Source organism: Shewanella sp. BJSY2023SW005 (assembly GCF_047314585.1).
Taxonomy (GTDB): Bacteria; Pseudomonadota; Gammaproteobacteria; order Enterobacterales; family Shewanellaceae; genus Shewanella; species Shewanella algae.
In genome coordinates this window covers 1-85,632 of sequence record NZ_JBKORJ010000006.1, presented here as the reverse complement: position 1 = coordinate 85,632, position 85,632 = coordinate 1, and the positions used below count along the sequence as shown (strand labels likewise).

Annotated in this window: 86 protein-coding genes; 27 read left to right on the top strand and 59 right to left on the bottom strand. The window is 55.8% G+C overall.

What is annotated here, in order from left to right; all coding sequences use genetic code 11:
* Positions 1-109, top strand: a 109-nt coding sequence (locus ACMHXI_RS00965; protein WP_222431497.1) for a transposase, incomplete at its 5' end; no start/stop codon positions are given.
* A 20-nt stretch (positions 110-129) separates the two neighbouring features.
* Here the strand turns inward: ACMHXI_RS00965 and ACMHXI_RS00960 are convergent.
* Positions 130-1,650: an aldehyde dehydrogenase family protein gene (locus tag ACMHXI_RS00960; protein WP_071238011.1), complete on the bottom strand. Its 1,521-nt coding sequence runs from the start codon at positions 1,648-1,650 to the stop codon at positions 130-132.
* A gap of 247 nt (positions 1,651-1,897) precedes the next feature.
* Between ACMHXI_RS00960 and ACMHXI_RS00955 the strand changes: the two genes are divergently transcribed.
* From ACMHXI_RS00955 to ACMHXI_RS00935, 5 genes are all read left to right on the top strand, one after another.
* On the top strand, positions 1,898-3,700 hold the full coding sequence (locus ACMHXI_RS00955) for a sigma-54-dependent Fis family transcriptional regulator (RefSeq protein WP_208185231.1): 1,803 nt from the start codon (positions 1,898-1,900) through the stop codon (positions 3,698-3,700).
* Between the two features lie 208 nt (positions 3,701-3,908).
* A complete protein-coding gene (locus tag ACMHXI_RS00950) occupies positions 3,909-4,892 on the top strand; it encodes an MDR family oxidoreductase (RefSeq protein WP_044735441.1) in 984 nt (327 codons plus the stop codon).
* Positions 4,893-5,315: 423 nt separating this feature from the next.
* Positions 5,316-6,836, top strand: coding sequence for a flavocytochrome c (locus ACMHXI_RS00945; RefSeq protein ID WP_146508916.1), 1,521 nt, complete (start codon positions 5,316-5,318; stop codon positions 6,834-6,836).
* Between the two features lie 26 nt (positions 6,837-6,862).
* On the top strand, positions 6,863-7,216 hold the full coding sequence (locus ACMHXI_RS00940) for a cytochrome c3 family protein (protein WP_044735439.1): 354 nt from the start codon (positions 6,863-6,865) through the stop codon (positions 7,214-7,216).
* 266 nt (positions 7,217-7,482) lie between these two features.
* Positions 7,483-8,727 (top strand): hypothetical protein, encoded by a 1,245-nt coding sequence (locus tag ACMHXI_RS00935; protein WP_071238135.1) that lies wholly within the window; start codon positions 7,483-7,485, stop codon positions 8,725-8,727.
* 38 nt (positions 8,728-8,765) lie between these two features.
* On the opposite strand, the gene ACMHXI_RS00930 is transcribed toward ACMHXI_RS00935, so the two are convergent.
* A complete protein-coding gene (locus ACMHXI_RS00930; RefSeq protein WP_025010766.1) occupies positions 8,766-9,632 on the bottom strand; it encodes a LysR family transcriptional regulator in 867 nt (288 codons plus the stop codon).
* A 281-nt stretch (positions 9,633-9,913) separates the two neighbouring features.
* Here ACMHXI_RS00930 and ACMHXI_RS00925 point away from each other — a divergent pair, with 281 nt between their 5' ends.
* Positions 9,914-10,429 (top strand): TetR/AcrR family transcriptional regulator, encoded by a 516-nt coding sequence (locus tag ACMHXI_RS00925; RefSeq protein ID WP_371873748.1) that lies wholly within the window; start codon positions 9,914-9,916, stop codon positions 10,427-10,429.
* Here ACMHXI_RS00925 and ACMHXI_RS00920 read toward each other — a convergent pair.
* A complete protein-coding gene (locus ACMHXI_RS00920; protein WP_096142111.1) occupies positions 10,407-11,774 on the bottom strand; it encodes an ATP-binding protein in 1,368 nt (455 codons plus the stop codon). The two genes, ACMHXI_RS00925 and ACMHXI_RS00920, sit on opposite strands and share 23 nt — an antisense overlap.
* Positions 11,774-12,460 carry a response regulator gene (locus tag ACMHXI_RS00915; RefSeq protein ID WP_025010769.1) on the bottom strand — a complete coding sequence of 229 codons (687 nt, stop codon included), beginning with the start codon at positions 12,458-12,460 and terminating at the stop codon, positions 11,774-11,776. Before ACMHXI_RS00915 ends, ACMHXI_RS00920 begins: the two co-directional genes overlap by 1 nt.
* 208 nt (positions 12,461-12,668) lie before the next feature.
* Here ACMHXI_RS00915 and ACMHXI_RS00910 point away from each other — a divergent pair, with 208 nt between their 5' ends.
* From ACMHXI_RS00910 to ACMHXI_RS00900, 3 genes are all read left to right on the top strand, one after another.
* Complete coding sequence (locus ACMHXI_RS00910; RefSeq protein WP_101059633.1) at positions 12,669-13,184, top strand: Spy/CpxP family protein refolding chaperone; 516 nt, start codon at positions 12,669-12,671, stop codon at positions 13,182-13,184.
* A 45-nt stretch (positions 13,185-13,229) separates the two neighbouring features.
* Positions 13,230-14,099: a cation diffusion facilitator family transporter gene (locus ACMHXI_RS00905; protein WP_025010771.1), complete on the top strand. Its 870-nt coding sequence runs from the start codon at positions 13,230-13,232 to the stop codon at positions 14,097-14,099.
* Positions 14,100-14,234: 135 nt separating this feature from the next.
* Positions 14,235-14,786 carry a porin family protein gene (locus ACMHXI_RS00900; protein ID WP_144220891.1) on the top strand — a complete coding sequence of 184 codons (552 nt, stop codon included), beginning with the start codon at positions 14,235-14,237 and terminating at the stop codon, positions 14,784-14,786.
* A gap of 72 nt (positions 14,787-14,858) precedes the next feature.
* Here the strand turns inward: ACMHXI_RS00900 and glnG are convergent, their stop codons facing one another.
* From glnG to ACMHXI_RS00855, 9 genes are all read right to left on the bottom strand, one after another.
* Positions 14,859-16,262, bottom strand: a complete 1,404-nt coding sequence (gene glnG / locus ACMHXI_RS00895) for a nitrogen regulation protein NR(I) (RefSeq protein WP_115389428.1) — start codon at positions 16,260-16,262, stop codon at positions 14,859-14,861.
* A gap of 16 nt (positions 16,263-16,278) precedes the next feature.
* Positions 16,279-17,337: a nitrogen regulation protein NR(II) gene (gene glnL / locus ACMHXI_RS00890; protein WP_208141018.1), complete on the bottom strand. Its 1,059-nt coding sequence runs from the start codon at positions 17,335-17,337 to the stop codon at positions 16,279-16,281.
* Positions 17,338-17,452: 115 nt separating this feature from the next.
* Entirely contained in the window at positions 17,453-17,998 is a 546-nt protein-coding gene (locus tag ACMHXI_RS00885) for a DUF4124 domain-containing protein (protein ID WP_044735432.1), read from the bottom strand.
* Positions 17,999-18,069: 71 nt separating this feature from the next.
* Positions 18,070-19,227 (bottom strand): iron-containing alcohol dehydrogenase, encoded by a 1,158-nt coding sequence (locus ACMHXI_RS00880; protein ID WP_025010774.1) that lies wholly within the window; start codon positions 19,225-19,227, stop codon positions 18,070-18,072.
* Positions 19,228-19,239: 12 nt separating this feature from the next.
* Positions 19,240-21,219, bottom strand: coding sequence for an FUSC family protein (locus tag ACMHXI_RS00875; protein ID WP_413733753.1), 1,980 nt, complete (start codon positions 21,217-21,219; stop codon positions 19,240-19,242).
* 106 nt (positions 21,220-21,325) lie between these two features.
* A complete protein-coding gene (locus ACMHXI_RS00870; protein ID WP_413733751.1) occupies positions 21,326-22,558 on the bottom strand; it encodes a cyanate transporter in 1,233 nt (410 codons plus the stop codon).
* Complete coding sequence (locus ACMHXI_RS00865; protein ID WP_259663320.1) at positions 22,555-22,689, bottom strand: hypothetical protein; 135 nt, start codon at positions 22,687-22,689, stop codon at positions 22,555-22,557. Before ACMHXI_RS00865 ends, ACMHXI_RS00870 begins: the two co-directional genes overlap by 4 nt.
* Positions 22,690-22,779: 90 nt before the next feature.
* Positions 22,780-23,637, bottom strand: a complete 858-nt coding sequence (locus tag ACMHXI_RS00860; protein ID WP_025889910.1) for a DMT family transporter — start codon at positions 23,635-23,637, stop codon at positions 22,780-22,782.
* Between the two features lie 123 nt (positions 23,638-23,760).
* Positions 23,761-24,807 carry a toxin-antitoxin system YwqK family antitoxin gene (locus tag ACMHXI_RS00855; RefSeq protein WP_071238127.1) on the bottom strand — a complete coding sequence of 349 codons (1,047 nt, stop codon included), beginning with the start codon at positions 24,805-24,807 and terminating at the stop codon, positions 23,761-23,763.
* Between the two features lie 236 nt (positions 24,808-25,043).
* On the opposite strand from ACMHXI_RS00855, the gene ACMHXI_RS00850 reads away from it, so the two are divergent.
* Positions 25,044-25,967, top strand: a complete 924-nt coding sequence (locus ACMHXI_RS00850) for a C-GCAxxG-C-C family (seleno)protein (RefSeq protein WP_413733748.1) — start codon at positions 25,044-25,046, stop codon at positions 25,965-25,967.
* A gap of 9 nt (positions 25,968-25,976) precedes the next feature.
* The gene (locus ACMHXI_RS00845; protein WP_025010780.1) at positions 25,977-26,474 is read left to right on the top strand and encodes a hypothetical protein; all 498 of its coding nucleotides are present in this window, start codon (positions 25,977-25,979) and stop codon (positions 26,472-26,474) included.
* 104 nt (positions 26,475-26,578) lie between these two features.
* Here the strand turns inward: ACMHXI_RS00845 and glnA are convergent, their stop codons facing one another.
* Positions 26,579-27,988: a glutamate--ammonia ligase gene (glnA, locus tag ACMHXI_RS00840; RefSeq protein ID WP_025010781.1), complete on the bottom strand. Its 1,410-nt coding sequence runs from the start codon at positions 27,986-27,988 to the stop codon at positions 26,579-26,581.
* Between the two features lie 457 nt (positions 27,989-28,445).
* Here glnA and typA point away from each other — a divergent pair, with 457 nt between their 5' ends.
* A complete protein-coding gene (gene typA, locus ACMHXI_RS00835) occupies positions 28,446-30,257 on the top strand; it encodes a translational GTPase TypA (RefSeq protein WP_025889914.1) in 1,812 nt (603 codons plus the stop codon).
* 70 nt (positions 30,258-30,327) lie between these two features.
* Here the strand turns inward: typA and ACMHXI_RS00830 are convergent, their stop codons facing one another.
* Positions 30,328-31,728, bottom strand: a complete 1,401-nt coding sequence (locus tag ACMHXI_RS00830) for an MATE family efflux transporter (protein ID WP_096142513.1) — start codon at positions 31,726-31,728, stop codon at positions 30,328-30,330.
* A 111-nt stretch (positions 31,729-31,839) separates the two neighbouring features.
* Between ACMHXI_RS00830 and ACMHXI_RS00825 the strand changes: the two genes are divergently transcribed.
* Positions 31,840-32,712, top strand: a complete 873-nt coding sequence (locus ACMHXI_RS00825) for a LysR family transcriptional regulator (protein ID WP_025010784.1) — start codon at positions 31,840-31,842, stop codon at positions 32,710-32,712.
* 34 nt (positions 32,713-32,746) lie between these two features.
* On the opposite strand, the gene ACMHXI_RS00820 is transcribed toward ACMHXI_RS00825, so the two are convergent.
* The 7 genes from ACMHXI_RS00820 to ACMHXI_RS00790 all read right to left on the bottom strand — a co-directional run bounded on the left by ACMHXI_RS00820 (position 32,747) and on the right by ACMHXI_RS00790 (position 39,576).
* A complete protein-coding gene (locus tag ACMHXI_RS00820; RefSeq protein WP_413733744.1) occupies positions 32,747-34,987 on the bottom strand; it encodes a molybdopterin cofactor-binding domain-containing protein in 2,241 nt (746 codons plus the stop codon).
* Complete coding sequence (locus ACMHXI_RS00815) at positions 34,984-35,439, bottom strand: (2Fe-2S)-binding protein (RefSeq protein WP_025010785.1); 456 nt, start codon at positions 35,437-35,439, stop codon at positions 34,984-34,986. Before ACMHXI_RS00815 ends, ACMHXI_RS00820 begins: the two co-directional genes overlap by 4 nt.
* Before the next feature lie 3 nt (positions 35,440-35,442).
* Positions 35,443-36,087, bottom strand: a complete 645-nt coding sequence (locus ACMHXI_RS00810; RefSeq protein WP_208185225.1) for an NTP transferase domain-containing protein — start codon at positions 36,085-36,087, stop codon at positions 35,443-35,445.
* Positions 36,084-37,136 carry an XdhC family protein gene (locus ACMHXI_RS00805; RefSeq protein WP_044735424.1) on the bottom strand — a complete coding sequence of 351 codons (1,053 nt, stop codon included), beginning with the start codon at positions 37,134-37,136 and terminating at the stop codon, positions 36,084-36,086. The genes ACMHXI_RS00810 and ACMHXI_RS00805 overlap by 4 nt, the downstream gene beginning before the upstream one ends.
* Positions 37,137-37,289: 153 nt before the next feature.
* On the bottom strand, positions 37,290-38,504 hold the full coding sequence (locus ACMHXI_RS00800; RefSeq protein WP_028780045.1) for a 4Fe-4S binding protein: 1,215 nt from the start codon (positions 38,502-38,504) through the stop codon (positions 37,290-37,292).
* Between the two features lie 182 nt (positions 38,505-38,686).
* Entirely contained in the window at positions 38,687-39,337 is a 651-nt protein-coding gene (locus ACMHXI_RS00795) for a DUF2959 domain-containing protein (protein WP_039034687.1), read from the bottom strand.
* A gap of 20 nt (positions 39,338-39,357) precedes the next feature.
* Positions 39,358-39,576, bottom strand: a complete 219-nt coding sequence (locus ACMHXI_RS00790; RefSeq protein WP_028780047.1) for a hypothetical protein — start codon at positions 39,574-39,576, stop codon at positions 39,358-39,360.
* Positions 39,577-39,758: 182 nt separating this feature from the next.
* On the opposite strand from ACMHXI_RS00790, the gene ACMHXI_RS00785 reads away from it, so the two are divergent.
* The 5 genes from ACMHXI_RS00785 (at position 39,759) to ACMHXI_RS00765 (ending at position 43,285) form a co-directional block, all read left to right on the top strand.
* Positions 39,759-40,646 carry a virulence factor BrkB family protein gene (locus tag ACMHXI_RS00785; RefSeq protein WP_025888483.1) on the top strand — a complete coding sequence of 296 codons (888 nt, stop codon included), beginning with the start codon at positions 39,759-39,761 and terminating at the stop codon, positions 40,644-40,646.
* Positions 40,624-41,589, top strand: coding sequence for an alpha/beta fold hydrolase (locus tag ACMHXI_RS00780; protein WP_243891029.1), 966 nt, complete (start codon positions 40,624-40,626; stop codon positions 41,587-41,589). The genes ACMHXI_RS00785 and ACMHXI_RS00780 overlap by 23 nt, the downstream gene beginning before the upstream one ends.
* Positions 41,586-42,023 carry a D-aminoacyl-tRNA deacylase gene (gene dtd / locus ACMHXI_RS00775; RefSeq protein ID WP_028780049.1) on the top strand — a complete coding sequence of 146 codons (438 nt, stop codon included), beginning with the start codon at positions 41,586-41,588 and terminating at the stop codon, positions 42,021-42,023. Before ACMHXI_RS00780 ends, dtd begins: the two co-directional genes overlap by 4 nt.
* 1 nt (position 42,024) lies before the next feature.
* Positions 42,025-42,495, top strand: a complete 471-nt coding sequence (locus tag ACMHXI_RS00770; protein ID WP_045283356.1) for a thioesterase domain-containing protein — start codon at positions 42,025-42,027, stop codon at positions 42,493-42,495.
* Between the two features lie 196 nt (positions 42,496-42,691).
* Positions 42,692-43,285, top strand: coding sequence for an FMN-dependent NADH-azoreductase (locus ACMHXI_RS00765; protein WP_345845416.1), 594 nt, complete (start codon positions 42,692-42,694; stop codon positions 43,283-43,285).
* Between the two features lie 73 nt (positions 43,286-43,358).
* On the opposite strand, the gene ACMHXI_RS00760 is transcribed toward ACMHXI_RS00765, so the two are convergent.
* On the bottom strand, positions 43,359-43,523 hold the full coding sequence (locus ACMHXI_RS00760) for a hypothetical protein (RefSeq protein WP_413733740.1): 165 nt from the start codon (positions 43,521-43,523) through the stop codon (positions 43,359-43,361).
* A 5-nt stretch (positions 43,524-43,528) separates the two neighbouring features.
* Positions 43,529-43,849: a rhodanese-like domain-containing protein gene (locus ACMHXI_RS00755; protein ID WP_054744157.1), complete on the bottom strand. Its 321-nt coding sequence runs from the start codon at positions 43,847-43,849 to the stop codon at positions 43,529-43,531.
* Positions 43,850-44,007: 158 nt separating this feature from the next.
* Between ACMHXI_RS00755 and ACMHXI_RS00750 the strand changes: the two genes are divergently transcribed.
* Together ACMHXI_RS00750 and ACMHXI_RS00745 are read left to right on the top strand one after the other, a co-directional pair.
* Positions 44,008-44,718: a GAF domain-containing protein gene (locus ACMHXI_RS00750; RefSeq protein WP_413733738.1), complete on the top strand. Its 711-nt coding sequence runs from the start codon at positions 44,008-44,010 to the stop codon at positions 44,716-44,718.
* 32 nt (positions 44,719-44,750) lie between these two features.
* Positions 44,751-45,122, top strand: a complete 372-nt coding sequence (locus ACMHXI_RS00745; RefSeq protein ID WP_413733736.1) for an HD-GYP domain-containing protein — start codon at positions 44,751-44,753, stop codon at positions 45,120-45,122.
* An 83-nt stretch (positions 45,123-45,205) separates the two neighbouring features.
* Here ACMHXI_RS00745 and ACMHXI_RS00740 read toward each other — a convergent pair whose 3' ends face one another.
* From ACMHXI_RS00740 to ACMHXI_RS00625, 24 genes are all read right to left on the bottom strand, one after another.
* Entirely contained in the window at positions 45,206-46,438 is a 1,233-nt protein-coding gene (locus tag ACMHXI_RS00740; protein ID WP_156018570.1) for a beta-ketoacyl-ACP synthase, read from the bottom strand.
* Positions 46,435-47,160, bottom strand: coding sequence for a 3-ketoacyl-ACP reductase FabG2 (locus ACMHXI_RS00735; RefSeq protein WP_044735417.1), 726 nt, complete (start codon positions 47,158-47,160; stop codon positions 46,435-46,437). Before ACMHXI_RS00735 ends, ACMHXI_RS00740 begins: the two co-directional genes overlap by 4 nt.
* Positions 47,157-47,648: a hotdog family protein gene (locus ACMHXI_RS00730; RefSeq protein ID WP_025888493.1), complete on the bottom strand. Its 492-nt coding sequence runs from the start codon at positions 47,646-47,648 to the stop codon at positions 47,157-47,159. Before ACMHXI_RS00730 ends, ACMHXI_RS00735 begins: the two co-directional genes overlap by 4 nt.
* On the bottom strand, positions 47,645-48,835 hold the full coding sequence (locus ACMHXI_RS00725; RefSeq protein ID WP_144226343.1) for a beta-ketoacyl-[acyl-carrier-protein] synthase family protein: 1,191 nt from the start codon (positions 48,833-48,835) through the stop codon (positions 47,645-47,647). Before ACMHXI_RS00725 ends, ACMHXI_RS00730 begins: the two co-directional genes overlap by 4 nt.
* A gap of 31 nt (positions 48,836-48,866) precedes the next feature.
* Entirely contained in the window at positions 48,867-49,550 is a 684-nt protein-coding gene (locus ACMHXI_RS00720; protein WP_096142504.1) for a DUF3261 domain-containing protein, read from the bottom strand.
* Entirely contained in the window at positions 49,547-50,803 is a 1,257-nt protein-coding gene (locus ACMHXI_RS00715) for an NAD(P)/FAD-dependent oxidoreductase (protein ID WP_345852046.1), read from the bottom strand. The genes ACMHXI_RS00720 and ACMHXI_RS00715 overlap by 4 nt, the downstream gene beginning before the upstream one ends.
* Positions 50,800-53,157, bottom strand: a complete 2,358-nt coding sequence (locus tag ACMHXI_RS00710) for an MMPL family transporter (RefSeq protein WP_345852044.1) — start codon at positions 53,155-53,157, stop codon at positions 50,800-50,802. Before ACMHXI_RS00710 ends, ACMHXI_RS00715 begins: the two co-directional genes overlap by 4 nt.
* Positions 53,157-54,008 (bottom strand): outer membrane lipoprotein carrier protein LolA, encoded by an 852-nt coding sequence (locus ACMHXI_RS00705; RefSeq protein WP_413733732.1) that lies wholly within the window; start codon positions 54,006-54,008, stop codon positions 53,157-53,159. The genes ACMHXI_RS00710 and ACMHXI_RS00705 overlap by 1 nt, the downstream gene beginning before the upstream one ends.
* Positions 54,005-54,442, bottom strand: coding sequence for an acyl-CoA thioesterase (locus ACMHXI_RS00700; protein WP_221055564.1), 438 nt, complete (start codon positions 54,440-54,442; stop codon positions 54,005-54,007). The genes ACMHXI_RS00705 and ACMHXI_RS00700 overlap by 4 nt, the downstream gene beginning before the upstream one ends.
* Positions 54,439-55,992: an HAL/PAL/TAL family ammonia-lyase gene (locus tag ACMHXI_RS00695; RefSeq protein WP_208142234.1), complete on the bottom strand. Its 1,554-nt coding sequence runs from the start codon at positions 55,990-55,992 to the stop codon at positions 54,439-54,441. The genes ACMHXI_RS00700 and ACMHXI_RS00695 overlap by 4 nt, the downstream gene beginning before the upstream one ends.
* Entirely contained in the window at positions 55,989-57,701 is a 1,713-nt protein-coding gene (locus tag ACMHXI_RS00690) for a glycosyltransferase family 2 protein (RefSeq protein ID WP_413733729.1), read from the bottom strand. Before ACMHXI_RS00690 ends, ACMHXI_RS00695 begins: the two co-directional genes overlap by 4 nt.
* Positions 57,698-58,060: a thioester dehydrase gene (locus tag ACMHXI_RS00685; RefSeq protein WP_413733727.1), complete on the bottom strand. Its 363-nt coding sequence runs from the start codon at positions 58,058-58,060 to the stop codon at positions 57,698-57,700. Before ACMHXI_RS00685 ends, ACMHXI_RS00690 begins: the two co-directional genes overlap by 4 nt.
* Positions 58,053-59,423 carry an AMP-binding protein gene (locus ACMHXI_RS00680; RefSeq protein WP_413733725.1) on the bottom strand — a complete coding sequence of 457 codons (1,371 nt, stop codon included), beginning with the start codon at positions 59,421-59,423 and terminating at the stop codon, positions 58,053-58,055. Before ACMHXI_RS00680 ends, ACMHXI_RS00685 begins: the two co-directional genes overlap by 8 nt.
* A gap of 10 nt (positions 59,424-59,433) precedes the next feature.
* Positions 59,434-59,982, bottom strand: coding sequence for a hypothetical protein (locus tag ACMHXI_RS00675; protein WP_224867061.1), 549 nt, complete (start codon positions 59,980-59,982; stop codon positions 59,434-59,436).
* On the bottom strand, positions 59,982-60,230 hold the full coding sequence (locus ACMHXI_RS00670; protein ID WP_025010131.1) for an acyl carrier protein: 249 nt from the start codon (positions 60,228-60,230) through the stop codon (positions 59,982-59,984). Before ACMHXI_RS00670 ends, ACMHXI_RS00675 begins: the two co-directional genes overlap by 1 nt.
* 9 nt (positions 60,231-60,239) lie before the next feature.
* The gene (locus tag ACMHXI_RS00665) at positions 60,240-60,494 is read right to left on the bottom strand and encodes a phosphopantetheine-binding protein (RefSeq protein WP_025010130.1); all 255 of its coding nucleotides are present in this window, start codon (positions 60,492-60,494) and stop codon (positions 60,240-60,242) included.
* The gene (locus tag ACMHXI_RS00660; protein WP_264920486.1) at positions 60,481-61,278 is read right to left on the bottom strand and encodes a lysophospholipid acyltransferase family protein; all 798 of its coding nucleotides are present in this window, start codon (positions 61,276-61,278) and stop codon (positions 60,481-60,483) included. Before ACMHXI_RS00660 ends, ACMHXI_RS00665 begins: the two co-directional genes overlap by 14 nt.
* Complete coding sequence (locus ACMHXI_RS00655; protein ID WP_025010128.1) at positions 61,275-62,003, bottom strand: beta-ketoacyl synthase chain length factor; 729 nt, start codon at positions 62,001-62,003, stop codon at positions 61,275-61,277. Before ACMHXI_RS00655 ends, ACMHXI_RS00660 begins: the two co-directional genes overlap by 4 nt.
* A 244-nt stretch (positions 62,004-62,247) precedes the next feature.
* Positions 62,248-63,114, bottom strand: coding sequence for a DUF3014 domain-containing protein (locus ACMHXI_RS00650; RefSeq protein ID WP_413733722.1), 867 nt, complete (start codon positions 63,112-63,114; stop codon positions 62,248-62,250).
* Positions 63,115-63,302: 188 nt separating this feature from the next.
* On the bottom strand, positions 63,303-65,378 hold the full coding sequence (recG, locus tag ACMHXI_RS00645) for an ATP-dependent DNA helicase RecG (protein WP_413733720.1): 2,076 nt from the start codon (positions 65,376-65,378) through the stop codon (positions 63,303-63,305).
* 170 nt (positions 65,379-65,548) lie between these two features.
* On the bottom strand, positions 65,549-65,788 hold the full coding sequence (locus ACMHXI_RS00640) for a YrhK family protein (RefSeq protein ID WP_037474551.1): 240 nt from the start codon (positions 65,786-65,788) through the stop codon (positions 65,549-65,551).
* A 170-nt stretch (positions 65,789-65,958) separates the two neighbouring features.
* On the bottom strand, positions 65,959-66,564 hold the full coding sequence (locus ACMHXI_RS00635; protein WP_071238942.1) for a hypothetical protein: 606 nt from the start codon (positions 66,562-66,564) through the stop codon (positions 65,959-65,961).
* 45 nt (positions 66,565-66,609) lie between these two features.
* The gene (locus ACMHXI_RS00630; RefSeq protein WP_071238943.1) at positions 66,610-66,978 is read right to left on the bottom strand and encodes a nuclear transport factor 2 family protein; all 369 of its coding nucleotides are present in this window, start codon (positions 66,976-66,978) and stop codon (positions 66,610-66,612) included.
* A gap of 46 nt (positions 66,979-67,024) precedes the next feature.
* Positions 67,025-67,492 carry a hypothetical protein gene (locus ACMHXI_RS00625; protein ID WP_071238944.1) on the bottom strand — a complete coding sequence of 156 codons (468 nt, stop codon included), beginning with the start codon at positions 67,490-67,492 and terminating at the stop codon, positions 67,025-67,027.
* 529 nt (positions 67,493-68,021) lie between these two features.
* Here ACMHXI_RS00625 and ACMHXI_RS00620 point away from each other — a divergent pair.
* Both ACMHXI_RS00620 and ACMHXI_RS00615 read left to right on the top strand, forming a co-directional pair.
* Complete coding sequence (locus ACMHXI_RS00620) at positions 68,022-69,314, top strand: amino acid permease (RefSeq protein ID WP_144131447.1); 1,293 nt, start codon at positions 68,022-68,024, stop codon at positions 69,312-69,314.
* 123 nt (positions 69,315-69,437) lie between these two features.
* Complete coding sequence (locus ACMHXI_RS00615; RefSeq protein WP_107005765.1) at positions 69,438-70,991, top strand: L-lactate permease; 1,554 nt, start codon at positions 69,438-69,440, stop codon at positions 70,989-70,991.
* A gap of 126 nt (positions 70,992-71,117) precedes the next feature.
* Here ACMHXI_RS00615 and ACMHXI_RS00610 read toward each other — a convergent pair whose 3' ends face one another.
* The 3 genes from ACMHXI_RS00610 to ACMHXI_RS00600 form a co-directional block, all read right to left on the bottom strand.
* Complete coding sequence (locus ACMHXI_RS00610) at positions 71,118-71,714, bottom strand: DNA-binding response regulator (RefSeq protein WP_025010119.1); 597 nt, start codon at positions 71,712-71,714, stop codon at positions 71,118-71,120.
* On the bottom strand, positions 71,711-72,901 hold the full coding sequence (locus ACMHXI_RS00605; RefSeq protein WP_107005764.1) for a sensor histidine kinase: 1,191 nt from the start codon (positions 72,899-72,901) through the stop codon (positions 71,711-71,713). Before ACMHXI_RS00605 ends, ACMHXI_RS00610 begins: the two co-directional genes overlap by 4 nt.
* A gap of 136 nt (positions 72,902-73,037) precedes the next feature.
* Entirely contained in the window at positions 73,038-73,712 is a 675-nt protein-coding gene (locus tag ACMHXI_RS00600; protein WP_107005763.1) for a tetratricopeptide repeat protein, read from the bottom strand.
* 95 nt (positions 73,713-73,807) lie between these two features.
* On the opposite strand from ACMHXI_RS00600, the gene ACMHXI_RS00595 reads away from it, so the two are divergent.
* A complete protein-coding gene (locus ACMHXI_RS00595) occupies positions 73,808-74,110 on the top strand; it encodes a DUF3332 family protein (RefSeq protein WP_244908475.1) in 303 nt (100 codons plus the stop codon).
* 150 nt (positions 74,111-74,260) lie between these two features.
* Here the strand turns inward: ACMHXI_RS00595 and ACMHXI_RS00590 are convergent, their stop codons facing one another.
* The 7 genes from ACMHXI_RS00590 to gmk all read right to left on the bottom strand — a co-directional run bounded on the left by ACMHXI_RS00590 (position 74,261) and on the right by gmk (position 81,431).
* Positions 74,261-75,190, bottom strand: coding sequence for a calcium/sodium antiporter (locus ACMHXI_RS00590; protein WP_044735398.1), 930 nt, complete (start codon positions 75,188-75,190; stop codon positions 74,261-74,263).
* Positions 75,191-75,360: 170 nt separating this feature from the next.
* Entirely contained in the window at positions 75,361-77,016 is a 1,656-nt protein-coding gene (locus ACMHXI_RS00585) for an AMP-binding protein (RefSeq protein WP_044735397.1), read from the bottom strand.
* Positions 77,017-77,175: 159 nt separating this feature from the next.
* Entirely contained in the window at positions 77,176-77,868 is a 693-nt protein-coding gene (gene trmH / locus ACMHXI_RS00580) for a tRNA (guanosine(18)-2'-O)-methyltransferase TrmH (RefSeq protein ID WP_413733714.1), read from the bottom strand.
* A gap of 57 nt (positions 77,869-77,925) precedes the next feature.
* Positions 77,926-78,309, bottom strand: coding sequence for a RidA family protein (locus ACMHXI_RS00575; protein WP_025888534.1), 384 nt, complete (start codon positions 78,307-78,309; stop codon positions 77,926-77,928).
* Between the two features lie 23 nt (positions 78,310-78,332).
* Positions 78,333-80,441 (bottom strand): bifunctional GTP diphosphokinase/guanosine-3',5'-bis pyrophosphate 3'-pyrophosphohydrolase, encoded by a 2,109-nt coding sequence (spoT, locus tag ACMHXI_RS00570; protein ID WP_071238954.1) that lies wholly within the window; start codon positions 80,439-80,441, stop codon positions 78,333-78,335.
* 25 nt (positions 80,442-80,466) lie between these two features.
* Positions 80,467-80,748, bottom strand: coding sequence for a DNA-directed RNA polymerase subunit omega (rpoZ, locus tag ACMHXI_RS00565; protein ID WP_025010112.1), 282 nt, complete (start codon positions 80,746-80,748; stop codon positions 80,467-80,469).
* A 59-nt stretch (positions 80,749-80,807) separates the two neighbouring features.
* Positions 80,808-81,431 carry a guanylate kinase gene (gene gmk, locus ACMHXI_RS00560; protein WP_025888535.1) on the bottom strand — a complete coding sequence of 208 codons (624 nt, stop codon included), beginning with the start codon at positions 81,429-81,431 and terminating at the stop codon, positions 80,808-80,810.
* 230 nt (positions 81,432-81,661) lie between these two features.
* On the opposite strand from gmk, the gene ACMHXI_RS00555 reads away from it, so the two are divergent.
* The 3 genes from ACMHXI_RS00555 (at position 81,662) to ACMHXI_RS00545 (ending at position 85,061) form a co-directional block, all read left to right on the top strand.
* Positions 81,662-82,957 carry a hypothetical protein gene (locus tag ACMHXI_RS00555; protein ID WP_413733712.1) on the top strand — a complete coding sequence of 432 codons (1,296 nt, stop codon included), beginning with the start codon at positions 81,662-81,664 and terminating at the stop codon, positions 82,955-82,957.
* 111 nt (positions 82,958-83,068) lie between these two features.
* The gene (locus ACMHXI_RS00550) at positions 83,069-84,004 is read left to right on the top strand and encodes an NTP transferase domain-containing protein (protein ID WP_071238956.1); all 936 of its coding nucleotides are present in this window, start codon (positions 83,069-83,071) and stop codon (positions 84,002-84,004) included.
* On the top strand, positions 83,997-85,061 hold the full coding sequence (locus ACMHXI_RS00545) for a phosphotransferase enzyme family protein (RefSeq protein WP_208185217.1): 1,065 nt from the start codon (positions 83,997-83,999) through the stop codon (positions 85,059-85,061). The genes ACMHXI_RS00550 and ACMHXI_RS00545 overlap by 8 nt, the downstream gene beginning before the upstream one ends.
* Before the next feature lie 43 nt (positions 85,062-85,104).
* On the opposite strand, the gene ACMHXI_RS00540 is transcribed toward ACMHXI_RS00545, so the two are convergent.
* On the bottom strand, positions 85,105-85,539 hold the full coding sequence (locus tag ACMHXI_RS00540) for an HNH endonuclease (RefSeq protein WP_071238958.1): 435 nt from the start codon (positions 85,537-85,539) through the stop codon (positions 85,105-85,107).
* Positions 85,540-85,632: the final 93 nt, after the last annotated feature.

Genomic DNA, 85,632 nt, shown 5'->3' with positions numbered 1-85,632 from the left:
AGGGATGAACAACAAAATCAAACTGCTGAAGCGAATGGGCTATGGCTACCGGGATACCGAATACTTCTTTCTGAAAGTCAGAGAGGCGTTCCCCGAAGATCCGAGATGAACTTTTTTACTGTGTTTGGTTTAGAAGAAACCCAAGGGACTGGTGGAGTAACTCACCAGCAGATTCTTGGTATTTTGGTAGTGAGACAGCATCATTTTGTGGGTCTCCCGGCCGATACCTGACTTTTTGTATCCTCCAAAAGCGGCATGTGCCGGGTAGGCATGATAGCAGTTGATCCAGACCCGTCCTGCCTGGATCCCCCGCCCCATCCGCTGTGCCCGATTCATATCCCGGGTCCAGACGCCGGCACCCAAACCGTACTGAGTGTCGTTGGCAATGCTGAGAGCTTCTGCTTCATCTTTGAAGGTGGTTACAGCAACGACTGGGCCAAAGATCTCCTCCTGAAATACCCGCATCCGGTTATGGCCACTGAGTATTGTCGGGGTAACATAATAGCCCTGACTCTGGGAGCCCGGCAGATTGTTGGCCTGACCGCCAAGCAGTACTTTGGCGCCTTCATTGCGGCCAATTTCCAGATAGCTGAGTATTTTATCAAACTGCTCCTGTGACGCTTGAGCGCCGACCTGAGTGTCGGTATCCAGCGGATCTCCCTGTTTGATACTCTGGGCTCTGGCGATGACCCGCTCGATAAACTTGTCGTAGATGGACTCCTGGATCAGTACCCGGCTGGGACAGGTGCAGACTTCACCCTGGTTGAAAAAGGCCAGCAACATGCCTTCGACCGCCTTATCCAGATAATCGTCTTCCTGTTCCAGGACATCGGCGAAATAGATGTTGGGGGATTTCCCGCCCAGCTCCACGGTCGAGGGGATCAGTGACTCGGCGGCGCACTTGAGTATGTGGTAACCCACTTCGGTTGAACCCGTGAAAGCCAACTTGGCGATGCGTTTGCTGGTGGCCAGCGCTTGACCCGCCTCGGCGCCAAAGCCGTTGACGACATTAAGCACCCCGGCAGGCAGCAAATCTTGAATCTGCTCCAGCAGTACCATGATGGAAACCGGTGTCTGCTCCGCCGGCTTGAGTACGATACAGTTGCCGGCCGCCAGTGCCGGGGCTATCTTCCAGGCCGCCATCAAGAGTGGAAAGTTCCAGGGAATGATCTGCCCAACCACGCCCAAAGGTTCGGGAAAGTGATAGCTGACCGTGGTGGCATCAATATCGGCAGCGCTGCCTTCCTGCGCGCGAATACAGCCGGCAAAGTAACGGAAGTGGTCCACCAACAGGGGTAAGTCGGCATTGAGGGTTTCCCTGACCGCCTTACCGTTTTCCCAGGTTTCGGCCACTGCCAGCATCTCCAACCTCTGCTCTACTCGATCGGCAATGCGCAGTAACAGATTGGCCCGTTCGGTGACTGAAGTCTTGCCCCAACTCTCTTTGGCGGCATGGGCCGCATCCAGCGCCAACTCGATATCCCGGGCGTCAGAGCGGGCGGCCTGACAGAAGACTTCGCCGGTGACCGGGGTACGGTTATCAAAGTATTGTCCGCCAACCGGCGCGAGCCACTTTCCACCAATAAAATTGTCGTACTTATCCTTGAACTGCAGCAGGGCACCCTGAGTGCCGGGTTGGGCATAAATCATGGTGAGTTTCCTCGTCTTGTTGAAAGATTTTTCTTGTATTTATCTGTTCGGCCACAGCGGCCTTGGCTCAGGTAAACGCAAAGGCCGGGCCAGTGTGAGCCTGCTTGTTCATTTATTGTGCTAACAGTATGATGAAAAACTAAATTTGCGATTGCTGTATCTTGGCGTGGTGCCGGGTACTCGAGTTGTCTATCGCGCAAACTGTGGCAAAAAGGTACACACAGGTGTACCAGAATGGAGCAGGGCTATGACACTCAAGACCCATTCCCAATCCTGGTTATCAGCTTCCTGGCAACGTTGCCAGGGGGCCGGGCTCAATCCCGCCGCCATACCCGATGAACTCAGGCTCAATACTGCAGCCCTTGATGAGCGGCGCCAGCGCCATGGCCGGCTGCTGCAAGCCGTGGAGCACAGTGCACTGCCACTGTTCAATCAACTTATGGGGCGAACCCAGAGCCGGCTCATCCTCTCGGATCCTCAAGGTTTTGTGCTGCATCACTGGGGCGTGAGCCGCTACTCACAAAAGCTTGCCAATATTGCCCTGGATACCGGGGTCAACTGGATGGAGCAATACAAGGGAACCAATGCCATAGCCGCGGCACTCAGCGAACGCCAGTGTGTTTCGGTTATCGGTGAGCAGCACTTTATCAAGAGCCACAGATTTATGAGTTGCACTGCCAGCCCGCTGTTTTCCCCGGACGGTGAGTTGCTGGGAGCCTTGGATATCACCAGTGAGCAGCAAATCCATACCCCAAAGACAGCCATCTTGGTGTCCAGTTTGGCGCAGCAGTTGGAGTTGGCCTTATTGTGCCGACTCCCCGGCGCTGCTGTTCGATTGGATCTGGCGCCGCAGCAGGCCCTGTTGCATTCAGGCTGGCAAGGCGTATTGGTGCTCGACCTTGATGGACGGGTGCTGGGTGCCAACCCTATGGCAAGGCAGTTGCTCAAAGGCATCAATCTGGGCCAAATTCATCAGGCCTTGTCCCCTCAGGTATTGAGTCGGGGCAGCGGCCGCTTGCAGCAGGGATTGGTGTTCAGAACCCAGGCGTTGGAGCAGCCTCAACATACCAAGCCTGTGGTTCGAACGAGCCAGAGCCGAGAAAGCCAGAGCAGAGAAAGCAGCGCAGCTTTTAAAGAACCCAGGTTGGAGCAAGCCTGGCAGCAGGCGCGTAAGGTGTTGGCACGAAATATCCCTTTGCTGATCCTGGGGGAAACCGGCGTGGGCAAGGAGCAGTTTGTCAAACAGCTGCATGTGCAAAGTGCCAGGCATCAGCAGCCTTTTGTGGCGGTCAACTGCGCCGCGATCCCGGCGGAGCTGGTGGAATCAGAGCTGTTTGGTTATCAGGCGGGTGCTTTTACCGGAGCTTCCAGGCAGGGATATGTCGGCAAAATACGTCAGGCGCACCAGGGATCCCTGTTTCTGGATGAAATAGGCGAGATGCCCCTGGCGGCCCAGAGCCGTTTGCTTAGGGTGTTGCAGGAGCGCGAGGTGGTGCCCATTGGCAGTAATCAGGCACACAGCGTCGACATTCAGGTGATTGCCGCCACTCATATGGACTTACCAGCATTGGTGCAGCAGGGGGCTTTTCGCGCCGATCTCTATTACCGGCTTAATGGCTTGCAGGTCACACTGCCTGCATTGCGCCAGCGAAGCGACCTGCGGCGTCTGATCCACAAATTGCACCAGCGCTATCGAGTTCGGCCCCAGAGCCTGTGTCCTGTGTTGGAGCAGCAATTACTGCAATATCATTGGCCGGGAAACCTACGGGAGCTGGATAACCTGATGCAGGTAGCCTGTTTGATGGCCGAAGAGTTCCCTGAACTTAACTGGCAAACGCTGCCTGAGAGCCTGCAGCAGACCTTGGGTACTGCAGAAGAAGCGATGGCCGACTTGGCACCCGCGCCGGGCAACAATCTGCACAGCCAAATGCAGACGCAAATTCGCGACACCTGGCTAGCCTGCAATGGTAACGTCAGTGAAGCGGCACGCCGTTTGGGGATTAGCCGCAACACCCTATACCGTAAGCTTAAGGCGTTGGCGCTGAAGTAGTTTTAGATGTTGATATTTTGTTAATAAACTCGCAGTAGTACAGTCAATGATTGAGGCCAGTGCAACAGATTGGGATTATTGAATGTGAACCAAGCCGCGAAATAGCCCATGAGTTGCACGCCTCGACACTCTGCGAATTATCCGATGTCTCGGCGGTGGTTTTTCCACTAGTCTTGAATCCATATTTTCAACAGCAGGAGCGGTAATCATGTTTAAGGCACTCGTATTGACCCAAAACGATAAACGGACCCAGGCCCAGATAACCCAATTGGAGGACAGCGATCTACCTGAGGGAGATGTCCTGGTCGATGTTGCCTACAGCTCGCTGAACTACAAAGACGGCCTGGCGGTGACCGGGCTTGGCAAGATTATCCGTCAATTCCCCATGGTGCCGGGTATCGACTTTGCCGGTGTGGTGCGAGAGTCAGCCCATCCGGATTATGAGCCAGGCGATGAGGTTATCCTCACCGGCTGGGGCGTTGGCGAAAATCATTGGGGCGGTATGGCCGAGAGTGCCAGAGTCAAGGGTGACTGGCTGGTGCCTATGCCACTGGGTTGCACAGCCGCCAAGTCGATGATGATAGGCACCGCCGGCCTCACGGCCATGCTGTGTGTACAAGCGCTGCAGCAAGCTGGGATCAAACCGGAAGATGGTGAGGTGTTGGTAACAGGTGCCAGTGGTGGGGTCGGCTCGGTGGCCGTGACGCTGCTGGCTAAACTCGGCTTTAAGGTTGTCGCCAGCACAGGTCGCCTGGAGCAGAATGCGGCTTGGCTCAAGCAGCTTGGCGCCAGCGATTTAATTGAGCGCAGCGAGCTTGAGCAGGATGCCAGACCATTGGATAAGCAGCGCTGGGCCGCCGTAGTGGATACCGTAGGGAACAAGGTGCTGGCCAGCGCATTGTCACAGCTGAATTATGGTGGGGTTGCCGCGATTTGCGGCCTGGCGGGTGGCTTTGCCCTGCCAACCACGGTAATGCCCTTTATTCTTCGTGGCGTCAGCCTGCTGGGAATAGACTCGGTGCAGTGCCCGGCCGCCAAACGCCGTGCTGCCTGGGAGCAGATAGTGGCTTTGCTGCCTGAGAGTTACTATCAAGAGGCTTGCCATGAAATCACTCTGGAGCAGGTACCCGAGGCCGCAGCGCAAATCGTTAAAGGTGAAATCAGCGGCCGCACTCTGATTAAAGTCGGCTGATCCTCGTCTAAAAAAGGGGCCTCTGGGCCCCAAACTGTTTGTTGTGACCTGTCCTGAATACAGTTAGGCCCCAACAATACGGCTCCAACCCAGCTTTTTTGTTGATATTCCCTCTTATTGAGTCGGTGCTTGGCTAACTTTGACTTAGATTAGCTTTTGAGTTTGAGAAAGAGCCAAAGTCATAGCGGTTTATCAGTCGCTCTCATTTCCCCTGATTTCTTGCCTTTCTTGTGGGCTGTGGCGAAGTTTGGAAACCGTTCCAAAAAATGTCACTTGTCCAGCTTTGCAGTTAAAACCCAAGCCAGATGTCATTTTTAAATGTTGCCCTTTTGTTTAAAAAGCAACTGACGCTTAACTCCCGTTTTGGAATTGATTCCATCCCTAAGATGCCAGTGTCGATTAAAACGAAAAAGGTGATGACAGATGAGCAAAGTAGATCTGCTGGGACGCCGTAACTTTATTAAGGGCGTTGGCGCCGCTGCCGGAGTTGCCGTGGCTGCTCCCGTGTTGGCTGTATCGGAAAAAGCCACGGATGTGAGTTGGGATAAAGAAGTTGAAGTGCTGATTATCGGTTCAGGGTTTGCCGGTTTGGCAGCGGCCATTGAGGCGACCCGCAAAGGCGCCAAAGATGTGCATATCTTTGAAAAAATGCCTTATTTCGGTGGTAACTCTGCCATTAACGGTGGCTTGTTCGCCGCACCGGGTACACCTATGCAGCAACAGGAAGGTGTCAAGGATTCAGTAGAACAGATGGTTGCCGATCAGTTGAAATCGGGCCGGGGTATCGCCGATGAGGAACTGCTGCGTCATGTGGCTTCACACGCGGTGGAAGCCTTGCAGATGACCCTGGATGCCGGCGCCGAATACCATCCTTACCTGCAACAATTGGGTGGTCACTCGGTTGCCCGTACTTATCAAACCGCGGTCAGTTGCGGCGCAGGTATTACCCAGCCTTTGTATAAAGAGTGCCAGCGTATCGGAGTCAAGACCCATAACCGCTCCAAGTTTGAGGGCTTTGTCCTTGGCAAGGATGGTCGCGTCGAAGGGGTGAAGATGCGTCAGGGTTATTACTTCGGCGAAGAGGACTCTGGCAAGTTGATGTATATCAAGTCCAAGCGCGGTGTCTTGATGGCAACCGGTGGCTTTGCCCAGAATATCGGCCTGCGAATGGCGCAGGATCCGACTCTGACCCATGAAGTGGGTTGTACCAATACTCCCGGCGCCACAGGTGAAGGTATGTTGGAGATGTTCCGTCTCGGCGCTGTGCCTGTGCATCTGGCACATATTCAGTCCGGGCCCTGGGCCTCTCCCGATGAGGGCGGTTTTGGTTATGTTTCCAACTATTCCATCTTCAACTTCCCTCATTCAATTGCGATTAACCGCATGACGGGTAAGCGCTTTATGAATGAAATTGCCGACCGCAAGACCCGCGCCGATGCCGAGTTGGCCTGTCGCGACGCCAAGGGAGAACCGCTGCCACCTATCTTGATCACCAGCTACAAGGACTCCAAACAGCACCCCAATACCGCCAAGGTGCTCAAATACAATGTGGGGTGGAAGTTTGACTCACTGGAGGCACTGGCCAAGCACTTTGAGGTGCCTTTGAAACCGCTTAAGGCACAAATCGAAGAGTACAACCGCTATGTCAAGAGCGGTGAAGACAAGCAGTTTGGCAAGAACATGACCAAGGCAAAAGATAAGTATATTGAAGCGCCTTTCACTGTGGTGCGTCTATGGCCCAAGGTGCACTACTGCCAGGGCGGAGTCCAGGTGAACACCAAGGCTGAAGTCAAAGACAGCCTCACAGGTAAGCCGGTTGCCGGACTCTATGCCGCAGGGGAAGTCTGTGGCGGCATCCACGGCGTTAGCCGCCTGGGAAGCTGCTCTATCCCCGAATGTATGGTGATGGGTATGACTGCGGCCCGCAGCATGATGCAAGCCTGAATTGAACGGTGAGAGAGGACTCAATAATGAAGAAAGCAAACTTAGTATGGGCACTGCTGTTGGCAGGGCTAACTTCGGTATCGGTTCATGCCGTTCAGCAGCGCGATTATCATAAGGCAGTGATAGGCAAGGATTGTAAGGTATGCCACGACCAAGGGCTTAAGCAGTACCCTTCAGATGGTGCCTGCCTTAAGTGCCACGATGTCGATGAACTGGCAAAAAAGACAGCCCGCAGTGGTGAGGACAGATGGCAAAATCCCCATGACAACTTGCATTATGGTAAAGACCTGCCTTGTGTTGAGTGTCATGGTGAACACCAGCCTAAAAAACCTCTGTGCAGTAATTGCCATACCTTTAAATACGATAAACATAAGGAATAATGAAAGGGTTTATATGCTGCCTCAAGTTTCCTCCACCGGCAGCATGACCCGTAAATATCTTTGATTAAAATAGTCCCTGCAACTGCTGTTTTAATTCAATGATAGGCTCACTTGATCACAAGTGGGCCTTTTTTGTTTGCTGGCTCACAACTCTTTTTCATTCTGTTATCTTTTTTGTTGCCTGTGTTCAGACAACATTTTTGGAATGGATTCCAAGTATATGCTTCGCCTGATATTTACTCTAAATATAATTGAGGTTCCAGGTGATGAATAAGAAGCTAATACTAATTTCACTGCTGATTTCCAATACAGCGATGGCAGAAAAGTTACCGGATTTTTTAGACCCGGCTGATATTGAAAATGCAAGCTTTGTTTGTTTGGGTGAAACGCCAGAGTATTCCAAACAAGATCAAAAATATATCGATATTCTCTGGGATGAAACCTTGCGTTATTTAAATGGCTTTGCCCAGGCGCTCACCAATGGCGAGCAAGCTCATTGCCTGAACTCGGATGAGGCTATTTACGACACCAGCGCCGGTGGACAAAAGTTCTGTGTAATGGATCGCCGCGATATGCAGCTGATGGTGAAAAATATCTATCAGGTATTGCACAATCCTCAAAGTGCCAAAACTTGTTTCGGGGCTCGCCGTGATGTCAATTGGATCTACAGCCCAGGTGGGGAACTGGAGCAAAAATCCCCCGTGGCTCAGTGGGCGAAACGCATGAGCTTTAATGAATTCTTCAAGCAGAAAGTCACCAATAAACAGGTGCAAAAGCAGGGAAAAATCTTTACTGATAACTTCTACAAAATGGTCACAGGTGATGAGGTGAAGATGCCATCGGCTTTCCCCTATGACATCAGCGCCAACGCCTTGCCCAACCTGTGGGCCGCTGCCGGTTGGTTCCCCATGTATGCCGAAGAAAGCAAGCGCAATGACAGGAACTTCAATAATGTTCGTGGCGGTTATGCTTATGCAGAGATCTTCGGTCACTGGGGACTACTGAGAATTGACAGCATCAATGGTGAGAAAGTCGGCGCCGAAGTAGGTATGACAGTACAGTCGGTCGATACTCTTTACCCGTTTCACAACCATGCCATTTCTGAAATGTACTACAACATGAGGCTGCCGGCTTGCACCAATCAGTTCAAGAGCCTGGCAATTAAAGCCGATTCACCTTTGTTGGAAACTGTAAAAGAGAATGACAAGATGCGCCGGGTCCGCTTCGATGCCGGGCAACCCAATGTCGATGCCATGTGGCTTTCCGGCAGCAGCGAACGCGATCCCCTGTTGTATTTTCACCAGAACACCATCCATGCCTTCGATGTTGATGGCAGCTGTGAAGCCAAGCCGGAAGAGAGAGCGATAGTCTCGGTTTGGGCCAGAAGCAATGCCCACGACAAACGCAATGACTATGGTACAACACTCTTGTGTGAATCAGCGCAGCAGCCGGGCACACCGGCCAAAAAGGGCGAAACCATTCAGTGCGATCTGAGTAAGCTCAAGTGGTAGTTAATCAAGATGAAAGCCGGCATTAGCCGGCTTTCATCTTATTCTACGGTCGTGTTTCTATTTTTGAGATTGGCCTTCAACAGGGCGATGAGTTGATTGCAGGCTTCAGTCTGGCTCTCCGGATTGAGATAGAGAGATTCATTAAACACGGGCAAGGGAGGGAGATCATGCTCTATGGGATCGAGGATCTGCATCTTGTCGTTGATCCTGAATTCGGCAATCGGAGCTATGCTCAAATCATTTTCAACCGCCATGCACAAGGCTTGGGGAGAGGGGGTAGAAAGCAGCACATTGATGGGCCGCATCGACAGTTGGTGGTTGGCAAACACCTGAGCTCTGATGGGGCAGTTTTCCGGGTAAAGTGCCATGGGAATCGTTTCCCGTTTATGAGCACTGCCGTTCTTGGCGGCCACCCAATGAAAACGTCGTTCGAACAGGAGCTCTCCCTGCACCGGAGGCTGCCAATGGGTCGCCACTATCAGGTCGAATTCCCCTTGATGCAACCGCTTATACAGATTGCCGCTGACATCTGTGTCTATGACCAACTCAATACAGGTGAACTCACGGACAAATTCCAGCAGGCAGTTGTCCAGATAATAGGTAATATAATCTGTGGGAACGCCAAGGCGAATCACTTCGCGATTCTGGCAGTCTTTCAGCTCATCCAGGGCCTGGGTGTTGAGTTGCATCATCTTATAGGCGTAGTTGAGCAGGGTATTGCCGGATTCGGTCAGCACCACGCCTCGATTGTCTCGGAGCAACAGCGGTTGACCGACACTTTCTTCCAGCTTTTTGATCTGTAAGCTCAATGCCGACGGGGTGCGACAGACTTTTTCTGCAGCCTTGGATAAATTGCCGCATTCGGCCACAGCAATAAAACTCTCGAGCAATTCTATTTTTAACATTGGCTATTGGCGTGACTCATAATGGTATCAGTATTACTCAATATCGCAGTCGCAGAAAGCTTGTTACTATTTTATTGTGAAGTTGGGAGAGTTTATATTTAAGCTTTGCTCAGGAGTGGCCAATGGGAAAATGGGAACGACGGGGAAACTATTTGGTTGAAGTGGCGCAACGTTGTTTAAGAGGACAGAAGACTTTTGGTTTATGTCGTTCTCATCTTGTTGAAGCCAGCCAAATATCCAAAGGCACTGTATATAATCATTTCACTACAGAAGCCGATCTCATGGTGGCAGTAGCTTGCAGTGAATATGAGTATTGGCTCAAGCAGGCCAAACAGGATGAAATACAATATAAAGACCCTCTGGAAAGGTTTATATTTCATCATTGTCAGCGGCTCTATGAAGTCTTGTCGACAAATAAATTTGTCATTGAGCGGATAATGCCGAATCAAGCTCTGTTGTTGTTGGCGACCGAGTTTTATCGGCATGGCTGTGAAAGACGTTTCGATGAATATATGCAGTGGAATGCCAAGACCATTTCCGCTGTGGGGGAGGTGCCAGGATTCGATCGGGTCGAGCTGGTGATGAGTTATCTGCGTGGCGCCATGATCAATACCGACGATGCCTGCAAGGCCCACGACGACCCGCAGCTCTATTACCAGTTCAGTTATGCGCTGATCCATCTGATGGGGCACTCAGATAAGCGCAGCCCATCCAAGCAACAGTTTGCCGCCTGGCTAAGCCGCCAACCCAGTCTGGAGTATGAGCCTGAAGGTCTCAGTCGCGTGGTAAATGGATGACGACCTCAAGCCCACCTTGGGCGCGATTGCTTGCCTGGATATTGCCGCCGTGGGCTTGCACTGCGGCATCGGCAATGGCCAATCCCAGCCCCCAACCGCCACTCTCTCTTTCCCTGGCTGAATGCGGTCGATAGAAGGGCTTGAAAATAGCCTCCAACTCAGACTCCTCAATACCCGGGCCGTCGTCAGTAATGCTTATCTCTACCCATGGCCCCTTGGCCTCGGCGCAGATATTTACCTGGGTACGGCAGTAGCGGATGGCGTTGCGCAGCAGGTTTTCAATCGCCCGTGACAGCGGTCTTGGGTAGATGGGCAGCTCCAGTTCTTCCGGTATCAGGATGCTGAGTTCCTTTTGCTGCTGTTCGGCTTCAAATTCGGCATCGTCCAGTACCTGGCTCAGTGATTCGGCCAACCCCACCTTCAGCTTGTTGTCCTGTGCCTTGAGCTTCACCCGGGAAAGCTCCAGCAGCTCGGCAATCATTTTTTCCAGTTGGTCGGCCTCATAGGCGATACGTTCGGCTTCATCTCCGGCCATCCCCTTCTTGCGCGCCAGGGCCAGTGCCAATTGCAGCCTGGTCAACGGAGTTCGCAGCTCATGGGAGATGTCGCTTATCAGTCGCTGCTGATTATTGACCATGGTTTCGATGGCGGCCGCCATGCTGTTGAAGGCCTGGGCCAGTTCGCCGATTTCGTCGTGACGTCCGGCCGTGGCATCGTCGACCCGGCTGTTCAATTGCCCCAGCGCCAGAGCGTTGGCACTCTGTTTCAACGAACGCAGCGGCTTGCCCAGGTGCCAGGCCAACAAACCACAGAGCAACCCTGAAAGCAGAATCGCCAGCGACAATGTCAGTAACTTGTGTTCAATAAAGAAAAAGAACCAGGGCATGGGGTGGTGATCCGGCAACCGGCCATAAAGGGCATAGGGGGTGCCGTTAACCTTAAAATCGAACGGGCCGAATATCAGTTCATCGCGAAACTGGTGTGAAATGGGTGCGTTGGCTTCCTCCGCCATCAACATAAAGCGGCGCATGCCTTTGGACACTCTGTGAGTGTTGATTATCTGTCCCTGCTCATTGACCAGATAGATGCGAATTGGCTTGCCTTCCATGCTGCGTCTGCGCTCCCAATGGTGCAGAAAGCGGCCATTCAACTTGGCCGGTTCCTGTTGCAGCTCATCGGCGACCTGAGACAAGACCTCCCGCAGTTTAGGCGGCATTGGGGCCCTGTCATGGTTTTGCTGCAGCAGCGGCAGCATGCCAACAGCAAGAATGATCAGGCTGCTGCAGAGCCAAAAGCCCAGCAGCAGTTTGATAAAGAGGCGATTGGGCAGGGAAAATGACTTCATCAAGGGATCCAGATATAGCCTTTGCCACGTATGGTCTTGACCCTGGGACGACCGTCGCTGCGTTCCGGCAGTTTCTTGCGCAGGTTGGAAAGGTGCATGTCCAGGCTGCGATCAAAGGGCATCAGTTTTTTGCCCAGCACGGTTTCACTCAGTTCGTCTTTACCTATCAGTTCTCCGGCCTGATTGGCCAGGGTGTAGAGCAGGCTGAACTCAGTGCCGGTCAGCAGCAATAACTGTTCATTGCAATAGGCTTCCTGACGGGCGGAGTCCAGGCTGAGATCGCCTATGGTTTGAATACCGCTCTGGGGAATGTCCTGCGGGGTGATATTGGCGCGGCGTATGATGGCGCGGATCCTGGCTACCAGTTCCCTGTCATTGAAAGGCTTGGGCAGATAGTCGTCTGCGCCTATCTCCAGGCCAACCACTCTGTCTATCTCATCACCGCGGGCGGTAAGCATAAGCACAGGGGTTTGTTTCTTGCCACGCAGTTCCCTGAGCACTTCGAAGCCATTGAGCTTGGGCAGCATCACATCCAGCAGGATCAGGTCGTAATCATTGGCAATCGCCAGTTCCAGGCCGCTCTGACCATCATGGGCCAGTGTCAGCTCAAAGCCTTCCAGCTCCAGTAATTGCCCCAAGAGTTCGGCCAGGCCCAGGTCATCGTCTATCAATAAAATCCGGCTCATTTATACGCCTCACACAATTTCTCTCTGCCGAGTATACCCGCTTTTGAGTCAACTGCGGTTTAGCTGTGTAAGTCTGGGTAAAGATACGGATCTTCAACCCGGATAACCAAGCTTTACAGTGCTTTACTCAGTTTGAACCCACACTTACACATAGAAGACTAGACTGGAAGACGTCAAATACTTCCCGACCGAGAACGAGGATACTCTTATGAAGACTTCAATCAAAGCAAGCTTGCTGGCCCTGATTGCCGGCACCACTCTGATGGCTGGCGCGGCACAAGCCGGTAACGGCTACGGCGATTGCCCACACCGTGACGGCGACCGTGGTTATCATCACATGAAGGGCGAGCGCGGCTATCACCATATGAAAGGCGGCAAGGGCCATTTCGGCATGTTTGGCCTACGAGGTCTGGATCTGACCGACGCCCAGAAAACAGAGATTAAGGCGTTGATGGACCAGCACAGAAGCAGCATGTCACGTCCTGACAAGGAAACCCGTGCAGCGCACAGAGCCGAAATGCAGGCACTGATGACCTCAGGCAACTTCGATGAAGCCAAGGCCAAAGAGATTATCGAGCAGCGTCAGCAGGTGCGAGAACAACACATGCTGGAGCGGATGAAGCTGCACAACCAGATCTATAACCTGCTGACTCCGGAACAACAAGCCAAGTTCAAGGAGCGTATGGATAGACGTGGTGAGCGCCCTGAGCCTATCCAGGATTAAATCTGCTACTATGGGCTCAGTGACTCCCGACCGCTGAGCCCTTGAATGACAACGACTTCCCGCTACGAGTTTTGGGTTAAATTGGCGAGCCGCGCCGCAGTGGCGACCGCGATTACCCTGATCCTGATAAAACTGGCCGCCTGGCTCTGGTCCGGGTCGGCCAGTATGCTGGCCTCTCTGACCGACTCCTTTGCCGATGCCCTGGCTTCCATAGTCAACTTTATTGCCATTCGCTATGCCTTGGTGCCTGCCGATCAGGAGCACAGGTATGGTCACGGTAAGGCTGAGCCGCTGGCGTCTTTAGCCCAATCGGCCTTTATTATGGGGACGGCATTCCTGCTGCTGTTTCACGGCGGCGAGCGCCTGGTTAATCCCATGCCTTTGACCCATGCCACTTTGGGCGTTGTGGTGTCCATTATTGCCATAGTGCTGACCTTGGCCTTGGTCATGCTGCAGAAACGGGCGCTGGCGGCCACCAAGAGTACAGTGGTCGAGGCCGATGCCCTGCACTATAAGTCAGATCTGTTTCTCAACGGTGCCGTGCTGTTGGCGCTGGTTTTGGCGCAATACGGCTGGTGGTGGGCCGATGGTCTGTTTGCGGTATTGATCGCCCTTTACATAGGTCAACAAGCCTGGTCGCTGGGGTATCGCTCGATTCAGGCCTTGCTCGACCGGGAGCTTGATGATGAAACCCGGCTGCGTATTCGGCAATTGGCCGAGCAGGATACTCAAGTGCGTGGCATTCATGACTTGCGTACCCGTCAGGCGGGCAAGACCACCTTTATTCAACTGCATCTGGAGCTGGACAAAGACCTGAGCCTGCAACAGGCCCATGCCATAGCTGTGGCCACAGGCGAGCGGATCCGCGCCGACTTTGACCATGCCGAGGTGATCATTCACCAGGATCCTGTGTAGCGGGCGGCCATGGCACATTAGGGTTTCTGGCTGAACGCCTGCTGACAAAAAGGGTTTAATTTTGCAGCAATATTGTTGCAACTGTTTGTTTCTATTAATATCACTGCGACTTTCAATCGCTAAAAGGATTTATCAATGAAACAAGCAGCACTGGCTTTAGTGGTCTCTATGGCGGCCGCACCTTTGGCTCAGGCTCAGGACGACTCAGGTTTTTATGTAGGCGGCCAGATTGGCCAGGGAAAGCTTGAGCTCAAGGATAGTAACTTCAGCGAGTCCGGAGTAGGCTTCGGCGCTTACGGTGGTTACCGGTTCAACTCCTGGTTTGCCCTCGAGGCCAACCTCTTGGTGGCAGACAACCTGGATAGCGACAATCTGGATATCCTCAGCGGTTACACCAGCATAGCGCCCAAGTTTACTTGGCAGCTTAATGACACCTTTTCCCTCTATGCCAAGGCGGGTATTGCCCGCGGATTGGTGCGTGTCGATAACGGTTACTGGGAAGAGGATTTTGACGGCTATGGTTGGCTTTATGGTTTGGGGCTGGACGCCGCTCTGACAGAGAGCCTACATCTGCGTCTGGGTTATGAAATGCTCAAGGTAGAGCTGGATTCTGAATTCAATTATGGCGCCCGCGATCTGGACACAGACATGTCCAACCTGGCGTTGGGGCTACACTGGCAGTTTTGATATCGTTGCTCAGTTAAAAAAGGATGCCAAACGGCATCCTTTTTTATTGCGGGAAGGTTCCCGACGCAGGGGTCAGTCCATTGCCAGTTCTTTAAGCTTGCGGGTCAGGGTATTGCGGCCCCATCCTAGGCGTTTGGCGGCTTCCTGTTTGTGCCCTTGGGTATGCTCCAGCGCGGTTTCCAGCAAGATGCGCTCAAACGCGGGTTGGATTTCGGTCAGCAGATCGCTCTCGCCCTGTGACAGGCGCATATCCAGCCACAATTTCAGGGCGTTTTGCCAATCCTGGGACGGGCCGGCACTGCCTTGAGGTGCCTTGGGCTCCTTGAACAGCTCAGGCGGCAGATCCTGAGGGATAATTTCCTGGCCCGAGGCCATCACGGTCAACCAGCGGCAGGTGTTTTCCAACTGGCGCACGTTGCCGGGCCAGGGCAGTTGCTGCAGCTTGGCGGCGGTTTCCGGGGTGAGTATTTTGGCCTCTACCCCAATCTCTTTGGCGGCACTGGCCAGGAAATGGCGTGCCAACTGCGGAATATCTTCCCGCCGCTGTGATAGCGGTGGCAGATGGATTCGAATCACGTTCAGGCGGTGGAACAAGTCTTCCCGAAAGCCCCCCTTGAGTACCAGTTGTTCCAGGTCCTGGTGGGTTGCGGCAATGATCCTGACATCGACCTGCACCGGAGAGTGGCCGCCGACCCGATAGAATTGGCCATCGGCCAGCACCCGTAACAGCCGGGTCTGTACGTCCAGCGGCATATCGCCTATCTCATCGAGAAACAGGGTGCCGCCATTGGCCTGTTCAAACCGGCCCTGACGCACATTGGCGGCGCCGGTGAAGGCGCCTTTCTCGTGGCCGAACAGCTCGGATTCGATCAGTTCCTTGGGGATGGCCGCCATATTGAGGGCGATAAAGGGTTTGTCTTTGCGTGGACTGTGTTTGTGCAGCGCCCCGGCAACCAACTCTTTACCCGTACCGGACTGACCGTTGATCAGCACACTGATAGATGAGCGCGACAAACGGCCTATGGCGCGAAACACCTCCTGCATCGCGGGGGCTTCGCCTATGATCTCCGGTGCCTTGACCTGAGGCTCGGCGGCCACAGGTGCCTGCTCTGTGGCATGGTTGAGCGCCCGCTCTACCAGGGCAATCGCCTCATCTATGTCGAAGGGTTTGGGCAGATACTCGAATGCCCCGGCCTGATAGGCGCTGACGGCACTGTCGAGATCTGAATGGGCCGTCATTATGATCACCGGGATATGGGGATAATGTAGGCCGATACGCTCCAGCAGGGTGAGGCCATCGGTCCCCGGCATGCGGATATCCGAGACTATGACTCTGGGCTGGGAGATTTCCAGCGCCTGCCACAGTGACTCGGCGGCGGCAAAGCTGGCGCAGCTGAGTTTGGCGCCTTGCAGTGCCCGTTCCAGCACCCAACGAATTGAACTGTCATCATCGAGGATCCAAACCTGTTCACTCATATTGTTTCCTCTCTTGTTAGCCGCTGTGGTTGTTGATCGGCAATGTCAGGCTGAACTCTGTGTGTCCCGGGGCCGAATCGCAGTCGATACGGCCGCCGTGGAGCCTGGCAATATTGTGGGCGATGGATAGCCCCAGGCCGTTGCCGTCCTTGCGGCCTGTGACCATGGGGTAAAACAGGGTATCCACCAGTTCCGGGGCAATACCCGGGCCGTTGTCTATGATTGACAGCACCAGCACCAACTTGTGTCTCTGGTTGCCTATGGTGACCTGATGGGCGGTGCGGGTGCGGATCATGATATCGCCGCCCTGATGCTCCAAGGCTTGTACTGCATTTTGCACTATGTTGAGGATTGCCTGTTGCAGTTGATCTTCATCCATAGGCAAGTCCGGAATCGAGGGGTCGTAATCCTGGCGCAGATGTATCTGTTGCGGCAGGGTCACACTCACCAGACTGATCACCTTTTGCAGCACCAGATGGATATTCTGCAGCTTGTGCTGCGATGGTTTCTGCGGCCCCAGCAATCGGTCGACCAGGGCGCGCAACCTGTCGGCCTGCTCTATGATGAGTGTGGTGAACTCCTTGAGCTGCGGCTCGCTAAGCTCGCGGGACAAGAGCTGCGCCGCGCCGCGCAGTCCACCCAGCGGGTTTTTAATCTCATGGGCCAGATTGCGCACCAGATATTGAGCCGCCTGCTGCTGGGCATCCAGGGTCAACTGCTGGTGAATGCGCCGCTGCTGATCCACCTGTCTGAGTTCCAACAGGCTCAAGGGTTTGAGCTGTTCTCCCTGCTCCAGAGGGATCAGTGTCATATCCACAGTGTGATGCTGGCCGTCCAGGCTGATGAGCTGGGCGGTATTGACCGTCAACCCCTGACGTTCCAGCACCGCGCTTTGCAGCACTCTGGGTTCAACTCCTATGGCATGCAGATGCTCTGTTAGTACCTGCTCCTGCAACTTGTGGCTGGAGACGCCCAGCAACTGCTCGGCAGCGGCGTTGGCATAGCTAGGGAGCAGGTCACTGTCGATGACCAGAACGGCAGTGGCCAGATGATTGAGCAGGATATTTGTGTCCATTGAGTTTCCCATAGCAGGATTGCACCATAATGGTGCACCAATTCGGTGCAGGCCGCAAGCCAACAACTCTGTGGACTAACTCGAAAAACCAAGTAGCTAACTTATTGAAATAAATTTAGTTACTTGGCTTTGGGCCTTTCCCGGGAGCCGGGAAGGCGGGTTGCATCAGTCCGGCTTGGTGCAGAAAAATGGTTATGGGACTACTGGATGCAAGGACTTTGCCGTTTTGTTGCACTGCCTTGAGTTGCAGCGTGTGTTCGCCGCGGTCGATATCCTTGAGCTGGAAGAGATTGCTGCGCTGAGCGTCGCTGGAGGAGATGCCGTCTATGTAGAGTTGCAGAAAATGACCCGAAGCCAGCTCCGGCTCTACCTCTACCTGAACCTGAAAATCACCGGCGTTATCGCGAATGGTTTCCTCATGCTGTGGTGAAAGTATCTTTAACGCATAGCCGACCTGTTCTACTTCTATGGGATCGGGCAGAGGTTTAGGCGTTTCCAGGCTTATTTGATTCTGGGTCTTGTCGGTGAATTCCACTGCCTGGGCTTGGGGGTTGGGCTCATCGCTGTAATGCACCTTGCCATCTTTATCGACCCACTTATAGACAGTCGCCTGGGCAACCAGCGACAGCAATGCCAGGCTGATTATCATCAGAGTACGCATAAAGACTTCCCTTGTTATGCAGTTGTGAACTTGCTTCAGATTAGCCTGTTTATTGGCAAAAATCACTGCCTTTAAAGGCTGGCCTGAAAAACCTGTCGGCTCAGCTCAAGGTCGACCCGGCCGTCCTCTCCCAGTTGGGTCAGCCCCTGGCGTTCAAGGTTCTCCAGCAGCGGCGCTATGGCCTCATGGCCTATGCCATAGTCACTGAGGTGAGTCTGGAGCCCCATGGATTCGAAGAACTGCCGGGTCAGCTCTATGGCTGCATCTATGCGTTGCTCCTCGCTGCCGTCGCTGAGTTGCCAAACCCGCTCGGCATACTGCAGCAGCTTGGCGTGTTTGGCGGCCTTTCTCAGGCGCAGCATAGTCGGCAGCAGTATGGCGAGGGTCACGGCATGATCCAGGCCGTGGCGCACCGTCAGTTCGTGACCCAGTTTATGGGTCGACCAGTCTTGCGGAACACCTGTGCCGATCAGGCCGTTGAGCGCCATGGTAGCGCTAAACATGATATTGGCGCGCACCCGATAGTTTTCGGGCTCTGCCAGCGCCTTGGGGCCTTCCTCTATCAGAGTGAGCAGCAGGCCTTCGGCAAACCTGTCCTGCACCTTGGCGTCGACCGGGTAAGTCAGGTACTGCTCGGTCACGTGCACAAAGGCATCCACCACACCGTTGGCAATCTGTGGTTGCGGTAGGCTGAAACTCAGTTGTGGCGCCAGTACAGAGAAGCGGGGAAACACCGAGGGATGACGAAAGGAGCGCTTGAGGCCAAGAGCGCTATTGCTGATCACCGCGCAGTTATTCATCTCTGAACCTGTGGCCGGCAGGGTCAGCACAGTACCGAGCGGTAGAGCTTGGTCAATGTGGCGACCGTCGGTTTCCAGTATCTCCCAGGGCTCTCCCTGATAGGGCGCTGCGGCGGCAATAAACTTGCCCGCATCTATGATGGAACCGCCGCCGATGGCGAGAATAAAGTCCAGCTTTTGTTGCCTTATCTGCTCTACTGCCTGCAATAGCTGGTGGTAGTCGGGGTTGGGGCTAATGCCGCCGAACTCGGCGCAGATGCGTTTACCCAATACCTGGCTGACCTGGGCCAGGGTGCCATTGCGCTTGGCGCTTTGGCCGCCGTAGAGCAAGAGCACTCTGGCGTCATTGGGCACCAGAGTGTCCAGCTGCTCCAGGCTGCTGCGGCCAAAGAGTAGGCGGGTTGGATTGTAGAATTCAAAATCGTACATCTTGGACTCCTGTCAGCCGTGAGTGTTGCCGCTCAGGGCGTAGGGACGTTGCCAGTCGAGCCAGGCATAGAGATGGGCGATATCCTGCATAACCCAAGCGGGAATCGCTTCAGCTTGTCTTGCTGACTGTTGCGTAGTCTCATCTGTTGAATTGGGCGCTGGCCCGGACTCGGATTGGTGCATCTCTGTTGCCAAGAAGCGCTGGCGAAACAGCAGGGGCCAGGCCGCCAGCTGTTGCTCCGCCAGATGCAGCGGCTGCTTTTGCTGCTGGCGTGCCACCAACACCAGGGTGCAGTGCAGCGTCAGCCCAAGCCAGAGAAAACTCTGCCAGTCCTGCAGCTCCCGCTGGCCCGTGTTGGGCTCGAGCTTCAAAAAGCCGACTTCTTGGCCTAGTTGTCTCAGCGCCGCATGGGCTTGCCAACGCAGGGCATTATCGGCTTTACCTGTATTGATACTGGCAAGCCAAGCCCGCTCCAGCTCGATAAAGTGGCATACATAGCTGTCGAGCCAGCGTCGGGTCCAGCTGGGAATAAACAGATGCATCGCCAGAAATGCCATCAAGGCACCGGTAAAGGTGTCCAGCGCCCGGTAGAAGGCGATATAGGGATCGCTCGGCAGTAGCAGGGTGATGGCAAACACCATCAGCATGGTGAGCCAGAACACATGAATCTCATATCTGGCCTTGTAGAAGGTGGCAAAGGCCAGAAAGGCACTCAGGCAGGTGGCCGGTAATAACCAGCTACCGGCCCCCAGAAACCAGATTAGCCCCAGTGCCAACACAGAACCGAGCACAGTGCCATAGAAGCGGCTCCAGATCCTGGCCTGCAACTGCCCGAGCGGCGCCACCATCAGCACTATGTAGGCAGTGAGCGTCACCCAATAACCCTGCGGCAGTTGCAGCAGTTCTACCACGGCCTGACAACACAGCAGAGTGAACAGAATTCTCAGGCCGTGATGCCATTCCCGCGAGTGTTTCACCAAGGCCTTGCGCCATTGACTGCGAACGCTTTGGGCATCGGAAGGCCAGATAAGCCCCAGGCGTTCGCGCCAGTCGGCTGCCAGCGGTCTTTGGGGATCCAGCGCCAAGGCCAAGCGGTCGGCGGCATCCAACAGCAGAGGTTGCGGCTTGTCTCCCAAGGGCAGTGGCGTCGGCTCTGTGCCTTGCTCTCTATGGGTCTTGAGTTCGCTGGCAAAATTGGCCAAATACTGCTGCAGTGCCGGGCTGGCGGCATCATTTTGTTGCAGCCTGCCTATGCTCTCCAGAGTTTCTATCAGGATAAGACTCGACTCCAGTTGCCGGGCGATGCGTTGCACTTCGGCTTTATCCGGCATTTCCAGCAGCCAATGGGCCAGCACGGCAATAGCATCATCGAGTTGCTCCCGCAAGGCCAGACGCTGGCCGACATTGGCGGCGTCCGAGTGGCTGAGTATATTGCACCAGAAGCCGAATTTGCGCTGCACACTGGCCAGCAGCTGTTCGCCCTGACGTATCGCCATCCAGGGCCCGGCGATGACGGCGCTGATGACAGCCAACCAACTGCCGAACAGGCTGGAGAGCAGTAACATCTTCCAGTCGGTACCCGACTCCAGCAGATGCAGGCCGCAGATCAGGCAAAAGCCGGCGTTGTAGGTCAGCAGCTGAATGTACTTTCTTTGGTTGGAACTGAGGCCATATAACAGGCCTATGGCGCCGAGTACGCTGATCCCCAGCCAAGGGTGGATCAGGCTCAGCAAGGCCAGGGCACTGCTGATACAGCACAGAAGTGCCGACTTGCTCAGCAGCCCGGCACGTTTGGGATAAGCCAGGTTGCGGCCCTGGACGCCGACCAGCCAGGCACAGATCAGGGCGTTGACGCCGCTGGCACTGTCACCGAGAAACGAAAATAGCAGCAGGCCCGCCATCATGGGCAGCCCTATTCGTAAGCCTTCGGGAAGATCGGCACGATCAGGCAGCCATTGCAGCAGGCGCTGGAATAGATTGGATAGATTCACTTTATGTTGCTTAGACAGCAGAATGGCACAAGAGGGACGCCATTCTACCTCATTTGAGTCTGCTTGAGTGCCGGGTGGATAACAATTTTCCACCCGGTAAATCGGCTCAGTGGGCCAACAGGGCGAAGTGTTGACTGTGGCGCTTGGGATCAAAGCGCCAGACAATGGCCAGCATGCCCAGAGACACAGCCGCGAGCAGCAACCAGGAAAGCGTGAAGCTGCTGGAACTGTCCTTGAGATAACCCGCCAGCAGAGGTGACAGGGATGCCAGCAGGTAACCTATCCCCTGAACAAAGGCCGTCAGTTGTCCCGCCTGGCTATAGTCGTCCAGATGGTCCAAAGTGACAATCAGACTCAAGGGGAAGAGGCCACCAATGCCTATACCCAGCAGCGCAGCCCATAACCAGGGCAGGGCCAGTGGCATCAACGCCAGCCCGATAAAACCGCCAATGGTAGACAGGAGCAGCAGCAATAGCAGTGGCCTTCTGTCATGACTGCGAGCCGCCAGCGTCGGCAGCAACAGGCCTGCGACCACTTCCATCAGTGTCAGAAACGCCAGCAATAGCCCTGCCTGAGTGGCTTGCCAGCCCAAGTCGATAAAGAAGGGCGCCAACCAAGCGAGCACACAGGTATAGGATGCTGTGCTCAGGCCAAAGAAAAGCCCCAACAGCCAGGCCCTGGGAATATGGCTAAAGCTGCCTATGCCCACACTTGGGCTAACTCCCGGTTTTCCTGAAGGCTTCTTTGCTGCTGCCTTATTGAAGCCCTGGGGTTGCAGGCCGTGTTTGCCCCAGAACCAAAATAGCATCGCCGGCAGACTCAACAGAGCCCAGAAGGCCAGCGCCGACTGCCAATGACCAAACCTGTGCTCAAGCCAAGGGCTAATGGCCGCAGCCAGGGCCGCTCCACCCATGATGGCGGTTACGTAAATCCCCATGTAACGCTCAATATGCTGGCTATAGCTGCGCTTGATCATTCCAGGCAGCAGTGCCTGAATAAGGGCGATACCTAAGCCGGCAATGATTGCGGTCAGTAGCAGTTGCAGGCCGCTGCCGGCCCATAGCCGAGCCAGGTTGACCAAACCAATAAGTAGCAGCGACAGTAGCAGGGTTTGGCGCTCTCCCAGTTTGGCGGCCAGTTGGGCACCGATAAACATAGCGACTCCCATGGTCATCACGGGCAGCATGGTCAGGAGTGCCAAGGAACTGTAACTGAGGGGCAAGGAAGCCCGGATAGCCTCCAGCAGTGGGCCTATGGCCGCCATGCTGGGGCGCAGGTTGAGGCCGAGAATAATCAAGGTCAGGATCAGCCACACAGGCTGCCATTTTGATGAGCTCATAGTCCATCTCCTTCAAACATGCTGTTGGCGGCATTGGTGTTATCTTTGTCGGCAGGCATCTTTAGTCGCGGACTGGCATCGTCCGCGGCTAGGACTGCATTGAGTTGTGGTTCTGTCAGAAACTGCATCATGGCCAATCTCCTTATTTTGCCAAATTTAGTTAAGCCGAACCCTTGGCCCCTTTTTCAGGGGCCAAACAGGGGTCTTATGTCAGGTGAGTGTCAGCGCCGGCTGGGGCGCAGGCGATACCAGATGGCCGGGACAGGAAGTTTCATCAGCAACAGTGACGACATGATCAGGCCGATCCCCAGCCATTGATAGCTGTCCAGCTGTTCGCCGACCAAAAACACCCCGAGCGAGACAGCCACCACAGGGTTGATCAAGGCCATCATGCCCATGATTTGCGGTCCCAGATGTTTGATGGACCAGATCCAGGCCCAGTAGCTCAGCGCCGTGCTGAAGATGGCCAGCCAAGCGATGGCGGGCCAGGTTTTGGGCTCGGGTAGTGTGGGTGCCCCGGCTACTGTCCAGGCCAGCGGGATCAGCATCAAGCCGCCGAGCAACAACTGCCAGGCGGTCAATACCAGAAGATCGCCGGTTTGCCAGCGTTGCATCCAGCGGGATGATTGGGCTACCAACAGAGTGGCACTCAGGGCGCAGAGCACACCAATCAGATCCAGATTGGCCGAAGGATTGAGCAATAACATCACTCCACTCAGTCCCAGCAGTGCCAGCAAGGTCCACTTCAATGCCGGTCTTTGGCCATCGAGCAGCCAGGCCAGCAGCAGAAACATCAGTGGCAGTGTGGCCCCCAGGGTGCCGGCCACGGCGCCGGGCAGACGGTAGGCACCCATAAACAGCAAGGCGAAGAAGGCGCCGATATTACAAAATGCCAGCAAGAGTATTTTGCTCCAGGCGAGCGAAGGCAGCTTGGGCCGTAGCAGCAATAACAGGATCCCGGCCGGTAGCGCACGCCAGACGGCGACCCAGAAAGGGGACATATCCTGCAGGTACAGGCTGACCAGGGCATAGGTGGTTCCCCAGAAGACGGGAGCGAGGAGTGCAATTAGGTAGGGCATTTTCTTTTCTTAAAGTATCTTGATGTGAAGATATTTTAAAGTTCAGTGCCGGGATAAGCAAGCCGCATTTGAAAAAGAGCTTTATTATCTTTGGATGATAAGTCCAACTGATTGAATATTATGTCAATCTTGGTAGGTTAGTTTACCCTGTTCATCATAGACCCGGGTATGCAGTACCTTGCCGTTTGCGCCTATCTCTTCCTGCAGATAGTTGCGCCCCTGCTCATCAAAGTAGTTCAGGGTCTGTGGTATGAGCTTGTCCTGGTCGAAACGTTTGCTCACCTGCAACTGGCCATTGCAGTGAAAGAGTTGCTCCTCACCCTGCTTGGCGCCTCGATGGAACGGAGTACGTTTGCTCAAGGCGCCATTGGTCTCACAATAACTGAGCCAGATGCCGTCGGCGGCTATTGAGGGAAAGAAACCATAATGTTGCTCGGACTGGCGCTGGCCATTGCGCCAGAAGGTGTGCTGCACTGCGGTGCGCTGCCGGCGGTCGAACAGGTAGTCCAACTTGAGTCGGCCGTTGGCGTAGTAGCCTTGTTCCTTGAGTTTTCTGAGATTTTCTTCATCCAGATGTTCACTGAAGCTCTTTAATGAACCATCGGGAAAATAGCTTTTCCAGACGGTGAGTTTCTCGCCGTCCCGCTTGAACTGTTTCATCCGCTCCCGTCCCTGTTCGTAGGAGATGGATTCAACCACTTTACCCTGGTCGAAACGCTTGAAACTGTCGAGTTGGCCTTGGTTGTCGTAGAGCCAGAGTTCCTGGCGCTCACCGTCTTGAAACAATTCCCGGCTGCGTAATTGGGTTTGCTGGTATTGAAAGTTCAGCTGCCAGCCGTGCAACTTGCCATTTTTATACCAGGCGCTTTGGCTTAGCAGACGCTCGGGCGGCGCGGATGTGCTGAAGCTGTAGCCGTCCCGCAGGCCATCCTTGAACTGGGCCGCACTATAGCTGGGGCGATCCGGCGCTCCCCAAATGGCAATGCCGTTGAAGGGTTCACCTCGGTATCCGTCAACGCAGCCTTCGAGGTAATAACCCAGGGCGCTATTGTCATCGCTTACTTCCCGGCAGTGGATTTGCTCCAGCTCGTCAGCCTGAATTGGCAGTTGCCCCTCAGAGTGACAGCCGGCCAGCAACAGGGGAGTGAGTAAAAAGACCTTGAGATTCATAGCAGATCCTTGCTTGACGAAGAGGCTCATTGTCGCTGCCGTTGCTGCTTGGCTCAAGCCTCTTGCCGGTGAACTGTTGAATTTTTGACTCTTTAACACTGAAACCCGCCTTGGATCACATCTGCACAACAGGAGAGGGGATAAGCTGGGGTTGCTTGCAAGCTATTGATTATAAAGAATTAATTTTACTTAATTTGCAATTCTGCAATATGTAAGTGCAAAAAGAGGTGATGAGTATGAACGTGAATCGACGTCAGGCGATGGGCCAGATTGTAGGTTTGGTTGGTGTGGCAGCAGGGAGTTCGCTGATCGCGACCACAGCTCTGGCCGCAGAGTCTTGTCCCGGAGATACCAGCATAGGGATCGGCAGTGAAGGGGGCAGCGATCTGGGCACCAAGCTGCTGACCTATGTGAAATTAGACCCTATGGATGTCGCCAAACTGGCCTATGAAGGTTATGGCCGTGGCGGTTGCATGTATGGGGTTTTCGATGCCCTGGTGAAGGCCTTGGCGGCCAAAGGGCATGAGGATGCCTGTAAATTCGCCGCTATCCCTACCAACCTGGCGGCCTATGGTGGCGGCGGTATCGCAGGTTGGGGAACCCTGTGTGGTTGCTTGAATGCGGCGGCCATGGCGGTCAACGTCCTGGGCGGGGTCGACCGCACTGCGGTGATCCGCTCCGTGTACCGCTACTATGAACACACAGCCATGCCGAGAAATGATGAAGCCTTCCTCAAGGCGATTGGCGCACCGACCCGTAAAGACAATGCCGGTGAGCTACTGACCGCAGATAAGATAGGCCAGTCGGTTGCCAATTCCATTCTCTGTCACACCTCGGTGACCCACTGGTCGAAAGCGAGCAAGTACGGCTCCAGTCATCAGGCGAAATTGGAGCGCTGCGCTCAGCTGACGGCCGAGATTGCCTATGTCACCACTGACTTCCTCAATAAGTCGCTGGACAATGCCCTGGACGCTGAAATTGTGGCAGCAGGCAATGCCGAGTGTAGTGGTTGTCACAGCAGCACCAAACGTGAACCGGACACTTACATAGGTGCCGATGTCAATTCACAGATGGAATGTCAGAGCTGCCACAGCGCCCATGATGTCGGCGCCGGTTTGACCGGGGTTCACGAAGGTGCGGTCTGCAGCGATTGTCACTAGGAGGCTGTTATGAAACATAAGAGTTTGATAGTAGCGTCTTTGCTGTTGTGCCTGGGGGGTTGTGACTGGTGGGATGACGATGATGACCCTGTGCTTCCGCCGGATCCTGAACCGGAGCAGTCTGTGTCCATTAATGAAGCCGAAAGCCTCAAGGTGGCACTGAGCGCCGTGGATCCTCAAAGCCAGGCACTGACCTTTAGCCTGACTACGGCGGAGGGCAAACCCGTCAAGGATGCCGGCAGCAACTATCTGGTGATGTACCTCAAGATGCCGGCAGAGCAGGTATCGGCCTTCTCCATGCCTTGGCATAAGGGGGTGCGTTTCGAATGCAGCGAAACCGTCGACACCTGCGGTGGCACCATGGAAGCGCTGGAGACAGAAGGCCAATATCGCTTTACTCCAGAAGGGCTTGAGGAGTTGAACCAGACAGAGGGTGAACTCAAGTTGGCGGTGATACTCACAGGGGCCAAGGCCCAGAGTGCTCCTGAGCTTGTCAGCGCTCCCTGAGTGATTTGAGTTTTATATCCTTAAAATAGTAGCGCCCCGGGATTGCTCCCGGGGCGCTTTTCTTGTTATCCGATGGCTTGACTCATCGGTTGATTGCAGGGCAATTAGAGGCTGTAGTACAGCTCAAATTCGACTGGGTGAGTGGTGCGGCTGACACGCTCGGCCTCGGCTTGTTTCAGCTTGAGGTAAGAGTCGATAAAGTCATCGCTGAACACACCGCCGCGTGTCAGGAACTCACGGTCTGCATCCAGAGCCGCCAGGGCGACTTCCAGAGATTCGGCCACAGTCGGGATTTCCGCTGCCTCTTCGGCCGGCAGATCGTACAGATCCTTGTCCATGGCATCACCAGGGTGGATCTTGTTCTGGATACCGTCCAGACCGGCCATCAGCAGTGCTGCGAAGGCCAGATAAGGGTTGGCCATAGGATCCGGGAAGCGGGTCTCAATACGGCGAGCCTTAGGACTTGGTACCACAGGGATACGGATAGAAGCCGAGCGGTTACGGGCAGAATAAGCCAGCATCACAGGGGCTTCAAAGTGTGGCACCAAACGCTTGTAGGAGTTGGTGCTTGGGTTGGTGAAGGCGTTCAGGGCACGGGCGTGCTTGATGATACCACCGATATAGTACAGGGCAGTTTCAGACAGGCCGCCGTATTTGTCACCGGCAAACAGGTTGGTGCCGTCTTTGGCCAGTGACTGGTGTACGTGCATGCCGCTGCCGTTGTCGCCGACTATCGGCTTGGGCATAAAGGTGGCTGTCTTGCCGTAGGCATGAGCCATGTTGTGAATCACGTACTTGAGTACCTGGATTTCATCGGCCTTGTTGGTCAGAGTATTGAAGCGTGTGGCGATCTCGTTCTGACCCGCGGTAGCAACTTCATGGTGATGAGCTTCCACAACCTGGCCCATCTCTTCCAGCACCAGACACATGGCACTACGCAAATCCTGTGAAGAATCCACAGGCGCAACCGGGAAGTAGCCGCCCTTAACGAATGGACGGTGACCTGTGTTGCCTTCTTCATAGCTGGTACCTGAGTTCCAGGCCGCTTCTTTGGCATCGATTTTGACGAAGGTGCCGCTCATGTCGGTACCGAAACGTACGTCATCAAACAGGAAGAACTCTGGCTCAGGACCGATCAGCACAGTGTCGGCGATCCCGGTAGAACGCATGTACTCTTCGGCTTTCTTGGCGATAGAGCGAGGGTCACGGTCGTAACCCTGCATGGTGCCGGGCTCGAGGATGTCGCAGCGGATCAGCGCTGTGGTTTCTTCGGTGAAAGGATCCAGTACAAAGCTGCTTGGATCTGGCATCAGCACCATGTCAGATTCGTTGATCCCTTTCCAACCGGCGATAGATGAACCATCGAACATTTTGCCGTCTTCAAAGAAATCAGCATCTACCTGATGAGTCGGGATAGATACATGCTGTTCCTTACCTTTGGTATCGGTAAAGCGTAAATCAACAAACTTAACTTCCAACTCTTGCAGCTGTTGTAAAACTGATTCGACTGACATTATCAAGCCTCCGGTAGGGTAAAGGGGGTGCCCTTTGTCAACTCTTAGTATGTAGCGTCTGGCGCCTTGTTGGTCTCTATTAAGCCAGACTCATGCCAAGATGCTAAGATGTTGAAAATAAAGGGAGTGGTAAAATCGAGGGCTGGCGAGGCAAGCGGGTTTGCACTATTATGGTGCATTGAGTGTTCCAAAAAGGTGCGTTCACCATAATGGTGCGTGCGCTGAATAAGCCGGATATTCATAGGTGTCTAAAAAATAATCCTGTGCGATAGCCCCTCGCTAGAGTAGAATGGCACGCTTTTTAAAGCAACCATCCGGGGAAATTGTGCTCCCCGACACGATGGCAGCCCAGGTTTTATAAGGCCTGGAAGGCAATCGCCAAGCAGTCATAAAGCGGTTGTACCATTCAATTTATATTGCTGCATCCCACAGAACAGAGATCGTAAGAGGCAAAACTGTGTTAGAGAATTTACGTAACATCGCCATCATAGCGCACGTTGACCACGGTAAGACTACCCTGGTAGACAAGCTGTTGGCACAGTCAGGAACCCTGGCAACCCGCGGAGAAGCCACCGAGCGGGTGATGGACTCCAACGATCTGGAGAAAGAACGTGGGATCACTATTCTGGCGAAAAACACCGCCATTAAGTGGAACGACTATCGGATTAACATTGTAGATACCCCAGGACACGCCGACTTCGGTGGCGAAGTAGAACGGGTTCTGTCTATGGTTGACTCTGTACTGCTGCTGGTTGATGCGCAGGACGGCCCAATGCCACAGACCCGCTTCGTGACCAAGAAGGCATTCGCCCAAGGTCTTAAGCCTATTGTGGTGATCAACAAGATTGACCGTCCGGGTGCCCGCCCTGATTGGGTTATCGATCAGGTATTTGACCTGTTTGACAACCTGGGTGCCACCGACGAGCAGCTGGACTTCCCAGTGGTTTATGCCTCTGCACTGAACGGTTTTGCCAGCCTGGATCCTCAGGACAACAGTGAAGACATGACCCCACTGTTCCAAACTATCGTTGAAAAAGTATCTCCACCGGATGCCGACGCCGAAGGCGCATTCCAGATGCAGATCTCTCAGCTGGACTACAACAGCTATGTAGGGGTTATCGGTGTGGGTCGTATCAAGCGTGGTAGCGTCAAGACCAACCAACAGGTCACTATTGTCGGTGCCGATGGCAAGAGCCGTAACGGTAAAATCGGTCAGGTGCTGGGCTACATGGGCCTGGAACGCCACGAAGTGGACAGTGCCAATGCCGGTGATATCGTTGCTATCACAGGTCTAGGCGAGCTGAAGATCTCCGACACCATCTGTGCTGTTGGTCATGCCGAAGCATTGCCACCTCTTTCTGTTGATGAACCAACCATGACTATGACCTTCCAGGTCAACACCTCTCCTTTCGCGGGTAAAGAAGGTAAGTACGTGACTTCACGTAACATCCTTGAGCGTCTGCAACAGGAGCTGGTACACAACGTGGCTCTGCGTGTGGAAGAAACCGAGAGTCCGGATCGTTTCCGCGTATCCGGCCGTGGTGAACTGCACCTGTCTATCCTGATCGAAAACATGCGTCGTGAAGGTTATGAGCTGGCGGTTTCCCGTCCTGAAGTGATCATCAAAGAGATCGACGGCGAGAAGTGCGAGCCATACGAGCAGCTGACTGTGGACGTGGAAGAAGAACATCAGGGCGGCGTCATCGAGAAGCTGGGTACCCGTAAGGCCGACATGCGCGACATGCAGCCTGACGGCAAGGGCCGTGTACGTATCGACTTCATGATCCCAAGCCGTGGCTTGATCGGTTTCCAGACCGAGTTTATGACAGCGACTTCAGGTACAGGTCTGCTGTATCACACCTTCGACCACTATGGTCCTTACAAGGGTGGCGATATCGGCCAGCGTAGCAACGGGGTATTGATCTCCAACGCCACAGGTAAGGCTTTGACCTTCGCGCTGTTTGGTCTGCAGGATCGCGGTCGTCTGATGATTGGCCACGCCGCCGAAGTTTACGAAGGCCAGGTAGTGGGTATCCACAGCCGCTCCAACGACCTGACAGTAAACTGCCTCAAGGGCAAGCAACTGACCAACATGCGTGCCTCTGGTACCGACGAAGCTCAGGTACTGACTCCGCATATCCAGATGACCCTGGAGCAGGCGCTGGAATTCATCGATGATGATGAACTGGTTGAAGTCACGCCCAAGAGCATCCGTGTGCGTAAGCGTCATCTGACTGAAAATGACCGCAAGCGCGCCAGCCGTGGCTAAGCCATAGGCGAACAATAAAAAACCCGGCATGACCGGGTTTTTTATTGCGTTCAATTTGCCCAGCATCTCATTAGACTGCGGGATGTTTAGCCAAAGCGCCGTCCGGTGCTTGTCGGGTTCCATCTGCCAGGTGCGACCTTGCATGCAGATGGCGCCAGAACCTAGGCAACACCAACAGTGCCAGCAGCAGGTTGGACAGCGGCATCGCCAGCCAGACACCGGTTTCTCCCAAAAACAGCGGCAATAGATAGAGAAACGGTAACTGGATCAGCATATTGGTCAGGGAGATTGCCAAAGCCATCCCGCCTTTGCCTATCGCCATAAAATACATGGCAGCCAGCACTATCAGCCCCTCCAACCAGATAGCCGCCAGATGGATACGGATCCCGGTTCTGGCCTCCTGGGTTAACAAAGGATTGTTGTCGGCGAACAGGCCTATCATGGTTTCGGGAAACAGGTTAAGCAGCGCCAGCCAACTCAGGCCAAACAGCAGGGTGACCTTGGCGCCCAGCTTGACTATGGCGATAATATTGCCGGGCTGGCGGGCACCGTGGAAGTAGCTCACAGGTGGCTGCACCCCTTCGGCTATTCCCTCAGCCAACAGATAGTAGAGTGTCATCAGATAGCCGACTATAGCAAAGGCACTGACGCTCAAGGTGGTGCCATACTGCATAAACTGATGGTTATGGGCCGCCACCATAAAGCTGGTGTAAAGGTACATCAGTAGTGCCGAAGCCCCCAGTTGGACAATCCGGGCGAACTCCCCGGCTCTGGGTAGCGCATCTTTGAGCCTTGGCTTAAAGCCTGAATGGCTCGAACACAGGTAATAGCCGGCCCCCAGACACACAGCAGTTTGGGCAATGATGGTGCCATAAGCCGCGCCGTTTAACCCAAGCCCAAGTACGGCAACAAACAGATAATCCAGCAGGATATTTCCAAGCGCTCCCATCACCAACAGGGCGGTGGCAACTCTGGGGCTGTCATCGTTGCGGATCAACATAGGCAGCGCCGTCGAGGCTATGGTGATCGCCGCGCCCCACTGAAACACGGCAATATATCCCTGCCCCAGCTGCAGAGTCGCTTCAGTGGCCCCCTGCAGTTGCATTAGCGGCTCACTCAAGCATTGCAGCGCCATAAATGCCACCAGGGCCAACAAAACAATCAGCCAGATACTGGCCAACAGGGCTCGATTGGCTTGCGTTTGCTGCCCGGCTCCGCGGGCGATGGAGATATGGCTGCCGCCACCCATACCCACCATAAGCCCCAGGCCGGAGAGAATAAACACTATCGGCCAGGCCATGTTGATGGCGGCCAATCCTTGAAAGCCGACATAGTGGCCGACAAAAATACCTGCGCTTATCTGGTACAGGCCACTGACCAGCATGGCAGCGATGGCTGGGATGGTATAGCGCCAAAAGGTGCGCCGCAGCTGGTTGTGACTCAGTGTTTGCTGAGAGATTCCGGTACTCATAATTGCACTACCTTTAACCGAATGCAGGAAAACAGGGTCGCAGATTATGCTTGTTTTTCGGATTGGTGAAAGATAGCTTGTATCCGTTATTCGGATACTTTGGTGAATGGAATGAATTGGACCCTGGATCAACTGAGCGCCTTTGTGATTGCGGTGGAAAAGGGCTCGTTTTCGGCCGCCGCCAGAGAGCTTGGCAAGGCGCAATCTCGGGTGAGCACAGCCGTGGCCAATCTGGAGATAGACCTGGGGCTGGAGTTGTTTGACCGCAGCGCCAGGTTGCCCAGACTGACAGCCGCTGGCGAGCAGATCTATCAGGAGGCCAAGGTGGTGCTGAGGCAGTGCCAGCGCCTGGACGCCAGAGCCCTGACGGTCAGTTCGGGCGAGGAGGCCACCCTGACGGTTGCCATGGACGAGGCCCTGCCCATAGAGCGCTTCGAGAGTTTCTTCGTGCGGGTGGCCGAGCAGTTCCCGGGTTTGAAACTCACCCTGATCAACAGCTCCCAGGATGATATTGCCCGCTGGGTAGATGAGAAAAAAGCCGACCTGGGTATCTTGTTCCGCCAGACAGATGAGCTTTTGGATTCCTTGGAGTTCAACTCGATAGCTCACTTTCAGCAGTCGCTTATTGTCGGTCGTGAGCACCCGCTGGCGAATATTGCCGAGCCTTCGCTCGACCAGCTCAATCAGCACCGACAACTGGTGATCCGCTCCCGCATCGGCGACAGCCAGTCGCGCCCCGTGTCCAGCAATCACTGGCATATCGACAGTTATTACTACATCACGGCGCTGGTGATCAAAAATGTCGGTTGGGCCCTGGTGCCCGAGCATGTGGCGACGGCCGAGTGGTATGCCAAGGATCTGGTGAGGCTGTCCGGTGCCAATATCACAGACAATCAGTGGGTCGAAATAGGCGTGGTCAGACGCAGGGACAAGGGCATTGGCCCTGTGATGCAGTGGATGCTACAGCAGTTGGCCAGGGAATAGTGCCGGGGCATGGCCCCGACACTTTATCGACCAATCAAAGCTGCAGATACTGCTTCAGCGGCAGATCCCGGTAGCGCTTGCCGCCGGCGGCCACTATGGCGTTGGTCAGTGCCGGTGCCACCGGGGGCACTCCGGGTTCGCCTACACCGCCGGGTACCTCGGTCGAGGCGATGATTTGTGTTTCTATCTCAGGGCATTGCGGCAACCGCAGCAGTTGATAGTCGTGGAAGTTCGACTGTTGCACCTTGCCATCCTTGAAGCTGATTTCGCCCAGCATCGCCAGGCTGAGGCCGAAGATGACCGCGCCTTCCAGCTGCGAATGCACTCTGTCAGGGTTAACCACAGTGCCGGCATCCAGCACTGAGATGGCCTGCAGCACCTGCAAACGCTGACCATCCTGTTTGACCTTGATGGCGACCGCCACATAGCTGACAAAGCTGCGGTGCACCGCAAAGCCCCAGCCTTCGCCCGCCTTGGCCGGTGATTGCGCCATACGTTTTTCGGCGGCGTCTATGACCGTCAGATAACGAGCGACATCCACAGGATGACGGCTGAGTTCTTCGCCATAGTTACCGTATTTGAAGCCCTGATTGGCAAAGTTCTCCACTCTGGGTTGCCCCAAAAGTTGCCGCCACATGGCAGGGCAACTTTGGCCGGTGCGCAGCGCCAGTTCGTCGACAAAGCAGCCAATGCCGAAGGCATGCTGAATGTTGCACACAGAGCGCAGCCAGCCTATGCGGGTATGAGCCTCGGCCTTGGCGGTTTCGCAGCGCAGCGACGGCAACTGAAACGGCAAGTCGATAAAGCCCAAATCCAGTTCGCCGTCCGAGGGTTCATCCACACCTTCGGCAAAGGTGGAACTGATGGAAGGGAAGGCGGTGCGCGACAACAGAGCCTCCACCTTGCCATCATCACTGAGCAGTGCCTGATAATGCTGGGCGCTGATGGCGTGCAGATAGCCGTTTTGCAGTTCATCTTCCCGGCTCCAGAACACCTTCACCGGCTTGCCGCTGCGTTTGGAAAGCAGCGCCGCTTCGACGCTGAAGTCCGGCTTGGACTTACGGCCAAAGCCGCCGCCCAGCAGGGTGACATGCACCTTGACCTGCTCCTCTTTCAGCCCCAAAGCGGCCGCCACATTCTGCTGGGTACTCTGGGGAGTTTGGCTGCAGGCCCAAATTTCACAGCCATCCTTGCTGACTCTGGCGGTGGCCGCCGGCGGCTCCATCATGGCGTGAGCCAGATAGGGCACAGTGTAATCGGCGCTGAGCGTGCGCTCTTTTGGCCAGCTTGCGGGAGGCTGGCCCAGCTCACGCCTGACTTTGCCACTCTGCTGTACTCTCTGTTTCAGTGTGGCGAGAAACGCTTGGGAGTCGTGCTTGTCGTTGGGGCTTTGCTGCCACTGAATCGTCAGTGCCTTGCGGCCTTCAAGGGCGCTCCAGCTGTTGTTGGCCAGCACAGCCACACCGCCAAGCGGCTGGAAGGCCGGTGCCCCTTTGGGAGCGGGCAGGCTGATAATATCCACCACACCGGGGAAGGCGCGGGCCTTTTTATCATCGACACTCGCCGCTTGGCTGCCGAGTACAGGCGGCCGGGCAATCGCAGCATAGAGCATGCCTTCCATACGTATATCCTGGCCATAGATGGCGCTGCCATCCAACATGGCATCCATATCCACTATGGTGCGTGACTGACCTATCTGGGTGAATTCTTCTCTGGGTTTGAGCCTGAGTTGGCTCTCATCCGGAAGCGGCAGCTTGGACGCCGCCAGTGCCAGTTCGCCATAGCTCAGGGAGCGGCCGGACGCCTTGTGAGTCACTCTGTGAGCCTTGGCGCTGACTTCTGCGACCGGCACTTGCCAATGCTCGGCGGCAGCCTGTTCCAACATGGTGCGCGCCATGGCACCCATCTGCCGCATTCTGTCGTAGTGTTTACGTATGCTGCGACTGCCATCTGTATTCTGGCTGCCGTAACGCTTGTCGGCCAGGCCCTGCACCACCACGACTTTGTCCCAGTCGGCTTCCAGTTCATCGGCCAGCACCTGAGGAATGCCTGTTCGTATGCCCTGGCCCATTTCCGAGCGATGGCAGGTGAGGTAGACCTTGTCGTCTTCACCGACGGCGATAAACAGATTCAGAGGTTGCAGCTTGTCCTGCGCCAGGCTCATGGGGCTCCAGCCCAGGGCGCTGCTGCCCAGCATCAAGGCACCGCCACTGGCGCCAAAGAGTTTCAGTACATCACGACGGCTGAAGTTTTCCACTGCGGTAAACCGGCTCATGAGCTCTGCCCCCCTTTGACGGCGACATCCTTGATGGCGCTGCGGATCCGGGTATAGGTGCCGCAGCGGCAGATATTGCCGGACATGGCATCGTCTATCTGTTGGTCACTGGGGTTGGGCGTTTCACTCAAGAGCGCCGCGGCAGACATGAGTTGCCCTGTCTGACAGTAACCGCACTGGGGAACCTTGTGTTTGCTCCAGGCGGCTTTCAGCGCCGGATTATCCAGGCCTTCTATGGTGGTGATGTTCTTGCCCTCGGCACTTTTGAGGCTGGTGAGGCAGGCTCTGGCGGGCTTACCGTCCAGATGTATGGTGCAGGCACCGCAGAGTCCGGCGCCACAGCCGAATTTGGTGCCTGTCAGCCCCAGGAGATCCCTGAGGGCCCATAGCAAGGGCATATTGGGATCGGCCTCGACCGAAAACAGTCTGCCATTGATTTTGAGTTGCGACATTGTTCACTCCTTGTGCTGGTTGAGGCGTCTGAGATCTGCGCCCGTGTCTATGTCTATGGCGGCGCGGTGCAGCACTATCCGGCCCAGTCGTTGTTGTTGTAATTTCTCGGTCAGCAGGGCCTTGGCCCCTCGGTCACCCTGCAGTTGGCAAAGGGCGTTGAAGTCTGTGGCATTAAAGATAGCAGGCGCGCCGGGGGAGTCCCGGTAAAAGGCGCTGCTGCTGAGTTGGCTGCCCAGCCAACAGTCGAGCAATTCAAGGTAATCGGCGCTAATGAGCGCAACCTGATCGGCCAGCGCCAGTAGCAGGGCATCGGCGGAGCAGGCCTTGGCTTGCTCCGCGGCCAGGGCGATGGAGTGCCCCAGCCCCTGTTGCCAGAGAGGGTTGAAACAGCAGCTGGCATGGGTCGGCAACAGCGCTTGCAGTTGCTCCTTGTGGCCGCCGAGTATGGTCAGCAGCGGCAGCAGCTCAAGCTTGGGGTACTTCAGGCTTGCCTGAGCGCGCATCTGCTCCAGCGCTTGCCAACTGAGGCGCAGCAGCGGCGTGCCATGGCTATCCTGTGCCGCCAGTTTGGCATGGCCGGGCACTGAGTCATCGGCGGCGAAGCGGCTCGATGCTCCGGCGGCCAGTAACACAGGCAATAGCCTCATGGCATCAGGCCCTCAAGCCCAGTCATGGGCGCATCAAACAAAACCCCGTGGCACTGGGCCAAAATGCTGAGGGCGATGGCCCCCGGGAGTTCGCCGCCGAGTGCCAGTCCGGCGGGCGCCGCCAGTGGCACGGCAAAGTCTGCCAGCCCAAGAGCGGCATGTTTGAGTACCTTATCGCGCCTGTGAGTTGGCCCCAATAGCGCCAGATAGCGTGGGCAGCTTACTTGCAGCCGTTTGAGAATGGCGCTGTCGAGCTCGACATTGTGGTACATCACTATGGCACCATCCTGACGCTTGAGCCAATCGGCATCCAGCTCGTCGGCGCCGAGCTTGATTATGTCGCAACCGGCAAAGTCATGGCTGCGGGCGTAGGCGGCTCTGGGATCGACGACGCTCACCTGCCAGTCCAGTTGCAAAGCCATCTGCGCCAGCGGCTTGGCATCCAGACCGCCGCCGAAAATCGCAAGCGCAGGTTTGGGGCCCACGGGTACGGTTAACCAGCTCTGTTGCCCGTTCTGCCCGGTTTCTGGACTCCAAATCCCGGTGCGGCGAAAGTCATTGGCGGGGAAAGGTAGAGGCTCAGCATAGGTTGAGGGGGAACCTTGGGGTAAAAAGCGCGCCTCAAGGGCTGCGGGCGCTTCACCGGCTTTTGGCATCAACAATTGCCAGAAGCCCGATTGACCGGCATTCAGAGCCTGGCGCAACTCATCGAGTGCCAGAAAATGATTCTCCCGTCCCAGAGGCAGCAGGCAGATGTTCACCAAGCCGCCACACCCCAGTTGGTAACTGGCGTCCTGATCGTCGCGGGCGTCATAACAGACCTCCACCACCCTTTGTTCCGTCAGGGCCTTGTGTGCCTGATGGCGCAGATCGGCCTCCAAACAGCCGCCGCTGAGGATCCCCAGGCTCTGGCCCAGGGGATGAAACAGCATCATGGCTCCGGGTTTGCGATAAGAAGAGCCTTGTACCGAGGTGATCAGCGCCAGCACCCAGGGCTCGTCTGCGCTGAGAGCCCATTGTTGCAGCAAGGTTTGCAGATGGTGCGCCATAAACTTCCCGTGTTTTTGGTGGAGAAGTTAGCATTGCATAAAATAGCACCGGGAAACAATCTTGCCGGGCGTAGCAAGTCAGGGAGCGGCAGTGGGACTCGGCGACAAGCGCAATAAAAAGGCCCGCCTGTCGGCGAGCCTGAGTGGTTAAGTTTAGTGACCTACATAGTCGATCATCTGCAGCAGTTGCATCCGAACCGCATCCGGCGTTTGGCTTTCCCAGAAGCCGGAGGTGTAGGCTATCAAGGGCAGCAGGAACAGCAGTCCGAGTACCAGCAGCATTACTGACTTGGCCGACCAGAAATGATTGCGGCTAAGGCCGAACCCCAGCGCCGCTTTCTTGGGACAGGCGGCCACGCAGCGCATGCAGGCCTGGCATTCATCGCTGTGCACTGTATTTTTGGTATGCACTATGATGCCGGCCGGACAGGCGCGGGTGCACTTGTCGCATTTCATCCCCTTGGACTCTATCAGGCAGTGCTCAGGGGCGCGGCGGATTTTCAGCGGGCTGAGAAAACTAAGCAGTCCCAGCAGGGCGCCATAGGGGCAGAGGTAACGGCAAAATCCCTGACGGCGCCAGGCGACAATGGCAAGGATCAAGCCAAAGCAGGCCAGGGTGATGAGTCCCGGAGTGATGAAAAACAGCGCCATCTTGAGATCGGCTATCTTGTGATAATTACTCTCCAGGTAGCCGGGGATCCCCATAGACGGCATGCCCAACACTATGTAGAGCAGCGCCGCCAACAACAGATACTTGAGCATACGCAGTGGCCAGTCGAGCCAGGCAGGCGGCATAAATTCGCGCTTGATAAAGCGTTTACGCAGGCGATAGAGGTACTCTCCGGCCAACCCCAGCGGGCAGGCCCAGCCACAGAAGGCCCGCTTGCACAGCAGTCCGGTCAGTAGCACCACCGCCAGCATCACGGCCGCCGCCGGGTGGGTTTGATCCCAGAGTCCCAGGGTGGCTATCGCCTTGAGTTCTATACCGCCGGCAATGGGCAGAAACGCATCCACCACATCCGGGCGCCCAATCCAGGGCGTGACTCCGGCCTTGAGCATCAGGCTGTTGATGGTGTACTGAATCGCGACCAGAAACAGGGACAGCGCCAACAGGTGCTGGCAGCCGCTGCGCAGGTTATTGATCCTGGGCTCGGATTGCAGCAAGCCGGGGCGCAGTTGCTGCAGCAATGCCAGGCTACCAACGGCTGTCAGCGTGGCCAGCAGTAACATGGGGCTGCTGCTAATCAGCAGCGCGGTTAAAATCAGCAGTAAAGTGAGGCCGGCGCCGAAACGGCGGCCGCTCCACCAGAGTTGGCTGACACCATAGAGGAGTGCCAGCATGAGGGTGAGCGATTCGGTCAGTGTCATGAGAATATAGGCCAGCATCAAAGGACTGCCTATTGTGAACTCAAATAAGGGCACAAGTTCTTGAGTCAAAAAAGGAAGTGTGCAGCAGATCCAAGTTTACATTCGCAGATGGAGAAATTCGTGCACTGGCTCACAGCTGAAAAAAAGCCCCGCGGTGCGGGGCTATCTCTATGGCTTGGCGGTCAGTTACCCGACTCCATTGCTGCGATAAAGCGGTTGGACTCATCGATGGATTTATTCATCTCTTTGATAAGGCCGGAAATATCGCTCTGCAGACTGGCAAACTCACCCTTGATGGCCCCTATGGTCTGGGCGTTGAGGTTGTGCTTGAGGTAGAGCATGTTGTCTTTCATTGAGGTCAGGATAGGAGGCATCTTGCTCTCGGCACGGCGCATGCTGCGGATCAGTTGCTCGTAGGAGCGGCGGGTCTCTTTCAGCTTGGCCTGGCTCTTACTGCGCAGGCTGGCCTTGCTGATCTCACCGATTTCCCCTTGCCACTCATCAAACAGGGCTTCGGCCACATCTTCCACCTTGTTGATTCGGTTGCTGACATCATCGGCGGCTTCCTGGGCCGACTCATATTCGTCTTTGGCCTTGTTGTAAGCCTTTTCCAGATCGCCACCGTCATGGTTCAGCAGCGCCTGCATCTCTTCCAGTGCCGAACTGAACTGCTCCTGCGCTTCCTGTTGCGATTCTTTGGCGTCTTTGACCCGGTCGACCATGATGTCACGTTTGTGATAGCCAACCTTTTCCATGGCACCGTAATAGGCACTCTGGCAACCACCCAGCAGCAATCCCAGGCTGACCAGGGCGGTGGTGAGGATCTTGTTCATAAGCTTTCTCTTTTCTCTGTTTATGCTTTGTATTTGGCGGCATCTATGATGCACCAGAGATGGGCGATGGCACCTATGATAGCAGGAACTACCAACCACCAGAGGGCGTAACCTGTGACTGTCACCAGAAAGAAGATCAGTGCGGCCAGGATCCGCCCCTGAACCAACTGCCCCAAACCCGGGAAAAATACGCTTGCCAGCGCGGCAATCACATTGCCCGCCGATCCTTGTTGTGACATTAACTCTCTCCTTTAAATTGTGGAAGAAGCGCTGAACGACGGGCCTCGGCGCATGCCTATGCATAGCACTGGTGTCATTCCCGGCTTCCTTTGCCCTGCTGCAGCGGCAGCATCACACTTTGTAATCCGGGCATTATTGTACGAAGATAGCGACACTAGACCCAGAGGATCAAGAGAAAACCGTGAGCAACAAGATAGATACCCGCAATTTCAGTTTGTTTATGAAAGGCTGCTGGCACTTCCTGCTGCACCTGAAACAGAGATTGCAGGACGATCAAATCAATATTCGAGCCGGTCATCTGGCCTATGTGACCCTATTGTCGCTGGTGCCCATGGTGGCCGTTACCATGTCTATGCTGTCGGCTTTCCCTGTCTTCAAGGGGGTGCGGCAACTGATAGAAAACTTTATTTATCAAAACTTTCTGCCGGCCGCAGGCGATACGGTTCAGGTCTATATCAACGAGTTTGTCGGCAACGCCTCCAAGGGCACTGCCGTCGGTATCGGCGCTCTGGTGGTGGTGGCCATTTTGCTGATCTCCGCCATCGACAAGGCGCTGAACTATATCTGGCGCACCAAAGAAAAACGCCAGACTGTCGTGTCTTTTTCCATGTACTGGATGATCCTGACGCTGGGCCCAGTGCTGATGGGGGCCAGCCTGGCGGCCACTTCCTACTTAGTATCGCTGAAAATATTCAACGAAGCCGATACTTATGGTGTAGGTACCTTCTTTGTCGCGCGTCTGCCGTTTCTGTTTTCTGTCGCGGCCTTCCTGCTGCTTTACACTGTGGTGCCCAATCAAAAGGTGAAGCTGCTGCATGCCCTGCTCGGGGCCATAGTGGCTGCCTTGCTGTTTGAGGCGGGCAAGAAAGGCTTTGCCCTGTATGTGACTCACTTCCCCAGCTACGAGGCGATTTACGGCGCCCTGGCGACGATTCCGATACTGTTTGTCTGGGTCTACCTGTCCTGGATGATAGTCCTGATGGGAGCCGAGATCACCGCATCTTTGCCGGAATTCCTCGATGGTGAAGAGCCATTGGAGTCGCTGGATGATGAATCCGAATCGGCATAATCCGTTTGCCCGCGACTGGCTGGAGGTTGGTGGCGGCCACCGCCTGTATCTGGCGCAATTCGGCAACCCGGAAGGCATCCCGCTGCTGTATCTGCACGGCGGGCCAGGAGCCGGTTGCAACCTTGAAGAGTTGGCGCTGTTTGATCTGCGCCGCTTTCGCTTATTGTTTCTGGATCAGAGGGGCGCCGGCTTATCGCGCTCCGAGAAAGGCCTGGCGCAGAATCACTTCCAGGGCCTGTTCGATGATCTCGAGTCGGTCAGGAAGGCGCTGCAGTTACCGCGCTGGTGCCTGGCAGGGGGCTCATTCGGGGCAACCTTGGGGCTGGTGTACGGCGGTTTATTCCCTGAGCGGGTCATAGCCCAGACATACTGGGGCAGCTTTATCCCCTCTGCCGAGGGCCGCGATTGGCTCTATGGTGCTGCTGGCGCCGCCAGCCGTTTCCCGGTGGACTATCATGGCTTTTCCCGCTGGCTATCCAGGAGTGAGCGCAGCACGGCGGCGCTGCTGGAAAGCTATGCCAAGGGATTTACTTGCCTCAATGCCCAGGATTATATCCGCAGTTGGCTGCGCTGGGAGCAGCATCTGTCTTTACCCGGGGTACTGTTGCCGCCGCCAAGGGCGCCTCGGGACAGCAATATGGCCAGAATCGAACTTCACTATGCCCGCCATCACTATTTCGAAGCCATGAGTCTGTTTGATGCAGGGCTCAATAACTGGCCGAAACATACCCGCTTGCTGCAGGGGGAAAACGATTGGGTCTGTCCAACTCACTTGCTGCAGGCTCAGCTTGCACGCCAGACCCGCCCGGCCGAGTTACAGCTGGTGGCCGGAGGTCATCACTCGCTGGTGGATGATAAAATGCGTCACGCCGTGGTTGCAGCCCTGTGTGCTATGGGCGACACTGCGGCCTCTTGTGAAACAGAATTAAGGAGTCAGGATTGATCGCCCTGATACAGAGAGTCAGCCGTGCCAAGGTAACAGTTGCCGATGAAGTGACCGGCGCTATAGATAAAGGTTTGTTGGTGTTGTTGGGCGTTGAACGCCAGGATGATATGGCGGCGATGGAAAAGCTGGCCACCAAGGTGATGAATTACCGGGTGTTCAGCGATGACAACGGCAAGATGAACCTCAATCTGACTCAGGTCGGCGGGCAGTTGTTGGTGGTGTCGCAATTTACCCTGGCGGCCGATACCAGCCGCGGTCTGCGTCCCAGTTTCTCGGGTGGTGCCAGTCCGGCTCAGGCCGAAGAGCTCTATGAAGCCTTTGTGGCATTTTGCCGCAGCAAGGGGGTGACCACAGAAACCGGCCGCTTCGCTGCCGATATGCAGGTGGAGCTGCTGAATGACGGGCCAGTGACCTTTAATCTGAGTGTTTGATATGTCTGAGCCATCACTGCTTAAGCAATTGGAAAACACCTGGCATGGCACCATCCCCGTCAGTGCCTTTATGGGGATCCGGCCACTGGCTTTTGATGGCACAGAATTTCGTGTCGGTGCACCGCTGGCGCCCAACATCAATCTGCATCAGACCATGTTTGCCGGCAGTATCTATACCCTGTGCACTCTGTGTGGCTGGGGCATGCTCTGGCTGCAACAGCAGCGGGCCGGAGTGAGTGGTGATATAGTGCTGGCCCAGGCCGAGATCCGTTATCGGGCGCCGGTGACTGCCAATCCCGGTGAGTTGATCGAAGCCAGAGTCAGCTGGCCGGGCGTGTCACTGACGCCTTTGAGTGAAGGGCGCAGGGTCAAAGTCAGGCAGGAGGTGGAACTCTGGAGTCACGGCCTTTGCTGTGCTTTTTTCTTGGGGGTTTACGTCAGCCAGCCCAAGCAAGAGGCGACCCTGTCCTAGCTGGGATTACCTAGGCTTACAGGTTCGGTTTTAACCTTGTAAGCCCTGGATAACAGCCTTTCCTTTCTAAAAAATCGAATTTAATATCAAATTTTCTCCGCTTTTTTTCTATTTTATCCATCAGTAAACTGCTCAGCATAGATTGGAGCAAAAGCTCTGACTCAAACAAATTCCTGAATCGAAGCGGAGCAATATCATGAGCAAAGTATTAGTTTTGAAATCCAGCATCCTGGGTGGTTACTCTCAGTCCGGTCTCTTGGTCGACCACCTGCTCAAGCATTGGCAGGAGCAGGGTTCCAGCATCACAGTCAGGGATCTGGCGGCCGAGCCTCTGCCGGTACTGGACGGTGAAATTGCCACCGGCCTGCGCGGCGGCGAACAGCTGAGCGAGCGCCAGCAACAGGCGTTGGCCTTGTCTGATGAGCTGATCCAGGAACTGAAAGATCACGATACACTAGTAATAGCTGCGCCCATGTATAACTTTGGTATTCCGACTCAGTTGAAAAACTGGATTGACCTGATTGCCCGCGCCGGTGTGAGTTTCAGTTACACAGAAAATGGCTCTGTGGGTCTTATCACTGGTAAGCGCGCGGTAGTGATCACTACCCGAGGTGGGGTACATAAAGACTCGACCACAGACCATGTGGTGCCTTATCTGAAAACCGTGCTGGGCTTTATTGGAATTACCGAAGTGGAAACCGTCTACGGTGAAGCGCTGAACATGGGCCCGGATGCCAACGCCAAAGGTATTTCAGCAGCCAAATCTTCGCTGGCGGCCATCTCTGCCTGAGGCAAACATCTCTTCCACCATCAATCTGAACGCCAGTTGCTTGACTGATTTGGTTCTACTGCCCCGGAGGTGACTACCCGGGGCTTTTTTGTGACTGCTTGTCCGGCTCGAGCACCTTGCTGCAAAGCGGACAAGCGGCATTGACCCCTTCGGCGGGCCAGTGCTCGCGATAACGCACCCGCGCAGAGGCTTGGCCACGATGTTGGCTTACCTGAAATCGTCCGGGCTTGCTTGTCATTGTGGTTACTCAGGTTGGCAACAGACCAGCTCCTTGAAGGCGCCGCCGTTGAGCACGCAATCAAAGCCGTTGGCCCGCAGAATTTCGCAGCCTTTCTGGGCACGCATGCCGGCGCCACAATAGAGCACAAAGGGTTCCTGCTTATTCGGTTGCTGCTTGAGCCAGGTATCCAGGGTATCCAGTGGCACATTCACCGCCTGTGGCAGGTGCCCTTCGGCATATTCGGCAGCCGAGCGGACATCCAGTACCCGAACTCCCTTGGCGATCATCTCATGGCACTGCTCTGGGTTTAGGCGGCCGTCTTGTGGCGTGACGTTGGTTTGCATTTTCAGTCTCTCTGTCAATTAGAAAATTTTCAATAAGGTTAATCTTATGGATTTGGAAATGCAATGGCCTGGATACTGGTCGTTTTCTCGCCATGGCTGTTTTTTGTTCTATCCTTTGGAAAAAGGAAATGATTTGAAAATAGTGTATGGACAAGAATATGCCAACAGCTCTCTGGCTGCAGGGTCACAACGCTTCTGAGCGTTTGGAACGCATTCACGATCATCTGTTACTCAGCTACCCTTGGGTGGATCGTATCGCCTGCGCCCTGTATCACGATTCGACCGGTCTGCTAAAAACCTTTATCAACAGCACTCACAGGGGACAGGCCATAGTGGGTTATGAATATCCCATGTCCGACAGCCCGGTGCTCAGCCAATTGGCAGGCACAGGGCAGTATCGGGTGATAGACGATATCAAGGCCAATATCTTGCCGGAAAACAGCCATTCGCGTTGGTTGCTGGAGCAGGATTACAACTCCTCCTTTACCGTGCCCCTCTATGATGAACAGAGGTTTCTGGGGTTTCTGTTCTTCGATTCATACCGCGTGGCGGCCTTCGATGCCAAGGCGCAGCGCGATATGGTGCTCTATGCCAACTTGATCAACATGTTTCTGTGCGCCGAACTCAGTGCAGTGCGCACTATTCTCGCCTCGGCTCAGGTGGCACGGGACTTTGCCGACCTGCGCGACTTTGAAACCGGCGCGCATCTAGATCGCATGGCGGCCTATTCGGGCCTGATCGCCGGCATAGTCGCCCCCAAATACGGCCTGAGTGATGAGCAGATAGAACATATCACCCAGTTTGCACCTTTGCATGACATAGGCAAGATAGGTATTCCGGACAAGGTGTTGTTGAAAGAGGGCCCTTAAGCATAGACGAGCGTACTCTGATGGAGACCCATGTGGATAAGGGCGAGTGCCTGATCCGCAAGGTACTGGGGGATTTTGGTCTGGCGCACCTGCCGGATTCGACCATCATGCTCAATATAGTGGCCTGTCATCATGAGTATTTGGATGGCAGCGGCTATCCCCGAGGTTTGAAGGGTGAAGAGGTGCCGATTGAAGCCAGAATAGTGACTGTGGCGGATATCTTCGATGCCCTCAGCAGCGAGCGGCCCTATAAGCAGGCCTGGCCACTGGATGCCTGTTTCCGTGAGTTGAGAAGCATGGTGGCCGCCGGCAAACTGGACGACCACTGCGTCGAAGCCTTGGCGGCTTCGACTACACAGATCCTGGATATCATGGGGCGCTGCCGCGATGACAAGGCGGCCTGAAAAGAGGCCTGCAGTGCCGATGCATTCCGTTAAAGCTTCTTGGGCTTCTTACTCTGGTTTTCTAGGGCTTCCTGGGGCTAAGCTCAGTCCTGCCAGCAGCGGAAGATCAACGAAGTATTGATGCCACCAAAGGCAAAGTTATTGCTCATCACCAAGTCGGTATCCAGTGCCCGGCCTTCGGCGCGAATATAATCCAGCTCGGCGCAATCCTCGGCGACATTCTCCAGGTTGATTGTGGGTGCAAACCAGCCATCACGCATCATCATAATGCTCCACCAGGCCTCCAGTGCGCCGCAAGCGCCCAGGGTATGGCCGGTATAGCTCTTCAGCGATGAAATCGGCATCTGCTCGCCAAATACTGCGGCGGTAGCCCGGCTCTCGGCGGCATCACCGCGGTCGGTGGCCGTACCGTGGGCGTTGACATAGCCTATCTGCTGCGGCGCTATATTGGCGTCTTTGAGTGCCAGCCGAATCGCCTTTTCCATGGTGTCGGCGTTCGGTTGCGTCACATGCAGGCCGTCTGAGTTGGTACCAAAACCCAGCACTTCGGCGTAGATGCGCGCGCCTCTGGCCTTGGCATGCTCCAGCTCTTCGAGCACCAGGGTGCAGGCGCCTTCGCCTATCACCAGACCGTCCCGGTCGCGATCGAACGGCCTGGGGGTCAATTCAGGAGTGTCGTTGCGGGTACTGGTGGCAAACAGGGTGTCGAACACGACCGCTTCTGTGGGGCAGAGTTCTTCGCCGCCCCCGGCCAGCATCAAATCCTGCTGGCCATACTTGATGGCTTCATAGGCATAACCTATGCCCTGGCTGCCGGACGTGCAGGCGCTGCTGGTGGTTAATACCCGCCCCTTGAGGCCGAAAAATACCCCGACATTGACCGCCGTGGTATGGGCCATCATGCGGATATAGCTGGTGGCGGTGACGCCGCTCATATCGCCGTGTTTGAGCATGTCGCCAAAGGCGGTGATGGGATCTGTACTGCCGGTGGAAGAGCCGTAGGCTATGCCCATGGCGCCTGAGGCTATCAGAGGATCATGCAACAGGCCGGCATCCTCCAGCGCCATTTCACTGGCGCGGGTGGCCATCAGAGACACCCGGCCCATGGAGCGGATCTTCTTGCGCGAATAGTGCGCCGGAGTGCTGAAGTCGTTGACCGGCGCCGCCAGACGGGTGTGCAGGCCATCGAACCTGTCCCATTCATCCATGCGAACCACGGCATTTTGGCCTGCCTGCAGCCTGGCCTTGACGCTGTCCCAATCCTGGCCTAGGGCAGAAATGCCGCCCATGCCGGTAATTACCACCCTGCGGCTCATAGCATGCCTCCGTTGACCGAGATCACCTGGCGAGTGATATAACCGGCTTCGTCAGACATCAGGAAGTTGGCCAGGGCTGCTATCTCTTCAGGCTGGCCCATGCGCCGCAACGGCACCAGTTGCTGTACCAGTTCGGGGCTGAAGGCATCGACCATTTCGGTTTCGATAATCCCGGGAGCGATGCAGTTGACCGTGATCTTGCGTTTGGCCAGCTCCAGTGCCAGCGCCTTGGTGGCGCCTATGATACCGGCCTTGGAGGCGCTGTAGTTCACCTGGCCACGGTTACCGGCCAAACCGGAAACCGAAGACAGCGTAATGATGCGGCCGCCCTTGCGCCGTTGGATCATCGGCATCAGCGCCGGATGGATCACATTGTAGAAACCATCGAGATTGGTATGGATGACACCGTCCCACTCGGCCTCTGTCATCGCCGGGAAAGCCGTATCGCGGGCGATTCCGGCATTGAGAACCAGGCCGTGATAGGCACCGTTGGCTTCTATGTCGGCCTCAATGACTTGGCGGCAGGTCTGGCGCTCGGCAACATCGAACTGCAGCAGGCTGACCTTGACGCCCAAGGCTTGGATTTCGGCGGCGCTGGCCTCGGCGGCGGCTCGATTGGCATGAAAGTGCAGGGCGATATCAAAGCCGGACTGCGCCAGGCGCAGGGCGATAGCCTTGCCTATGCCGCGGCTGGAACCTGTGACCAAAACTCTCTGTGTCATGCGGAATCTCCCTGCATCGCCTCCAGACTACCGGCAATATAGGCCTGGGTGTCCTGGGGCTGAAAAACGTTTACATTGGCGCTGGCGATCTCTGTGTCGCCATCAAAGATGCGGCAGTCGAACACTGCCAGTCCCGTGTCTTCCTGATAGAGGCGCTGCACCTGGGTCAGGTATTCGCGTCCGGGCAGGAATCCCGGGGTATGCATGCTGAGCTTACGGCTGCCCAGCAAAAAACCGACCCGGATAATATCACCGCGGGCCTCGGCTTCCACTCCGGCCAGTGCCGCTATGCTCTGGGCCATATATTCTATGCCGACATAATTGGGCACCAGAGCCCGGGCGTCATCGAAATAGGGGCTCTGCTCACTAACCTTCACCTTGGTCAGCAGCCTGTCTTGGCTGTGCTCGACCACGGCGTCTATCAGTATCATGGGCGCCCTGTGGGGCAGAAAATCGGCGATATCACGCTCGGCTAAAGGCTGGGTCATTCCGGGGCTCCACGGCTGAAGATCAGGCTGGCATTGCTGCCGCCAAAGGCGAAGGAGTTACTCATCAGGTGATTCAGAGAGTGGCGGCTGCCCTGTTTGACCAGCGGCAGTGCGGGATCCTTGCCATCCTGCTCACCATCCCACAGATGCGGCGGCAGTTGTCCATCAGGGTTGAGGGGCGACAACAGCAGCCAGCAGAATACCGCTTCCAATGCCCCGGCGGCGCCCAGTGCGTGGCCGGTCAAGGGCTTGGTGGAACTGCAAGGCGGCAGTGCTTCGGCAAATACCGAGTGCATGGCGCGGCTTTCCATGGCGTCATTCTTGGGGGTGGCAGTGCCGTGCAGATTGACATAGTCGATGTCATCAGGCGTCAGCTCCGCCTGCTTGAGTGCCATCTCCATGGCGGCAATTGCGCCGCTGCCCTCGGGATGGGGCGCCGAGATATGGTGGGCATCGGCCGACTCGCCGACACCGGACAGCAGCACCTGGCCGCTTCCTCTCTCCAGGGTAAACAGCGCCGCGCCTTCACCTATGTTGATGCCGTCGCGGTTGGCGCTAAAAGGATTGCAGTGCCCCTTGGAGACAGACTCAAGCGCATCGAAGCCGTTGAGGGTCAATTGGCACAGGCTGTCGACCCCGCCGACTATCACCATGTCGCACAGTCCGGTGTCCAACAGCCGTTTACCGGCGGCAAACACCTTGGCGCTGGAGGAGCAGGCCGTCGACAGTGTGTAACAGGGACCGCTCAGCTTGAACCAGGCTTGCAGGAAGCGACTGGTGCCCCCCAACTCCTGCTGAAAATAGTGGTAATCCGAGGGGAAATGGCCGTGGCGATTGCGGTACTCCAGTGCCTCTTCGCCCTTGGAGATCCCTGAGGTGCTGGTGCCTATGACAACCGCGATGCGCTCCTTGCCATATTTGGCCTTGGCGGCTTCCACCGCCGGGGTAATTTGCAGCGCGGCACACAGCAACAGGGCGTTGTTACGACAGTCATAGTCGGCAAACTCGGCGGGAATGGCCGGTAATTCGCTGTTCACTACCCCGACTATGGCCGGCCGTTCAAACAACAGGTTGTCGCGGCTGACCATGCCGCTGCTGTCACCGGCGAGCAAGGCGTTAAGCACCTCGTCGGCCCGGTTGCCGAGAGGGGTACAAAAACCCGCATGATTTATGGCTGTAGTTGTCATATCTCTGTTTTGGGATCCGGCCCTGTATCCATTACAGGGGCTTAATGTTCAGTTTTAAATCGGCCTGCGGCATGTTCATGGCCACTTCCGCATGCCAGATGTCGGGGCTGGAGTAACTTATCCGTATCAGCTCGCGATTGTCATTGCTCAGCAATACCCGGCACAGGACGGCGGCGCAATCTTCCAGTTTCACCCTGGCACCATCCAGATAAGCGTTCAGCTTTTCCTCCGGCCAATAGATGAGCTGCAGCAAGGCCAGCAGATATTCTGCTTTAAACTCATTACCGAGCAGCACACTCTGCTCGCTGGTCAGTGTATGTCCATCGTAGATCAAGGTAAACAGTGCTTGGCCCAGAGGTGCCAGCCCCACCACTGTCATCTGCTGCGGCTGCAGTTCCAGTTGGCTGATAAGCTCATGGCTCTGCTCCCCTCGTTGCAGCCGCACCTGCTGGCTGAGACTGAGCGTTTGCTCCAAAGTTTGAGCTTGAACCGAGTCACTGCCCTGGGGCTCATCTGGCTGCTTTGCGTCTTTGGCAGCCTTGGTATCAGAGGTTTGTCCCTTGGGCGCGGCCTGGTTCAGCGGCAGCGGCGCCAGACAATAACTGACATCCTTTGCCAGGGCAACGCAGGTTTGGCGATACAATAGCTGGCTGCAGCCACTCAGGCCAACCAGCACAGTGGCAAGCAGTAGCAAGCGGGTGACAGCGGCTGTCATAAGGCTTCCTCGACGGCGTCGCGGCAGAGGTTCACCACCAGATCCAATCTGCGCCGGGATTCACTGACAAAGGGGTTGTTGCTGTCCCAGGCGTAGCCCGCCAGGATAGAGCAAATCATCTGTTTTATTTTGGGGTTGGCGTCTTCAAAGAAGATCACCTCCTGGAATCTGCCGTCATACCAGGCTTCCACATAGGTGCGGAAGGTGTTGACCCCCAGCATCAAGGGCTCGGCATAATCCTGCTGCCAGTCTACCGCTTCCCCCTTGAGTTGGCGTACCAGACAGTCGCAGGCCAGACTGGCCGAGTGCATGGCTATGGTCACCCCGGAGGAGAATACCGGGTCGAGAAACTCACCGGCATTGCCCAGCAGGGCAAACTTGTCACTGGCCAGGGTGCTGACATTGGCCGAATAGCCCTTCAAGGTGGCGCAGTCGCGGATCACTCTGGCGTCCTTAAGCAGCGCCTCCAGCCCTGGCTCTTCATTGACTATGGTGCGCAGTTGCTGCTCCAGGCTGCCTTCGAGTCTTGCCAGCAGATGCGGTTCGGCCACCACCCCCAGCGAACAGGTGCCGTTACTGAAGGGGATCAACCAATACCAGATATCCTTGTTGCGCGGATGCACGCTGATAAGGATCTTGTTGCGGTCAAACTCCGGGTCGCTGATATTGTCCTCAATATGGGTAAAGATGGCCGAGCGGGCCGGCAGGCTGGAGGGGCATTCCAGATGCAGCAATCTTGGCAACACCCGGCCAAAGCCACTGGCATCCAGCAGATATTTGGCCTGCACTGAATAGACTCGTCCATTTTCGTCTGCCACTGTCAGCCGTGGCTCTGCGCTGAGATCCACCGCGGTGACCGTCTGGCCATAACGTATCTCTACCCCTTGGGTACTGGCGGTGTCGGCCAGCAGTTTGTCGAACTGGCCTCGGGGAACCTGAAAGGTGGTGCCGGGGCCCGGGGTAAACTTGTCACTGAAATCAAAGGTGGTGTAGCGGCCGTTGCGCCGAAAGGCGGCGCCGTTTTTAAACTGAAACCCGGCCTCGGCTACGGCTTCTGTCATCCCAGCCTGCTCCAGCACTGTCATGCAGCAGGGCAGCAGGCTCTCTCCGATGGAAAAGCGTGGAAATTGGGCCCGCTCCAGCACCAGGGCATCTACTCCTTGTTGTTTCAGCAGGCTGGCCGCGACCGAGCCGGATGGCCCGGCACCGATAATTACCACATCGACTTGTTCCACGGCATTGGCAGTGTTCACTTTGCATTCCTTGTAAGAGTTGAGGTTAGGGGAGCGAGTAACAGGGTAAAACCTATGCCCAGCGCCAGGGTTATGCCAAAGGCGGCAATGGCATAGGTGTCACTCAAAGCCAGCAGGCCAAAGGCCAGCAGGGTTGAGGCGGCAGACATCAGCACCGCCAACATCACGCCTCTGGGATGCTGTTTAGCTTCGGCAAAAAACAGGCTGTAGTCCACGCCTATGCCGAACACCAACACCAGTGCCAGGGCATGAAACAGGGTCAAGCCGCTGCCGAGCCAGCCAAGGGCGCCCAGAGTCAGAATCGCCGCCAGAGTCGGCACCAGCGCCACCCAAAGGCCGCGGCGCAAACCAAAGCGCCAGCTGAAAATCACCGCCGCCAGTGTCAGTGCCAGTGCCAGCATCAGCAGGGTCAATTGACGGTATTTGGCCATCAGCGCCGAGATATCGGCGACCTTGTCGACCAACTGCACGCCCGGGTTGCTGCTTGCCAGCTGCTTGAGGGCGTCGAGATCGTGGATGCCACCGAGCAGCACTATGGCGGCGTGAGCCGATATTCCGTCAGTGGGGGCGAGGTAGAGGTCACTCAGCCCTGAGGATTTAGCCCCTTCACTGGCGAGCCAGTCTGTGGCCGAGAGCGGCTGGAATTCGGCCCATTGCCTCGAGAGCGGCCCGGCAAGCTCGGCATTAAGCCCCAGGGTGTCCAAAACTGTATCTGTTTGGCGATAGATAAGTCCCTGCAGCTGATGATCTTGCTGCTGGCGTTTGATGCTTGGCAAATAGCGGGCGATATTCACGCTGTTGCCGAGTTTGCCTTCAGCAATCAAACGCTTGAGCCCGGGCGCCAGCTGTTCGAGACGCTGCAGCATCTCCTCGGCGCTGTCACCCCGAACCAGCAGGAACTGATTGTCCGTGCCGCCACTCAGCAGTTGCCTGAGAGCATTTTCCGGCTCGCTGACCGCTGGTGGGCTGCTCTGCAGCGCCCGGATATCATCGTTGGCCTTGAGGTTAATGCCGCCAAACAGCAGCAGTAACCCCAGTGGCACTAGGATTAACAGACTGCTGCGCCGACCGAGAGCTTGCCAGAGATTCAGCAAGCGTCCAGCCAGCGCCAGGCGGCTGTCTCCGGCAAGCAAAGGGCTGGCGGCTATGGCCGGGTAAGCCAGCAGCAGTGTCAGCCAGGTGAAAATCAGCCCGCTGGCACAGAACACGGCCACTTGTTGCATGCCGGGAAAAGGCGCCAGGCCTATGCCCAGGTAAGCGCCGACACTGGTGAGCAAGGCCAGGGTCACGGCCGGGAATATCAGGCCAATCACCTGTCTGGGAGAAGCCTTGGGATGTTGCAAGCGCTCGCAGTAGAAGTGAAAGCTGTAGTCGATGGCGATACCGATAAGGCTGGTGCCGAACACCAGCGTCAGCAGATGCAGTTCGCCAAACAGTGTTAGGGTAGTGACTGTCGCCGCCAGAAATCCACTGCCCAGGGTGAGCAGTGCCACCGTCAGCGGCATCAAGGAGCGAAACGCCAGCAGCACCAGCAGAATCACTCCAAGCAGGGAGACTAATCCGATACGGTTGATCTCGCTCTTGGCCGATTCTGTGGCGGCCGCGGCATGAAACAGGGCGCCGGCCTTGAGCACTCGAATATCTTGCGGCAGAGGCGCCAAGGCCTGCTCCAGCGCCTTGAGCTGGATTGCCTGTTGCTGCGGGTTAAAGGCGCTGCCTATGCCCTCGGCCATCACTATGGCTGCATACTGGCCTTGCGGCGTTGGCGCCAACAGTATGCCCTCGGCCTGGATGAGACTGCGGCCCTCGGCCAGCGACTTGAGCCAGTCGGGGAACAACAACAGCGGATCTTCGGCAATCAGGTCGCTGCCGGCGGCGCCAAAGGCGCTGTAGAGCTGTTGCTGCGCGTTTTGAATCAGAGTGGTTAATTCACCGCTAGCGAGTTGCTGCCTCTGGCTGTCACTGAGCAGCCCCATGCGATAGGGGAAATAGAAACGCCCCAGGGCGCTGAAGCTGTTGGCCTCGGCGCTGCGCACTCTCTTAAAGGCGCCTTGCTCCTTTTCCAGCGCACTCAGTAGCTGTTTGCCGGCGTCGATCGCCTGAGGCTTATCCTTGGCAATCAGGCCGATATACACTTGATTGCCCAGTTTCTGCTCCATGCGTTTCAGCGCCGCTTCGGCGAGCGGATCTTCCTGTACCTTGGGCAGCATGGCGAGAATGTCGCTCTGAATACGGCCGCCCTGTTGCCACTGCCAGACACCAAGCAGAATAAGCAGCGTCAGCAGCCCCAGCCACAACAGCAGGCCAGCAGGCGCCGAGAGCCTGGGACGAGAGCGCTCAGGGCGAGGCGACATCAGGGGGCCACCTCGGGAAAGAAGCGAGCGCGCTCGCTGTCATTGAGTGGGGATTTATCCAGTTCAGAGAAGAATATCTGGCTGATATCGCCGTTCTTGGCCAGCAGGGTCAGAGATTCGAGATCCTTATTGCCTTCGAGCACCATTTGCGGCAGCAGAGCCGCCATTGTCTGTTCCTTGGCCTTGAGTCCCAGTTGCCAATGACCCGCTTGGTCATTGAGCAGATAGAGTTCAAACCCTTGGCTCAATGCCTGAATATCACCGGAGAGCAGGGATTGCATCATGCGAGGCAGCATTTCAGCCATGGCTGCCGGGCCGGCATCGGCCTTGGTGACACTGAGCTTGCCCTGGCTGTCCTGCTGGATAAGCTCGCCCTGTTTCAGCAGCAAGAGGTTGCCAAAGGGAGTCTGCTGTTGCCAGAGCATGCCCAGTTCTCGCTGAAACAGAAATTCGCCGCTGCTGCGAAGTGGTTGTTTCAGCACCCTGAGCCAGCGCACCTGCTCAAACTGGCCTCGGCTGCTGTCGCTGAGGGCCATCTTAGTGCTTAACTGCTGCAGAGTCTGCTCTGTGGCCGGGTTGGCAAAGAGTTTGTCGAATGCCTGTGCCTCCGGCCTGATTTTTCCCTTGGCTTCGGCGGCCAGCACTGCCACCGGCTCTGTCTGAGTGTTATCAGCCGCCACTTTTCCCAATGCCATAGTGGCTGGCGCCACTTCTCCCAATGCCATAGTGGCTGGCGCCACTTCCCCTAAAGCCATGTTGCTGCAAGCGGCGCCAAACCAAACCAGTCCCAGCAGCCCAAGCAGTAAGGCGGGCTGCCGAGTGAGCCGAAAGCCGAAAGCTGAGGGTTTCATGGTTTGGCCTCGGCGGCCGCGATGAAGGGCGCCAGGCGCTCACGGAACACCGGCGGGGTCACCAAGCACAGTTCCTGAGTCTGCATATCCACTGCGGCCTGTATGGTGTAGCCCTTGGTGAGGCGCTCACCGCTGGCGGCGTCGCAAATCTGGTAGTTAATCTTCAGTCGATTTTCCCACTCAACCAAGGCGGCACTCACCCGGATCTTCTGCTCGAAACGGCTGGGTTTGACGTATTTCAGCTGCAGATCCACTATCGGCCAGGCGTAACCTGACTCCTGCATTCGGCTGTAGCCGTAGTCGAACCTGTCCAGCAGCTTGCAGCGGGCTATCTCAAAATAACGCAGATAGTTGCCATGCCAGGTAATGCCCATGGAGTCGACATCGTGGAAGGGGATCTCCAGCTCTATTTCAGTGCTGAGGATGGCTTTCATCGGCACACCTCCCACTCCCCGGCTTGGATCTTGGCCAGGGTTTGCCGCAACAAGGCTTCCAGCGGCCTGTCTTCAATCAAGAGTTCAAAGTCGGCTTCCAGCTGCGCCAGGGTGGTAGCTACTGACTCGGTCAGCGACTCACGTTCCAGTTCACCGGCGAGCAGGCGCAGGCGGATCCCCTGACTCATGGCCAGCAGTGCGGCAGCGGCCACCTGCTCGGTCAGTTCCAGCACCCGCAGGGCGTCACGGGCGGCAATGGTGCCCATGCTGACCTTGTCCTGGTTGTGACACTCGGTAGAGCGCGAGAACACGCTGGCGGGCATAGTGTGTTTCAGTGCCTCGGCGGTCCAGGCCGAGCAACCTATCTGCACTGCCTTGAAACCGTGGTTGATGGGGCTGCGCTCGCCCTGGCTGGCCGACAGGTTGGCCGGCAGGCCGTTGTTGAATTTGGGATCCATCACCAGAGCCATCTGCCTGTCCAGCAGGTCCGCCAAATTGGCCACCGCATTCTTGAGGCTGTCCATGGCAAAAGCGATATGGCCACCATAGAAGTGGCCGCCATGGAGAATATGTTCCCCCTCGCCGTCCACTATCGGGTTGTCGTTGGCGCTGTTGAGTTCGGTCTCGATAAACTGGCGCATAAAGGGCAGGGCATCGGCCAAGACCCCGATAATGTGCGGCGCGCAGCGAATCGAATATCTGTCCTGCAGTCTGTCAGAGTTGCGTGGGTGCTCGTGGTGGTTGAGGTCTTCACGGATCCAGGCCGCGACCTGGTTCTGCCCCGGGTGCGGCTTGGCGGCAAACAGTATCTCGTCGAAATGGTTGGAGTTGCCCTTGAGCGTCAGTGAGGCCATGGCGGTAATGCGGGCGCACAGGCGGCTCAGGTACTCGGCCCTGTCATAGGCCAGACAAGCCAGCGCCGTCATCACGGCGGTGCCGTTCATCAGTGCCAGGCCCTCTTTGGGCCTGAGCTTGAGGGCGCTGATCCCAAGTTCGGCATAGACCTCGCTGGTGGCGCGGCGCTGTCCTTGATAGAAGACCTCCCGTTCGCCAACCAGTGCGGCGGCCAGATAAGACAGTGGCGTGAGATCGCCGCTGGCACCCACAGAGCCTTCCTCCGGGATCACCGGCACTATGTTGAGGTTCAGCAGCAGGGCTATGCGCTCCAGCAGCTCATAGCTGACACCGGACTTACCCACGGCCAGTGAGTTGAGGCGACAGGCCATCACGGCTCTGGCCTGAGGGATTTCCAGCACCTTGCCCATGCCGCAGCCATGAAAGCGCGACAGATGCAGCGGCAGCTCGTGTACCAGATCCGGGCCGACATTGACGGTACAGGAGTCGCCATAGCCTGTGGTGACCCCATAGACCACGCCTTCTTCATGAAGCAGGCTGTCGATAAAGCGGGCGCCGCGCTGGATATAGTCACGGTACTCTGCACTGGCGTTGAGGGTTACCGGCGCTCCTTTGGCAATGGCGACCACCTGTTCCAGTGTCAGTGATGTTTGGCCGAAGCCGACCGTCTTGGTGGCCTTAACTGTTGCGCTCATGAATTGTCCTTGGGGCGGTCAGCAACTTGGTCCTGCCGCCAAAAATCGAAAAAGTTAAACCACTGCAGTGGTGCCTTGCGGGCAAAATGTTCCAGCCGCTGGGCATAGAGGCCGGCGGCCTGTTGCAGTCGCTGCTGCCGCTCGGCTCTCGGGCCTTTGAGACTCTGCTCGAAGGGCTCGAGCCAGACCTTATAGCCCTGCTGTTCCCGCAGGCAGAACATGGTGTAGATGGGGCAGTCCAGCAGCCCGGCCAGAATAAAGGGGCCCTGGGGGAAGGGCGCCATCTCGCCGAGGAATGGCACTTTCACCGTGCGACCCGGGCTGTGGCTGGAGGTGCGATCGGCGGCTATCACCACCAATTCACCGGCCTCGACCTTGCTTTGCAGCAACATGGAGGTGGCCGGGTTGAGTTCGGTGACCTGGAGTAAGTTGAGTTCACTGTCCGGGTTCAGCTGCTTGAGCACCCGGTTGAAGTTTTCGGCATTGCGGGTCATCACCATCACATTGACCTTCACCTTGCGCTGGTGAATGGAGATGGCGCGGCACAGCTCGATATTGCCAAGGTGGGACACCAGCAACACGGCTCCCTGGCCGCTCTGCAACTGCTCGGCCAACTGCTGACGGTCGCTGAACTCCACCTGTTGCAAACGAATGCGATCGCACCAGGCATCGATGCGATCCAGCGCGGCATTGCCGAAGGCGAAGAAGTGGCGCAGGCTGTCGCGCCAAGTCACCGGCTGACTTAGGCTCGGGTGCTGTGGCTCCAGTGCCTGTACCCGCTTTAGAAACGCTTGTGACGCCTCGCGGGCCTGTCGCCCTGTGATAAAGAAGTAACAGATCACCGGGTACATGATCGCCCGTGCCAGCCAGTGTCCGCCGAAACGATAGCTTTCGGCCAGCAGCTTGATACCCCAGTAGCAGCCCCGTTCCTTGACGTTGGACCAATGGGCGCCTTGGGGGTTGTCTTGTGCCGCTTGGATTGGCCCCAGTTTCTGCCCCTTGAGCTTGCGCCACAGCATGGAGAAAAACAGCCTGGTGTGCAGCTTGCTGATCCTCACATTGTCGGCCAGCCCCTGAAAATGGCTGCTGCCGTCTTCCGGGTAGATCACCTTGGTGGGAATATGTTCTATGGCAACACCGCGCCAGTAGAGACGCACCATGACTTCGATATCAAAGTCCATCCGCTCGCCGAGGGCTTCGCTGCGAAGCAGGGCCTCGGTGGCCGCCAGTGGATAGATTCGAAAGCCGCACATGGAATCGCGGATATCCAGGCTCAGGGTCTCGACCCAGACCCAAAAATGGGTCAGGTAACGGCCGTAGAGCCGACCCTTGGGCACGGAATCATCATATTGCGGCAGGCCGGAGATCAGCGCCTTGGGGTTGAGCTGCGCCCTGGCGATTAGCGCCGGAATATCTTCCAGATTATGTTGGCCGTCGGCGTCCACCTGTAGGCCATGGGAAAAACCCGCGGCCCAGGCGGCGCGCAGGCCTGTCATCACGGCGGCGCCCTTGCCGCGGTTATAAGGGTGATGTAGCAGGCTGACCCAGTCGCTCTGTTGTTCGGACAACTGTTGCAACAGATAGCGGGTCTCATCGTCGCTGCCGTCGTTGATCAAAAAGCAGGGCAGCCCCAGCGGTTTGAGGGCTTCCAGCGTCGCAGCGATATGGCCCCTGTGGTTGTAATTGGGGATGATCAGCGCCAGCTTCATTGCTTGGCCTCTGTCTTGAAGGCGATACGACCCGAGCCGAACTTCTGTTCGCCGTCGCTGTAGCTGAAGCTCAGTTTGCCCTTGGCGGGGTTATTGCTGATGCTGAGGGTGACTTGCATATTTGGCAACAGCAGTTGCTGAAACTTGAGCACCTCGAGTACCGCGACTTCGGCATCATAGCCGAATGCCTGGCTGCCGAGACGCACGGCCCAGTCCAGTTGAGTCACGCCGGGCAATACCGGCTGGCCGGGAAAGTGGCCGGCAAACATAGGCAGCTCGGCCGGAATGCTCAGGCGCCAACTGGCTTCATTGTTCTGATGCCGGTGTTGAACAATGGGCGGAAGAACAGACTTAATCATGATCAAACAGCTCGAGAATATCGTTTTTGAGCAACTTGCCCTGGGCATTGAGTGGCAGCTGCTGTGGATAGCGCCAGCGCCTTGGCAGAGTCACACGTTCAAATTGGCTCAGCAGATGGGCCTTGAGGGCGTTGTTGATGCTGAGTTTGCCCTCGGCTTCGAGCTGTGCCTTGCCAGCGGCGGAAAGCTCTACCGCCGCGCCCAGTTGCACTCTGGGGTTTTCCAGCAGCACCAGATGCGATTGGGTCACCCAGGGATGGGCGTTGAGCAAGGTTTCCATCTGCACCAGAGACAGGCGCTTTTCCTCTATCTTGACGATGCGGTCCAAGCGGCCTTCGAGGCAGAACTGGCCTTCGCCCAGCAGCCGAACCTTGTCTTCACAGCGGTATTGGTCGTCATCTTCGAGATAGGGCGAGCGCAGCAGCAAAGCGCCGTCGCTGTCATTGCTCAGCTCCATGGGGGCAAAGGCCTGCCAGGGCGTGTCGCTGCTCTGTTGGCGCCGATAACCTATGCCGCCGGTTTCCGTGCTGCCGTAGACCTCGATTGGCAGGCTACCGTAGCAGCGCTTGACCCCTTGGGCGGCTTCCAGGCTCAGGGGCCCGCCGGAGCTGAAGATCAGGCTGGGAGTGTGCAGCTGGCGTTCATGTTCCAGCGCATCCGGCAGCCTCGACAGCTGCGCCGGGCTGCTGATCAGGCACAGGTTGGGAAACAGGGCGGTGTAATAACTCAGGGTTTCCGGGTATTCCACCAGATCGCTGAGGAAGGGGCGACTGGCCGCCAGTGGCCAGAGAATCTTAAACAGCAAGCCATAGATATGCTGGTGGCTGACGGTGGCAATCACACTGCACTGTGGCAGGTGAGCGGCGAAGGTCTGCTCCAGCACACTGACTTCGGCATCCAGTTGCTGCAGGCGCTTGCGAACCGCCTTGGGTTGGCCGCTGGAGCCTGAGGTGAACAGCAGCAGTTCGCCGAACTCATCCCCCTCGGCCATCTGCGGCCAGGGCGAGTGGGGCAGTGACAGCTCTTTTTTCAGCTCGAGCCAGATCTTGCCCTCACACAGGGGGCGGTCTGACACTATGGCATCAAACTCCTGGGTCAGTTCGCTCAGAGTCCCCGGCTGAGTGTTGGCCGGCAGTATGATCTGCTTGCCCGACAACAGGGCTGCACAGAGGCCAACGGCGAACAGATCGCTGCTGTCGCAGGCCAGTAACCAACGCTTTTCCGACCGGGCTTGCAGGCGTTGATGCAGATGATAGACCTGGGTGGCGAACAGTGAACCCGTGACTATGTCATGGTGGTTAAAACTGATCAGTTGTTGCCCTGCTGGGCCTTGGGTAAGCCAGGTTTTCAATAACTCTGTCATAACTGTCCCTTTATGATCGCTTCAGACAAAAGTGGCGATAGAGCCATTCTCCGCCACCGAGCAGCCCCATCAGCAGATAGGCTATCAGGCCGTTGTACAGGGTCCAGGTCTCCAGGCTGGTAAGCAGCGCCGTATAAGCCGCCATGCCGCCGTTGAAGACAAACAGACCACACCAGAGTTGTGTGACCCTTACCAGGTAGGGCCTGGCTTCCTCGGGCAGATCCGGCTCGGCCAACCTAGCCAGACGTTCCACCATGCTGGGACCTTTAAGCAGCGAAGAGGCAAACAGCACCAGCATGCAGGCATTGACCAGCACAGGGTAGTACAGCAGCCAGTCCTGACGCTTGGCGAGCAAGCTGCCGAGCGCCAGCAGTAACCCCAGAACGACCGGAGCGGCCAGCGCCTTGAGCTTTTGCTTCCCCAGCAGCAACCTGGCGCCGAGCAAGGCCGCCAGCAAGAGTGCCAGACCATTGCCCGGCAGATAGTTCAGCCCTAGATATACCGCCAGGGGATATCCCAGCAGCAACAGGGCCGTGACTGTCTGAGCCAGGGCACGCATCAGTCTTTAACCAGTCCCTCGATGGCGTTAACCACGTCGTTGACCGTCCGTACCGACTTGAATTCATCGGGCTGGATCTTTTTGCCGGTCAGCTGTTGCAGTTTGATCACCAGATCCACCGCATCAATGCTGTCCAGATCCAGCTCTTCATAGAGGGAAGCCTCAGGGGTTATCGCCTCGGCATCCACTTCAAACTCATCGACCAGGATCTTGCTCAGCATTTCCAATATCTGTTCACGGCTTTGCATGAGCACCTCCTACGCGCGCTGGGATTCGATAAACGCGGCAAGGCTGGCAACACTGTAAAAGTGGGCCTTGGTTGCCTCTGAGTTGGCTTCGATCTTGACATCGAACTGCTTCTTGATCGCCAAGCCCAGCTCAAGTGCATCGATGGAATCCAGTCCCAACCCCTCACCGAACAGCGGTGCTTCGGTATCTATATCGTCGATACTGATATCCTCAAGATCGAGGCAATCTATGATTAGCTGTTTAATTTCGTTATGTAAGCTCATAATTTATATCTAATTGTTGTTTGTAATAGGTTTCCAGATCTCTGGTGAGTTGGCGTGCCATCCGGGCATCGCCACCGCTTTCGGCATCATACCTCAGATGCGCTATGCTTGCCCCGGTTTCCACTTGCATCTGTATGGTGCGTCTCGGGATTTCGTACCAGGGATCCTGTTTGGTGAGTCCGGGATGGACCACCCTGAGTACCACTGGCAGAATATCGGCCCCGGTGCGCAGGGCGATATTGGCCGAACCGCGGGCAAAGGGATTGATCACTGCGCCTTTTACCGTGCGTGTGCCCTCGGGAAAGATGATCAGATTGGTGCCTCTGGCCAACACTTCACGGCAGTCCTGTAGCAGCAGATCGGCGCCGCGATTGGGAATATAGCCGGCGGCGGAGACGACTCCGCGCAGAAAGGGGTTACGCCACAGTCCCTGTTTTACTATGCAGCCGGCATTGGGCATCAGGCTGATTAACACCACCACATCTATGAGGGTGGGGTGATTGGCAATCACCACCATGCCTTTGGCCTGCTGTAATCGCTGCAGATTTACCGTGCTGACCCTGACCACGCCGGCCCAGGTCAGCATATGCACAAAGCCGCGGAACATGTAGTGCACCGCTTTTTGTACTCTTTGAATGCGCACATCGCGCTCGCCGGGCCAGAACCTCAGCACAGGTAAAATGGTCAAGGAGCTCAGCAAGCCGCCAAGGCCGAAGGCGATATAACAGCTGATGCCGGCGAGCCAACGGGGAAAATAGCCGATACCGGTTGCCGGGGCTGTCATAGCGGCTCCCTTGAGGGTTCCAGCTGCCAATGCCAATGGGCCAGTTGCCCCTGGATTGCCGTGCCGTTTGCCAGTGCCTGCAGCAGTGCGCCGAAGCTCAGCGGCTGCCCGGCGCCGGTCTGCTGGCTCAGGGTAACTCGGGCGATGCCGGTAACATCGGCCGGGGCCAGCTGCAGAGACAAGGCCAGTGGCAGTTCCATCTCTTGGGTAAATTCATCATAGACGGGCGGCACAGGGTCATCGCCGAACACCAATAGCAGGGGGCTGGGGTCCTCGGCCAACTGGGCCCAGGCTTCCAACATGGCTTGGGATAGGGTATCTGTGCCCGCCGCCACTGAAGTGGAAGCGCCAGTATTACCCGTGACTATGCCAAACAGACCGCTGGCGGTGTTGTGAACCGATTGGCTGAAACCCATGGGAGAGAGCGGCTGCCTGGCAATAATATCCTGCAGCAGTTCTATGGTGCGATTGAGTTCGCCATGGCGCGAGGCAAATACGCTGCGGCATTGGCTGGGGGCTTCAGCCTGAAAGGCGGCTTCCAGCATCATCTTGCTCAGGCGGCTGAAACGGCGCCGCTGCATGGCGGCAACCTGGGGTAACTTGGGGGCAATGCGATCGCTGTCATCAAGGGCGCAGTTGCTACTTTGCCACTGCTGCCAATCTTGCTGCTGTTGATACTCCGGGGACCAGGCTCCCCAGGAGAGAATACTGAACGCTAGTTGCACTGCTTTGCCTCTGACACAGATCTTTGTTGCTATCCCTTACGGGTCGTGAGGGAGTGAATCTGTCGGGTCGGAATGCGACCGCCGTACCGATTGCCCGTTCCCTCTGAAACACCGGTACAAAGGGCCATATTCTACACTGAAAGTACGGGTTTTAAGAAGGGGTTTAGGTTACAGCTAAAGATCAGTTACAACTTTTCGCTAACAAGGGAATCACCCGGCGGGCGCCGGGTGATTCAGATGCCGCTCAGTTGCTCAGCTGGCTCTGCAGCCGCCGCAGTACCGTCTTGATCTTACGAGTGTTGTCGGGACCCATACGTACCAGCATTTTCTGCGCGTTGGGCAGTGTTTCCAGTTTGGGATCGACAAACTTGTAGTTCACGCTGATGGCGTACAGCTCGATAGGATCTTCTATCACTGGGGTTGCCAACAGCACCTTGATGGCTTGTTGCATCCGCTCATCGAATTTGAGATTGGGGTAACCCAGCTCATCGAAGGCCTGCTCCAGCAGCGGCGACAACTGACGATAGGTGTTGAGCAACTGCTCGTCGTTGAGGCCGGTGAGGAAGTCGGCGTAAAGGTCGTATCTGTGGTAGCTATCCGGATCCAGATAGGTCTTGTTGGAGATTTCAGATACTGTGAAGGTGTCGCTCGGGCCTTTCATCGGACTGGTTTTACGGGCCAGTTCGCCTTGGGCCAGATTATCGACAAACACCACGAACTGGCGTACCAGATCTTGTTCAACCAGCAGTGGCTCTATCTTCATGCCATCAGCCATTGCCACGGCCTTTTCATGAACATATTCATCACTTTCGGCCAGTGAAGGCAGAGGTTGTTCCGGCTCGACTTCGGGCTGAACCACTTCAGGTTCTGGCTCGGGTACGGTTTCAGGTTCAGGCACCGGGACTTGGGTTTGCAGCGGTTCGCTGGGAGCGGGTTCGGGGAGTTCAACCTGGGTGGGCTCTGCTGCTTGCTGCGGCTCTTGTTCGCCGCTGAAATAGTAGTAGGCTCCTCCTGCAATCAGCAATACCAACACCAATAGGATGATAGCAATGCCACTGTTGCCAGAGGACTTTTCCTGCGGCGCGATTCTATCTTCTTGATTGACTTGCATTGGATTTCCTTTCATTGATACCTGTGAGGCAGCGCCTCTCCCATTCTGCAAATATTGGCCATCTTGTCCAGCGTTCGGCCGCCTGGCAGCAGGATTTATTTGTGAAATATTGCCAGTAGAGCAGATCCTGTGGTGATTGACTTGAACCCCGGCTGAACTCTCGGCAACTTTGTGACGTTTTTAGCGCACTAGGCCTGAACATACTGCTGCCGGTCGCCCAGCCAACGCTGAATGATGGCATCGACATTCTCCGGTGCCTGGCTCATCACGTGGCGAGCCAGTTTCTGGATGTGGGGAATAAGCGCCTGATCCCGTACCAGATTGGCCACCTTCATATCGGCTATACCTGTCTGGCGGGTGCCCAACACTTCACCCGGGCCGCGGATCTCCAGATCTTTTTGGGCAATGACAAAGCCGTCGTTGCTCTGACGCAATACTCCAAGCCGTTTGGTAGCCGTGTGTGACAGCGGTGCCTTATACAGCAGGACGCAGTGGCTGGCCACGGCGCCGCGACCGACCCGGCCGCGCAACTGGTGCAGCTGTGCCAGCCCGAGCCGTTCCGGGTTTTCGATGATCATCAGACTGGCGTTGGGCACATCGACCCCCACTTCAATGACTGTGGTGGCCACCAACAACTTGAGGTCGCCGCGTTTGAAGCTGTCCATGACTTGTTGTTTTTCAGCGCTCTTCATTCGGCCATGTACCAGGCCTATGCTCAGCTCCGGCAGGGCGGTACGCAGTTCTTCGCAGGTGTCTTCGGCTGCCTGGCATTCGAGCACTTCGGATTCTTCGATAAGGGTGCAGACCCAGTAGGCCTGGCGACCGTCATTGAGCGCCGCCTGACGTACCCTGTCGATCACCTCCTGACGCCGACTGTCACTGATGGCCACTGTGGTGACCGGGGTACGCCCCGGCGGTAACTCGTCGATGATGGAGGTATCCAAATCCGCATAGGCGGTCATTGCCAGGGTGCGGGGAATAGGGGTCGCCGTCATGATCAGCTGGTGGGGATGAAAACCCTGGCTGATGCCTTTCTCTCTCAGCCCCAGGCGCTGATGTACGCCGAATCTGTGTTGCTCATCTATGATGATCAACGCCAGCTTGTGAAACTGTACCTGCTCTTGAAAGATGGCGTGGGTACCTATCACCATGTGGGCACTGCCGGAGGCGATATCCTCCAGCGACTGGGCCCTGGCCTTGCCCTTGAGCTTGCCCGCCAGCCAGCCGACTTTGAGCCCCAATGGCTCCAGCCATTGACTGAAATTAATTGCATGTTGCTCGGCCAACAGCTCAGTGGGTGCCATCATGGCCACCTGATAACCGTTTTCTATCGCCTGCAGCGCGGCCATGGCCGCCACCAGGGTCTTGCCCGAGCCGACGTCGCCCTGAACCAGGCGCATCATGGGTTGCGGTTTTTCAATATCGCGGCCGATATCTGCCACCACTCGCTGCTGCGCCCCCGTAGGTTTAAAGGGCAAGGCGGCGAGGAAGGGATTGAGTAAAGCGCCGGTGGCCGGCAAAGGCACGGCTTTGTCATGATTACTGCGCTCTCTGAGCTTGAGCATAGACAGGTTATGCGCCAGCAGTTCTTCCTGCACCAGGCGTTGCTGCGCCGGGTGTTGCCCCTGTTCCAGACGGTAGATATCGACATCCGCCGGGGGCCTATGCAGGGTGCGCACCGCCTGAGCCAGGCTTTGCTGATTGGGGCGCAGCGCCTCGGGTAGCAACTCCTGCAGTCCGTCCTCCTGCAGCAGGTTTAGAGCCTGCTCGGTCAATTTCATCCAACTGGCCTGCTTGAGCCCTTCAGTGGTGGGATAGATGGGCGTCAGGGTTTCACTGAGGTTGGGTGGTTCGTCGCCTTTGAGTATCTTGTAATCCGGATGAATGATCTCGGCCTGGTGGTTACCTCGGCGCACTTCGCCGTAGGCTCTAATGGTCAGCCCTTGTTGCATGGCATTGCGCTGGGCGGCAGAGAAATTGAAGAACCTCAGGGTCATGGTGCCGCTGTCATCACGGACATTGCAGATCAACATGCGCTTGCGGCCATTGATTATCTGGCTGGACTGAATTTCGGCTTCTATGGTGCCGTAGCTTCCGGGTGTGAGGCTGGCTATGGGGTAGATGCGGGTTCTGTCTTCGTAGCGCAGCGGCAGGTGGAACAGCAGATCCTGTACCGTGTTGATTCCGAGCTTGTGCAGTTTCTCAGCCATTTTAGCGGCTACGCCCTTGAGCTCGGTGATAGCAATAAGATCCAGTCTCTGCAAACCTTTAGCACCGGATTACTGTGAATTTATACATATACTATCAGAGAAATAGCCCTTGGCAATGCGTTGCGTTTATCGGCTGGGTAAAGTGTGGCGCAATGGTGGCAGGGCTTCTGCCTGGGGGCGAGTGTATGGCAAAAGCCCTGATATATTGGTGGCAGATTAATCTGTCAGCGCCACCAGTTGAGCAGGGTGACCAGGGGCTTTATCAGTAGCTGAACACTGCCTATTACAAACAGCCAGGCGCCGATAATAGTGTGAACATCTGTGAGAAAAAAGAAGCTGCCCAGTAGAAAACAGAGAGCGACTATCAGGTCGCTTAGGGTATTGAACAAGGCGTGTTTGGGAAGAGGGGTGGCGGGGGCTTTGATATCTTGCTCGGCAAAATATCGCTGCTTACTGTCGATCATGGTTCCTTCTTGGTAGTTATGATTCGCCGCGATACCTTAACGCTGCCATCCTCCGAGCGCAAATCTAATTCCCTTTGTTTTTGTGTGTATAAATATATCAACATAATCATTGAATTAAGTTAACAGCTGGCCCCTTTGGTTTGTCAGGCTTGGCTAAAGAGTAGCGTAACTTAACGGCCCAGGCCTGAACCCTGGGTAACTGTTATTTCGCCGTTAAAGCCTATCAGTTCGGCGAGTGTTTGTGCGTAGGCTCTGGCCTTGTCTGTGGCCTGCTTTTGAGGTTTGAACAGGCCAAAACCGAGTCGCTCACGCTCAGCAAAACAGAGTACCACGCTGACACTTATGAGCTCTTCGTCAGTCAGGTGTTCAAGCATGTGACTTCTGAATCTTTCGTTATAGGTATTGCGTTGCACCTCTATGCGGCAGAGTTGACTGAGAGGCTTGCTTTTTCCGCCCCGGAAGAAGCAGCCCTGTTGCAGATCCAGAGTAACGGGTTTGAGCAGGCGGTAGAGGTTCAGGCCCATGATGATGCCGCTGAGCCCCAGCACTATAGCTATGATGGCAGCCGTAAACCAAGTGTCCTGTCTGGCGGGGTCGAACACCAGCACTCCCAGAATTCCGGCAAGCATCGCCAGTAGTCCCCAAAGCGCGTATTTCAGTTGCGTTTGCCTGCTGCGCCAGATGAGTTTCAACTTGCCTGGCTCAGCCTCGAGCTTTGTCATCAGCATATGCTGCTGATATTGGCAGAGCCTGGCCTGCTGTGGGTTTTTGGTCATAAAATGGTCACCATGAAATCAGTAGTTTGTCGTAAAACCCAGTGCTTAAGCCAGCAGGCTCGAGTGAGCCGCTATCAGTTGCCAGCCGCTTGTCCTGTGCAGCCAAACCCGGGTAAAGCGAAAACGGCCGTTGGTTGGCGCTTTGGCATAGCTGCCTTGAATATTCACCTCCGCCGACACTATCGCAGTCCCCTGATGCAGCCGTATCTCTTCGGCCAGGGTGTCTATCCGAGTGATATTGAGCAGGCCTGAGCTGTGGGCATGCAGATCCTCTGCTTTGCCGAGCATTTGCCCCAGGTGATTGGTGAATATCAGTTGAGGCGACAACAGTCTATCCAGCAAATTGATATCCGAATTCAACATGGCGCTACGCAGTTGGCTTTCCAGTTGCTGAATGTCTGAGATGTGATTCATGGTTATTCCCAAGGCCTGATGAGTGACGGTAAAGAGGCAAGAAGGTTTAAAAAATACTGACTTTGGCACACTTGCCACAGTACCAGGAGTTTTGCCATTGATTCAGTGCCGCCTGGTATTGCTGCATCGACTTTCGCCCTCCCAAGTAGTTTTTCCATAGCCAATCGGCGCTCAGGATCAGAGTAAAACAGGAGACAAAAAAGCACAGCACCCCCAGCCAAAAACTGCTCCAGTTGCTGCCTGCCTGAAACCCCAGATAGCCGCCCAAGAGTAGTCCGGGGAAAGCCGCCAGAAATAGCACCAAGGGCTGAGGGTCAGATGGCGGCGAGCAGCGCTTGGCCAGTTCGGTTTGCAGTTGGGCGCTACCCTTGAGTTTTTGTTTTCCATGCACTGATAAGGGTTGGTTGTTCCACACGGGTTTGGCCGAGGCGCTGACTGACATTTCTGTTGTCCCCTCGGCATGAATGGCTTTGAAATGTCTGATATTATCTGAGCCGCAATGTCTGCAACGCATTGATTGTTCTCCTTAACTTAGACTAACCGGATCCCTGATTCTTCTCGTCCAAACAACAGCCTTCGGATAACAAGCCTTTGCTGGTCGCCGAGTCATGGTAAAGCTTTTAGCCTCGGCGGTGAACCCGAAAACCAGCTACAGGCACTCTTTTTATCCGTATTCACAGCGTTTGGGTAAACTCATATAAATTAACTTCTATGCACTTATGATGAAAATAAATTCATTGGATGCTGGAAGTGTGAAAGATAGTTCATCTGCGGACGGCCAATTTCATATTGATCGATTGGATTGGCAATACAAATTTCGCCGGAATGTTTGCTAAAGCAGATCGGCTTCAATATTTGAGCCGTATTTGGCTTAACTTAGTCTATACATCTGCCGAGGTAGACTTTATCTATTTACAATAATCATACAGGTTTGGCCCCATATTTAACTCATTGAGATTAATGAAAATACATTAGGAATTTATATTCCTTGAATATTAAATGGTTCAAAAAATAAATAAAAAATAATTGAACCAGGGGGCGTAATGACAGCAGCAATATCGGCAGTAGAAATCACCAGGGGCTCGGCACAGTGGAAGGTGGCAACCCGCTTCGACAGCACAGACTGGGGCTGGGTGATCATGAGTATAGGCATGGCCATTGGCGCGGGGATAGTATTTCTGCCTATTCAAATAGGCTTGATGGGACTTTGGGTATTCCTGCTATCGGCCATTATTGGCTATCCAGCCATGTATATGTTTCAGAAACTATTTATTAATACCTTGGTGGAATCTCCCAAATGCCGGGATTATCCGGATGTGATTTCCGGTTATCTGGGGAAAAACTGGGGAATATTACTGGGTGTGCTCTATTTCTTGATGTTGGTGATTTGGGTATTGGTTTATTCGACCGCAATTACCAATGACAGCGCTTCTTTCCTGCAGAGTTTTGGCCTCACCAAACAGCTGTTGTCCGATAATCCCTTCTACGGGTTGGCACTGGTTTGCATCCTGGTGAGTCTGGCATCCAGAGGCGAGGCGCTGCTATTCAAGGTTTCATCTTTTATGGTACTCACCAAATTGAGCGTGATCGCGATACTGGGTTTCATGATGATAGAGCAGTGGGATCTGAATAACATAGGTGCGGTACCCACTCCCCAGAGTGGCTTCAAAGACACTATTGTTATGCTGCCATTTACCCTGTCATCGATTCTGTTTGTGACCAACCTGAGCCCTCTGGTGATCTCCTATCGTGCCAGGGAAAAGTCGATAGAGGTGGCGCGCTACAAGGCTCAGAGAGCGATGAAGTTGGCCTTTGGCATTTTGTTTGTAGTGGTATTTTTCTATGCCGTGTCTTTCAGCCTGGCCATAGGGCATGACCAGGCGCTAAAAGCCTACGATGAGAATATCTCCGCCCTGGCCATGGTGGCTCAGGGTATCCCCGGAGACACCATCAAGCTGTTCAGCCTGATCCTGAATATTTTTGCCGTTATGACAGCCTTCTTTGCGGTTTACATGGGGTTTCGTGAAGCCTGTTATGGCCTGACCATGAACTTGCTGAGGCGCACCACTGCGGAAGAGAAGATCAATACTAAGTATGTCAATCGCGGCATTATTTTGTTCACCATACTGCTTGCCTGGGGCGCCATCTGTTTCAATGCGCCTGTGCTCAGCTTTACCAGCATCAGCAGCCCGATCTTCGGCCTGGTGGGATGTTTGATCCCGGCTTACCTGGTCTATCGGGTGCCTGCGCTGCATAAATATAAGGGCTTGTCTCTTTACATAGTTATCGCGACCGGCATCTTGCTGTGTCTGTCCCCCTTGCTGACATTCAGCTGAAGCCTTGTGGCAAGGCCTTGAGCAGGTTGGAGTTCCGCTCAAGGCCTACCCAGCTTCACCCCTAGGTTTTGGGACGTAATCCATCACGCAATTCACTCTATCTCTGGTCATTTAAGGAATCCTATGCACGAGTATTTGCTGTTTTCCCTGGGCGTATTACCGCTCTTGGTCATGATCCTGCTGATCTTGAAAATCAAGATGCCGATACATCAGGCGGTGTTAATCACTCTGTTACTGACCCTGGTCGAGGCAACCATTTTCTGGCATACCCCGGCACTGACCTTGGGCTCGGCCATGGCTTATGGGGTTATCAAAGGCTTGTGGCCAATAGTGATAGTGATCCTGGGGGCCATCTTCAGCTATAACCTGATGCTTCAAACCCGCAGCATGGAGGTACTGAAAAACCTTCTCGCCGGGATCAGCGACGATAAGCGGATCCAGGTGTTACTGATCTCCTGGTGTTTTGGCGGATTTCTCGAGGCCGCCGCCGGATACGGTACTGCAGTGGCGATTCCTATCGGGATATTGATTGCTTTGGGTTTCAAGCCGCTGAAGGCGGCGATTGCTTCTCTGGTGGCCAACACAGTGCCTACGGCGTTTGGTGCCGTGGGGATCCCTGTGTCGATTCTGGCTGAGCAGGTAAACCTGCCTGTGACTGAGCTGAGCGGCGCAGTTATCGCGCAGCTGGCACTGTTTACCTTGCTGCTGCCTTTTGTGATTGTCGCCATCATAGGGGATGGACTCAAGGCGATACGGGGAGTGTTTGGTATTTCGCTGGTATGCGGAATAGCAACACTGCTGCCGCAGTACTTTGTCGCCATTCATCTGGGAGCTGAGTTGCCCGCTTTTGCCGGCAGTTTGGTCAGTTTGCTGGTGGTGGCCTTGAGGGCTAAAAAACGCCAAAAGCCCACCCCGGCCGCTTATCGTATCGACAATGACCAGTGCCGCATCACCGGCCACTACAGTGGTGGACAAATCTTCAAAGCCTGCGCCATCTATCTGCTGATCTTTGTGTTTATTCTGTTGTGCTCGCCGCTGTTTCCGGAAATCAAGAGCCTGCTGACTCAGGTGTCTTCCAAGCCGGTATTTCCGCTGGCCAATGGGGTGGAGCTGAGTTTGACCATTGACTGGATAGCCACGCCGGGTGTCTTGATCATTCTGGCGACCTTTATCGGCGGTACCCTTCAGGGAGCCTCATTGGCCAGCATGTTAAAGGTGTTCAGCGCGACGTTAAAGCAGCTGAAAAACTCCATTATAGCCATCACCGCCATAGTGGCGATGGCAACCGTGATGGATGTCAGCGGTCTGATAACAGATATGGCCCATACCCTAGTGAATATTACCGGAGGGGCATATCTGTTTATCGCCCCCTTGATTGGCGCGTTGGGGACTTTTGTTACCGGCAGCGATACCAACTCCAATGTGCTGTTTGGTAAGTTGCAGACAGTGGCTGCGGAAAAGCTGCAGGTGGATCCGCTGTGGCTGGCTGCCGCCAATACCTCCGGAGCCACGGGCGGGAAAATGATCTCGCCCCAGAGCATAGCCATTGCCGTGTCGGCGACCCGGATGGAGGGCCAGGGCAGCGCTATCATGTCCGGTACCATCAAATACTGTATGGCTTACATCTTGATCCTGGGGCTTAAGGTGGGCCTGGTGTATTACCTGTTTATGAGCTGATTTCGGAGAATTTCTTCGACGAGGAGTTTACGCGAGGAGTTATTGTCTCGCGTACTCTTTGTGCAAAGAGAGCTTGCCGCTAACAGGCCAGAGTAATGGCAGTATGCTTGTTACTTGCCCGCCTGCTTACAGCCAGCCCTTTTGTTTGGCGATTCGGGCGGCATCGATACGATTGGAGGCTCCCAGCTTGTTGATGGCTTCCGACAGATAGTTGCGTACCGTGCCTTCACTGATAAAGAGAGCGGCGGCAATCTCGCCGCTGCTCTTGCCCTCGGCGGCCAGTCGCAGGGCGCGGCGTTCTTTGTCGGATAGCGGGTCTTGCTCCCCAAGAGCCAGCATGGCCAGTTCGGGGGCAATGACTTTTTTACCCTGCATCACCTTGGCTATGGCCTCGACCAGTTCCTCCACAGGGGCATCCTTTAGCAGGAAGCCGCAGACACCGGCCTCCAGCGCCCGTTTGATATAGCCGGCGCGGCCAAAGGTGGTGATGATAATGGTCTTCAGCGCAGGTTGCTCTCGGGCAACCCAGGCAGCCAGCTCCAGCCCTGAAGTGCCGGGCATTTCGATATCTGTCAGCAGCAGTTGAAAATCCTCGGTCTTGAGCAGTGCCAATGCCTGGTCGCCATCCGTGGCCTGGGTGACGCTGAAGTCCCCGGACAGTTGCAGCAGGCCGGCAAGCGCGCCGCGAACCATGGCTTGATCTTCCGCCAGCAATATCTTCATACCTGGCCCTCCAGGGGATTTTTGTGTTGCTCTTGGGCGAGCTTGTCCATGTTCTCGGTACTCTCGGTCTTCACTGTGCTCTTTGCTTTCTCAATGCCCTCTCCCTGGGCCGATAACAGCTGTTGTCTGGGCAGCAGTAAAAGAGCGCTGAACCCCTTTGCTGTATCGATTTGCAGCTCGCCACCCAAGAGGGCAAGCCGCTCGGCTATGCCTTTGAGGCCGTTCCCCGGAGTGGGTTTAAGCCTTATCGTGCCGTTGTCTCGCAGGCAAATGGTAAGTTGAGGCTCCAGGGTAAAGCTCAAGTGTGCCTCTGTGGCATCACTGTGCCTGAGAATATTGCTCACCAGTTCGGTCAGGATCAGTATCAGTTGGCTTTCTGCCAGTGGCGACAGCACAGGCAGTTCCCCCTCCAGGCTGACCGCCAAGCCTTTTTCGCGCAAGCGCCGACAGAGTTGGGCGCAGCAGCTATCCAGCCCCTGATGCCGATAGTCGGCCACAGCACGGCGAATTTGGCTCAGGCTGTCGCGGGCAATCTGCGCCAGTTCAGTGAGTTGTTCACGGCTGGCTTGCAGGTCATTTTTTTGCAGCAGCTTGTTCGCCAATTCGGCCTTGAGGGCGATGGAAGAGAGTTGATGTCCCATGAGGTCGTGCAGATCTCTGCCGATACGCTCCCGCTCCAACATGGTCGCCAGGGCACGGATCTCCTCTTCGCTACGGCGGGCTTGTCGTTTGGCCTGTTGGCGTTTGCGCTCGGCGACCCCAAGCAGAGAGGTAGCGGCTGTCAGGCCGCAGCCATAATAGACAAAATAGAGGCCGTTAAAACCCAGCAATTGATTCAATGCCAGTAGCACCAGGGCGATCAGCAATAATGCCGGCAAGAGCAGCCTGAGAGGATAAAAAAAGCCGATAAAGAAGGCGGCGAAGGTAAACAGCGACAAAGAACCCGGATTGGCGGGGGTGATCAAAATAGCCAGTAGGATGATCCCCAGAATTTGCCAGTGCACTTTATCCCTATCGGCGCCATAGGCGCGAAAATAACAGTAGATAAAGGGCGGCAAAACCAGCAGGCTGGCAAGCCATTGCCAGGGCGACACCGGCATAATAAACAGTGGGATAAAGTAAAAGGCCAGATTGACCAGATAGTATTTAGCCAGTTTGAGTTCGGTTTGAGTCTGTGGATCCTGCATCGGTTGTCCTCGCATCTCCAGCGCAAATAATGGCGTGTATCGGTGCACAAGTAAACCGGATCCCCGGGCGGAGATCCGGTCGAGACCTTAAGGTGGTGCGAATAAGCCCCAGTGGCGCTCTGGTACGCACCTTCCCTTATTGCTGCGTTTGTTTTGACAGAAGAAAACCTGCCCAGGCGTAGTCAGGATCCAGTGCCAGAGCTTGTTGCCAACTCTGGCTGGCGGCTTTGGATTGTCCCAGCTGTTGCTGTATCACTCCCCGCCAGGTGTAGGCTTCGGCCTGACCCCAGCAGATATCGCTGCAGGGATTGGCATAGAGTTTCAGGGCGCGTTCAATTTCCTGCAGGGCTCTGTCACTGCTGCCACCATACTCGACTGGCGTATAGAAACTGGAGATGGCGTCAATGAGCGCGACTCTGGGGCTGTTGGGCGCCAGTTGTCTGGCATTTTGCAGAGACTTGCCTGCAGCTTTCCCCAGGGTTGCCGATTGGCTTGGATTGGCGGTTATCTGCATACCATAAACAGCAGACAGAAGTGCCAGAGCTTCACCGTCCTTGTTGAAGTTCGGTTGAGCCAGGCTTTCGGCCGCAGTGGCCAAGGCCTGATCCCGGGTCTGAAGCTGGCCGAGTATATTGGCGCTGACAGCCAAACGATAGTTAGCGTAGGCCTGTTGATATCCCTGACTGTTGTCGGCGTAGAGGCTCAAGGTGTCAATGTCGATTTGATTTGCAGCGGCATCGATTTCATCAATGGTGGCTGCCTGGGTTGAGAGGGCCAGACTCAGGCCCAATAACAGTGTGAGTTTACGCATCATTCGCTCCTTGGATGAACAGACTCGAATCTGAGTCGGGTTTAGTATTCCCGAGAGCCTGAATTGGCGGTATTCACAAAGGTCATAAGTTGCAGGTGACAAATGTCATCATTACCGGCAAGTCACCGGCCTTGGTGGATATGCCGGCCGATGCCGTTTTCAAGATCAATCATAAACTGGATAAGGAACTGACCACGGCACCGGTAAAACTGAGCCGTGCCAGCATGTCAGCCATAGATGACAATACCCTGGCGATGACGTTGAGCTATGAAGATGGCTCCGAGCAGGTAATGCTGGGGCGCAAGCAGGGGGAGATGGTGGACTTCTACCTGGATCAGCAATTCATTGCCAGTGTCAGCATAGCTGAGATGGAGAGTTATGTAGCGGCTCGCTCTTGAGCGCTTCTGGGCTGCTTGAGCCCTTAACTTGATGATATCCCGGGTTTTGACTATCCATTCTTGACGTCAAAACCCGGGATTTTTTTATGCTACTGCGGCTTGGCAACAAAGCTTTTCAGAAGCATTCCGTTGCCAGTGGCGTACTCAGATTCAGGCGCTGGCGTGGGTAACCAGATAGCCCATATAGCCGCAGTAACCCAGCAATAATATGGCGCCTTCGCGGCGACCGATACGAAAACCGCTCCAGGCAAAGGGCAACACCAACAGTGCCAGGGTTAGCATCACGCTGAAGTCCAGGCTGCTGAAACCGGCTGAGCTGATAGGATGCACCAGGGCAGTAACCCCGAGGATCCCCAGCAGGTTGAACAGGTTGGAGCCAACCACATTACCTATGGCGATATCGCTCTGGCCCTTGAGAGCGGCCAGAATCGAGGTCACCAATTCCGGCATGCTGGTGCCTATGGCAATAATGGTCAGGCCGATCACTACTTCGCTGATACCGAAGGTACGGGCCAACTCGACCGCGCCATCGACAAACAGTATGCCGCCGCCCACCAACATGCCGATACCGGCGATGATAAACAGCAGCGACAACAGAGGGTTCTTGGGGCCTTCAATAGGTTCATCAGTCTCTTCGCCCTTGCTGCTGAAATAGCTGAGCAACAGATAGCCGACCAGTAAGCTGGTCAGTACGGCGCCGTCAATCAGGCTCAGTTCACCGTCGAGTACCAGCAGCCACATCAAAATAGAGGCGCCTATCATCAGCGGAATGTCGCGTCTGACCATCTGTGACTGTACCCCTATCGGGCGGATCAGCGCGGTCAGTGCCAGGATCAGACCGATATTGGCGATATTGGAGCCCACCACGTTACCCAGGGCAATACCCGGACTGCCGGCCAGTGCTGACTTAACGCTCACTGCCAGCTCGGGCGCGCTGGTGCCGAAGGCGACGATCGTCAGGCCGATCACCAGCGGGGTGATCCCCAGACGCAGGGCGATGACGCTGGCGCCGCGAACCAAGGCTTCGGCTCCCAGAGTCAGGATCAAGAAGCCGCCGAGAATAGAGAGTGCAATCAACATTAAAAACCGCTTTTCCTGTCAGTAAGGTGCCATGCAGAACGGCACCGATGAATGTGTTTGGGCTGCCAGCATAAGGTTTTTCCTCCCGAAGGCAACCTCTTTTTGACAGAATATGTCACAAAAATCCCGGCCGAAGCCGGGATAATCAGATAAACCAAGGAGCGTCGGCTCTAGATTTCATCTTCCCATACGACCTTGGCACCGCGAATGCCTTCCATCCGACTGGCGTATCTGCTCTCCAACACATGGCGCTTGATTTTCAGTGTCGGAGTCAGCACGTCGTTTTCTATGGTCCAGGGCTCCTTGACCACCAGAACCGCTTCCACGGTTTCATGGGATTCCAGGTTGGGGTTAACCGCATCCACAGTGGCCTTGAGCGAGGCGCGCACCTCTTCTCTGGCTTGCAGCGCCGCCCCTTCAGAGAGTTGCACCAAAGCTACAGGGTGAGGCAGTCCCAGGCCGATGACACAGATAAGCTCCACATGGGGATCCTGCGCCAGCTTACGTTCAATTGGCACAGGCGCCACATACTTGCCCTTGGCGGTCTTGAAGTTATCCTTGACCCGGCCTGTGATGCTGACGCAACCGTCGGCATCTATGGCGCAGAGATCGCCTGTGAGGAAAAAGCCCTCTTCATCGAAGGCGGCGGCTGTGGCTTCCGGCGCCTTGTAATATTCACGCATCAATCCCGGGCTCTTCACCAGCAGTTCGCCATTGGCAGCCTGCTTAACTTCGCAGCCGATCACCGGCTTGCCGACTGTGCCTATCTTGCTGGCATCGAAGGGGAAGTTGATGATTGAGTAGGCGCAGTTTTCTGTCATGCCCCAGGCTTCGCAGATATCCAAACCTATGCTGTGATACCACTCCACCAGTGACGGCGGTATGGGCGCCGAACCTGAACCGAGCAAACGACACTTGTCCAGCCCCAGCCCTTTATGGATCTTGCGTTTGACCAGATGGCTGATGAGGGGGATCTTCAGCAGCAGATTGAGTCTGGCGTAGCCGACCTTATCGATAATATTCTTCTGGAACAGGGTCCACAGCCGAGGTACCGAGAAGAACACGGTTGGCCGCATTCGCTGCACATCGGCAACAAAGCTGTCGAGGCTTTCGACAAAGGCAACGCAGGAGCCGGAATAGAAAGAGGAACCCTCTATCGCCACCCGCTCTGTGATATGGGCCAGCGGCAGGTAGGATAGCAGTCTGTCTTTACCATCTGTCTTGAGATCGCGCACCACGGCATTACAGGTCCAGCCGTAGCTACCGAAGGTTTGGATGGCACCCTTGGGCTTGCCGGTGGAACCTGAGGTGTAGATCAGCGTCATCACCTGCTCGGCCTCGGGATAAGGGGCATCCACCAGAGGTGTACCGAGATTCAACAGCTGCTGCCAGTGATATTGAGCCGGCATGGTGTCATAAGGCATTGCCAGGCGCAGAATATCACCGCCGACACCGGCTTCCTGATCGGCCCAGTGATCCAGCTTACCCAGCATGATGGCCTTACAGCCACTGTGTTCCAGCACGTAGCGTATGGTATCGGCATTGGCCGTGGGGTAAATGGGCACACTGATATAGCCGCCGTGCATCAGCGCCAGATCGGTAATGAACCATTCGGCGCAGTTTTTCGACAGCACGGCTATCTTGTCGCCGGGTTGCAGCCCCAAGTGACGCAGGCCGCCGCAGAGTTGTTGCACCTTGGCCTGTACCTGACGCCAGGTCAGATCCTGGTACTGGCCGTTGATCGGCTGCCTGAGATAGATCTCATCGCCTTGAGTCTCTACCCAGTGGTCGAGCATTTCCACCGGGCTCTTGAATGATGCTTCCATGGGGTGTCCCCTTTACTGTTCTTGTTATCTGCGTAGCTGCAGCTTCCCCCACGGCGGCTGCAACGATCTGATTATCTGTTAGTTTCGCTATGCAGTGGCCAAACCAGTATGGCGATAATTGTGATCTGGCGCAATATTTAATCGGTTGTTTGAAAAGCTTCACAGTTCGGGGACGGGTTCACGCATCCGCTGCCACCAGTCGGCAGCGGCGACTATCTGGCCCTGCGTGTCTATGGCCGGGTAGGGAATGCCTTTGCGCCGACAGGCTTTGGCATAAATGGGGTGGCCTTGCTCAAACAACATGGTCTGGCAATAGTCATTGTCCAGCTTGCGGGCGCCATAGAGCCCGGCCTCCTGCCGCTGACGCTGCGCCTCATACAATAGCAGCGCCGACGCCACCGAGACATTGAGGGATTGCACCATGCCGACCATGGGGATCACTACCTGCTCGTCGGCTAGGGCCAGGGCTTCGGTGCTTATACCATCACGTTCATTGCCGACAATAAAGGCTGTGGGGCGGCGGTAATCCAGCTCCCTAAAGTCACGTGCCTGAGGGCCGAAATGGGTGGCGACCAGCTGCATCCCGCGCGCCTTGCAGGCCTTGGCCGCCGAGGCGAAGTCATAGTGTTTAATGGTTTTTACCCACTGCTGGCTGCCGGAGGCGGTATTGCCGGACAGGCGCATATCGGCATCGGGCCAGACCGCATGAATTTCGTGGATACCCACAGCATCGGCACTGCGCAGCGCGGCGGAAATATTGTTGCTCTTGTGGACTTTGTCCAGGATCAGGCTCAGATCCGGCTGGCGCATATCCAGCATTTGGTTGATGCGAGCGAAGCGTTCGGGGCTCATTGGCGGGGGATCCTATATGAAAAAGGGCGCCGTAGCGCCCTGTATTGGGGAGGGAACTCAGAGTTCCATCACACCGTCCATCTCGACCAGAGAACCCTTTGGCAGCTCTTTCACACCGATGGCTGCGCGGGCCGGGTAAGGCTGGTTAAAGTAACGGCTCATGATTTCGTTGACCGTGGCAAAGTTGCCCAGATCCAGCATATAGATATTCAGTTTGACGATATCGGCCATGGAACCGCCGGCGGCTTCACAGACGGCCTTGAGGTTGTCGAATACCCGTACAACCTGGGTTTCAAAGTCGTCACCGGCCAGTGCCATGGTGGCTGGGTCCAGCGGGATCTGCCCGGACAGGTAGACTGTGCTGCCCACTTTGACTGCCTGGGAGTAGGTGCCGATAGCGGCGGGAGCCTTGTCTGTTGCTATGATGATCTTCTCTGCCATAACGCTCTCTCTTTTTTCTGTTATCAACGGTTACGGGATGTACGCAGAACCTCGGGCAGTACCCTGATTCGGCGCATAACATTTGCCATGTGGATCCGGTCGCGAACCGAGATGCGCAGGTTGATCAGATAGACGCGGCCATCGCGCTCTTCGGTGCTGAGATTGTGAATATTGGAGCCTTCGGCGGCAATGATATTGGTGATCTTCGCCAGCGCGCCCTGATGGTTGACGATTTCGACCCTCAGGTTGGCCTGGAATTCGACGCCATCGACGGCATCCCACTGCACCGGAATATACTTGTCCGGCTCGCCCTGATAGCCGCGGATATTGGCGCAGTTTTCCATGTGCACCACCAGGCCCTTGCCCGGGCTCACGTGAGCAATCACGGCATCCCCAGGAATGGGGCGGCAGCAGTTGGCGAAGGTAACCAGCATGCCTTCGGCGCCGCGGATCGGCATCAGCTTGTGCTCATCATGCTGCTTCTGCGGCTCTATCTTGTCGCCCTTGAGGCGTTGGGCTATGACTATGCTCATGGCATTGCCAAGACCTATGTCGGCCAGCAGTGACTGCAGATCGGCGTGTTTGGTGTCTTTGACTACTTTGTCTATTTGCGCCGGATCTATCTGTTCCAGCTTGGTTTCGCCCAGTGCATGGTTCAGCAGACGCCTACCCAGGGTGCTGGCTTCGTCCTGCTTGAGGCTCTTGAGCACCTGACGGATTTTGGCGCGGGCCTTGCCGGTAACCACGAAGTTGAGCCAGGCGGCGTTGGGGCGGGCACCCTTGGCGGTGATGATCTCGACCGTTTGCCCGGAAATCAGTGGCTGACTCAGGGGGTAGGCCTGGCGGTTGACCCGGGCGCCGACACAGGTGTTGCCCACATCTGTGTGCACCTCATAGGCGAAGTCCACCGCGGTGGCGCCTACCGGCAGTTCCAGAATGCGGCCCTCGGGAGTGAATACATAGATCTCTTCCGGGAACAGCTCTGTCTTGACGTTTTCAACAAATTCAAACGAGGTGGAAGCACTCTGCTGCAGTTCCAGCAGGCTTTGCATCCATTTGCGGGCGCGCAGCTGGGTAGTGGTACCCGAGGCGCCGGTCTGGCCACTCTTGTACATCCAGTGTGCCGCAACCCCTTTGTCGGCCATCTGGTCCATGTCTTCGGTACGGATCTGAATTTCCACCGGTACCGCATGGGGACCAAACAGCGAGGTATGCAACGACTGATAGCCGTTGGCCTTGGGAATGGCGATATAGTCTTTAAATCTGCCCGGACGCGGCTTGTAGAGGCCGTGCATCACCCCGAGCACCCGATAACAGGTGTCTATGGAATCCACTATCAGGCGGAAGGCATAGATATCCATCACTTCCTGGAATTGCAGCTCTTTGCTGCGCATCTTGTTGTAGATGGAATAGAGGTTCTTTTCCCTGCCCTTGACCTTGCCCTTGATACCCACATCTTCCAGGCGGGTACGAATAGCCGTTTCTATGCTTTGGATCAGTTCCTTGCGGTTACCGCGGGCGGCACGAACCACCTCTTTGAGTACCCGATAGCGCATGGGGTAATAGGCCTGAAAGCCGAGATCTTCCAACTCTGTCTTGATATTGTGAATACCCAGACGGTTGGCGATGGGGGCGTAAATTTCCAGGGTTTCGCGGGCAATGCGGCGACGTTTGTCGGGCCGCAGGGCGCCCAGGGTGCGCATATTGTGGGTGCGGTCGGCCAGTTTGATGAGGATCACCCGGATATCCTGGGTCATGGCCATCATCATTTTGCGGAAGTTTTCCGCTTGGGCCTCTTTCTTGTCGCGGAATTTGATCTTGTCGAGCTTGGAGACACCTTCCACCAGTTCCGCCACCGAGGTGCCGAACAGTTCGGCCAGATCCTGATGGGTAACTTGGGTGTCTTCTATGGTGTCGTGCAGCAGGGCGGCCATCAGCGTCTCGTGGTCGAGACGCATTTCGGCCAGGATGCGGGCAACCGCAACCGGATGGGTAATATAGGGTTCGCCACTGGTGCGCATCTGCCCTTCATGGGCATCACGCGCCACCTGATAGGCCTGCTTGAGTAATTCTACCTGCTCCGGCTCCAGATAACTGGCGGCAGACTCCTTGAGACCTTCAAACAGATACAAGTGGCTGTTCTCCTAAGAATATGCCTTAGAGTGAAGAGTTACCTTCTGCAATCGCTGCCACGGCAGCAATTTCAGCTGCTTCGCGCTCACGTACGCTCTGACGCTCATCGGCATCCAGAGTCGCTGAGTTAACCAGTCCCTGTTCGATTTCGCGCAGTGCGATAACAGTGGGTTTGTCGTTTTGCTCTTCAACCAAAGGATCTTTACCCTGGACGGCGATCTGACGGGCACGACGCGCCGCAACCATGATCATATCAAAACGGTTGCCGATTTGTTTAACGGCGTCTTCTACAGTAACGCGAGCCATGTGTTGAAACTCCAGTGATTTGAATGGAAAAAATGACGCAAAATTGTACACGAAGGCAATTAATCTGCCAACAGACCCTTAAGCATATCATTGTGAGTATTAATTTGACTAGCACGAGTCAGGCGTTGTGAGCGAATGATTGCGCTCAGATCCCCCAGTGCAGTCTCAAAATCGTCGTTGACTATGATGAAATCATACTCTTTATAGTGCGACATTTCTGACACCGCCTGTGCCATGCGGGAGGCGATGACTTCGCTGCTATCCTGACCGCGACCTGTCAGACGGCGCTCCAGTTCTTCGCGGGACGGTGGCAGAATAAAGATACCGATGGCCTCGGGCATCAGTTTCTTCACTTGCTGGGCACCCTGCCAGTCGATATCCAGGAACACATCTATGCCCCGTTCAAGCGTCTCTTCAATGACCTTGCGGGAAGTGCCATAAAAGTTACCGAAGACTTCGGCCCACTCGAAGAAGGCTTCTTCGGCAATCAGCGCCTTGAACTCCTCCACCGACACATAATGATAGTGCTGGCCGTGAACCTCTCCCGGACGGGGCTGGCGGGTGGTGTGCGATACGGAAACTTGTTTGTCGGCCGGTTTATTGGCCAGCAGGGCTGCAATCAGTGACGATTTGCCCGCTCCACTGGGGGCCGAGACAATAAAAAGGTTTCCGCGTGCACTCATAATATTTGGGTTCCAAGTCTTTGGCTGTAAAAAAGCCGGTGGCTGATGAGGGAAGCTGCGAACTATGCCCTGTCGGCACTCTGGCTTGCGCCAGCTACAGGTGTTCAAGGCAGCTTCCTTAAGGGCAGCTATTATATAGGCAGGCAATGCTGCCATGCCAGTGGCGCTGACAATTGCCATCAAATTCGTTAGGCTGCCATCAATAAGTCGGTCGATTTTTAAGGGGTTCTGTGCTGTATAAATCGCTCATCTGTATTCAGGGTTACGACAATGGTCTGCGACACGCGGCCATCAGTGGCGCCGTCTATCTTTTGTTACTCGTGCTGGGGTTGCTTTTTGGCGGCGGCAGTTTCATCTGGGTGCCCGGGATTTTACTGGCGCCCGTACTACTGCTCAGTTGCCGTCGTCGCTTGGGTGACGGTGGCCTGAATCCCTGGTTGTCACTGATAGGTCTGCTGCCTTGGCTTATTCTGTTGTTGACCTTGGGTAGCGGCCAGGAAGGCAGTTACCTGATAGGAGCCCTGGTGCTGGCTTTGGCGCTGCATACAGGTTTGGCACTGTTGCCTGGAGGGAATCGCGGCCGCGGCGCCCGCAGCAAGCGAGACTATGTGCAGGGATACTGTGGCCCTGTGCCTTTGAGCGCTGAGCGCAAAAACAAGATAAGGCGGGTCGAGCCAACCCTGGGCGGCGCTTCAGTTCTTGAACCTGAACCTGAACTTGCGCCTGGCTATGCTGCCGAGCGCGGCGCTGCTGAGTATAACGCCGTCCATGACCTCAGTCATGACGCCATATCCTATGGACCTGGCCGCAGCCGTTATTTCGACTCGGCGCCGACCGAGGGCGATATCTCAGCGATAGATACAGAGCCTGGCTGGCATACAGATAAGCAAGCCCGCCATAAGGTCAATAGCGCTGAGCCTGGGTTTGATGATGAGATCGACCGCACCGGTTCCTTGTCTGTGTTGCTGCTCTCCTGGCGCGATGCCGTATTGCAACTTTGGCAGCGGCTTGGCAGCCTCTCGGCCGCCCAGCGTAAGGGACTTGCCATAACCGCGCTGGTCACAGCGCTGTTTGGCTTGGGATTGATCATATGGCTGCTGTGGCCTCAGGCTAAGCCTAATGACGCATCAGGCCGTGAGACTACTGAGATTGCGGCCGAAACTTCCGACAGGGTGACTGTGCGCCTACCGGACAGCTTCAACCTGTCGCTCGATGGCGACTTGCTGCGTATGAGCTGGCTTGGCGATACCGACGCCCCTGGCCCCTTGTGGGATCTGGCGACCGCCAAGGGCGACCGCCGCTGCGCCGAGCTGGTGTTCAACAATGGCACTGGCTATCGGCCCATGTCGGTCGTTATCGGCGGTAACGGCAAGGTCGAAGCGGCCTTCAGCCCTCTGGATAGTCAGGTGATTGTTCAGGATATGGCGCGGCGGGGCTCGGTTAAGCTCTGCGGCTATGACTTCAGCCTCAAGGGTAGTCAGGCGGCATTGGGTTCTGTTCCTGCCTTCCGGCAGCTTATTGAATAGGGCGCATGTTGGTGCACGGTTAACCACAGCTTTGGTTCATCAGAGCTGTGATTCTGTTATACTGCTTCGCTTCTTTCGGCTCGGCTTTCTTCGCGGCATATTCGACAGTTTATGAATACAAAATTAACTCTGGTGATTATGGCCGCCGGGCTGGGAAGCCGTTTTGGCGGTGATAAACAGTTGGCGGCATTGGGGCCCAATGGGGAAACCATGCTGCAATTGGCGCTACGCTCGGCCATCAAGGCCGGGTTTGCCCGCGCGGTGCTGGTTATCCGCCCTGAGCTTGAAAGCGAGATCCGTCGCCAGTTAAGCGACTTCCTGCCTTCCGGGTTTGAGTGGCACCTGTGTTATCAGACGCTGGACGATCTGCCACTGCCGGTATCGGCAAGGCAGACAGGGGATATCACAAAGCGCCACAGTAACAGGCAAAAACCCTGGGGCACGGCGCATGCCCTCTGGAGTGCCAGGCATCTGGTCGATGGCCCCATGGCAGTGATCACCGCAGATGATTATTATGGCGATCATGCCTTTGTGCAGTTGGCTGAGGGGCTTAGGCAACATCCCAATGAATGGATGATGGTGGCTTGGCCGCTGGGACTGACCTTGTCCGAGCATGGCGGGGTGAATCGTGGCCTGTGTGAGGTCAATGGGAAGGGTTACCTGACTTCGGTGCAGGAGTGGCTCGATATTCGTCAAGGCACCCATGGCCTTGAGGGAGAGCTTCAGGGTGAACGCCGGCCGATAGCCGCCGATGCCTTGGTATCCATGACCTGCTGGGGCTTTTCGGCGAATATATTTGCCGCACTGGAGCTGGGGCTCAGACGCTTTTTGGCAACCCATGGCGATGATCTTAAAGCCGAGTGTTATCTGCCTGCGATAGTGCAAAATGCAATTGAGCAGCCAGACCCAGAGCCGTGCCAACAACAGCAAAACCTTGCCACCCGTAGTGTCAGGGTGGAAACCGCCCGCGAGGCCTGGTTGGGAGTGACATATCCCCAGGACGCCGCCCGGGTGAAACAGCAATTACAGGAGTTAATGGGTGCTTGAGCTTATCCGGCAGCAGGTGCTGCCTCACTTCGGGATCCCTGACAATGCCAAAATCAGCCCACTGGGCAATGGCCATATCAACGACACTTTTCTGATCCGCAGCGCCGATAGCGAATTTGTGCTGCAAAAGATTAACACTCAGGTATTTCGTGCGCCCAACGCCTTGGTCAATAATGCGGCCAAGGTCAGCGAGCATTTGAGTCAGTGTGCTGCGCAAGGCGGCTATCAACTGCAGCTGATAAGGCCTGTGATGACCCGCGAGCAGCAGTTGGCTGTGGATCTCGGTGAACAGGGATTCTGGCGCGCCATCAGTTATCTGCCTTTCAGTCAGAGCATCGAAGTGGTGCGCTCTGAGGCCGAGGCCGAACAGGCGGCGCGTGCCTTTGGCCATTTCGCCCGCACCCTGAGCCAAGTAGACCCCCATGAACTGGAAGATGTGATCCCTCTGTTTCACCATCTGCCGGGCAGAATCGAAGCACTTTCCAAGGCGGTTGCCGAGGACCCGCTTGGGCGCCTACAGCACTGTCGGCAGTGGGCAGAGTTGGCCTTGTCCCAGCAATCGCTGCTTGCGGAGCTTGAAGATACCTGTGCCGGTTTGCCGCTGCGGATTTGTCACAACGACACCAAGATCAACAACATGCTGTTCGACAAGCGTGATATGTCCAGCATGGCTATCATAGATCTCGACACCTGCATGAAGGGTTTTCTGATGTATGACTTCGGCGACATGGTGCGCACCTTCTGCTCACCCGAGGCCGAAGACTCCACCGCACTCGAGAAGGTCAGAGTCAGGCCCGAAGTGTTTGCCGCCATCTGCCGGGGTTACCTGGCAGAGCTGGGCGAGGTGTTGACGCCACTGGAGCGCCAGAGCCTATGGCTGGGTGCCAGGGTGATCTGTCTTATGATAGGTGTGCGTTTCCTCACCGACTATCTGTTGGGGGATAAGTATTTCCATATCCACCGCGAAGGCCACAACCTGGACAGAGCCGCCAACCAGTTCACCCTCTATCTCAGCCTATTGCAGCAGAGCGAGGCCCTTAAGGCGTGCTTGGTTTGAGCTATTTCGCCGTCTCTGAAAAGGGGGCGGTGAGAGGTCTCCTTTACGATATAGCCTGGAAAATCTGCTGGCGATGCAGGGCTAGATATTCTTCTGCCGGGGCAAACTTGTTTGGTAGACGAATGGGCTGGTTTTCAAAGCGCTCAAAACTGTCACTCAAATATCGATTTTCTTTCATCAGGAGTTTAGGGGATAGCAGCAACTCCAGATGGGAATTCAAAGTGATTAAGCCTTTATCAAAAGCGGCGTCATGCAAGCTGGAAAGACACAGGCCGTTACTGGGGTTGAGACGTTGCTTAGGCTCTTGGTTCCAAGGCACTATATGGCTGGCAATCAGTAACTCTGGAATGTCTAATCCTGTTATGCAACAGCGAAAATCATAGGCACTCAAAACCGAGTTTCTAAATACTTGTTGGCCGACTCTGGCCTTAGGGAAGGTGCGAATAAGTCCTCGTGGCACTCTGGCTTGCACAGCCATTGGCGTTCAAGGCATCTGACTGAAGGCATGCCGGGGCCTGTCGAAGTCGGATAACGCAGAGAGCCGGTTGCTGTGAAAGCCCCGAAGGGCGTG

Coding starts and splice junctions, on each gene's coding strand:
- ACMHXI_RS00960 (WP_071238011.1), bottom strand. CDS start 1,650: ATGATTTATGCCCAACCCGGCACTCAGGGTGCCCTGCTGCAGTTCAAG.
- ACMHXI_RS00955 (WP_208185231.1), top strand. CDS start 1,898: ATGACACTCAAGACCCATTCCCAATCCTGGTTATCAGCTTCCTGGCAA.
- ACMHXI_RS00950 (WP_044735441.1), top strand. CDS start 3,909: ATGTTTAAGGCACTCGTATTGACCCAAAACGATAAACGGACCCAGGCC.
- ACMHXI_RS00945 (WP_146508916.1), top strand. CDS start 5,316: ATGAGCAAAGTAGATCTGCTGGGACGCCGTAACTTTATTAAGGGCGTT.
- ACMHXI_RS00940 (WP_044735439.1), top strand. CDS start 6,863: ATGAAGAAAGCAAACTTAGTATGGGCACTGCTGTTGGCAGGGCTAACT.
- ACMHXI_RS00935 (WP_071238135.1), top strand. CDS start 7,483: ATGAATAAGAAGCTAATACTAATTTCACTGCTGATTTCCAATACAGCG.
- ACMHXI_RS00930 (WP_025010766.1), bottom strand. CDS start 9,632: ATGTTAAAAATAGAATTGCTCGAGAGTTTTATTGCTGTGGCCGAATGC.
- ACMHXI_RS00925 (WP_371873748.1), top strand. CDS start 9,914: ATGGTGGCAGTAGCTTGCAGTGAATATGAGTATTGGCTCAAGCAGGCC.
- ACMHXI_RS00920 (WP_096142111.1), bottom strand. CDS start 11,774: ATGAAGTCATTTTCCCTGCCCAATCGCCTCTTTATCAAACTGCTGCTG.
- ACMHXI_RS00915 (WP_025010769.1), bottom strand. CDS start 12,460: ATGAGCCGGATTTTATTGATAGACGATGACCTGGGCCTGGCCGAACTC.
- ACMHXI_RS00910 (WP_101059633.1), top strand. CDS start 12,669: ATGAAGACTTCAATCAAAGCAAGCTTGCTGGCCCTGATTGCCGGCACC.
- ACMHXI_RS00905 (WP_025010771.1), top strand. CDS start 13,230: ATGACAACGACTTCCCGCTACGAGTTTTGGGTTAAATTGGCGAGCCGC.
- ACMHXI_RS00900 (WP_144220891.1), top strand. CDS start 14,235: ATGAAACAAGCAGCACTGGCTTTAGTGGTCTCTATGGCGGCCGCACCT.
- glnG (WP_115389428.1), bottom strand. CDS start 16,262: ATGAGTGAACAGGTTTGGATCCTCGATGATGACAGTTCAATTCGTTGG.
- glnL (WP_208141018.1), bottom strand. CDS start 17,337: ATGGACACAAATATCCTGCTCAATCATCTGGCCACTGCCGTTCTGGTC.
- ACMHXI_RS00885 (WP_044735432.1), bottom strand. CDS start 17,998: ATGCGTACTCTGATGATAATCAGCCTGGCATTGCTGTCGCTGGTTGCC.
- ACMHXI_RS00880 (WP_025010774.1), bottom strand. CDS start 19,227: ATGTACGATTTTGAATTCTACAATCCAACCCGCCTACTCTTTGGCCGC.
- ACMHXI_RS00870 (WP_413733751.1), bottom strand. CDS start 22,558: ATGAGCTCATCAAAATGGCAGCCTGTGTGGCTGATCCTGACCTTGATT.
- ACMHXI_RS00865 (WP_259663320.1), bottom strand. CDS start 22,689: ATGATGCAGTTTCTGACAGAACCACAACTCAATGCAGTCCTAGCCGCG.
- ACMHXI_RS00860 (WP_025889910.1), bottom strand. CDS start 23,637: ATGCCCTACCTAATTGCACTCCTCGCTCCCGTCTTCTGGGGAACCACC.
- ACMHXI_RS00855 (WP_071238127.1), bottom strand. CDS start 24,807: ATGAATCTCAAGGTCTTTTTACTCACTCCCCTGTTGCTGGCCGGCTGT.
- ACMHXI_RS00850 (WP_413733748.1), top strand. CDS start 25,044: ATGAACGTGAATCGACGTCAGGCGATGGGCCAGATTGTAGGTTTGGTT.
- ACMHXI_RS00845 (WP_025010780.1), top strand. CDS start 25,977: ATGAAACATAAGAGTTTGATAGTAGCGTCTTTGCTGTTGTGCCTGGGG.
- glnA (WP_025010781.1), bottom strand. CDS start 27,988: ATGTCAGTCGAATCAGTTTTACAACAGCTGCAAGAGTTGGAAGTTAAG.
- ACMHXI_RS00830 (WP_096142513.1), bottom strand. CDS start 31,728: ATGAGTACCGGAATCTCTCAGCAAACACTGAGTCACAACCAGCTGCGG.
- ACMHXI_RS00825 (WP_025010784.1), top strand. CDS start 31,840: ATGAATTGGACCCTGGATCAACTGAGCGCCTTTGTGATTGCGGTGGAA.
- ACMHXI_RS00820 (WP_413733744.1), bottom strand. CDS start 34,987: ATGAGCCGGTTTACCGCAGTGGAAAACTTCAGCCGTCGTGATGTACTG.
- ACMHXI_RS00815 (WP_025010785.1), bottom strand. CDS start 35,439: ATGTCGCAACTCAAAATCAATGGCAGACTGTTTTCGGTCGAGGCCGAT.
- ACMHXI_RS00810 (WP_208185225.1), bottom strand. CDS start 36,087: ATGAGGCTATTGCCTGTGTTACTGGCCGCCGGAGCATCGAGCCGCTTC.
- ACMHXI_RS00805 (WP_044735424.1), bottom strand. CDS start 37,136: ATGGCGCACCATCTGCAAACCTTGCTGCAACAATGGGCTCTCAGCGCA.
- ACMHXI_RS00800 (WP_028780045.1), bottom strand. CDS start 38,504: ATGACACTGACCGAATCGCTCACCCTCATGCTGGCACTCCTCTATGGT.
- ACMHXI_RS00795 (WP_039034687.1), bottom strand. CDS start 39,337: ATGAACAAGATCCTCACCACCGCCCTGGTCAGCCTGGGATTGCTGCTG.
- ACMHXI_RS00790 (WP_028780047.1), bottom strand. CDS start 39,576: ATGTCACAACAAGGATCGGCGGGCAATGTGATTGCCGCGCTGGCAAGC.
- ACMHXI_RS00780 (WP_243891029.1), top strand. CDS start 40,624: ATGATGAATCCGAATCGGCATAATCCGTTTGCCCGCGACTGGCTGGAG.
- ACMHXI_RS00770 (WP_045283356.1), top strand. CDS start 42,025: ATGTCTGAGCCATCACTGCTTAAGCAATTGGAAAACACCTGGCATGGC.
- ACMHXI_RS00765 (WP_345845416.1), top strand. CDS start 42,692: ATGAGCAAAGTATTAGTTTTGAAATCCAGCATCCTGGGTGGTTACTCT.
- ACMHXI_RS00760 (WP_413733740.1), bottom strand. CDS start 43,523: ATGACAAGCAAGCCCGGACGATTTCAGGTAAGCCAACATCGTGGCCAA.
- ACMHXI_RS00755 (WP_054744157.1), bottom strand. CDS start 43,849: ATGCAAACCAACGTCACGCCACAAGACGGCCGCCTAAACCCAGAGCAG.
- ACMHXI_RS00750 (WP_413733738.1), top strand. CDS start 44,008: ATGCCAACAGCTCTCTGGCTGCAGGGTCACAACGCTTCTGAGCGTTTG.
- ACMHXI_RS00740 (WP_156018570.1), bottom strand. CDS start 46,438: ATGAGCCGCAGGGTGGTAATTACCGGCATGGGCGGCATTTCTGCCCTA.
- ACMHXI_RS00735 (WP_044735417.1), bottom strand. CDS start 47,160: ATGACACAGAGAGTTTTGGTCACAGGTTCCAGCCGCGGCATAGGCAAG.
- ACMHXI_RS00730 (WP_025888493.1), bottom strand. CDS start 47,648: ATGACCCAGCCTTTAGCCGAGCGTGATATCGCCGATTTTCTGCCCCAC.
- ACMHXI_RS00725 (WP_144226343.1), bottom strand. CDS start 48,835: ATGACAACTACAGCCATAAATCATGCGGGTTTTTGTACCCCTCTCGGC.
- ACMHXI_RS00720 (WP_096142504.1), bottom strand. CDS start 49,550: ATGACAGCCGCTGTCACCCGCTTGCTACTGCTTGCCACTGTGCTGGTT.
- ACMHXI_RS00710 (WP_345852044.1), bottom strand. CDS start 53,157: ATGTCGCCTCGCCCTGAGCGCTCTCGTCCCAGGCTCTCGGCGCCTGCT.
- ACMHXI_RS00705 (WP_413733732.1), bottom strand. CDS start 54,008: ATGAAACCCTCAGCTTTCGGCTTTCGGCTCACTCGGCAGCCCGCCTTA.
- ACMHXI_RS00700 (WP_221055564.1), bottom strand. CDS start 54,442: ATGAAAGCCATCCTCAGCACTGAAATAGAGCTGGAGATCCCCTTCCAC.
- ACMHXI_RS00695 (WP_208142234.1), bottom strand. CDS start 55,992: ATGAGCGCAACAGTTAAGGCCACCAAGACGGTCGGCTTCGGCCAAACA.
- ACMHXI_RS00690 (WP_413733729.1), bottom strand. CDS start 57,701: ATGAAGCTGGCGCTGATCATCCCCAATTACAACCACAGGGGCCATATC.
- ACMHXI_RS00685 (WP_413733727.1), bottom strand. CDS start 58,060: ATGATTAAGTCTGTTCTTCCGCCCATTGTTCAACACCGGCATCAGAAC.
- ACMHXI_RS00680 (WP_413733725.1), bottom strand. CDS start 59,423: ATGACAGAGTTATTGAAAACCTGGCTTACCCAAGGCCCAGCAGGGCAA.
- ACMHXI_RS00675 (WP_224867061.1), bottom strand. CDS start 59,982: ATGCGTGCCCTGGCTCAGACAGTCACGGCCCTGTTGCTGCTGGGATAT.
- ACMHXI_RS00670 (WP_025010131.1), bottom strand. CDS start 60,230: ATGCAAAGCCGTGAACAGATATTGGAAATGCTGAGCAAGATCCTGGTC.
- ACMHXI_RS00665 (WP_025010130.1), bottom strand. CDS start 60,494: ATGAGCTTACATAACGAAATTAAACAGCTAATCATAGATTGCCTCGAT.
- ACMHXI_RS00660 (WP_264920486.1), bottom strand. CDS start 61,278: ATGACAGCCCCGGCAACCGGTATCGGCTATTTTCCCCGTTGGCTCGCC.
- ACMHXI_RS00650 (WP_413733722.1), bottom strand. CDS start 63,114: ATGCAAGTCAATCAAGAAGATAGAATCGCGCCGCAGGAAAAGTCCTCT.
- ACMHXI_RS00640 (WP_037474551.1), bottom strand. CDS start 65,788: ATGATCGACAGTAAGCAGCGATATTTTGCCGAGCAAGATATCAAAGCC.
- ACMHXI_RS00635 (WP_071238942.1), bottom strand. CDS start 66,564: ATGACCAAAAACCCACAGCAGGCCAGGCTCTGCCAATATCAGCAGCAT.
- ACMHXI_RS00630 (WP_071238943.1), bottom strand. CDS start 66,978: ATGAATCACATCTCAGACATTCAGCAACTGGAAAGCCAACTGCGTAGC.
- ACMHXI_RS00625 (WP_071238944.1), bottom strand. CDS start 67,492: ATGCGTTGCAGACATTGCGGCTCAGATAATATCAGACATTTCAAAGCC.
- ACMHXI_RS00620 (WP_144131447.1), top strand. CDS start 68,022: ATGACAGCAGCAATATCGGCAGTAGAAATCACCAGGGGCTCGGCACAG.
- ACMHXI_RS00615 (WP_107005765.1), top strand. CDS start 69,438: ATGCACGAGTATTTGCTGTTTTCCCTGGGCGTATTACCGCTCTTGGTC.
- ACMHXI_RS00610 (WP_025010119.1), bottom strand. CDS start 71,714: ATGAAGATATTGCTGGCGGAAGATCAAGCCATGGTTCGCGGCGCGCTT.
- ACMHXI_RS00605 (WP_107005764.1), bottom strand. CDS start 72,901: ATGCAGGATCCACAGACTCAAACCGAACTCAAACTGGCTAAATACTAT.
- ACMHXI_RS00600 (WP_107005763.1), bottom strand. CDS start 73,712: ATGCGTAAACTCACACTGTTATTGGGCCTGAGTCTGGCCCTCTCAACC.
- ACMHXI_RS00590 (WP_044735398.1), bottom strand. CDS start 75,190: ATGTTGATTGCACTCTCTATTCTCGGCGGCTTCTTGATCCTGACTCTG.
- ACMHXI_RS00585 (WP_044735397.1), bottom strand. CDS start 77,016: ATGGAAGCATCATTCAAGAGCCCGGTGGAAATGCTCGACCACTGGGTA.
- trmH (WP_413733714.1), bottom strand. CDS start 77,868: ATGAGCCCCGAACGCTTCGCTCGCATCAACCAAATGCTGGATATGCGC.
- ACMHXI_RS00575 (WP_025888534.1), bottom strand. CDS start 78,309: ATGGCAGAGAAGATCATCATAGCAACAGACAAGGCTCCCGCCGCTATC.
- rpoZ (WP_025010112.1), bottom strand. CDS start 80,748: ATGGCTCGCGTTACTGTAGAAGACGCCGTTAAACAAATCGGCAACCGT.
- gmk (WP_025888535.1), bottom strand. CDS start 81,431: ATGAGTGCACGCGGAAACCTTTTTATTGTCTCGGCCCCCAGTGGAGCG.
- ACMHXI_RS00550 (WP_071238956.1), top strand. CDS start 83,069: ATGAATACAAAATTAACTCTGGTGATTATGGCCGCCGGGCTGGGAAGC.
- ACMHXI_RS00540 (WP_071238958.1), bottom strand. CDS start 85,539: ATGGCTGTGCAAGCCAGAGTGCCACGAGGACTTATTCGCACCTTCCCT.